Origin of the sequence: Microcoleus sp. LAD1_D3, from assembly GCF_036702135.1 — a bacterium.
Classification (GTDB): domain Bacteria; phylum Cyanobacteriota; class Cyanobacteriia; order Cyanobacteriales; family Microcoleaceae; genus Microcoleus.
On sequence record NZ_JAUBSB010000027.1, the window covers coordinates 1 to 82,904 of the forward strand.

An 82,904-nucleotide genomic window follows, 5' to 3' on the forward strand; every position below is an offset into this window, starting at 1 on the left:
AATTATGAGTTAGCTCTAGGGGGATTAAATTGAAAACCTTCTATTATAGCATAGATTTTTTTTGCAAGAGGTCTAATATGGGTTAAATCCATTCTAGATGGGCTTTTACTTGATTTACTGCCATTTTTACAGCATTAACACTAGCTGTTATTCTATAGTTACGAACTAGATTATTTGGACTATTGTCCGACAAAACCACATTTCCTTCCCAAAGGTGGCTTTTTCTTGACCAATCAAGTTGAGCAAGTTCTGATACTTGTTCTGGATCGAAGCAATAGCTATCAGCATCATAAGTGCAGTAGAGTAACTTTCCTAATATTTCTATTCCCACACTCCGGCCCAATAAACAACTTTCTTTAAAGTTATCAATTTCATTGACTGTCAAATCATCCGCATCTGTCTCATAAATGTATTGAGTTAGACTGCATTCTGTAAAAAATTGATTGAGGCAACTAATTATAGCTGCCGAACATTCTGATAAATCATAATCTTTGAGCTCGTTATTCGGATCGTTAGCAAAAGCGCAACTAACAGCCTTTGCTACATAATTCATTGTATATATTCGCTTTTCTTTAGATGATGGAGAGCCTTTAACTTTCTCTGTCTTGCCCTTGAAAATTGGCACTTGTTCAATTAACTGTTTGCAAATACCTATTCGACCTTCCATTTCGCCAAAGGACAAGAGTAAAGATTTATCCAGTGCTTTTGTTTGCGCCATATCTCTAAAGTCTCTTTGACACTGATTAAAGTTGCCTTCTAAAACTAGCGTAATTGGGAAATCATTATTTCCAATTAACTCGCCGTTAGCACTCTCAATCAATTCGTGAATCGCTCGCTTGCGGTGCTGTCCGTCGGTAATATCTAACTTAACGCCACGAGGGATAACTACTAAACAAATTCCCCGACTTAGTTCGATAATTTGAATCTTCTCTGGATCGACATTGGCAGTGAGTGTACCCACAATCCAGGGTTGGTCTTTTCTAACGCGCTTGAGAATGTACTCCTTGACTTCCTCAGCATGGCCCTTAATCTCTGGACGGTTTTTACCAGACTCAGGCTCGTTATTGGTAGAAGGTCTTGCTTGGAGAAGAGTAGGCAAGTCCTCAGCAGGCACGTTGAATTGTACCATTTTTCGCTTTCCATGCTCAAAAATTAAGCCCGGATAGCACTTCTGACGGTGGTATCTGGCGAAGTACGGATCAAGAAATTCATCTAGTCGCTGGTTGAGTTCTGGCTGAGTCGAGCTGTCATTAGCCATAGCTTGTAAATTAATTTAAAGGTTAATATTTAATTGTAAATCATCACGGGTTATAGTAGTTAGGCAGACTATTACGTTGAAAGCTCAACGATCAAGGGCAAACAATTATGTTGCGTCACAGCGGGGAATTCACAGCACAAGTGTTGCTGCTTGGCAAGGGGAGATTGGTAAAATGACACAAGCTCAGCAGATGCCACTATTCCCACCGCGCAGCGTTAAGCAATTAGTGGATGATGTAGAAAAGTTAACTCAAGAAATTCAGGATTTGTATTGTAGCGATGAAATTCCCTGGATTTTAGGTGTATCTTTTGGAAAAGATTCGAGCGCAGTATTGCAGTTAATATGGTATGCAATCGCAGCACTGCCACTGGAAAAGCGCACAAAAACAATTCATTTAATTACAACAGATACGCTCGTTGAAAATCCCATAATTTCTACCTGGGTTCGCAATTGCATTAAACAGGTTAAGCTAGCAGCTAACCAGCAAAAAATGCCAGTTGAACCTCATCTGCTTCATCCTTCCGTTCAAGAAACATTCTGGGTATGCTTAATGGGAAAAGGCTATCCAGCACCTCGAAATGGATTTCGCTGGTGTACCGATCGCATGAAAATTCAACCTGTCAATCATTTTATTCGTGAAATGGTTAGATCTCACGGTGAAACTATTGTTGTTTTAGGTACTCGAAAGGCTGAAAGCAGCAAACGCGCTGCAACAATGAAAAGGCATGAAGCAGGTAGAGTGCGTGATCGCTTAAGTCCTAATTCTCGTTTAATTAACTCTCTAATTTACACTCCTGTGGAAGACTGGCGGGATGATGAAGTTTGGCTTTATTTAATGCAGTATCCTAACCCTTGGGGAGGTGACAATAAAGACTTGTTTACCATGTATCGCGGTGCGACAGCAGATAACGAATGCCCTCTAGTCGTTGATACTTCTACGCCTAGCTGTGGAGATTCTCGCTTTGGCTGCTGGGTTTGTACAATGGTAGACCAAGATAAATCTATGCAGGCAATGATTTTAAACGATGAGGAAAAAGAATGGATGCAGCCTCTCCTCGATATTCGCAACGAATTAGACATAAAAGACGATCGCCCAAAAAGAGACTTCCGACGCATTTACGGTAGAGTAGAACTGTTTGAACGCAACATGGGCGACGACACAACCTCCGTCGAACCCATCCCAGGGCCCTACACCAAAATCTGGCGAGAACACTGGCTGAGACGAGTCTTGGAAGCACAAACCCACATCCGCAAAACCGCACCCTTAGAAATGCGCGACATCACCTTAATTACCCCAGAAGAACTTAGCGAAATCCGCCGCATTTGGCTGGAAGAAAAGCATGAATTTGACGACTCTTTGCCCCGGATTTACGAAGAAGTCACAGGCGAACCTTTTGAAGATTCGCGTCCCGCCGCCGAACGAAAACTCCTCGGTAGCGACGAATGGGCTGTGATCGAAGATATTTGCAGCGAGGACAAAATGCACCTCGAATTGATGGCAAAACTCCTTGATACAGAACGCCAATACTACACCAAGCCCCGCCGTACAGGCATTTACGCGGATTTGGACAAATGCTTTGAAACCAGTTCGCGATCGAAGGAAGAAGCGATTGGCAACGCCCACTATCAACGCAATTTAAAAAAAGCGGTGGAAGATATTAAAGCAAATCCGACGGAAAAAATTCAGCAATTCAAAGATGCGATCGCCCAAACCAACAGTTCCGCCAAAAACGATACCGTTGATATTGCCAAACTTAAAGAAGAACTCGAAAGCAACAGCAATCAAAGCAGACAGTTGTCTTGGGCGGATATTAAATTTTCACCGCCAAATTCAGGAGAGAAAAAACCTAGCGATTAGCAGGCGCTAGCCTGCGGTTAAACCCAAACTTGTTGACAGCCACCCCGCCGAGCGATCGCATATAATGGTTTTTCAACTAACCGCAGCATTAACAAACCACCATCGTTTAAATTACACAATTTTTACGACCATGCTTGACCCTAATATTCCCCATCAGGATCTTACATACAGCATCATCGGCTGTGCAATGAGAGTACACCGGAGGACACAAAAAGGTTTAAGAGAAAAACATTACCAAAGAGCATTTGATGCAGAAATGCTGAAATCCAGTATTACAACAGAAATGGAATATCCCAGACAAATTTATGACGGTCAAGTTTGGATGGGAATTCTCTATCTAGACCATTGGGTAAATGAATGTATTGTAGTAGAAGATAAAGCCGTAAATTATCCAATGACCGATAAAGACCAAGCTCAAATCATAGCTTACTTAGCATCGACAGGAGCGAAAGTAGGTTTATTTATCAACTTTGGTCGCAGTAAATTAGAATATCACCGCATTCTCCCACCAAAATCCGTACAAGGTTGGCAACAACACATTCAACCATACTTGTGGCGGCCGAAAACAAATGGCAGAGGTTGGACAAGAGGAAGTGCAGGAACCTATGAAGAAACAGATGACGAACTCCCATTACCTCCCCACATTCAGTCCCAAAACGAAGAGGAAGATTCAACCGGTGTAATTGATTGGTAGCAAGGGAGGAGGGCGGTTAGCAGCGGATTTTGTAACGGATGTAACGGATGTAACGGATGATTAGTGGGAGATCACCAAATCTGCCACTAACCGCCGCCCACCAACCACCCATCCGCTAAATCCGCGACCAAATCTGCCACTAACCGTCCCCCACCAACCACCCATCCGCTAAATCCGCTACAAAATCCGTTGCTAACCGCCCCCCCACCAACCAACAACATATACATCTACAATGCAATTCCTCGAACTCGTCCTCAAAAACTTCGGGCCCTATGCAGGCACCCAAACCATCAATCTCCGCCCCGAAAAAGACGGAAATCCCTGCCCAGTCATTTTATTTGGCGGCATGAATGGCGGCGGCAAAACCACCCTCATGGACGCCATTCGCCTTGCCCTCTACGGTGGCCGCGCCCAATGTTCCACCAGAGGCAATTTAAGCTACAGCGACTTTCTCAATCAATGCGTCAACCGCCACACTCCCCCATTAGAAGATACCCGCGTCGAACTAACATTTGAACAAGTCCAAGACGACAAATTAGCTCAATTCAAAATAGTTAGATACTGGAAAAAATTAGATATCAAAGACAACCTAAGCATTCTCATCTACAGCGAAATTGTCAGCGATTGGTGGTCGGACAAAGCAATTACTAACACCTGGGACGAATACATCGAAACCCTTTTGCCCGTCGGAATATCCAACCTATTTTTGTTTGACGGCGAACAAGTAAAAGAACTCGCCGAACTCGAAACACCGCCGGAGTTTGTCGTCGGGGCGATTAAATCTCTTTTAGGTTTAGAATTAGCAGAACGCCTCGCCGTCGATTTAGAAATATTAGCCGGCCGCAAGCGGAAAGAAATTGCTGGCAAAAAAGACTTGGCTGCTTTAGAGAAAATTGAACAAACTTTTCAGAAAATTACTGATGAAATAGACTTAGCTAAGCAAGAACAAGCCAGCTTTAAAAACGAGTTAGATAAAGCTCAAAAAAATCAGCAACAAGCCTCAGAAAAGTTTATTTATGAAGGCGGGAAAATTGCCGCCGATCGCAGTCAACTAGACAGACAGCTAAACGATTACAGAAATCAGGCCGAAAAAAACCGTCAAGCCATGATGGAATTGGCATCAAATACGCTACCACTAGCCCTAATTTCACCCTTGCTAAGTGAAGCAAAAATTCAAGCAGAAACAGAAGCCAGCCAGCAGCAAGCAAAGATTGCCCAAAATGTTATCAAACAAAGAAGCGATCGCCTCCTCAACTATATAGCGGAAATCTCCTTAAATCCCCAACAGCTAGATAAAATTCAAGACTTCATCCGCCAAGAAAACCAAGAACTCGAACAGCAAGCCGGAACAGACGCCCCGCCCTGGATGAACGCCGACAACAACAGCATCCAGCAACTAGAAAACCTTCTTAGCTACCAAATCAAAGCCCAGCAAATTCTAGCCCGCGACCAAATAGAAGAAATCAAAAGCATCGAAGCAGAAATCGACTTTACAGACAGACAACTCGCAGCCGCCGCTTCCCCCGAAGCCTACGAAAAACTAGAAGAAGAAGTCAGGAAAGCCCAAAAAGCAGTCGCTATCGCAGCCGCAGCCTTAGAATCAGCCAACCGCCGCGTCGATGAATTAGAGAGAGAATTAGCCAAAAACCAAAAAGAACTAGAAAACTACAGCAGCGAATACATCACCATCAGAAACAGCCAACACGTCATCGCTTCCATCGCCAAAGCCCAAGCCACCCTGAAACTCTTTAAAGAAAAACTCACCCTCAAAAAACTCAACAAACTCGAAATAGAAATTACCGACTGTTTCCGCTACCTGTTGCACAAAACCGACCTCGTGCACAGAGTTGCGATCGACACTCAAACATTTAGCCTCTCCATTTACGATCCAGAAGGCAAACCGGTACCCAAACACCGACTTTCAGCCGGGGAAAAACAATTGCTGGCGATCGCCTTTTTGTGGGGATTGGCGAGAGTATCCGGGAGACAATTGCCAGTGGCGATCGACACTCCCTTGGGCCGCCTCGACTCCTCCCACAGAAACAACCTAGTCGAACGCTATTTCCCCTCGGCCAGCCACCAAGTCATCCTGCTTTCTACCGACACGGAAATTAGAAAAGTAGAATACGAAAAACTCCAAGAATTAGAGGCGATCGCCCACAGCTACCTCCTCAAATACGACTCCGCCAAACACCAAACCACCGTCGAAAAAGGTTACTTCTGGGAATAAAAATTCACGCTAAAAAATAGCCGCAACCCCCTTGACTTTTGCTGGGGAGTTGCGGTAGTATATATAGCATAATGGGATGGTGGCAAAAATAAAATTTTCGCCACCATCCCATTATTAAGGATAAATCCTAATAAAATTAGAATACCAAAAAAAACCGATTTAATCAAGTCGCGCCGTGTAAAAAAATGTTAATTATTTCGGGTTATCTAGAGGCTTTGCTTCCCCAATATTAACACTGTTTACAATATACCAAATAATCTCAAACTCATGGAACCACCAGTCGATCGCATCCGCCTCTCCCAAACAGGCAAAGACCAACTATCAAAACTGAAACGATCGACAAAAATCGATCAGTGGAATATTCTATGCAGGTGGGGATTTTGCCGATCGCTCGCCGAGCCCAGCATCCCATCCCCAGTACCAATTCCCAGCGACAGCAACGTCGAATTAAGCTGGGATGTCTTCGGTGGCGACATGGCCGATATCCTGATAATTGTCCTCAAGCAGCGGTGTCACCAAGACAATTTAGGCACAGAAAAAGAAACTCTAGCCAAACAGTTTCGCCTCCACTTGCACCGAGGGATTGGTTATTTAGCCGGCGATCCGAATATTAAGAAAATCGAAGACTTGGTGGCGATCGCTTTATCGCCTGAAAAATTAAGAAATTAACTGATTGTTGACAGTTGACAGTTGACAGTTGACAGTTGACAGTTGACAGTTGTTATTAGCAGGCCCAAGCGAGCAACAAATAAATAACCAATAACCAATAACCAATAACCAATAACCAATGACTTCTTATTTCAATAAAAGCGGGAAAAAATGCCCTACTGGGCCTTGACCTTCCCCAATATCTAAGCCATATTTCAGAGCAGTAGTAACATAATTCTTAGCTAATTTCACCGCTGTCAATAAATCTTTACCTAATGCTAAATTAGCGGCGATCGCAGCACTCAAAGTACAACCAGTCCCGTGAGTATTCCCAGTATCAACATTTTCAGTCTTCAACACATCCAACCGCGTACCATCAAACCAAACATCAATTCCCCGCAAATCTCCCGCCATCCCGCCGCCCTTCACCAAAACAGCTTTCGCACCCAAACGATAAATCTGCTGCGCCGCCGATCGCATATCGTCTAGAGAAACAATCTCCAAACCGCTCAAAATCTGAGCCTCAAACCGATTCGGAGTCACGACAGCAGCCATTGGAATCAAAACATCCCGCAAAAATGCGATCGCCCCCTCATCAATCAATCGATCGCCCGATCGTGAAACCATCACCGGATCGACAACCAAATTCCCTATTCCCAAACCCTCAACCTGTGAAGCCACCGCCACCATAATTTCCCGGTTCAGCAGCATCCCAGTTTTCACAGCGTGCACCCCAATATCGCTAACCACAGCCTCAATTTGAGCCGCCACAGCCTCAGCAGACAAAGCATCCACCCGCATCACCCCCAAAGTATTTTGAGCCGTCACGCAAGTCAAAGCACTCGTACCGTGCACGCAGTGAAACGCAAAAGTCCGCAAATCCGCCTGAATTCCGGCCCCGCCGCCACTATCGGAACCAGCCACAGTCAAAGCCACAGGAATCTTCGATTTCATCATCTTTTTTCAACCGCAGATAAACACAGACACATCCCAATAATATCTGGGTTCCCCGTGGCACGGGCGTCCCGCCTGTGCTTCCGAAGGGGTTAAAAATCCCAAACAAAATTAGCTATGATTAAACCAAATGTAAAGAATTATTGCAAACAACTGTGAAACTCACCCGAATCGACCTCAACTCTTGGATCTTCAACATCGCAGGCCAAACCATCCTCGTCGATCCTTGGCTGGTCGATCCGCTGGTATTTTACGGTCAACCCTGGCTGTTCACCGCCTACCACAACACCCCCGGATCCTTCACTCCCAGCAGCTTACCGCCGATCGACCTCATCCTAATTTCCCAAGGATTAGACGACCACTGCCACAGACCTACACTCGAACAGATCGATCGCACAATTCCCGCGATCGCCTCACCCAGCGCCGCCAAAGTCCTCAGCAGTTTAGGCTACACTAATATCACATCTTTAGCCAATTGGCAAGAGTTAAATTTTAAAGAAAAGTTACAAATAACCGCCGTACCCGGAGCCGAAATCGGGCCGGGACAGGAAGAAAACGGCTATTTGCTCAAAGATTTAAGCAGCGGCGAGACACTTTATTACGAACCGCACCTGCCACCATTAGAAAAAGTCAAACAGAAAATAGACACAGTAGACGTAGCCATAGCCCCAGTCATCGGTCAAATCTTCCCCTTCCTCGGACAAGTCATCATCGGCCCTTCGGAAGCCCTGAAGCTTGCCCAAACCGTAAAACCTCGGTTTTTCCTGCCTACAGCGGCGGGAGACATCCGAGCCACAGGCATTTTACCAATGTTAGTGCGATCGATCGGCAGCATCCCCGAATTTCGCGATTTACTAGCAAAATCGGGACTCTCCACCCAACTCCTCGAACCCGAACCAGGCCAAACCCTAGAAATTTGAGATTTTAGATTTGAGATTTTAGATTTAATCCGCCATCCAAAATCCCAAATCCACATTTATCTAGGCGGGCGACGGTTACGCAAAAACTCAGGAATATCCAATCCCAAATCCTGCGGCGGTTTCGCTTTCGGATCAGGCGTCTGTTGAGCAGGAGTCGTCGGCACAGTTGCAGCCCGCCAAGGAGCATTAACATTTTGCGTCCGCCCCGGAGCCGGAGGCGACGGAACTTCTCCCGAAAAACCAGTAGCGATCACAGTAATCTTAATTTCGCCCTGAAGCCGCTCGTCAATCACCGCTCCAAAAATAATATTGGCATTCGGATCGACAACCTCGTAAATCGTCTCAGCCGCCGCATTCACCTCGTGCAACGTCATGTCAGTACCGCCAGTGATGTTAAACACCACACCTCTAGCGCCCTCAATAGACGAAGCTTCCAGCAGAGGCGAAGAAATAGCCTGCATCGCAGCCTCCCTAGCCCGCGACTTGCCAGAACCCACGCCGATGCCCATCAAAGCCGAACCCGCATCCGCCATTACTGCCCGCACGTCAGCAAAGTCCACATTCACCAAACCGGGAATAGTAATAATGTCAGAAATACCCTGAACCCCTTGGCGCAGGATATCGTCAGCAACTCGAAAAGCCTCTTGTACCGGCATTTGTTCCGAAATCACAGACAGCAGCTTGTCGTTAGGAATCACGATCAGCGTATCCACGCGGGTTTGCAAAGCCGCAATCCCTTCCTCAGCTTGGCTGGTGCGCCGCCGTCCCTCAAACGTGAAAGGCCGCGTCACGATGCCCACAGTCAAAGCGCCCATTTCCTTAGCCACTTCAGCCACGATCGGAGCCGCGCCTGTGCCCGTACCGCCGCCCATGCCGGCCGTGATAAACACCAAATCCGCGTGATTCAAAGCATTAGCAACCTCGTCGCGAGATTCCTCCGCAGCCTTTTGACCGATCGCCGGATTGCCCCCCGCGCCCAAACCGCGCGTCAACTTCTGTCCGACTTGCAAGCGTTTCGGAGCATTTGAGAGAACCAGAGCTTGGGAATCTGTATTCACGCACCAAAACTCGACACCAGAAACCTCGCTAGCAATCATCCGGTTAACGGCGTTGCCCCCACCACCGCCGACGCCAATTACTTTGATTTTGGCAGCACTGCTGGGCATTATGTCTTTGGGATTGACCATAGGATCGATATCAATACTATCTACATTTACATAACCAGACTTGCGTCTAAACGGATTGGCGGAATCTGCAGCCACCGGAAAATTTTTTACTTCTTCCGAAGGGGGACTGTCTTGGTCAGACCCCTGTCTATTATTAAGCTTCATTAGAGTCGGGGATAGTAGATTACAGCTTGTTAACTAAACGCCAATTCACAATCAACTATAGGCTAAGTTGCGCGAAAAACTAACACTGATCAATGCTTAATGTTAGCAATCTCGGATTTTGTCGGTCTCGCTAGCCCAGACCTCGCTTGACGCCATCAAGGTGCTTGACTAGATCCAGGTACTTGTACGCAAGGCAGAAGGAAAAAAAGGGCTAGTATCCCTTCCCCAATTGGTATGGAAACAAAAATCTGATTGTTTTTTTCCGACGCGGAGGGGTATCAAAAAAACTCTCCTTATTTCAATACCTACGTATTTATCCTGATGGGTAAAAATTCTGCCGATCGCTCGCGATACCTTCTACCTTCTGTTGACAGAGGCTCAATTCTGGGTGCGAGTGGGTGCGGGAGTGGAACTCTCCAAACTGGGGGGGAGTTCTGGCAAATGGACGATCGGGGAAGCAGGATTTTTCAAGTCAATGTAGGCTATTTTGCTTGAATCTAGCTGTTTTGGCAATTGTCGCATTCGGTCTAAAACCTTAAGTTGCTCCGCAGTCTTGGAACTGTACGGCCCTAAGTGTACGGTACCGATCTCTGTTTTCAAGATCAAGTTTTTCGCGTCTTGCCAATTAATCTCAAACACTTTCACCGTCAAGCCGCTGAGTCCTTCGTAAAACTTCGGCCAAGAGGCGCGATACAGTTCCAAAGGCCCGATGACTTTTAAAGTGGGCAAAGAACGCTGAGGCTGCGTTCCTCGATCGCTGCCGGGCCTGATCGAACTATTCTGCGATCGCACAGCAGTATAACTATCCGACGGCATCCAACCTCCGCGAGCGTCCAGCCACCCCACTTTTTCCTTGTCGCTGTTGGATCTCAACACCGCTGTCGGCTGCGCCACCGCCACCGGCAGGCGTTCTGCCACTTCTACAGTCAAACTCGGGGGAAACAAGTTGCGAGTCACCTTCGCTTTGGCGATCGGCCCCGTTGACTCCAGCTTTTCGGCCAGCGCCTGCGGTTGAATCCCCCACAGCGACTGCGGGTAAGACAGCGGCATCAAAGACCGCACCGCCTTATCTGATAGCCACTGATTGCCCTCCACCTTCACTTGTTCCGATCGGGCAATCAACCAAGCCGGCTGAGCAATCCACCACAGCAAACCTCCAGCGATTGCGCTCGCTGCTAGCATTTGCCACACCAGAGCCGCCAATCGAGCGCGCCTCTGCTGCCGCAACTTTTGGCGCCTGCGCCCTAACTCTGTTTGAGAAACCGCTCCAAAACTAGCCATCTACGTCTTGACAATATAGTAATTAAGGATTAGCACAAATTCAAAACTGTTTAATCTCCCTCTCTGGAACCCTGTTTTCCCCTACCATTTAACCAGATCCCCGCAAATTTACCCATACTCCTGCCAATATAAGTAATATCACTGATCCCGCTAAGTAATAAAAAATTATTAATTAAAAATTCCCAATTCCAGCGCCCGGAAAACCCCTTACCTGATAAAGGTTCTTTGGGTATTTAGGGCATTACCCCACAGGGCAAAAGGTTACAAATCAAACTAAACTCAACTAAAGAAAGTTTAGACTTTCGATTAACTTTTTTAACTTTTATTCGGCTTCAATTGTGATCGCACTCGAATTAGACAGATTCTATAAAGCCTGCAACCCGAGCAAGACCCTTGTTGCTGGAGACCCAGGGGATTATCAATACTACATTGATTTTGGTTCCGTGCGTGGCGGCAAAATCATTGAATCTTTACAGCGAACCATTACCCGCATCTCCCCCAACGAGCCAACCTGTCAGCTATTTACAGGACATATCGGGTGTGGCAAATCTACGGAATTGTTTCGACTGAAAGCTGAGTTAGAGCAAGAGGGTTTTTGCGTCGTCTACTTTGAGTCTTCCCAAGACTTAGACATGGGGGATGTAGATATCAGCGATATTTTGCTGAGCATTGCGCGCCAAGTCAGCGAAACTATGGAATCCGCTAAAATCAAACTCAGACCGAGCTATTTTACCAATCTGTTTGCAGAAGTGGCAGAATTTTTGCAGACTCCCATAGATTTGTCAGCGGAAGCCGAGTTATCTGTAGGCATTGCTAGAGTGACTGCTAAAACTAAAGACTCTCCCAAACTGCGATCGCAACTTAGGCAATATCTCGAACCCCGCACCAACAGCATTTTGCAGTCGATCAACGAAGAACTCCTCAACAAAGCTAACGCCGAACTTAAGCAGCAAGGCAAAAAAGGGCTCGCAGTCATCGTTGACAACCTCGATCGCCTCGATGCCTCCCTCAAACCCAGCGGACGCACCCAGCCAGAATACTTGTTTTTAGACCGTGGCGAACAGTTGAAAAAACTTAATTGCCATGTTGTCTACACGATTCCCTTGACTTTGATTTTTTCCAACGATTTCGGCCGCCTCGCCAGTCGATTTGGAGTCAAGCCCAAGGTGATGCCGATGGTACCAGTGCAAATGCGATCGGGCGACGACCACCTCGAAGGAATGGCACTGCTGCGCCAGCTAGTATTAGCTAGAGCTTTCCCGAAAGTTGCTCCCGATCAACGCATTGATTTGATTTCCCAGGTGTTTGACTCTCCCGAAACTTTAGATCGGCTTTGCCGGATTAGTGGCGGTCACGTTCGCAATCTACTGATGCTTTTGTATAGCTGTTTGCAGCACGAAGACCCTCCCTTCTCTCGCGAATGCCTCGAAAGCGTCATTCAAGAATATCGCGATGACCTTTTGGGAGCCATCAATGACATGGAATGGGAATTGCTGTTTCAAGTCGTCAAGCGACAAAGTGTAACCGGCGAAGAAGAGTCTCAAATTTTGTTGCGAAGTATGTTTGTCTTTGAATACCGCGATCAAGAAGGTCGTTGGTTTGGGATTAATCCAGCCCTAGCAGAAACCAGAAAATATAAGGAGTGGCTGCAGCGCACTGAAGCAAAATAGTTAGGATTTTTGAGATAGCTTCGTGACTCTAAGAACCCTTAACCACGAGGGAGTTAGAAAGTATTTAACTGAAAATTCATCTCTCACAACTCCGAAATCTTACAATTTAATAAAGAAATCAGTCAGCGGTTTTTGCCACTGGCTGATTTCTGTTGAATGCTGGCTATAGGCGGTGAATGTTATTGTCGTGTAAAACTTTGCCGCCACTAAGGACTTTGCCCACTTTCAACTCTCATATCTGCAATGTCATACCCCCTATTTCTATTTTTACCTGTTGCTCTTAATTTCACATAATCCCATCCCCGACGACATTTTTTTTTTCGGTTGTGTTAAATGCCTGCTACAGATATATCGGAGTTGTTTACTAATAGCTAGCCGTCGGTATGATTATGAGCTTAGCAGTTGGCTATTTATGATAGGTAGTTTTTTATATCTCGCTGAATCAAAAAATCTAAGGCAGCATTAAATTTTTATTTGGAAGTCTAGCATTCTCTGAGATTGAAAGGTATGATATCTTTACATTGGATCTAATAACTATCTAAGTATTGATAGGAGAAGTACGGAAAACTACGTATTTATACAGAGATAAAGCGTCAGACAGGGACGACCATCTCTAAGTAGATACGCTTTCAGTCACGATTGGCGAGAGTTAGGTAATTGATTTAGGCAAAAGAGGTGCACGCATGACCGATCTAATTAAGGCACAAGAAACTGCTAACTACAACGAGCGATCGCTCAAAACTCTGGTAAGATCCATCGCAATGTCTCAACACCAATTCTCGCTAATTTTGGTGCGCTGCAACTACGAGCAGTTGCGCCAGCAAATAGCGCAACGACTGCGAGAAGTGTCCCCAGTTCCCATTCAATATCTCGTCCTGCCAGCTTCAGTCAAAACCCTTTACACTACCCTGCAGGCAAGCACTTTCCAGGAGGGGTACTCGCCTGTGGTTTCTGCCTCGGCTTTGATGGTATTTGGTTTAGAAACAGTAGTAGCGATCGACGAACTGATGGCCTCTACCAATCAAGTGCGAGACGAATTTCGCAAAAATTTTTCCTGCCCAGTGATTTTGTGGGTAACAGATGATATCGTCACCAAAATGATTCGTCTGGCCCCGGATTTCAAAAGTTGGGCCGCCGCCACAATTAAATTTGAAATGGGCGTTGACGAATTAATTAATTTCCTCGCTAGGCGAGCCGATACTATATTTAAAATAGGCGAACTCAATCAAGAACTCGCCAGCAGCAACGTCAGCACCATCGCTAATTGTGAAACCTGCGAAACCCAGTGCGAAAAACGCGGCCTGGAGCGCGAAATCAGCCCTGGAGAACGCTTTCTAACTTTTAACTCAGGGCCCCAAAACCGACGACAATCAGATCTCCACTCCTATTCGCCATTGAGTCCGGGCAATACCTTCGATTTGGCGATCGGCTCTTTGCCACGCCGAGAACTAGAATTAGCTTTAAGAGATTTACAAAATCGCGGTGAAGAATTAGAACCCGCCCTCAAAGCCAGCCTGCAATTCGTTCTCGGGCGAGATTACTATGTCAGCGACCAAACCGAAACTGCCTTAATTCACTACCAAGAAAGTTTAGTATTTTGGCAGCAGAAAACGGGCAACTGGGAACTGGCAAACTTGGAACATTCCGAAAACCCAGAAACCTTCTCCTCCTTGTCGAATCCTGTCCCCAAAATTTTATTTTTAGAGAGAGAAGGCATAGTGCTGTTTCACATAGCCCTGTGTCACCGGTTGCAAGCAGCCAGAAACCCGGTAGCCAACCGCCACCACTGGGAACAAGCTTGGATTAGCCTGGAACAATCTAGAAACGCTTTCTCCCTTGCCTCACGCCCGGAATTGGTAGCTGAGGTGACAGCACACCTCGGAGAAGTCCTGCAGCGCCTGAAAGCTTGGGGAGAGTTGCAAGCATTAGCTGAAAATTCTTTGCAGTTGCACTTCACTTACGGTACTCCCAGCCAACTAGCTCAAGATTACGGCTTTTTGGCTGAAGTTGCCCTGCAACAGTCGAGGTGGAGTCAAGCCCGCCAGCTAGCCGAGTTGGCTTTGGCGATTTTGGATCAGACGCCTAATGATTTGAGATTGCTGATTGAAGATTTGAGATTGGGGTTTGAGGGAAATTATCCAGAATTTGTGGGCACTAACGAGTCAAGTAACGAACCCAAATCTAAAATCCAACATCCTAAATCCGACAGGAGTTCGTATCTTTTACTTTTAGCCCGAAGTTTGCGGCAGCTAGGCCAGTGGGAAGCGGCGGTTCATTCTTTGGAGTTGGCTCAATCTCAAAGCGAGCCGAAGTACGACCCCCGACTTTACATCGATATTTTGACGGAACTGCAAGCGGTTTATTTCGAGCAGGGAGAGTATCTTAAAGCATTTCGGATTAAAAAAACCCAGCGGTCGATCGAATATCAATACGGATTTAGAGCTTTTATCGGAGCCAGCCAATTGCAGCAGCAGCGCCAAGCGGTCAATCCTTCAGGTCCCTCAGCTCAAAACCAAGCTGCCATCGCAGCGTCCATGACAGCTTACTCGCGCCAAAAAGATATCAATAGCTTGCTAGAAAGAATTAGCAGGGACGACCATAAATTAACTATTATTCATGGGCCCAGCGGTGTTGGGAAAAGTTCTCTAGTCAATGCCGGCTTAGTACCAGCGTTGAAAAATATTACTCCGGGCGGGCGGGATACATTGCCCGTAGTAGTCAAAGTTTACACCGACTGGCTGGTGGAGTTAGAAAATGCTTTGAACAGCGCACTGTACGACAAACAAGCCGAAGAGGAAAGTAAATTAATCTCGAAAGGACTACAGGGAATCCACAAAAAAAGTTGCTCGGTTATTCCTGCTCGCAGCTCGGAAGTCTCTTCTTTTATTATAGATCAGTTGCGCGAAAATGCCACAAATAATTTGTTGACTGTGCTCATTTTCGATCAATTTGAAGAGTTTTTCTTTGTTTCGACTTCAGTGGCACAAAGACAACTATTTTATAATTTTTTGCGGTTGTTTTTGAATTTGCCTTATGTCAAGATAATTCTGTGCTTGCGCGAAGATTATTTGCACTACTTACTAGATTGCGATCGCTTCCCAAATCTTGACGCTATTAACAATAATATTCTCGACAAAAGCATCCGCTACCAACTGCGGAGTTTTTCTATCAAAGACGCGCGGGCTGTCATCGGACACTTAACAGAACGGGCGGAATTTTATTTAGAGCCGGCACTAATCGATGCCTTCGTAGAAGATTTAGCAGACGAACTGCAAGAAGTGCGACCAATCGAATTGCAGGTAGTAGGAGCGCAACTGCAAGAAGAAGGTATTACCAGTCTAGCACAATACCAGCAATTGGGGGACAATCCCAAAGCGGAATTAGTGAAACGATCGCTCGAAGGAGTCATCTCTGACTGCGGTCTGGTTAACGAAGATGCAGCGTGGAAAATCTTGTTTTCCCTGACAGATGAAAGAGGCGTTCGCCTGATAAAAACCAAACACGAACTCTCGTTAGTTACAGGTCCGCCGCCAGCCGATGCCCGCGAAACCGAATTATCGGCGATCGGCAAAAACAGAATTTCCCTACAGCGACAGTTCGCAAAAGACCCTGAAAGCCGACAAAAGAAAACCGACAACCTTGACTTAATTTTAGACATTTTAGTTGGTCACGGTTTGCTATTTCTGCTACGGGAAGCGCCCGAAGACCGCTATCAATTGGTACACGACTATTTAGTGCGGCCGATCCGCCAAAGATTCGGCTTAGAAGCGAGACTCCACAAAGCAGAAGCGGACAAAAAGATGAGTCAAGCACAGCTCTACCGAGCCAATACTTTTCTTAAACAACTGCTGGGATTAGCAGTGATCGGCGTCATGCTGCTAACCAGTTCCACGATCGCCGCCGTAAACTTTTGGTGGCGGGCTGTGGGTCAAAAACAGCTAGCTGTCGCTCAAACTCAGCGAGCCGAAATCAGTACCCTGACAGCCGCTTCTGAAGCACTTTATTTCTCAAACAACAAATTTGACGCCATGATGGAAAGTTTGAGAGCTGGCAAAAAGTGGAAACAGATCGAACACTCCCAACAAATGTATACTCTCAAAGACACCGAAATTCTGATTTCTGCTGCCCTCCAGCAGGCTGTTTATGGAGTCAAAGAACGCAACCGTTTGGAAGGACACGGCGATGTAGTTTGGGGTCTTAGCTTCAGTCCAGACGGCGAAACAATAGCTTCTTCCAGTGTAGATAAAACCGTCAAACTTTGGCGGCGCGACGGCAGTTTACTAGCAACTTTCAAAGACCACACTAACAGTGTCTCCTGTGTAGCGTTCAGTCCCGACAACAAAACCCTAGCCTCGGCAAGTTTAGATAAAACTGTCAAAATTTGGCAAACTGACGGCAGTTTGCTGGCAACTTTCAAAGGGCATACTAATAGCGTTACCAGCGTTGCTTTTAGCCCTGACGGTCAAACGATCGCCAGTGGCTCTACAGATAAAACTATCAAACTTTGGAAAACCGACGGCACGCTGCTGCGAACGATCGAACAATTTGCTCCCGTAAATTGGCTAAGCTTCAGCCGCGACGGCCAAATAATCGCTGTGGCGAGCGATGACGGTACTGTGAAACTGTGGAGCTCTGACGGCAGGTTAATCGCTAATTTGTGGCACAGCGAAAATAGACAACCCTCAAAAATTTACACCGTCAGTTTCTCCCCCGATGGTGAAACGATCGCCAGTGCGGGTGAAGATAAAACGGTGAAAATCTGGAGCCTCGCTGCACTCAAACACCCAGCAACCGAAAATTCAACACAAGCAAAAAAAGGTGAACTGCTAACAACTTTGCGGGGACACAGCAAGTGGGTATTTGGTGTCAGTTTCTCTCCCGACGGTCAAACACTTGCTTCGGGAAGTGCAGACGGGACTGTCAAACTCTGGAGTCTGGCTGGTGTTGGCGACAAACGCCCAACCGATGCTAGCAACATTAAACCAGAGAGTCGTTTGCTGAGAACTTTTGAAGGACACGCCGATCGAGTTACTCAGGTGAGTTTTAGCCCCGAAGGCAAAACCCTGGCTTCGGCAAGTTTTGACAAAACTGTCAGGCTGTGGCGGCTCGATGACGTGCCACTCAAAACCCTCGACGGACACCAAAACCGGGTGCAAGGCGTTACTTTTAGCCCCGACGGCCAAAGACTGGCTTCTGCTTCTACAGACAAAACTATCAAACTCTGGAGTCGCACGGGGGTTTTGCTAGAAACCTTGGAAGGACACACTCAGAGAGTCGCCAGCGTCAGTTTCAGCCCCGACGGCCAGCTACTTGCTTCTGGGAGTTACGACAAAACGGTGAAAGTCTGGAGTTTGACAGAAGATGGCATGAATAATATTCTCCCTTGTCCTTCGGCCCCGCTATTCCCGTGTTCGCCTTCTGTGCTGTTCACTCTCGACGCCCACGCCGACAGCGTGATGAGCGTGAGTTTTAGCCCTGACAGCCAGATACTCGCTTCGGGGAGCAAGGATAAGACTGTGAAACTCTGGACTAGAAACGGCAGGTTGATTAAAACTTTGACGGGACACACAGGCTGGGTGACTGGGGTGACTTTCAGTCCCGACGGCTCGATGCTGGCTTCTGCAAGCGATGACGGTACTCTCAAACTCTGGAATCGGGACGGTCGTTTGCTGAGAACTTTTGAAGGAGCTCACAACAGTTTTGTGTTGGGGGTGGCTTTTAGCCCTGATGGCAAAATGCTGGCTTCGGCTGGTTACGACAATTCGGTGAAATTGTGGAAGGTGGACGGGACTTTGGTGGCGACGCTGCTGAAAGGTTCTAGCGACAGCGTGACTAGCGTTGGTTTTAGCCCGGATGGTTTGTTGGTTGCTTCGGGCAGTTACGATCATAAGGTGAAGCTGTGGAGTCGCAGCGGGACTTTGCTGAAAACTTTGACGGGTCACAAGGATAGCGTGATGAGCGTGAGTTTTAGCCCGGATGGGAAGGTTCTGGCTTCTGCAGGCCGGGATAATCGGGTGATTTTGTGGAATTTGGATCTTGACGATTTGCTCGTGAGGGGCTGCGACTGGGTGGGGGATTATCTGAGAACTAATCCTAATGTGAGCGATCGCGATCGGCGTCTCTGTGAGGGGGTTGGGGCAAAACCAAATCAATTTTAGATTTTCGATTTTCGATTTTCGATTGGGGGATTCAGTCGATTTTCGATTTTCGATTGGGGGATTCAGTCGATTTTCGATTTTCGATGTTACTCACCCCCTTGAGGAGCTCGATCGCTAATTTCTCCCCGCTTCCCCCTTCCCCCTCTCCCCCTCCCCCTTTCTCAAAAACTATTTTTTCCTTCCCCTTGCTCTCGGCTTCCTGTAAAGTAAATAATTGTAAAGAAATATGAGTTTTCTCTTATCCTCTGGTTAAGACCGCCAGCTAGCATTCACAATTAAGACCCGGATTATAAGTTCCTATGTCACAGCTTTTCCCGCGAAAATTTCTAGCCTCTGTTGCCGCATTTTTTCTGGCTTTGTCCGTGTGGACGATCGCACCTGCGGCTCACGCTTTCAACAATCCCGATTTGTTGCCTTCTACTCAGACGCCGATCATTGATTTAGCTAAAGCCCTTACGGATATTGAAGAACAAAATTTGGCAAAAAATTTAAAGGCATTTGAAGCCGAAACCGGCTGGAAACTGCGAGTGCTGACTCAGTACGATCGCACGCCCGGTTTGGCTGTTAAAAGTTATTGGGGGCTAGATAACAAGAGTGTGTTGCTAGTTGCTGACCCCCGAGGGGGCAATTTGCTCAATTTTAATGTGGGCGACTCGCTGTATCCGCTGCTGCCGCGCACTTTTTGGGTGGAACTGCAAACCCGCTACGGTAATCAATTTTTTGTGCGGGACAATGGGGAAGATCGAGCGATTATTGAATCTTTGGAGTCGATAGAAGGCTGTTTGCGTCAGGGCGGATGCCGCGTGGTTCCCGGTTTGCCGAGGGAACAGTGGATTCTGACGTTAATTACGTCGGTGGTTGGCGGCGTCATCTGCGGGTTTGCGGCTCAGCCTCGGAAGCCGGGACAGGTTGTGGCTTGGCAGTGGGCGCTGATTTTTTCGCCGCTGTGGGGCATTCTGTTTTTCGCTTTCGGACTTGGGCCGGTGGTGACTCGGACTTCTGACTGGTTGCCTGTGGTTCGGAATGTGGCCGGTTTTGCGATCGGAGTTTTGGTGGCATTCCTGACTCCGGTGTTGGGCAAATCTTCTTCGTCGGAAACTTAGTCATTTGTTGACAGGAAAGCAGTTGACAGGAAAGTAGTTGACAGGAAAGCAGATTTTACTCAACAGTCAACGAATGACTAAAAGCTGGTAAGCTGATACCTGACAACTCAGAGGCGACAGCTATCCAACAAATGGAATGGCACGTAAGCGATGCCCAGAGTCTGGGATTAATCGATAACGAAATTGGCGACCACGGTTTTTCAGCGGCGGAGTACGAAATAGTCCGCCGCGTGATTTATGCGACTGCTGATTTTGAGTACAAGTCTTTAATTAGTTTTTCCGATCAGGCTTTGCAGGCTGGGGCGGCTGCTTTGGCTGCTCGGACTACGATCGTGGTAGATGTGCCGATGGTGCAGGTGGGCATTACGCCCCTAATCCAAAGTACCTTTGCGAATCCGGTTTACTGTTCGATGGAGGCTTTGACACGCCCCCAAAAGGAAAGGACGCGGGCTGCTTGGGGGATTGAAACTTTGGCAAGACGCTATCCTGAGGGGATTTTTGTGGTGGGCCAGGCTCAAACTGCTTTGTCGGCGATCGTAGATTTGATTGAATCTGAGGAAATTCGACCGGCTTTGGTGATTGGGACTCCTTCTGGGTTTGTGGGGGTTGACGTGGCTAAGTCGCGGCTGCACGATTCGATGATTCCTCACATTCGGATTGAGGGCCGCAAGGGCTCTGCCGTGGTAGCTGTGGCTATTGTTAACGGGCTGGTCGATTTGGCTTGGCAAGCTTACGGCCAAGAGGGGAACAGTTGATCGAGAAGTCAGCAGTCATTAGTCATTAGTCGTTCTGGATTATTTTGAGCAGTGTTGCGGTTAATTAACCAACTTTCAAACGATCGTTGACTTTCGCTGCTGCGTCGGCCGGCTAGCAAACCTTCAACTCCAATATGTTCGTCTAAATCAACCCATTCAATGGCATAACCATCTCCAAGTAGCTGCCAATTATGTCTTTCCTCCTGGGTACCATGCAACAAACGGGGATACCAAGCTAAGGGCACGCTCAAACTGCGACCATCAACTAAGTCCACAATTACTTTTTCGTCTGTCACCGTGACTTTAATCACAAGGGGTTCTGTTTCAAGTACCAAAGTAGTCATGCCAAGCCTCCAACAATATTTGTTCGTATTCCTCTACAAGATGAGCGATCGGGTTTAATTCATGTTCTTTGAAGCCTCGTTTTTTTTCTAGAGATACAGGATTAATCCAAAATTTAGCAAGTTGCCGATCGCGCTTAACATGAATGTGGGCGGGTTCGCCTCTATCGGAACTAAAAAAGATGAAACTGTAGGGGCCAACCTGAAGAACCGTAGGCATTAGCTGCTATCTTGTGAATTTTGTCCTAATTTTCACCTGAAATCGCTCTTAAATTTGTGGCTACGATCAATATTAATAATCAGCGGGCGATCGCCTTTTTACATCTCTGCTTTGATTAGTGCGATCGGGCCCTTTTTTCTGTCTACCTTTTTTAATCTGCTGGCTCATCTCGACAAACAAATCTCTGCGTAAATAAGGATAGTCGCTCACCCACACGTCCCGGCTGGGAATATAAATATCTGATACTTTGGTAATCGTGCTCAAATCTTCTTGATTTGACATGATTAACATTAAAGCAGCTTGGCCGGGGACAATTCCTTGGTGTTCTTTCCGCAAGGGAGCTCGAAGTGTAGTGGTAAATCCGGTTTTGTCGCCAACTTCTAAGTTGATTCGCGGTTCTAGGTTGTCAATTATTACGAGTTGTCCTTTTTGATTGACTGTTTCTTCTTGACTGGTGACTTCATCTGTGATGTAAATATCCAAAACTCGTCCTTGCCAAAAACCGCAGTATTGATATTTGCGACATTCTGCATTCCGCAAACTCGCCCACAAAATCGGCCCCCACAGCCAGTACAAACCAGCTATCAATCCGGTGATTAAAACTAGCGGCCCGACATCGGAACCGACGAAGCTGTAGACAACCAGCACGAGAATTACGATAACCGCAGAGATTAACATTCTCCTCAAGAAATCGGGCGGTTTCCCCCAGCAATATTTGTATTGAACTCCCGTGGCGACGGCGGGAATTAGTTCTTGAAAGGTTTGGCGGGTTAAGGGAATTAGCATAGGAAGTTCGGCAACAGATTTTGTAACGGATGCAACGGATGTCTGTTCGGCAGCGAATTATATAAGGGTTGTAACGGATTTAACGGATTGAGGTTGAAGTCAGAAATCAGAAGTTAGAAGTCAAAAGTTAGAAGTTAGATTAATTCCACATTACTAATGACTAATGACTAATGACTAATGACTACAAGATTTTTTCCAGGCCGTAAACGAGCGATCGCAATTCAAGGACTTTGCGTATAGACAGCAAGACTCCGGGCATATAACAAGCTCGATCGCTCGTATCGTGTCGTAAAGTATAAACTTGACCAGCGCCGCCAAAAATTACCTCTTGGTGGGCAATTAAACCGGGTAAACGGATGCTGTGAATGCGAATCCCTTCATCGGCCACTGAACCCCGAGCTCCGGCTAATTTTTCGGTTTCCTCAACTTCTGGCAGATTGAAAGTTTTTCCCATTTCTGCTAACATTTGGGCAGTTTGAATCGCCGTGCCGCTGGGAGCGTCGGCTTTTTGATTGTGGTGCAGCTCGATAATTTCTACGTGTTCAAAATACTGAGATGCCGTGACGGCGGCTTGTTGGAGCAAAACCATGCCGATCGAGAAATTGGGTATGATCAAACAGCCGATGCTGGCTTTGTCAGCAAATTCAGCTAAGTTTTCAATTTGCTTGCTGCTCAATCCGGTAGTGCCGACTACTGGGCGAATGCCGTAAGCTATAGCCGATCGCACGTTTTCATAAACAGACGAAGGGTGCGTAAAATCTACCATCACGCCTAACTGCTTTTCCTGAGCTGCTAATACCAGCATTCCTTGCAAGTCGTCAGTGATGGGAACTTCTAACGGGTCGCATCCGGCTAATTCGCCGGCATCGGCGTTGAGGCACTCAGGAGAGCGGTCTACAGCCCCAAATAAGGTCATGTCACTAGCATGGGCGATCGCCTTAATTACTTCGCGGCCCATTTTGCCTGCAGCACCGTTAACAATCACCGGAATCGGAAGTTGATTCGCCATCATCTCAAAAATATCCTGAAAGTTAGATCGACTAAATTTTAACGCTTGTGCGAATTTGGGGAAACAAGGAATGAAAGACAGGATTTGTCAGCAAATCTTCAAAAACCCGGTTCCCATTCGAGAAATACTTTGCCAAATCGAGTAATTAGCTTAAAGAAACTCGGTTGTGGCACAAGTTCTGAAAAAATTACATTCAATCTCATATTAAGCTCAATTCTGTAAGAACAGACTGCAAAGCTAATTTGCACCGACATATTTTTTCTGTGACTGCCAAATTCTCTCGAAATCTTCGATATGTCATGTCTGTCGCAACTGGCTTCGACCTGAGTTATCAAAACCGACGGGTCAGGATTTTGCCTGCAATGCTTGCGGGCGTGACTGTAACGCTGCTGAATATGGGAGTTCGGCAGTTGGGAGGCCTGCAAAGCTTGGAATTGGGGAGTTTTGACTCGTTAGTGCGCTTGCAGCCAGATCCGGGCCCCGATCCGCGGCTGCTGGTAGTGGCAATTTCTGAGGCCGATATTCAAGCTTTGGGGAGATTTCCGATTTCCGACGGTGCGATCGCTCAAACCTTGACAAAACTGCAAAAGTATCAGCCAAAAGTCATCGGTTTGGACTTGTACCGGGATTTGCCTCAAGCACCGGGACACCAAGAATTGCTGGCCGGGCTGAAAGCACCGAATGTGGTGGCGATCTATAAATTGAGCGATTCAGAAAGTCAGGGAGTGGGTGCGCCCCCGGGGATACCGCCCGATCGGGTCGGTTTTAACGACTTCGTGCTCGATCCTGATGGCGTTGTACGCCGCAATTTGCTCTCAGTCTCCCAAGCACAGAAGAATACTGCTTTCTCTTTTTCTGTGCAAGTGGCTTTGTTGTATCTCAAAGACAGAGTGCAGCCGGAAAATAGCCCTGTTCATCCCCACCAAATCAACTGGGGAAAGGCAGAATTTGTGCCTTTAACTGCTGACAGCGGGGGCTATGCAAATCTCGACGCCAAAGGCTACCAAATTTTGCTCAAATACCGTTCTGGTAAGGATGTGGCGCGACAAGTCAGTATCAGGCAGGTATTGAAGGGAGAAATTGACCCAAGCTGGGTTAAGGACAAGATTGTGCTGATCGGGACGACGGCACCGAGTACCAGAGATTTGTTTTTGACGCCCTACAGCCCGGTTAAAAAGCAAAGTCCGAAAATGCCGGGGGTGTTGCTGCACGCGCAAATGCTCAGCCAAATATTGAGTGCGGTTTTGGATGGGCGATCGCTATTTTGGGTGTGGCCCGAATGGGCGGAAATTTTGTGGAACGGTGCTTGGGCGTTGGTGGGCGGGGTTTTGGCTTGGCGGATTCAGCACCCTGTGAGGGCAGGATTGGCTGGGGGTGCTGCATTGATGGGGCTGTTGGGGATTAGTTGTGGGATTTTTATTTGGGGTGGGTGGGTGCCGCTGGTGTCGCCGACTTTGGGTTTGGTGGTGACTGGTGTGGGTGTCAGTGCTTACAGGAAGCTTTACGATGCTTTTCACGACTCTCTAACGGGTTTGCCGAACCGGGATTTGTTCGTGGATTGCCTGGGGCGGGCGATGATCGCCAATACTAGGGGCCGGCGCAGCTATCTGTTTGCGGTGCTGTTTTTGGATTTAGACAGGTTTAAGGTGATTAATGATTCTTTGGGTCATTTGGTGGGGGATGAACTGCTGATGGCGGTGGTGCTGCGGTTGAGGGCGATTATTGGCTCCGGGGATACTGTGGCGCGGGTGGGGGGCGACGATTTTGCGATTTTGGTGAGGAATATTGATGTTGACAGTGCGGTGAATTTGGCCGATCGAATTCACAAAGCTTTAATTGTACCTTTTGAGTTGAAGGGCCAGGAGGTGTTTGTCACTGCGAGCATCGGGATTGCCATCGGGGGCGAACCCGCTGCTAATGTCAGGGAACAGCCGGAACACTTGCTGCGGGACGCCCACACGGCGATGTACCGGGCGAAGGCTTTGGGAACGGGAAGGTATCAGGTGTTTAATGCTTCGATGCACGATTTGGCGGTGGAGAGGTTGCAGTTGGAGACGGATTTGCGGATGGCCCTCAAGCGTCGGGAGTTTTTGCTGCACTACCAGCCGTTTGTATCTTTGGCAAGCGGTAAGATTATTGGGTTTGAGGCTTTGGTGCGTTGGCAACATCCGCTGCGAGGTTTGATTCCACCGATGAAGTTTATTCCGGTGGCTGAGGAAACGGGGGCAATTGTGCCGCTGGGTGAGTGGGTGTTGGAGGAGGCTTGTCGGCAGTTGGGGCTTTGGGAGGGAATGTTTGATTTCGATCGACCTTTGATTATGAGTGTAAATTTATCTGGCAAGCAGTTTGCTCAGCCGGATTTGGTCGATCGCCTGAAGGTGATTTTGGAAACAACGGGTTTGAGTGCCGAGAGTTTGAAGTTGGAGATTACTGAGAGTGTGGTGATGGATGATGTGGAGTCGGCGATCGCGGTTTTGAAGCAGATGAAAGCGTTAAATGTCAAGTTGGGAATTGATGATTTTGGCACTGGTTATTCGTCGTTGAGTTATTTGAGTCGGTTTCCTACGGATACTTTGAAGGTTGATAAGTCGTTTGTGGGGCGGATGGAGCTCGAAAGCGAGGGGGAGAATGTGGCGATCGTGCGGACGATTGTGGCGCTGGCTCACGCTTTGGGGATGGATGTGATTGCTGAGGGTGTGGAGACGGCGGCACAATTAGCTAAGTTGAGGTCGATCGGCTGCGAATATGGTCAGGGTTATTTTTTTGCTAAGCCGTTACCGAGCGAGGCTGCGACTGCTTTGATGGCTTCTCTGCCGCAGTGGTAGTTGTGGGTTATTAGTTATTAGTTATTGTACGTTAGAGCTAAAATTGAAAGTCGATCAGGTTCCCAAAACAGCTCTTTAACCTGTTGGATGCTAAAATTAGTGTTATCTAAACAAACATGAAGCTGAAAGAACTTGTCAGTCATCTCGTTATCGATCCTCGAAAATTAACAGAGTATGCTCTTAATTTAGATAATCCAGTCGGTAGCGATAAAGCTGTAATATTTCAGCGTCGTTGATGATTTAGCCAAGAAAACTATGAATTGGTGTTAGCACAGATTTCAGCTAAAACTCTTGATGCTGAAGCAGTTTTAGGACTAAACGACAAACACGGACAGCGCGATACTGTAGACTTGGAAATTGTGGGCGCACAGGGACAGCAGGGGATTGTCCGTACAGGTTGGATCGTAGAACCGCGTAGTAATGGGGCGAGACTGGTAACACTATTCGTTCGGAGGTAAGGACGATCGTGCCAGAATTATTGGATGTAGTCGAATTGTTAGTAACATTGCCTGAATCTAATTTGCACCAGGGTGTTAGAGGGGCAATAGTAGATTGTTATGATGATGGAAATTACGAGGTAGAATTTAGCGATCGCTGTGGCGAAACGATAGCTTTGTGTACTCTGTCTACCGAGCAGTTTTTAGTTGTTTGGAAGGCGCAAGAAAGGCGTTGGTTGTCTGTATCTGAGCTATTAGCTGCGATGGTTGAACGTTTGTCTGATGAACGTCATACCAATTCACTATGAACCTGCACTTAATATAGCTTCAACGATATAGTCCCAACCACAGAGAGATAAAACTTCTTCATTCGTGAGAGATTTGATAATTATATCTACCTGTTCTTTGAGTTTATCTAAACTCGAATAATTTTCCCAATTGAGGTCTTTTTTTGTATGTTGCCACAATCTTTGAATCGGATTCAATTCAGGACTATAGGCAGGTAAATATATTGGCATTACATGGTCATGCCAGTCTAATAACAGAGCTTTATGAAAGCTACCATTATCCATGATAATTAGATTGAAATAGTCTGAGTATTTTTGAGCAAATCCATTTAAAAACTCTTGAAAGCAGTTGTGATTGAGCTGAGAAAATTCTTGATAATATTGTTCACCTGTTGATGGCTCTACAACTCCATAAACATAGAAGTTTCCTCGCTTCTATTGTTTTTTGCCTACTGGTTTTATCCCCTTCAATGTAATCATCCTGCCCGGCGCATAGTAATCAATCCAAATCTACTCTCGTCCTGACACCATATCCTTACAGGCTGTCCTGTTCCGAAATATTTAATCATTACTTTGATAATCTCCCACAGTTTTTTTTTGAAATTTGTCTGTGCAACTTCGTTCACCTTATTGCTTTGGGGTCTTGGGACGCAAGAGGTAAGATTTTAATTTATAATGAACTAGGTCATGTACGACTTTATAGCTCACTTTGATACCGCATTCTTTTTCGAGCCATATCTGTAATTTGCCATAACTTGTTTCCCCCTCTGGTTCTTGCAGTTTTTTGATTAACTTTTCTCTAACTTCGGGTGGTATATGTGGAGTCTTCCCGGGAGCTTTTTTAACGGTGAGTAATGAGGTAATTCCACCTTGTTTGTAAGCTCTTAACCAACGATATATTGTTGATTCGTCTCGCTTCAGCATCGTGGCTAATTCTTCTCTTGTTTTGATTTTTTTGGTGGCAATCCAGTATAATAGCAGTAACTTTTCTTTACTTACTGCGGTTATAGCCCGTTTGAGTCGATGCTCTAGTTCCTCAACCGTTTCCTGGATTTCTACCTTAAATTTGTTGGCCATATTGCATCTCCTCTACTTTTAGCCTACATTTAGTGTACCTTCATAGTGAATTGGTATTAACACCATTGAGAGTGAAGTAACCGCTAGTGCTGCTGGTGTTTTGGTCGTTGAACACATATTGGGTAATGCTATTACCATCGGGGTCACTCACATAGAAACTAGGACTGATACTCGCACCCGGATTAACCGTTTGGTTATAAGCAGTGACTACTGGAGCGCGGTTTGAAGAGGGCGATGGTGAAGCACCGACTAAACCCAATTCTTCCCAGGAAGGATCTATTTCCCGTTTTATATCCCAAATATTAATGACCTCATCTTCTGACACCACATCTGAGATATGAGAATCATCTTCTGACTTGTTTATTTGGGTATCTTCCGTAACCCACAAATCGACAAATTTTTCCTCTATGACACTCAGCTCAATATCAACAGGTGGCTCGATCGGTGTTGGTGCTGGTGTTGGCGTCGGTGTCGGGACGATCGGATCGACATCAACAGGCGGCTCGATCGGTGTTGGTGCTGGTGTTGGGGTCGGTGTCGGGACGATCGGGTCAACATCAACAGGCGGCTCGATCGGTGTTGGCGCTGGTGTTGGCGCTGGTGTTGGTGTTGGTGTCGGGACGATCGGGTCAATATCAACAGGTGGCTCGATCGGTGTTGGTGTTGGCGTCGGGACGATCGGGTCAACATCAACAGGCGGCTCGATCGGTGTTGGTGTCGGCGTCGGGACGATCGGGTCAATATCAACAGGCGGCTCGATCGGTGCTGGTGTTGGTGTTGGCGCTGGTGTCGGCGTCGGGACGATCGGGTCAACATCAACAGGCGGCTCGATCAGTGTTGGTGTTGGCGTTGGTGCCGGTGTTGGTGTCGGTGTCGGGACGATCGGGTCAATATCTACAGGCGGCTCGATCGGTGTTGGTGTTGGCGTTGGTGCCGGTGTCGGTGTCGGGACGATCGGGTCAATATCAACAGGCTTTGTGATGTAAGAAATCACCTCTTTTCCTAAGTCCGAACCACGCCAATCTTTACCTGGAGCAATTAACTCATCTAATTTGGCAGCTCTTCCAGTCGCACCCCGCACTTGGAAAATGATATCGTTATAATCCCTATCACTCCCCGAATCTAACCGCATATCCTCCATGACAAAGGTATTGCCTTCTCCCGTGACATCGGCAATTTGACCAAAGTGAAATCCCTCCACAGGATTCGCCATTGCCATAGAAAATAAAGGACGTTGATCGCCGCCAACAGTCGGATTATCATACACAGACTTTACACTACCGTTGGGTACCAACATCACCCCATATTTACCCCCAGCAGTTACGGCAAAACTCTTGACTTCTAAGTAGACTCCTTCGTTGGCATTACTCTCTCCTAACAAACCGGAAAACCGCGCACCTTCTGTAGCATCATTAATGACTACATGACCTTTCACAGAGTTACTTAAGGAACGCGCCGCTACTTCTTTAATGAATGCTTCCGAACCTGGTTCAAATTTGTCTAAATCGTCTAAACTGAAAATAGCTAACTCACCTTGGAACATCCCACCATCAAACGTGTAGTCTATACTGATTCGACCAGTTTGATCGGTAGTAAATACCCCCGATCTAAAGGGAGAAATTAACTTTTGGTCCGTAGTCTGTTCTGGTTCTTTTTGGGTTTCAGTTGTTGCTACGGTAGTAGTTGAATTCTCTTTCTCTGTTTCTTCCCCGTTGCTAGTGTCAGTATTTGTTTCGTCCCCTGGCTGGCTGGCATCTGGGGAAATAGCAACTAAAGTTTCGCCTGTTTTTGGTTCTTGAGTGGCAACTGTTTCGCCTGCAACTGCATCTGTTTTGGCGGCGGCTGTGCTATTTGGATTGTTTGTGGCAGCAGTTTCGCTGGGTTTTTCGGCGGTTGAAATTGCCGAATCGGTTGGTGGTTTGTCTGGTGGAGATGTAGTCTCTTCACTTGGCAGTTTTTCGCTAGCATATTCACTCGTTGCTACAGGTTTTTCCGGTTCAGATGTGAGAGTTGTTTCGGAGTCTGTAGTGAGTGGTTTGTCTGTAGTTGTTGTTGTTTCTGCCGCATATTCACTCGTTGCTACAGGTTTTTCTGGTTCAGATGTGAGAGCTGTTTCGGAGTCTGTAGTGACTGGTTTGTCTGTAGTTGTTGTTGTTTCTGCCGCATATTCACTCGTTGCTACAGGTTTTTTGGGTTCAGATGTGAGACTTGTTTCGGAGTCTGTAGTGACTGGTTTGTCGGTAGTTGTTGATGTTGTTTCTGCCGCATATTCACTCGTTGCTACAGGTTTTTCTGGTTCAGATGTGAGAGTTGTTTCGGAGTCTGTAGTGACTGGTTTGTCGGTAGTTGTTGATGTTTCTGCGGCAGATTCAGTCGTTGCTACAGGTTTTTCCGGTTCAGATGTGAGAGTTGTTGCGGAGTCTGTAGTGACTGGTTTGTCGGTAGTTGTTGATGTTGTTTCTGCGGTGACAGTCTTTTCATCTACAGGAGTTCCTGTAATTACATCTTTGTTTGCAGTGGGTTTTTCCGAAGTTGCGGCGCTGTTTGAGGGAAGTGGAGAATCTGATGTTGCACCTGTGAGGGTGTCTGCGTCGGAGGCTTTTTGAGTGCTAGTTGGTGCTAAATTCAGCGTATATTTGATGTCGCCAGTGATTTGCAAAACTTTGACTGTATAGTCTCCGGCTAGTAAGCTGTCAACACTAATTGTTTCTGCATCGGTTCCCGCGTTGGTGGAACTGTAAAGTGTTGCACCACTAGAGTTTAACAGAAATACGTCGGCATTCCCGCTCAAACCGTCGATCGAAAATTGGAAACTTCCCGGACTGTTGATGTTAAATTTGTACAGGTCGTAGATATTTGTAGCGCCAACACTACCTGTGTAGGTTTTGCCGTCAGCCAATGCCCAGATGTTAAGTTCAGCCATTTGTACCCCTGAAAAATAGTTGGTTAAATCAGTTGTTGAGAAGCGATCGCCTTATTATGTTTTTATGTTTTCTCCGGTGCGTTTTTGAGCATTTCGAGCCACCTGAAATTTTCCTCAAAAGGTAAACTTTCAAGACTGCTTGTTTAGTGTTTCAACGAAGCAGGGAAGTATTGCATTTATTTGTGAAGAAGCTTTAGTGATATTTGCCAAGGTGTCAGATTTTAATCCAAATTTCACCTCGTTTTTATATTATTAGAAACAAAAAAAGCAATACGTAGGAATACGGATTTTTTTACATTAAAGACTTTACAGGAACTTTACGATCGCCAATATAATTTTTGGTAGGATGACTGTGAAAGAGCCAAAAACCATAGAAATTAAGCACTAATAAAGTATTAGCGCTATTGCCCACCAGACTGTTAGCAAAGCACGGCAGATGTAAAGCATCCCCAATGCAGAAGATTTGTTAACTTTGTGTAAAGTATCAAAGAAACAGGACTTTATGACATTACTTAAAACTCCTTTAAACCGAATTTAATGACGATTACTTTAAAGCTCCTTAATCGTCGATCGACAGCTATACTACCAGTCCTAGACGCAAGAACCGCTAAAAACAAAGGGTTGCGATTACGTAGCACAGCGAATAATGATAGAAATACGTTGTTTCTGCGTCTTGGACTAACTACCATGAAAAAAAATTGCTTCAAAGTGGACTCAAATATATATCTGGCGGAACTTGAGGGTTTTATGCAAATTCGGGAAAATTGTTACATAAGTTTACATTAGCGTTGCCCGATCGCCCAAAGTTACAGCACTTTGCGAGCAAAGCGCTCTTAATTATCTATCTGGGGGAACTTGAGGTTTTTATGCGAATCGCGGGAAATCGTTACATTAGTTTACAGTTGGGTTGCCGATTGCCCAAAAATTCAAAGCCACCCCGCATTTAACTTACTGGTTCAGTTGACTGAAACTATTGTGGGGTGGGCAGGAGAACCCGCCCAAAGCTGCAATTCAAATAAATACTCCTGAACGCATCGGTGGTCAGAAACCGGGTTTTTTTTGCGACAATATTTCGTTACAAACCGCAGAAACGGCAAAAAACCCGGTTTCTTTGGTTTTGATGCGTAAGTCGCGATCGAGAAAAGCTTAGTTGCGCTTGAGTGTTGAAGGCGCTACCTACATTTAATGTACCTGGTGATTTTGGTTCAAACTATTGTGGGGTGGGCAGGAGAGCCCGCCCAAATCTACCCAAATCTACAAATCTACAATGTAAATGCAGCAAATCTTAGTTGCGCTTAAGTGTTGAAGGGGCTCAGTGCTCCGCGGGCATCCTACAACTGCGATCGCCCCAGACAATCCCTTATCCCCTACAATAAACAAGCAATTATTATATTTTGAGTTATCCTGTGAGTCCTACTGCCGAAGTCAGCAATACCCTAAATGCGGGCGCTCTACCAACCGTTACCGCTACCGCAGCCCGCCGCGCTGTTTTTCCCTTCACTGCAATTGTTGGCCAGGAGGAGATGAAACTGGCGCTGCTGTTGAATGTCATCGATCCCAAAATTGGCGGGGTGATGATTATGGGCGATCGAGGTACTGGTAAATCTACCACAATCCGCGCCCTCACTGATTTGCTGCCGGAAATTGAGGTGGTGGCTGACGATCCTTTTAACAGTCATCCCAGCGATCCAGATTTGATGAGTGATGAGGTGCGCGATCGCACTTTATCTCAAACTGACATTAAAATCGCCCGCAAAAAAGTCCAAATGGTAGATTTACCTTTGGGCGCTACCGAAGACCGAGTTTGCGGTACGATCGACATCGAGAAAGCTTTGTCAGAAGGAGTTAAAGCTTTTGAACCCGGGCTTTTAGCTAAAGCTAACCGCGGCATTCTGTACGTTGATGAAGTCAATTTGCTCGACGATCATTTAGTCGATGTTTTGCTCGACTCGGCCGCCAGCGGTTGGAATACTGTTGAAAGAGAAGGCATTTCGATCCGCCACCCGGCTAAGTTTATTTTAATCGGTTCCGGGAATCCAGAAGAAGGAGAATTGCGGCCGCAGTTGCTCGACAGATTCGGGATGCACGCAGAAATTCGGACTGTGAAAGACCCGAATTTAAGAGTGGAAATTGTCGAACAGCGATCGAGTTTTGACCAAAATCCGCCGGAGTTTCTCGCGAAATATCAGCACGAACAAGATGAGATGCAGCAGAAGTTGGTGGAAGCCCAGGAAAGATTGAAATCGGTAACTATCGATCGAGAGTTGCGTGTAAAAATCTCCCAAGTTTGCGCGGAATTGGACGTAGACGGGCTGCGGGGCGATTTGGTGACGAATCGGGCTGCGAAAGCTTTCACGGCGTTGGAATGCCGCACAGAGGTGACTGTGGACGATATTCGCCGGGTGATGACTCTGTGTTTGCGGCACCGGTTGCGGAAAGATCCGCTAGAATCAATAGATTCGGGGTATAAAGTGACTAAAGTGTTCGATCGGGTATTCGGCCTAGAAACAACTGAGGGGTAATTGGTAATTGGTAATTGGAAATGGGTAATTGTTGGTGATGAAACCTTCCCAAATTTTCATACCTAATTCCCCAGTTCCAATTACTAATTCTGGCCATGGAAAAACGAATTTTAGGATTAGATCCGGGCTTAGCAAATCTTGGCTACGGGGCAATCTCCTGTCAAATTGTCCCCGGCAACCAAGATAAAAACAGCGTTTCCATGATTGATTGCGGCGTCATACAAACAACGCCAAAACAGGAAATGGGACAGCGATTGAAAACAATTTACGACGATTTGCACCAGGTAATTGAACAGATTAAACCTGATATAGCAATTGCCGAAAAACTGTTCTTTTACAAGATGGGAAATACCATACTTGTAGCGCAAGCGCGGGGCGTTTTGACCCTAGTATTGGCGCAGTGTGGAGTGCCGTTATTCGAGTTTACGCCGGCTCAAATTAAGCAAGCTTTGACCGGCCGCGGTAATGCGGATAAATCCGAAGTGCAAGAGGCCGTGGCGCGGGAGTTGGAGTTGGGTTATATTCCGAAACCCGACGATGCGGCCGATGCTTTGGCGGTGGCTTTGACTGGTTGGTACGATGATGATATTTGTCCGAAGAAAATACAGTTGGAAACAGGAAAAGTTTGATGCAATATCAAATCATCGGCAAATTAAGCACAAATCCGGGCAAGACATCTTCTCCCGATAAACTTACAGGAAATTGTACAATCTCTACTTCGCGAGAAGGGCGATAAATCTCCACTTTTTCGTCTAGAGGATTAATTAACCAACCCAAGCGTAAACCGCTGTTTAGATACTCCTGCATTTTCTCCTGAAGCGGCCGCAGCGGGTCTGGGCGCGATCGCAATTCTATGACAAAATCAGGACAAATTGGCGGAAATTTCTCTTGTTCTTCTGCTGTTAAAGCAGACCATCTTTCTAAGCTAACCCAAGCGGCGTCTGGAGCTCGATCGCCATTATTAGGCAAGCGAAAAATTGTGGAAGAACTAAACACTCTCCCTAGCTGCGTTTTACGGTTCCACAAGCCCAAATCTGTAATTAAATAGGCTTTTCGATTGCCGCTGACTCCGCCTACGGGTGACATAATAATGATTTCTCCTTTAGGTGTCCGTTCAAATTGCCAATCTCGATTCATCTGGCATAAACGGTAAAACTGTTCGTCTGTTAGTTCGACAGTCTCTAAGTTTAAAGTAATGGTTGTCATTTTTCCTAACTCCCTACAAATATGAGTTCTGCAAACCTACTTTAGCGCCACTTTTTGTCAATGACCGACGAAACTAATCGAATTTAACATCAGTCCTATGCAATAGCACTTAAGCTTTGAGAGGGGTTTAAACCCCAGGCGGACTAGGGCGCAAATGCCAGAGATCGATCGCATTTAACATCAGTCCTCTGCAAGAATACTTAAGTTTTGACACTTGTTTAAACCCCAGGCGAACTATTACGATGTCCAAAAGATTAGTGAAAAATGTCATTAAGTGCGATCGCCCAATTCCACCCTCACTCAAAAAAATGCTATAATATCCACTTTAATTGCTAAACTAATCCCGCCAGCAGAGTACACAGGAAAATAATATGGTGATTATTACCTCCCAACAAATTGCCCAATTTCGCTCGCAATTAGCCGAATATCCCGAAGCCTTAAAAGCCCTCGACGCAATCGAAGATTGCGAAGGTAACATCGAAGATGCATCGATATCTCTAGCAATTCAAGCCGGACAAGAACCGAATATATCAGAAAATTGGTTAGACGGATTGGCAAAAAGATGCCGCGTTGCTATCTGCAAATCCGAGGTGAAAGAAGAGTTGACTAACGGACAATTGAATGCAGCATTTAGAGATTTAGTTGCAGCAAAAATTTGCCCTGATATTTTGGTGACTTCGGTAATTATTTATGTATTTAAAACTGGGGTGAATGAGTTTTGCGAGCCTCTCGAATATAAACTGTAAAGCCATAGCTGCATTTAAAAATTAGGTGAAGCAAAGCTATCCAGAAGGGTAGGGAATCGCCTCCATTTCTCAAAACATGATACAACGAGGCGATCGCACTTTTTCTCTACCCCTTTGCACTACTGTACCCAGCCGGCCTCAAATCCGGCGACAAACCCAAAGATTTCCCCAGCAAACGAGCAAGTTGCACTAAAAAATTGGCAGTATCTTCGTCACCTTCGCGGGCCATTGAAGCCGATATCTGGATTAGCATTTGCACAAATCCCGCATCAATTAAATGGGAACAGGAACTCAAAACTTCTGGTTCTTGGCCGTTGGGACAGGTAAGCACTCGCTCGATTAAGTTCAAATAAGCCTCTTGGCGTTCTGGATTCATTTTGGGAGGACCTATACAGTAAATAATTTATTATTACGCTTAACTGATTCCTGTCAATCACGCGATCGAATAAGCGATCCCCGTTTTTACTCTAGAAACTCCATTCAGTCAGGAATAGACAGAAGCTTAAAGAAAATCTTAAGTTTCTCAATGCTAGTTTAGTCGAGGTAAGGTGCGCCGAAGAGCACCCTACTATTCAAGGGAATTAAGAATATACAAAATGAAAATAGGAATATTTTTAGGAAATCTCGGAAACCCCGCCATCTACTATCCCAAACTAGCCACAATTACCGGCGGAGTCGTGGCGAGTATTTTTCTTTGCCAATTATTGCAATGGCAAGCACAGCAGTCCAACTCCGGCGAATGGGTGGAAACTAACAGCAGCGAAATTGAAAAAGCCACTGGTTTAAATCGCGAAGAACAAGAACTCGCGAGACGGTTGCTTAAAGTCCGATCGCTCCTCAAAGAAAAACTACAAAATCCCAACACCGACACCCTAGAACTCTGGGCGGACATTGACGCTTTCGAGGAAAAACTCAATAACTTTTGGACACCGAATCCGCCAGATATTATAACACCGATAAGCCGCGAAAACAACAATCACCCTGTAGAAATCTTCTGCGAAACATCACCCCCAAATCATGTAGTTAAAACCGACAAATATTTCGGGCAACCCCGCCAGCAAATAGCTGTTGCTGTCACCCCGAATTACCGATTTAGCGGCCCTTGGAATTCCCAAGAACAACTGCACAACTTTCAGCGAGCTTTAGAAGCATATGCTCAAGAGCGCAGCTTAGGATTTGGCAATCCTTCTGGATGGGCCTTTAAAATTATTGACAGCATGACAAAAGGCTTAACCTCGACTTTTTGGGATGAATTTATCGCCGGCATCCCTTTAGGAGAAAGTCAGAAAGTTAAGCGAGATTGGGAAATCGAGCCGGAAGTGCCTTATCCTGCTTTTGAAGAAGAGAGAATTCAGTATTACGTGCACAAAGGCGAACCGCTAGAAGCAGCAGTATCTAAAGCCCGTGCTGATTTGAGAAACCCAGTTTTGGGCAAAGATTTGTGGGAGGGATTTCTGCGAAAGTGCGATCGCCTTGCCGATGATGCACTCAAAGCAAAACAGCAGGGCGTTGACACACCATATCTGCCGTCTTCCTTCAACGAAAAACCGCAAATCACCAAGGATAGCGTTATGCGGAAGTTAGGGGCGATCGCGCCGCAATTAGCCCTCAATCAATCCACATCTGACCCGATTCCAGCACTGCCGAAACTTGCTGAAACAGCATCGCCAACTCCCGCCGAAATTCCCAGTATTTCCTCTTTGCAAAAAGCTTACCAAACTCCTCTCGGCCGAAGTATAGTTGAAAAACAAATCGCTGCAAACCCCGACTGGGGCTACGAAATAGTTGACGGTGAAATCGTAGAATCTATCCCTTTTTAATGAGGCTGATATGAAACGAATTAGCGATATCAATCCGCTGGGGGAAGAGCGACCAAATCCTTCTGAGCAAGAGAGAGAAAAACTGCGGGGGGAAAGGTTGCAGCGAGAAAGATATGAAGCATATCAAATGTTAGTTGAACTCTGCAATTTGGGCGAGTATGACATGGCTGAGCATTTGGCAAATCGGCATTTTAATTGGGGTTATGAAATAGTTGATGGGATTGTGATTGAAAGGATAGATTAGGTTTGTAGTTATCCCGTTTTTCACCCGGCGCTTGAAATCACCACTACTTTTATGGGCGGACTCCCGGGCCCACCCCACACGAAACTTGATAGGTTGTGGCACAGGCCGGAAAGCCTGTTGCTAAGAATGGTGCAAGTTGACTACCGCAATCTCTATGTTAGAGTTCTAACTAAAACTTAAATAACTATCAAAATATGACAATTATTAATGCCAAAAACCTAACTTTATCAGAAGTCCACCGTCTGTTCGGCTTTCAAAAACAGTACACTAACTCATTTACCTCTCTGTTATCCCTTGAAGATATCACAGAACACGAACAGCAGGAACTTATACAAATTAGGGATGACTTCGATGACTACATTTCAACGGATCGAGTTTCTGAAGGATTGGTAAAAGCTCTGACTACCTTTCCCTTAATGCGATTGGCTGGCTTCTACCGCCGCCCGATTAAAATTAGTTTAGAACAAGACATCGCCGAAATTAGCATTGAAGATGAAGATACAATCATTAAAGGACGGTTTGATATCTTGGCTGTCAACAGGATAAAACCTATCAGAAGCGATACATATTTTTGGGTTTTGGTGATTGAAAGTAAAAATTCTGGAATCAACGCATTGATGGGTTTATCCCAATTGCTAACCTATGCTTATCAAAGTTTAAAATATCAAGACACAATCTGGGGTTTGACAACAAACGGAATGCACTATCAGTTCGTCAATATCCAGGGGGGCAATACTCCAACCTATCAGCTAATGCCTTTGCTAAACCTGATGGAGTCCGACTCTTCCATTTTGCTGCTGCAAGCGTTAAAAGCCATTTGCAAGCTATAAAAAAAGAGGCAGAGAAAATTCCCCGCCTCCAATCTGCAATGACTGTTAACCTATAACCTAAAAGTTAGATTAGCCAGCCAATATTTTTTAGTAGCCTCTGGTGTTAGGCTTGTGGACGATGAAGCTGAGCACTTGGCATTGCTTCACGTTGTCAAAACCCATGACGCGGATGTAGCAACTAGGATTATCTTGACGGCAAGCTTGAACTTCTGTCATGATTTCTTGGACGCTGCGAGCACCAAACAAAGGCAACTTCCACAGAGTCCAGTAGCGCATTTCAGCGGCAGAGGTTTCGTTGAATTCTACGCCGGGAATGTAGCCTTGATCCAAGATGTATTGGAGTTGCTTGGCAATTTGCGCGTCTGTCAGCGGGGGCAAATAGGACAGAGTTTCGTAACGACGCTCTTTAGGTAAAGTCTTCATTTTTTGTATCTCTAAGGTGTGTGTTCGATCGCACTTGTCGATCGATTAACTCGACAAATTATCCAGATTCGGTTCAGAATCTATTGATGTTTCAGGATGACTGCTAGAAACAGACCAATTAAGTTGCGTAGTTCGCTCTAAATGCTGGCGTCTGTGTTCCATATTCGCCTGTTGAATGCCAGTACAAACCATTTCTGGCAAAAATTCCGTCACATCGTGAGCCAGATACTCTCGCACAGTCATGATCCGAAATCCTAAATCTTGATTTTCCAAAAGCAACTGTTGAATGTAAGCTTCTCCATCTTGGATTTTGCCCTTAGTGGAAAAATCATTCAACCACATTGCCAGAGGAGGATTGGTTTCGCTCAACTGAGCGACCACCATCCGCACGGATTGATAGGTTAGGTAACTTGCCAGCACCTTAGCGGTGTCTTTCGCAACTTGTTTGAGATCCATTTTGACCCCAGCTCCCTCAAATTTTAGATTTTGGATTTTAGATTTTGGATGCAAACTTACTGGTAAATCTTCTTCAAAGATAAAGACTTCCCAGCAAGTTTGCGACCTAAAACCTAAAATCTCCAACCCAAAATCATCAAACGGTATCCATTGCCTCGAATTCAAACTTGATTTCTTTCCAGAGTTCGCAAGCAACAGCCAATTCAGGGCTCCATTTGCAAGCTTCGCGGATCACGTCGCCGCCTTCGCGCATCAAGTTGCGACCTTCGTTACGAGCTTGGACGCAAGCTTCCAAAGCAACGCGGTTAGCAGTTGCACCAGGTGCATTACCCCAAGGGTGGCCCAAGGTGCCGCCGCCGAACTGCAAGCAGGAGTCGTCGCCGAAGATTTCCACCAAAGCCGGCATGTGCCAGATGTGGATACCACCAGAAGCAACCGGCATGACACCCGGCATGGAGGCCCAATCTTGGGTGAAGTAAATACCGCGGCTGCGGTCTTCTTCGATGTGGTCTTCGCGCATCAAGTCTACGAAGCCCATCGTGATGCCTTTTTCGCCTTCGAGTTTGCCCACAACTGTACCGGAGTGCAGGTGGTCGCCGCCGGACATCCGCAAGCACTTGGCAAGCACGCGGAAGTGGATACCGTGGTTTTTCTGACGGTCAATCACGGCGTGCATAGCGCGGTGAATGTGCAGCAAGATACCGTTGCGGCGGCACCATTTGGCCAAGGTGGTGTTAGCAGTGAAACCACCTGTCAGGTAGTCGTGCATGATGATGGGGGTTTTGATTTCCTTAGCGAACTCAGCCCGCTCCATCATTTCTTCGCAAGTGGGGGCAGTTACGTTGAGGTAGTGACCCTTGACTTCGCCGGTTTCTGCTTGGGCTTTTTCAATAGCTTCTTGAACGAACAAGAAACGATCGCGCCAGCGCATGAACGGTTGCGAGTTGATGTTTTCGTCGTCTTTGGTGAAGTCCAAACCGCCGCGCAGAACTTCGTAAACGGCACGACCGTAGTTCTTAGCAGACAGACCCAATTTGGGTTTAATTGTACAGCCCAGCAAAGGACGACCGTACTTGTTCAATTTGTCCCGCTCAACGGTAATACCGTGAGGAGGGCCTTGGAAGGTTTTCAGGTAAGCAATGGGAATCCGCAAGTCTTCCAACCGCAGAGCGCGCAGAGCTTTGAAACCGAACACGTTACCGACCAAAGAGGTCAGCAAGTTGGTGACGGAACCTTCTTCAAACAAATCCAAAGGATAAGCAATGAAGCAGATGTACTGGTTGTCTTCACCGGGAACTGGCTCGATGTCGTAGCAGCGACCTTTGTAGCGGTCGAGGTCGGTCAGGAGGTCAGTCCAAACAGTCGTCCATGTACCTGTAGAAGATTCAGCAGCCACAGCAGCGCCTGCTTCTTCTGGGGGTACTCCCGGCTGCGGTGTTACCCGGAAAGCCGCCAAAACATCTGTATCCTTTGGGGTGTAGTCCGGCGTGTAATACGTTAGTTTATAGTCTTGAACTCCGGCTTTATACCCAGCCTTTGATTGAGTTTGGGTTTGCGCGTAAGCCATATCTCGCTTCCTAGTATTCGCTTAATTTTTTTGCCCGATCGCAGGCTGTTAAAAATATATCAATAAAGTGGCGCTCTCAAATTTTAATATTCTTTTAATCATCATAAGTATTATTTATTTTGCTTTACATTAGGCAAATATTTGTAACATATCTTATGAAAAGCCAGCGGCGAAGGATGCAGGAGGAAAGGCTGGGGATCGCAGAGCGGGGAGGAATTTCGCTCGCTCGAAAGATATGGTGCAGCGAACCGAACAGCGGATCAATACGGTTTATGTAAAGAATTTAATACTTAAAAATCAGAATTGGTAAGGGGTAATGGGCCAGGGCTAAGTAGTTAGAAATACCTAAAGTTGTCGATTGCAGTTGAGATCGATCTCAACTGCAATCCAGTATGCAATCTAAAATCCAAAATCCAAAATCTAAAATCTAAAATCCCGTGACTTCCCGACCGTCAACTCAAAAATCGACAGCATAGCACATAATATGGACAGGACTTGTGCTCTCAAACCAAATCCGTCGTTACAGCCATTTAACCTCGCTGAAAACCGGGTTTCTGCGTTAGCTGCGCGTAAGTCTACTATGGATATTTAGCCCCATTTTTACTCTGGTTGTGCCTCACCCCCCTTCAAAAGCCGTCCACTGCATCAATCCAGATTGCCCAAGGCCCTACCCTCAGACTTGGGGCAACAATTTTTGTCATAGTTGCGGGGCTCCCCTGCAGCTAAAAAATCGCTACGTGCCTCTAGAAAGCCTCGGTTCCGGGGGTTTTGCAGCGATTTTCACAGTTTGGGACAAAGAAACTCAAACCGAGCGCGTCCTGAAAGTGTTGCTCGAAACTGCCCCGAAAGCGCTGAAACTGTTCGAGCAAGAAGCTTGGGTTTTGGCACTTTTGCGGCATCCCGGCGTCCCTAGAGTCGATCCTGACGGTTATTTTCACGTCCAAACGCAAAATTTTGCAGGCGGCGAGGGAAATCCTGCGGCGAAGCGGCTGCCTTGTTTGGTAATGGAAAAGATTCACGGCAAAACTTTAGAAGAGGTTCTCGACGAGCACCCTCAAGGATGTCCGCAGGAATGGGTGTTTAGTTGGCTGAGTCAAGCTGTGGAAATTTTAGAGGAGTTGCACAGGAGTCAGATTATTCACCGCGACATTAAACCCTCAAATTTGATGCTGCGAGACCCGGAATCGCCCCAAGTTTTGCTAAGCAAGGGTTTGGGCGGACTGCAATTGGTGACGATCGACTTTGGGGGAGTTAAACAAATGGGCGGTGTCGAATCCGTGGGGAAAGATTCTCGGAGTTCGACGCGGTTGATTTCGCCCGGGTACAGTCCGCCGGAACAAATTGTGGGCGGTGGTGTGGTGCCGGCGACGGATTTTTATGCGCTGGGGCGGACTTGTATTCACTTGCTGACGGGGAAGTATCCGGCGGAAATTGAAGATCCGATGACGGGGGAGTTGCGGTGGCGGCACATTGTAGCTGTGAGTCCGGCTTTGGCGAATTTGTTGGACGATATGGTGCGATCGAATGTGCAGCAGCGTCCGGCGACTGCTGGGGAGGTTAGGGCGCGTTTGCAGGAGATTTATGCTAGGAGTAAGGGCAAAATCGCCATCGCCCCAATGGGTCAAGCTATTGTAGAATTCTGTCGGCAAGTAGTGGTAACAGGGGCGCAAAAAACGGCAAGTTTGACGGTTTTGCTGTTCGGCGCGATCGCCCAAATCGTGGTAGCTTCTCTGGATACGGGCTGGGAAATGGTGTTGGGTGCCGTTGGTGGAAGTGCGGGGGCGATCGGCGGTTTGGTTTTGGGCTATGCTTCGCCTCTAGGCCCGGAAATTGCCAGTTTTCTGAATGAAGGTTTGCAGCAATTAATGCCCAACATGACTTTCGCTGTCGGGCCCGAAGTGCTGCTGTTTGGGTTTGCGGGGTTCGGAACTGCGATCGGTTTGACGGATGCGGGGAGTTTTCGCCAGCAAAAACAGTATTGGCTGTCTGGATTGATGGGAGCTCAGGGTTATTTGTTGGCGGGTTTGTGCTGGATGGAAGCAACAGCTTCTAGTGGTGTGCAGGGGGTTATTTTGGGAGCTTTTGCGATCGCCTCTTTGACTGTGGGAATGGGTTTGCGGAGCCATCAATTAGTTCACGCTTTGGTAGTGGCTGTTTTCTCTACGGGAATGTTTCTGTTGCTGAATGCTTGGAACATTTTTCCGGGGAGTTTCTTTGGGATTTTGTCACTGTCTAACGTTACTTTCGGCTGGCTGCAAGTTTGGGGCTCAATTGTGTTTTTTGGTTTGTTGGGAAGTGCGATCGGGCTTTGTTTGGGAGTTAGCCATTATTTAGTTGTGCCTTTGTTGCGGTGGTTGGGCTGGAAGTAGGAATTAACTAATTAAAGATTAAATAAATATTTTCAGCCTCGATCTAAAGATTACAGTTTTTGGGCGGGCAAGATGCCCACCCACAATAATTTTAATATTTTGAGAGTGCAAGTTAAATGACAACCAATTATGTCAAATCTCAACAGTCAAAGCCAAGATAATTATAAATCCCAAGGCAGGTACTCGGTACAATATAATTAGGTTCTGCGTAATACCAATTTTGCATGAAGCGGCAGAAAATATAGACAAGCTGAAAACAAAGTCAGGTGAGGGTTTGGCTCTTTTGCTATTCTCTGCCGTTTCATGCAGAATTGGTATAAGTTATCTTTAGATTAGGGTAAAATCGGTGACAGTGATATTGGCAGGAGACATTTGATTGAGAATAGCCAATAGTTGGCCGGTATTCGCGATCGCGATCGAGGCAGCATTATTGTTTTGAGTAATTGCCAGTTGCTCAAAAGTCAGACCGCCGCTTAATACCAGCAAGTCTCGATTGTCTTCAAAATCAATTACAGTATCAGTGCCACCCACTGACAGCACAAATCGATCGTTCCCGCTATCGCCCATCAAAGTATCACTGCCCTCACCGCCAATCAGCCAGTCATCGCCATCACCGCCGCACAGCAAGTCATTCAGACCCGAATCACCCGTCAGCGCAAGGGGCTCGGTGTCTCCAAGCAGGGTGTCATTGCCATCACCGCCACAAAGCAAATCGTCGCCCTTATCGCCAAATAGACGATCGTCTCCAGCCTCGCCCAAAACTGTGTCGTTACCCTTACCACCGCGTACCGTATCATTGCCATCGCCGCCAGAGACGGTATCGCTGCCCTTGTCGCCCCGCACCAAGTCGTCGTCTGCGCCGCCGACAGCCAGGTCATCGTTCTTGCCAGCATACATAGTATCGTCGCCTGTACCGCCGCTGAGGCAGTCATTGCCCTCGTTACCAAACAGTAAATCACGATCGAGAATTCGACCGACAGGAATGTTGCTGAAAAGTCCGCCAGTCAGGGTGTCGTTCCCTTGTTTGCCAAAGATAATATCGTTGCCAGCTTCACCGCCGATCGCGTCGTTGAAATTGGTGCCAGTCACTGTGTCGTCGCCATTGCTGCCGCTTTGCGTGAAAGCAACTGAAGCAAAATTTGGCAGCACAATCTGCTCGCAAATGCAGGGCGTAGGAGTTGTCGCTGGAGTCGGAGTTGGCGCTGGAGTCGGAGTTGTTGCGGGAGTCGGAGTCGGAGTTGGCGCTGGCGCTGGTGTAGGAGTTGTCGCTGGAGTCGGAGTTGGCGCTGGAGTCGGAGTTGTCACTGGCGTCGGAGTTGTCGCTGGCGTCGGAGTTGTCGCTGGCGTCGGAGTTGTCGCTGGAGTCGGAGTTGGCGCTGGAGTCGGAGTTGTCGCTGGAGTCGGAGTTGTCGCTGGCGTCGGAGTTGTCGCTGGAGTCGGAGTTGTCGCTGGCGTCGGAGTTGTCGCTGGCGTCGGAGTTGTCGCTGGCGTCGGAGTCGGAATTGGTATGGGCGCGCTGATATCCCGCACGAAGACATCCATAGCGTTGTTAGTATCCCCAGTCACCAGGTTGGTGGCAAGAGAGTAGAACGCCACATAGCGCCCGTCCCCTGAGATGGATGCCGGCGTGGATGGGCCATTTCCTCGGTTGCCGTTAGAGTCTACAGAGATGCGCTTAGTGGTGTTGTTAACGGTGTCCCGCACGAAAACGTCCAATGCGTTAGTCTGGGTTGTTGTTGAACCGCTCTGTGTAAGGGTCGTATACTGAGAGTCAAACACCACATAGCGCCCGTCCTCTGAGATGGATGGGGCGGCGTTGCCGGGCGAAAAGATGTTATCTAGATCGAATGATGAGACTAAGCTGGTGGTACTGTTGAGGGTGTCGCGCACGTAGATGTTACTACCGGAGGGATTAGTGCCGTTGCCCAAATTATTCTGAGATGAAAACGCCACATAACGCCCGTCGGCTGAGATCGACGCCTGCCGAGAGTCCCTATTCTCTTTCCCTTGTTGGCCCTTGGAGTCTACCGAAATGCGGGTGGTGGTTTTTGTAACGGTATCCCGCAAAAAGATGTCCGTAGAGTTGTTCGTATCGCCACTAACCAGGTTGCTGGCACCAGATGGAAACGCCACATAACGCCCGTCGGCTGAGATGGATGGGCTGTACGAACCGAGATTCGCCTGGCTGCCATTGGAATCAAGGGAGATGAGGGTGGTGGTGCTATTGACGGTATCCCGCAGGAAGATATCAGTCTGTCCGTTAGTGTCCCCACTTACTAGGTTGCTGGCACCAGACGCAAACGTCACATACCGCCCGTCGGCTGAGATGGATGAAATGCCGGATGCACCATTTCCTTGATTGCCATTGGAGTCAACAGAGATGCGGCTAGTAGTGTTTTTTACGGTATCCCGCAGGAAGATATCAGCCTGTTCGTTAGTGTCGCCGTTTACTAGGTTGGTGGCACCAGACAAAAAAGCCACATAGCGCCCGTCCCCTGAGATTGACGGATACAGGGAACTACCATTTGAGTTAGCCGAGATCAGGCTGGTGGTGCTGTTGACGGTATCCCGCAGGAAGATATCACGCCCAGGGTTCGTGTCGTCCTTCACGAGCTTGCTGTCAGCAGACGCAAAGACTACATAGCGCCCGTCGCCTGAGATAGATAGATTGAAGTAAGCCCCTGGGTCGCCCTCACCCTGGTTGCCATTGGAGTCTACGGAGACGCGGGTGATGGGCTCGGCAAAAAGGCCCTGGTAGTTCGCCATTACTGCAGGTTCAAAGGCTAAGGGGGTCTTAATTTGCCCGATCGCACATTCCAATTCCCAGTCCCCGCCGAGTTCAGCACAGCCAATCAGCTTGGCGGAAGCGGCGACATTTGCACCCGTGAGCAAAGCTATGCGTTGAATGAACCCAACCTCTCCCCCCTGCCCTTGTCCCCAATCCTCGCACTCCTGGAGGTTGGGGGTGAGGTCAGATGCCACATTGCAACCGTAAATGAGCAGATCCGCACCATCTTTTAAAGCGCGCCGCCACTGCTGCAACAAACTGCCATATTTGTCTAAATTATTCCTACTTAGCTGCGCGTTCCCCAGTTTCAAGCTACCTGGGCTGCCGTGCGAAACAATGTGAACGCTGGTAATGTCGGTGCGCGAGTCCAAAACCTCGCTAATTTGCTTTACTCCGTCCCACGCCCGATCGAGAATTATCGCTTCAATTCCCGGTTTGACCCCCTTCACCAGGTTTTCCCAGTCTGCAACAGCAGGGTCAATAAACATAATTTCCGAAAATCGCGCGGTGCTGAAGGAACGCACCCCTTTCTTGGAATCTAGGGTCTGAAGATTGGAAGTTGATAAGTTTTTCATCGTATTATTTTTTGAGATTTGTTTTAACAAAGTAGAATTAACCACTGATTTTCTGTACTCCAAAACTGGTTAACAATAGATGCACTTCTTTTATTTAAGTTTTACGAACGCCGCTGCTAACAGATGCAGCCGTATGGTATTGACTCCGCCAAGATCGTGTCACATCAAAATCGCATACGCGATCGGATTCAATGCGACGCTTGTTTCCCATATATCCAGAATGTCTTGCGTAAAAGTCGCTAAATGCTCAATCTCGCTGCTCATTTTGCTCAACTTCACGACTCATTTTGCTCATTTTGCTCAGTTCTCTAAGTAAAAACTCACAGTGTCTGTGTAACAAAATCTGACAAAAACTAGGTATAATCCCTTGAGCTAGCGATAATGTAAGTGAAATCGCCAGTTTATTAAGGATGAGCATGGCTTCTCTGAAAATGTCCGCTGAAGGTTTCCAAATTCTTGAAAGAGCTCGACGGCAAAAACGATGGGACAAAGCAGCAGAAGTCTTGTGCAGCTATGCTTTAACCTCAAAAGCTACTTTGAGGCGGTTTTGGGCCAAGCAACCGATTCAGTACGATACTTTTATTAGAATCTGTCAGACGTTAGGAATAGAAAATTGGGAAGAACTTGTCGAGCGCACTCCAGAAAACAGTATCCCCGGTAACAAAACAGAGGGAACACAAATCCCCAATCCTCTGAGTTTTACTCTGCCGGAAAAGTTGCCCCCAGTTAGAAATTTTGCAGGGCGAATTCAAGAACTCGAAACTATCAAAAATCAACTGCTAGAGCCGGATACCAGAGCAATTACAATTACATCCGTCTGCGTTGTGGGTTTAGCAGGTATTGGCAAAACAACTCTCACGTCTCAGTTAGTGCGTCAACTTCAGTCAGAAACAACCCACTTTGTCGCCGTAGCATGGGAATCTTTGCGTTCTGCTACAGGTATTGCCCCTGGTTTTGATTGGATTGTTGACTCGCTGTTGTTTACCCTCTCCGGCGGCGCAATTTCGACCGCCACTACCGTTCAAGATGATTATCTGAGAAAAACAGCCAGGCTGATCGAGTTACTCAAAAAACAGCCTTGTTTAATAGTGCTGGATAATGTCGAGACAGTCTTGCAAACTGGACAGGCAAATCGAGCTGGATATTTTGCTGCATCCTGCCCTGAATATGCTTGGCTCCTCAAACAGTTAGCAGAAACAGAACATCAAAGCAAAGTCATATTTACCTGTAGGGAAAATTTAGCAGAATTACCCTGTCGCGCTACTAAAACTATCTCTCTGGGCGGATTGGATATCGATGCTGCTGTTGCCATCCTGCAAAGTTTTGAGTTATCAGCTACTCAGTCAGAATTAACCGCACTAGCTGAATCTTATCAAGGACATCCAAAAGCTTTGGAAATGATAGCGGCATTGATTCGGGACGACAGTGAATTTCAAGGAAAAGTAGAGAGGTTTTTGCGCGATCGCCACTGGCTGTTAATTCGAGATATTGAAAATTTAATCGATGAAGTGTTAATCCGTTTGAGCGAACAAGAAAAAACTTGTCTGCTGCGAATTTCGGTCTGTCAAACATCAGAATATCCGCTAACTTTTGCAGTAATTGCAGCCCAGATGCCAGAGTTGAGCGAATATGACTTAAAAGAAAACGTCATCCTAGCTTTAAAACGCCGACAATTTCTCGACTACGATCGCCAAATCGAATCTTACCAGTTGCATCCCTTAATTCAAGAAAAAGCTTATCGCTTGCTGTGTCAACATCCTGAAAATTTCCCCACCGCTAATCAGCAAGCATACCGCTACTTTCTGAACCTTCCCCTGAAGCCTAAAACTGAATGGAAAAGTATTCATGATATTAAACCCCTGCTGTTAGCACACTATCATGCCTGCCAAGCAGAGGATTGGGATGAAGCTGCGAGCGCAATTTCCGATGCTTGCGATTCTCTGCGCTACTGGAGTTATTTTAAACTCCTGATATATTTGTACAGCAAACTGATACCAGTTGATTGGAAAAAAGGAGGACAATTAGTAACTTCCGCTGCAACTCATATTGATATCTTGTGTCATCTTGGTTTAGTCTACCAGTCGAGCCAACAATTTGATATGGCCAACGAATATCTACAGCAAGCTTTGTCTATTGCCCGGAAAAATGGAAACAAAAAAGCAGAGGCAACGACTTTGTTTTACATATCAAGAGGTCATGATTATCTAGAACATCACCAAATCACTATTAAATGTTTGCAGGATTCGTTAGCCATTTCTCTGGAAATCGCAGACTACGAAATTGAATATAAAGTATCAAATACACTTGGATATATTAACTATTATAATGGCAACTATAATTTAGCGATCGCATATTTTAGCCAAGCCTTAAAAGTTGCTTGTCAAAACAGCTTTCCCGAAGGAAAAGCTCTCGCATTTGCTAATTTAGCTAATACATACATAGGATTGAAAAAGTACGATTTAGCAATTAATTATTTTAACCAGTATATAGCGATAATCTCCCACAAACAGGAGCAAATTAAATGTACCACTTATCTGCTTAACGAGGTGGGTCATTTTTGTGCAAATATCCACAAATATAAAACGGTAATAACTTGGGTACAAGAACCTTTAAAAAGTTATATGAATGGGGCTGAGAAACATGAGGACATATATCTGATTACAGGTTTAGTTACAGCGCACAAGGGACTTGAAGAATATCAAAATTTTTTCGAGATTTTGAGTGAATGTATTAAGCTTGAAAGTGCTGGAGATTCCAGGGATAAGGCAAATAAAGTGTATAATTTGGGCAAAAAATTTCAGGAAATAAGAAAAATTGAGCAAGCAATTGAAAATATTCAAAGTAGCGAGATGCTGCTGAATAATATTGACAATAATGCTGGGGGCGAGAGTTTGGATACTTTAAAGGTGCTCATAGAGTTAGCAAAAACTCTGCTTAAGTGCGTAATTGGCATACAGCCAATGATGCAATATTACCTAAATCAAGCCGAGCAAATTTGTAAAGAACTACAGCTACCGCTGCTGACAGAGATACAAAAAATTCAAGCAGATTTGCAAGAAAATTAACGGATAACGATAAACTAAGGTTGGGGATTAAGATACACAGCGAATAATAACAGAATTACGTTGTTGAGGCGTAAGTCCTGAATTAGTAAGGCCAAGGTCATTTAGCTACAGATTTTGCTAAAATGTAAGATGGTGATCCTGCACAGTCACAAGATTATTGAGAAATGTGCAATTGCATTGCGTATCAAAACAAAAGGATAAAAAAATGGGCAGAGTCACCGCAACAATAACCGTCACCAATCACATCGATGAAATTCTGGGAGAAAGAGGGTTGATCCCCGCAGAGCAAATACGCTCTATCACCATCGATAACGTCTTAGTCGATACAGGAGCAACTCGACTCTGCTTACCAGCAGATATTATCAGTCAGTTGGGTTTGCCAATGCTAGGTGAAACCGACGGACATACGGCAATAGGAACCAGAAAATTTCGTCTGTTCAAAGATGTCACTCTTGCCGTAGCTGGACGAGAAGGCAGGTATTATTGTGTAGAAATTCCTGCAGGAGAAGAACCTTTACTCGGCTTAATTCCCCTCGAAGATTTGGGTTTAGAACCGGACTTGAAAAATCAGCGGTTGATTGTTTTGCCAGCAGAGGGAAGCCAAAGTTATATTGGGGTGTAAAATCCAGATAATTTTCGCCTCTTACTCTTAGTCCCCCTCTGCTAGGATGAAAGTTCGACTATTAAGCAATTTCAAGCTCCGAATAATCAAGGATTATGGAACCCGGATTTGATATGATTAGTAATACCCAGAAATAATATTATATTTTTGCACTAAAATGTCAGTCACTACTCATCAATTAATTCAGTGGAAACAACAAGGGCGGTCAATTGTTGCCCTGACAGCTTATGATTATGCGATCGCCCAACTCATCGATCAAGCAGGCGTAGATATCATCCTAGTCGGCGATTCCCTCGCCATGACAGTCTTAGGCTACGAGACAACCCTACCCATAACCCTCGATGAAATGCTGCACCACGCTAAAGCTGTGCGCCGTGGAGTTAAACAAGGATTAATTGTGGTCGATTTGCCGTTTTTGACTTACCAAGAAAGTCCCCAGCAAGCCATGCACTCGGCCGGGAGAGCTTTGAAAGAAACCGGCGCTCAAGCTGTAAAATTAGAAGGTGGATATCCAGCAATGGCCGCCACAGTTTCGCAGCTAACATCCGCCGGAATTCCGGTGATGGGACACGTCGGTTTAACTCCGCAGTCGGTACACCAACTCGGCTACAAAAAACAAGGAAAAACGGCCCAAGCAGCCGATCGCATCATAGCAGAGTCGATCGCACTTCAAGAAGCCGGTGCCTTTGCGATCGTCTTAGAACACATTCCCTCAGACTTAGCCGCTCAAATTACCCAAAAATTAACTATTCCCACCATTGGTATCGGGGCCGGGCCGCACTGCGACGGTCAAGTTTTAGTTACTTCCGATTTGTTGGGACTTTCCGAAAAACAGCCGCCTTTTGCGAAAGCTTACGCCAATTTGCGAGAAACAATTACCAAAGCTGTGAAAGATTATTCCCTTGAAGTTAGAGAAGGCAAATTTCCCGAATAGTTTCGTAGTGAGGAGTTGAGTCCTTAAAAATGAGGACTAAAATCCTCACTACAAACCTAATTTACACTTTCGGCTGACCCTCTTCCTCTTTATCCTTCTCAACAGCTTCATCCTCAGATTGACCGATGCCATCCTTAAAACTCCGCAGCGTTTTCCCCAAAGCATTTCCTAACTCAGGAATCTTCTTGGGGCCGAAAATTAGTATGGCTACCACCGCAACAATGCCCATTTCGGGCAATCCCAGACCAAACATACAAAATCTCCTGTAAAACTTGCTCGATCGTAAGTCAATCTACTGATATTGTTAAAGTATCTACCTTTTTTCCTGCATCCTGCAACAGTAGAATCAAGTTTTATTAAGCTATCCCCCGATAAATAAGAATGTTAGAAATATCCCAGCCTTCTCTGCGCGACCAACAGCACCATCTCATCCGCGATTTAGCAGACCGGATGGAAGCAGTATGGCACCGCTATCTCGACCTCGAACCCTACCACCTGCCCGCTGAGTTGGGATACGTAGAAGGCCGCTTGGAAGGAGAAAAACTGATCATTGAAAACCGCTGCTATCAAACGCCCCAGTTCCGCAAAATACATCTCGAACTCGCTAAAGTCGGGCCAATGCTTGACATTCTGCACTGCGTGATGTTTCCCAGACCGAATTATGCTTTGCCGATGTTCGGTACGGATATCGTAGCAGGCAAAGGCCAAGTTAGCGCCGCGATCGCAGACCTTTCTCCCCTCAATCCCGATCGAACTTTGTCGGAAACCTACCGAACCCAACTGGAAATTTTGCCGATCAAGCAATTTTCTTCTCCCCGCCAAATTCCAGAATGGGGGGATATTTTCTCAGAATTTTGTCTGTTTGTGCGGCCAGAGTCGATCGAAGAAAACAGTCGGTTTTTGGATATTGTTGAATCCTACGTTGAAATTCACTGCAAACAGGCAGTCGCTTCGGAACCAGTCTCTGCCGCCGAAGCATCGGAAATTCTCGACGCTCAAATTTACTACTGCACCCAGCAGCAGCAAAACGACAAAACCCGTCGCGTACTCGAAAAAGCTTTCGGTCAAGATTGGGCCGAACATTACATGACCGAAGTGCTTTTTGATATCCCTAAATAGCTGAAATTGGTTTACAATACTTCACAGTGGGTGAAAAAAACTTAATCAGGAAATCCCCTACTTTATAAGTCATGGGAAAGGAATCACCGGTCAAGGATAAATCGTTTTTAAAACCCCCAGGACGAGGAATCATCGGTTTAGCGATCGCCGCCACTGTCATTACCACAGGAATTGGTTTTTGGCAAGTATCTCAAATTAGAAAAGCCGAAGAGTTAAAGGCGGCGGCTGCAACGGCTGCTGCAACTCCCGCCTCCACCCGCACCAGCGTTACCGCTTTGGGTAGGTTGACTCCGCAGGGGGAAGTCATCAAATTGTCTGCCCCTTCGGCGTCGGAGGGAGCAAGAATTGAACTGTTGCAGGTGGAAGAGGGCGATCGAGTCAGTCAAGGACAAATCATAGCAGTTCTCGATACGCGCGATCGGCTCCAAGCAATCCTCCAACAAGCCGACAAAGAAGTCAAAGTTAAACAAGCAGAATTAGCAAAAATTCAAGCAGGTGCAAAAACAGGCGTTGTCGGCGCTCAAAAAGCAGAAGTTGCCAAGTTTGAAGTTCAACGTCAAAGAGAAACCGAAGGCGAAGCAGCCAATGTCGCCCGCTTAGAAGCTCAACTGCGAAGAGAAACCGAAGCCGAACAAGCTAACGTCGCCAAGTTTGAAGCACAACTGCAAAGAGAAACCGAAGCCGAACAAGCTAATCTTGCCAAATTTGAGGCACAACTCGAAAGAGAAACAGAGGTGCAGCAATCCAAATTGGCTAGGCTAGAAGCTCAATTGCGTGGCGAAATTGCCTCTCAAAACGCTACAGTCGATCGGCTCAAAGCCGAATTAACCAACGCCGAAGCCGAGGAACAACGCAATAAAGAACTCTCAGAAACAGGCGCAATTTCTGCTTCCGCCTACGACACCAAACGCTTAGCAGTAGAGACGGCTCGCCAGAGAGTCAAAGAAGCGCAAGCTATCTTAAATAAAACCGTACAAACTTTACAAGAGCAGATAGTTGAAACTCAAGCCACATTCAAACAAACAGTAGAAACCGGCAAGCAGGAAATCAATCAATCGCGAGCCAATCTCAAACGCAAGTTAGAAACAGGCAGGCAGGAAATTAACCAAGCTAGAGCCACCTTAAATCAAAAGATAGAAACTGGTAGAGAACAAATCAATCAAGCCCAAGCAATACTCAAACAAAAAGCAGAAACCGGCCAAGAACAAATCAATCAAGCCCAAGCAAATCTCGACCAAATTGCCGAAGTCCGTCCCGAAGACGTGCAAGCCGCCCAAGCCGCCGTCGAAAGTGCGATCGCCACCAAACAAAAAGCTCAAGTAGACTTAAACTTAAGTTACGTCAAAGCACCCGTATCCGGCTACATCCTCAAAGTTCACAGCCGACAAGGAGAAGGTGTCAACACTCAAGACGGCATCGTAGAACTAGGTGGCACCGATCAAATGTACGCCGTAGCAGAAGTTTACGAAACCGACATCGCCAAAGTGCGAAACGGCCAGCGCGCAACAGTCACCAGCCCGGTTTTTGCAGGCACATTGGAAGGAACAGTCGCTCGCATCGGCAAACAAATCGGCAAAAAAGATGTCCTTAATACAGACCCCGCCGCCGACACCGACGCGAGAGTTATCGAAGTAAGAATTCGCCTCGATCCCGAATCGAGCAAGAAAGTTGCAACCCTAACAAACTTGCAAGTAGAAGTTAAAATAGACATCTAAAATGGGTAATTGGTAATTGGTAATTGGTAATTGGTCACAGGAGCGATCGAGCTTGTTACTCATTACTCATTCTTCCCTCTTCCTCCTTCCTTATTCCCTTTTCCCTCCCCTCTTCCTTCTTCCTTCTTCCTTCTTCCTTCTTCCTTCATTGTATGGCCAAAATACCGCTAGCTTGGGCACAATTAACCCGCGAAAAAATGCGCTTAGTAATCGCACTAGCCGGCATTGGATTTGCCGACTTGCTAATGTTTATGCAGTTTGGATTTAGAGACGCGCTATTTGAAAGCTCCATCACCTTTCACGCGAAGTTAAAAGGGGATATTTTTATCACCAGCACTCAGTCTACGGCTTTAATAGCCATGAAAAGTTTTCCTCAGCGTCGCTTGTATCAAGCTTTGAGTTTTGACGGCGTTACAGCAATCAGCCCGGTATATTTAGGCTTTGGATTGTGGAAAAATCCCGACCCCAACCAGCGCAATACCCGCCAATTGATGGTAATCGGTTTTGACCCTGCTCATCCCATCTTTGATCTGCCTGAAATCCAAAATAATTTGGACAAAATCAAAATTTCGGATGTGGTTTTATTTGACCAAGCTTCCCGCCCGGAGTTTGGGCCGGTAGCAGAATATTTCAAACAGGGAAAAGTTGTTGAAACTGAAGTTGACAATCGCCGCGTTAGGGTAGATGGTTTATTTACTATAGGAGCCTCTTTCGGTGCCGACGGAAATCTTGTCACCAGCGATTTGAACTTTATGCGGATTTTTTCGACGCGGAGAACAAGAGGTTTAATCGATATAGGTATTGTTCACTTGCAGCCTGGAACAGATGTTAAGGCTGTTGTTGATAAAATGAGGGCAAGTTTGCCGAAAGATGTGATAATTTCTACTAAACAAGAGTTTGTAGATTTTGAAAAAAAATATTGGCAGGAAAGTACCTCAATCGGATTTGTTTTCACTCTCGGTGCGGCAATGGGCTTTATCGTTGGGATAGTGATTGTTTATCAAATTCTTTATACTGATGTTACTGATCATTTACCCGAATACGCTACGCTCAAGGCGATGGGATATAAGGATATTTACTTTTTGGGTGTGGTGTTTCAAGAGGCTTTAATTTTGGCAATTCTTGGCTATTTGCCAGGGTTTGGAGTTTCTTTGGTGCTGTACAATTTAGGGAGAAGTGCTACGAGTTTGCCGATGTATATGACTTTGGCGAAAGCTATGACTGTTTTTATTATGACAGTTGTCATGTGTGCTGTGTCGGGGGCGATCGCAGTTAGGAAGTTGCAGGCGGCTGACCCGGCGGATATTTTTTAATTAAAGAAGTTCCCCATCAGGAATTGGATAGCTGTGCCGATCGAACGCTATGCTGTAGGAGAGTATCCGTCTCGCTCTCGATCGCGCTCTCCCTCGGTTCTACGCTATGACTCAAAGCTTCAACCCCACAGCGTTGCCTCCCGCCTTTCCCGACCACACGCAACTCCCAGAATCTGACGGCACGTTTGTGAAAAACTTTCAAGAACATCCCCAGAGTATCCTGCTCACAGACTCCCTGGAAATTACACTGCAAAATCTTCATCCCGACGGACAATATGCGATCGGGCAAGATTGCGGTATCTACTGGCGCGAAACCGACCCTCCAGAAAAGGGTGCCGAAGCGCCTGACTGGTTCTACGTCCCCAACGTCCCGCCGAGATTAGATGGGCAATACCGCCGTTCCTACGTGCTGTGGCGCGAATATATTGCGCCGCTGATTGCGATCGAATTTGCTAGTGGCGATGGTTCAGAAGAACTCGACAGCACTCCCTTATCTGCTTTACCATCTGGGGGAAATCAGAAACCGGGAAAATTTTGGGTATACGAGCGGATTATCAGGATTCCCTACTACGCAATCTACAAGATCCAAACCAGTGAATTAGAAGTCTATAACTGTGTGAATACTCGATATCACCGCTTGGAACCGAACGATCGCGGACATTACCCGATCGACCTGATGGGAGTAGAGTTGGGTGTATGGTCGGGTAGCTATCAAAATCAGACACAGCAGTGGTTGCGCTGGTGGGATAACCAGGGAAATTTGTTGTTGACCGGAAGCGAGCGAGCTAGGGTGGAGCGCCTGTACGCCGAACAGGAACGCCAACGAGCAGATGCTGAACGAGAACGGGCCGATCGCGAACGAGAACGGGCCGATCGCGAACGAGAACAAAAAGAGCGATTGGCTGCTTATTTGCGATCGCAGGGAATCGACCCCGATCGTATATGAGCCTGGGCTGTTGCTCTATATGGCACTAATTTTATAGTTTTAAATATAGTCATTACTATGAATACTTTGCCTGTTGTTTCGATTAAAAATCTCAATCATTCCTTCGGCGAAGGACAACTTCGTAAACAGACATTATTTGACATCAACCTCGAAATTTATCCGGGCGAAATCGTGCTGATGACTGGGCCTTCTGGGTCGGGTAAAACAACATTGTTGACCTTGATTGGAGCTTTGCGATCGATCCAAGAAGGTAGTCTGAAAATTCTCGACCAAGAATTGCGGGGAACCGCGAAAAATAAATTAGTTAAAGTCCGCCGCGACATCGGCTATATTTTCCAAGGTCACAATTTGCTCAAATGCTTGACAGCTAGGCAAAACGTGCAAATGTCTTTAGAACTGCACAGCCATCTTTCTCGCCAAGAAACTAATGATAAAATAGAGGGAATGCTGGAAGCTGTAGGCTTGGGAGAAAGAATAGATTATTACCCGGACAGTCTTTCTGGCGGACAGAAACAAAGAGTTGCGATCGCCCGGGCATTGGTCAGCCAGCCGAAATTAGTATTAGCAGACGAACCCACAGCAGCACTAGACAGTAAATCAGGTCGAGATGTGGTAGAAATTATGCGAGGTTTGGCAAAAGAACAGCACTGCACTATTTTGCTTGTCACCCACGACAACCGCATTTTAGACATAGCCGATCGCATTATTCACATGGAAGACGGCTACCTCGCACAAGACACATCAACAACGGCGGCAACCGGCGTTCTTTCGGGAAAATAATATTAACCCACCTAAACTTATTTCCGAGAACCGGGACGCTTTCCTCCTACCTTGGCAGGACTTTTTGTTGCACCTTTGGCTGGAGTTTTAGAACTACTTTTGCCACTTTTTTGACCCTTAGCTCCTACCAATTGGCCCTCAGTGGCATTTGCAGGTCTGCCGGCAGGCGTTCTCGTAGTCCTAAAGGTAACATTCACCCCTTCATTCGACTGTTCCAGCACCAACATCGGCGTCGGCTTGGCTTTTTGATCCCACTCAATATGAACGATGCGACCTTGAATTGTCGGCTGCCAACTGTCGTGGTCGTCAGAAGGACTCAGATAAGTTTCCAAACAGTCAATAATTTGATTAATTGTCGCTGATGTTGCCTGAGTCGGCAGTTTCATCAGCTTAATTTGAATCCGAAACAGCACTCGTTTTTCTATTTTTACTGCGGGATCGCCAGTTTCGTATTCGATATCAAACATCGAATCCACTTGCCTGCCACTGCCCGCATTCCCATTTTTATCTCCCACTGCCCCCTGAGTCGGACGCAGGGCAATACTAATTTTCTCTTTGACTTTTACCTTAATCTGGTTCACAATGGCAAAGTGAAATACTTCTTCCGCCATTCGCATTCTCAGGTAGTCTAAATTAAAGTCTCGCGAGTGGATAAGGTCGGGATTCTTTTCCATCTTTAACATGGTTTCCAGAGCCATTTTGTATTTTTTCTGGAGTTCTCGATTTCTAAACTCCTCAAATTTGAGCTTTTTACTCAAATCGTCGAGTTTTAGCTTGGTAAACACCGCTAAACCGATAAGCAATAATAACAGTAATCCCGACCCTCCCATTAAGAGTTGGTCTGAGGACGGATCTCCGGGTTTAGCCTGTTTAGGTTTGGGAGAGGCTACTGCCAACCTTGGTTCTACAAGGATTATTTGGGTTGACATGGGCTTTTAAAGGGTAAAATTTGACGCTAGATTTATACAGGACTCCAGAGTAGAGCTGGTAGTGCAACTGGATCAACCAACATTGACATCATTCCACCATCATCTTGGTACAACTGGATTTCTGCAACTGGAGCACGCACCCTCTAATTAATACTTTATCTTTAACTGCAAGCAGGTTCCCGAAATATCGGAAAATCGCGCGCTGGCACTGGCAAATAGAAATGGTGAATTGTCTGTAATATATTATACCAATATAGCTAAAAAAATGTTTGTTCGGCGGTCTCCGTTTCTAGCAAAATAAAAAGAAATACACATAAATTAATAGTAACTCTGGGAGCCAGCAGCGGAAAACATCAAGCACAACAGCCGATCGCCCGGACGATCGAGGGGCGGACGTTGGGAGGGTGCTAATTCCTACTGTGGGCTCACTCCCGCCGTGCAAGCCCACCGGGCGGCTTGCTGTGAGAGTAGAGATATCTTTGCGATCGAACAACGCCTCCTTAGCTAAGATTACAGCTAATACCACCAATATTCGATCGTGACCTACGAACCCCTGCATCACAAATATCGCCCTCAGACATTTGCCGAATTAGTCGGTCAAGAGGCGATCGCCCAAACCCTCACCAGCGCCATCCTGCAAGAGCGCATAGCACCAGCATATCTATTCACCGGCCCCAGAGGCACCGGTAAAACCTCCAGTGCCAGAATTTTCGCCAAATCCCTCAACTGTATTTCTACGGTTGCCCCCACCCCCACACCCTGCGGCAAATGCAACGTTTGCCAAGAAATTGCCCGAGGTTCGACACTAGATGTCATCGAAATTGACGCCGCCAGCAACACCGGAGTAGATAACATTCGGGATTTGATCGAACGATCTCAATTTTCCCCCGTACAGTGCCGCTATAAAGTATATGTAATCGACGAAGTTCATATGCTCAGTACCCAGGCATTTAATGCCTTATTAAAAACATTAGAAGAGCCGCCAGATCGCGTTGTATTCGTCCTCGCAACAACCGACCCACAAAGAGTATTACCAACTATTATTTCTCGTTGCCAAAAGTTCGACTTTCGCCGCATTCCCCTCGAAGCAATGATTGATCATTTACACAAAATTGCCCAATTAGAAAACATCAATATTGCCACTGATGCAGTACAAATGGTTGCTCAACTCGCCCAAGGAGGTCTGCGAGATGCCGAAAGTTTGCTCGACCAACTAAGCTTATTTCAGGGTGAAGTAACAGTCGAAAAAGTTTGGGATTTAGTCGGTGCAGTCCCCGAAAATGACTTAATGGATTTGCTGCAAGCTATTGATACAGATAACGCTACAGCACTAATAGACATGACTCGCCACCTCATGGATCGCGGTCGGGAACCGCTAATCGTGCTGCAAAGTCTCGCCAGCTTTTACCGAGATTTGCTAATAGCTAAAGCTGCACCGAAACGGTCAGATTTAGTAGCTTTAACATCTGCAACTTGGGAAAAACTGGGGGATTTTGCCCGCCATTGGGATGCCGAGTTGATTTTGGCAGGTCAGAAACATTTGCAAACCCACGAAGTGCAAATTAAAAATACCACTCAGCCGCGTTTGTGGCTGGAAGTCACGCTGTTGGGATTGTTGCCCTCAGCAATTAGAACTCAGCCACAAGCAACAGCCGAACCAGCTAAAAATATTGCTCCATCACACATTCACCCCCCCCAACCCCCCCTTGCTAAGGGGGGGAGCCAGACATCTAATATTGAACAACCTCCGACTGCCAATTCGCAAAATCCTCCACCTCAGTCGCAGCCTGTGGCTAATCGAATAGAAAGCACACCTCCTGCACCGATTCCCGCACCTGTACCAACTGCTGAAACGAATCAAACAAATTATTCACCGACTAATTCAGCCGATGAAATTGATTTAAATCGAGTGTGGGAACAGGTACTTGACCGGGTGCGGCCGCATGGAACTCAATCCCTGCTTCGCCAACATGGACAGCTAGTAATTTTTAGCAATAATACTGCTCATGTTAAGATTAGTTCGCAGCCGTTGCTCAATATGGTTAAAGACAAAGTAGCTAATATTGAAGAAGCTTTTTTGCAAATTTTTAACCGTCGAGTAACAGTAAAAGTGGGCTTGACAAATCCCGCTGAAACTAATAGTTCCCGCGCTAAGGATTTGCCAACTTCTAACGGACGTGTTGGCGAAAATCCCAGGAATTCTAATCCTGTGAGTGATGCGAATCAACAGGTGCAGCACTCGGCGGGTTCTGAGATTACAGATGATTTTTTGGGGAATGGTGGAGAAGAACAAAAACACCCGCCAGCGCCTGAAAATACCGCCGTTAATGTATCGGCAATTTCCGAAGTGCGATCGCCCACAAACGCCTCTACAGACTCTCAAAATGGCTTTAACGCTCAGGCTGTAGCGGTGCGTGATGACGCTCAATATGTCGCGAATACAGCTAGGCAATTGGCTGCTATGTTTGACGGGGAAGTAGTCAATTTGTCGGATGACTTGGAGATTTGGGAGTCGGAAACTTTTAGATTGGAATCTGAACCGGATTTTTCTGAGTTATCTTCTGAGTTAGGTGAGGATGATTTTATAGATTGGTAAATGGGAATTGGGAATTGGGAATTGGGAATTGGCTTGACATATAATATTAAGTCCAGTTGATCTTACATCTTGCACTATTCTTAGGAACGGGCTCTCCGGCCTGTTCCACAACGCTCCGCACTCAAAATCCCGTTTATGCCATAACCGCCTTGGCGGTTGCTATTATACAACCGTTTTCAGGGTTTCCGCCGAGTATGTCGCTCTCCGCTATTTTGAGTTTGGTAGGTATTATGCTGTGGATATCTGTTGGTGTCTGGGATTTTCTGGCTTTGGAACTTACAGAAACCTTGTTTTGGGCTAGGCTTGCAGCACCAGTTATCTTTATTGTTATAATAATACTTGCCGTCCTGTTGAGGTAGATAAAAAATGAGAAAAATTTTGAGCGAATACGATTTTCCTTTTTTATTAGCTATTGATTTTGAATCAGAATGGAAGAGAGTTTTGAGCGTAGTTGAAAAACATCCTTGGTTAACTGTTGATGGGTATTTTCAGACTGAACAACAATACCGCCGTTACCAAATTAGAATGGGGACAGGGGCGAGTGAAGTTAAGCTTTGGCAAATCGAAGATTGGAATAATAAATATTATCTTGACGAAATTTATCGCTCTAGATATTGGCTGAGTCAATTAGACTTGATCAAATCATTTAATTATCAACATACAAGTTATGGGTTAAAACACGCTTGTGAAAATTGGTGGGGTGTAGAGAAAAGTAAATTGGGTATTCAAGACCCTGGGTCTTATGTTGCTAACGGTTGCTTGATTGTAGCAGCTTTAATTTTAGAATGGAAATTCACTGATACTTACCAAGGACATCAATCACTTAATGTGTATTTCCCGATTAGTGAAAAAAGTCTGAAACGATTGAAACCCGATTATCTAGGTTAAACCCGAAATGACTAAAAATCCTATTCTGTCGCTCCCTAGCTTTGGCCGACTTTTCCTCCTTTCCACAAATAGATTTCATACTTGATTCTTTAGTCTCTCGTTGCGCTGACTTCGTTCAATAATGCTTTAGAGCGGGCTATAAGAACCCACCCCACAAGAAAATTTAATTTTTGTGGAACAGGCAGGATGCCTGTTCCACCAGAATAGTAAAATATCTGAACTTAAGCTGACTCTGGCTTGGGTAAAGAAGACGGAAGTACCAACAACTCAGCCGTAGATCGCTTCTCAACCATTTCCTTAGTAATCGTACACCGCGCAACATCCTTGCGCGACGGCAACTCGTACATCACATCCAACATCAATTCTTCGACAATTCCTCGCAGCGCCCGCGCTCCTGTTTTGCGGCGGTATGCCTCCTGGGCGATCGCCCGAATCGCCTCCGGCTTAAAGTCCAACTGCACATTATCCATCTTCAGCAGCTTTTGATACTGCTTAACCAAAGCATTTCGGGGCTCAGTCAAAATCGCCATCAGCGTTTCCTCATCCAGCGGCTCTAACACCGCCGCCACCGGCACCCGCCCAATAAACTCAGGAATCATCCCAAACTTCACCAAATCATCCGGTTCCAGTTGCTTGAGTACATCAGCAGCCCGCTTTTCCTTCGGCTGAGCTTCTCCGGGCTGAATAAAACCCATTGACTTTTTACCCGTTCTCTGCTCTATCACTTTCTCTAGACCGACAAAAGCGCCGCCGCAAATAAACATGATATTGCTAGTGTCAATTTGGATGCAGTCTTGGTAGGGATGCTTGCGGCCACCTTGGGGAGGTACGTTCGCGATCGTCCCCTCCAGCATTTTCAGCAGCGCCTGCTGCACGCCTTCCCCAGACACATCCCGCGTAATCGAAGGATTTTCGCTCTTGCGGGCAATTTTGTCAATTTCATCAATATAAATAATTCCGCGCTGCGCCTCTTCCACGTCCATATCTGCCACTTGCAGCAGCCGCAGCAAAATATTTTCCACATCTTCCCCGACATAGCCCGCTTCGGTCAGCGTCGTCGCGTCAGCCACCGCAAACGGCACGTCTAGCATATCCGCCAAAGTCTGAGCCAGGAGAGTTTTTCCGCAGCCCGTCGGCCCGATTAACAAAATATTCGATTTTTGTAGTTCTACTTCTTCCGGCGGGTGCTTGCCGCTATTTTTGGCATGGATAAAGCTCAGGCGCTTGTAGTGGTTGTAAACTGCCACCGAGAGCACCTTTTTCGCCTCATCTTGCCCGATCGCATTTTCGTCGAGGTAATTTTTAATTTCCCTCGGCTTCGGAATTTGGCTCATCGACATACTTTTGCCGGAGGTAGCGCGGCGCTTTTGCGTCGTTTCCTGCTTCGGAGCCACCGTCGCTGCGGGCACTGCACTCGAATCAAACAACTCCTCATCTAAAATTTCATTGCACAAGTCAACGCATTCGTCACAGATATACACCCCGGGCCCTGCGATCAACTTGCGTACTTGCTCTTGAGACTTGCCACAAAACGAACATTTTAGATGGGAGTCGTACTTAGACATAACAGCCTCTTATTTCAGTGGAGTGACATTCTCTCCCGCCGCCGGAAGGTTTTCCTTTTCGATAACTCGATCGACCAAACCGTAATTTTTGGCTTCCTCGGCTGACATAAAAAAGTCGCGCTCTGTATCAGCCTCTAATTTGTCGAGTGGTTGACCTGTGTGGTGCGCTAGCAGTTCATTCAGCTTACGCTTATGATAAAGGATTTCCTTGGCTTGAATCTCAATATCAACTGCTTGACCTTGAGCGCCTCCGAGTGGCTGGTGAATCATAATCCGGGAACTCGGAAGAGACATCCGCTTACCGTGGGCTCCTGCTGTCAGCAGAAATGCGCCCATACTCGCTGCCAAACCGTAACAAATCGTCACCACATCCGGGCGGATTTGCTGCATTGTGTCATAAATTGCCATGCCGGCCGTCACCGAGCCGCCGGGGGAATTAATGTACATTTGGACATCTTTTTCTGGGTCTTCGGCATCTAGATACAATAGCTGAGCCACTATCGTGCCAGCCAACTCGTCGGTTACGGGATCTGCTAAAAACACAATTCGCTCCCGCAGCAAGCGCGAGTAAATGTCAAAAGCCCGCTCGCCCATCCCCGACTGTTCTAGTACCATCGGCACTACATTGCTGGGGCTGGAACTGACATCAAAATCGTTATAGCTTGTAATTAGGTAATTGGAAGATTGAGATACAACCATAAGACACCAGTCAAGGATTCTAGACAATTTGCTGCTGCTGATGAAAGCTTTAAATTAAGCCGCCAGCTTTTAACTATTATGCCTCGAATGAACCCAGATGGGGGAATTGGGAATGGGGCATTGGCCCGCGCTGGGCATAGTCGAGCAAAAATCTTGTGACTATTTAACCCGAATTCAACAGTAGTTCGACATTAAACGTAAAATTTGATCGCACTTCAGATACCCCCGAGCGATCCCCGCCGTAGGGACACTCCAAGATCCCATTAGTGTCAACAACCAGGCTAAAACCCTTGATAAATCTCGGTTTTACGCCAAGTCTAGATCCCCCTAAATCCCCCTTAAGAAGGGGGACTTAAAGAGGCTTCTTGTCCCCCCTTCTTAAGGGGGGCTAGGGGGGATCTGGCTTTAACAATCAAATAGCCGTCTCTGACTTGGTTTGACGTTAAGTTGACACGAAGAAGGGCTGGCGTGCGGTGTCCCTACTACTTTCATTCTGGGCCCTAATCTTCGCCTACGACTTCCACTTCAACGCTCGTGGCTGCTTCTGCTGAATCTTCAGCGTCCGATTCTTCTGATTCTGCTGCTGCAGGAGTCAGAGAGCCTTCAGGTACGAGTTCGATTGTCCCTTTTTCTTCCAACCATTTCAGGGTTTTTTGTTTGAGCAAGTCTTCTGCTACAAATTCCTGCAACCTTTGGGGGTCAAAATCTCCTTTGGGAAACTGCTTTCTGATTTTTGCTACTTCTGCTGCTACTTCTGCTGGTTCAACAGATAAGGATTCCAGCTTGGCTACTTCTGCCAGAGCTAAATTCTGCTTGAGGCGCTCGACTGCTTCCGGGCGCGAGCGTTCCCGCATCGGGCCCATATTTTCTTCCGTAAACAGTTGGTTGATATCTATGCCGTAATTTTTCAATTGGACGGCTTGTTGATTCAACAAATAATCGATTTCGCGATCGACCATTGTTTCGGGAATTTCCACGTCTATTAGCTGCGCGAGGGCTGCTGATATAGCTTTTTCCTTATTAGCTGATATCTTGTTTTCTTGGTCTGCTTTAAACCGAGTTTCGAGCGATTCGCGCAGTTCTGCTAAAGTTTCAAACTCACTGACTTCTTGCGCGAAGTCGTCGTCCAACTCCGGCAATTCTTTTTCCTTAAGTTCTTTGAGAGTAATCGTAAATACTGCCGGTTTTCCCGCTAGTTCTTCACTACTATACTCTTCGGGGAACTGCACAGAAACTTCTCTCGTTTCTCCTGGATTCATCCCGATCATGCCTTGGATAAAGCCCGGTACAAACTGATTTTCCGACAATTCTACTTGGAAGTCTTCTGCTTCGCCACCGGGAATTTCTGCGGGAGTTTCGCCTTCGGGTGCTTCGGCAAATCTACCGGCGAAATCAACCAAAGCCGTGTCTCCCAACTGAGCCGGCCGGCCTTCTACGGGGATTAAAGTAGCTTTGTCCGATCGATATTTTGCCAGTACCTCATCTACCTGAGCCTCATCATACTTAGCTTCTTCTGCTTGAAGCTGCAAACCTGTGTACTGACCCATTTTCACTTCGGGTTGTACATCAACCTTCGCCGAAAAAATCAGAGGCTGTTCTGGATCGAACTTGGCTAGTAATTCTTCAAACTCGGTGCGAAGTTCAAAACTGCCAATTGCGGCAATTTTTTCTTGTTCGAGGGCTTTTTGCAGGGAATCATTAATCAAATTTTCCAAAGCCGTCGCCTTCAAACGAGTCTGGCCTAGGCGCTGTAGCAAAACTTGACGGGGAACTTTGCCTTTGCGGAACCCAGGAATATTAACCTCGCGAGCAAATTGTTTAATTACTTGCTCGTAAGCTTGTTTTGACTTTTCTGACGGTACTTCGATTTCCAGACCAATTTGGCTAGCTGGAAGTTTTTCCTGGGTTACTTTCATCGGCTTTTTTGATATTTAACAATAGTGTATTGACACTCCCTGACCTAAAGGACAGGGATTCTTAATTCAGCGACTGACCTTAAAATGTTGCGTCCTTTCGGCAATCCTCAAACTTTTTAACCGTAGAAATCCTACCAATTAACGAGCCTGATTCGCAGTCATCCCAGAGGGTCTATCTCCAAAAGCGTACTAGGATATTTACCTAGAGTTCGGGTATGTCCTACCCTACTTAACAAGACTAAATAGTTTGTTTCTCTGGTTAAAGGAACTGTGTTAAGCCCCTAGCTGTTTATAGAGTTTTCGCCGCTCTTTGTCCCCCGGTTTACGCGCCAAAGTGTGTCGTTAACTGTTTTTATGCACTATGGCGCAGGAGTTTAACCTAGACTACTGTAGTATACTAGAAATTTCCTGACTTTTAGGAAGGGATTTAAGAAATTAAAGCCGTCCTAGAAGGACAGGGTTTTAGACCCAATTTCCTTGATAAAATACATACAAATCTGACTTTGCCTGCATTTTAATTTTGTACGTTTTGACTCGTAACGGCACAACTACAACACCTTTACCGGATGAGACTGTAAGTCATTGCCGGCTACTTTTTTGGCTCTTGCCAAATAGTTTTGGTTTGAGGATACTAGCTTTTGCTGCTAGGAATGTGGAGGTTAAGTCCACTAATTGCCGATGCACCATAGCACATATCGCCCTGTGATGTCAATCTTGCCGGCCTCTGCGGCCAGTCAAAGTCAATGGATGCGCCTGCGAAAATGCAGATATATCGCAAAACTTAACCGGATCCGGATTGGGCGTGGGCGATCTGCAAAAGATGCTAAACTGGCATTGGGTACGATCGCACGGATCAATCGGGAAGTTCGATCGGCCGTTTCCGTTAACTGCACCATTGCTATCCTCTCATGCTCCTGATATCGCATAACATTAATTAAGTTTGATATTGAGAATTGCAGTTATTTAAATTTTTGATTTCGATCGTTTAGACTTTAATTGGTGGAGGAAACTAATTTGTCTCAATCCTATCGAGTTGCCATTTTAGGAGCTACCGGCGCAGTCGGGGCAGAGTTGCTAGAACTATTGCACAGCCGGAGTTTTCCGATTTCTAACTTGAAGCTGCTGGCTTCGGAACGTTCAGCAGGCACAACTTTGCCTTTTGGCGGTGAGATGCTGCCGGTTGAAGCAGTTTCGGCGCGATCGTTTGATAATGTAGATTTGGTCCTCGCTTCGGCAGGTGGCTCTACTTCTAAATTATGGGCTCCGCAAGCGGTGGCAGCCGGGGCGGTGGTAATTGACAATTCTAGCGCTTTCCGCATGGATGCGACCGTACCGCTAGTAGTTCCAGAAGTCAATCCCCAAGCGGCAGCAGCTCACCGAGGTATAATTGCTAATCCCAACTGCACGACTATTTTGATGGCAGTTGCCGTTTGGCCACTTCACAAAGTTAGGCCGATACAGCGCATCGTTGTAGCGACTTACCAGTCAGCCAGCGGCGCGGGGGCGAGGGCAATGGAGGAAATGAAAGATCAAGCAAGAGCAATTTTGCAGGGGGAAACGCCCAAAACAGATATATTTCCCTACCCCTTAGCATTTAATTTGTTTCCCCACAACACCCCGATTAATGATTTGGGGTATTGTGAAGAAGAGATGAAAATGGTAAACGAAACTCGGAAGATATTTGGTACGGACGAGATTAAAATTACGGCAACTTGTGTGCGGGTTCCCGTACTCCGGGCTCATTCGGAAGCGATTAATCTAGAGTTTGCAGAGCCTTTTAGCGCGATTGAGGCCAGGGAAATCTTAAAGCAGGCAAGCGGGGTTAAGCTGGTAGAAGACTGGGAAGCTAATTATTTCCCGATGCCTGCTGAAGCCAGCGGTAAGGATGAGGTGTTAGTTGGCAGGATTCGCCAAGATATTTCTCACCCCTGCGGGTTGGAGATGTGGCTGTCGGGCGATCAAATTCGCAAAGGGGCGGCTCTAAATGCGGTGCAGATAGCTGAGTTGCTGGTAGAAAAAAATTTGTTGCGAACCCAAGTGGCGGTGGCTTCAAATTAGGGGAACCCTGGCAATTGGGAAATTGAAATTGGGGATTTTAGATAAACCTTTCATCTGAAATCAAAAATTTAAAATCAAACATCAACAGTCTAAAATCGGAGAAAGTGTGGTAAAGTTTGGACGGGTTCTGACTGCAATGATTACGCCGTTTAAGGAAGACGGCAGCGTTAACTATGCGGTAGCAGAACAATTGGCAGTTCATTTAGCCGATCGCGGTACAGATAGCTTGGTAGTGTGCGGCACTACTGGCGAGTCTCCCACTATGACCTGGGATGAAGAGTACGAATTATTTCAGGTGGTACAAAAGGCGGTGGTCGGTAAGGCGTTGGTAATCGCAGGAGCCGGATCGAATTCTACTTCAGAAGCAGTAGCAGCTACCCAAAAAGCAGCTAAACTCGGGTTAGATGGTTGTTTGCAGGTCGTTCCTTATTACAACAAACCCCCGCAAGAAGGTTTATATAATCATTTTCGGGCGATCGCGCAATCTGCTCCAGAATTGCCTATAATGTTATATAACATCCCCGGTCGCACTGGTCAGAATATGTTGCCGGAGACGGTGGCTCGGTTGGCAGCAATCCCCAACATTGTGGCCGTAAAAGAAGCAAGTGGCAACTTGGATCAAGCAAGTCAAATTCGGTGCTTGACATCCCCTGAATTTGCCATTTATTCTGGAGATGATTCCCTAACTTTGCCAATGTTGGCGGTAGGAGGATCTGGTGTAGTTAGCGTAGCCAGCCATCTGGTAGGAGAGCAACTGCAACAGATGATAAAAGCTTTCGAGACCGGTCAAGTTCAAGTCGCTACCCAGATTCACTTGCAACTTTTTGACCTGTTTAAAGCTCTTTTTCTCACCACAAATCCCATTCTCGTCAAGACAGCTCTCAAACTTCAAGGCTGGGATGTAGGCTCCACCCGTCCGCCCCTGTGCGATCCGCCCGTTGAGGTAACTCAAAAGTTAAAGGACGTACTGAGTCAGTTAGCACAGGTATCAGCTAGCCAGACTAGATAGGCGAGAACGAGTTTTCAGACAACTGAATATTTAGTTGTCATCAATCATTAATCATCAGTCATTGGTTAGGAGCTATGAGTTATTAGCTGATAATTAAGAATTGCTGATTGAGGATTGGAGGCAACTGACTGTACGGGAGAGTAAAACCCCGTAGGGGAGTTTTCCACAAATATCTTGGAAAAAATCGCCCCCATCAACGAACAACAGATAAACACCTCCCAAAAAGCTTGTCTTGAACAGGCAGGATGCCTGTTCAACAGGGATTATTGGAGAGGTATAGACAGTAGGCGACAGACGACAGACAACAGTCAACAGTCAACAGTCAACAGTCAACAGTTAACAGACCAATAACAAAAATAACTAACAAAGGATACGCATGATCAAAAATACAACTGCATCTGCTCTAAAAGTTATTCCCCTCGGCGGGCTGCACGAAATCGGTAAAAACACTTGTGTGTTCGAGTACGGCGACGAAATCATTCTTTTAGATGCCGGTTTAGCGTTCCCGACAGATGGAATGCACGGCGTAAATATTGTCCTTCCAGACATGACTTACCTGCGGGAAAACAGCCACAAAATTAAAGGTATGATCGTGACTCACGGTCACGAAGACCACATAGGCGGTATCCCTTATCACCTCAAACAATTTGAAATTCCTGTCATCTACGGCCCCCGTTTGGCGATGGCTTTGCTAGCCGGAAAAATCGAAGAAGCCGGAGTGTCTCACCGCACAGAATTGAGAACGGTTCGACCCAGGGATACTGTCAGAATTGGCAAGAATTTCTTAGTCGAATACATTCGCAACACTCACTCGATGGCTGACAGTTTTACGGTGGCAATTCACACTCCCGTGGGAATTGTGATCCACACCGGAGACTTTAAAATTGACCACACTCCTGTAGACGGCGAGCATTTTGATTTGCAAAAGCTGGCGGAGTACGGCGAAAGAGGCGTGTTGTGCTTGATTAGCGATTCTACTAACTCGGAAGTTCCCGGTTTTACCGCTTCGGAAAGTTCTGTGGCGCCGAATTTAGACAGAATTATCGCTCAAGCACCGGGAAGAGTGCTGCTGACGACTTTTGCTTCGTCGGTACACCGATTGCAAATTGTTTTGGACTTGGCTAAGAAAAACAATCGGTATGTCGGAGTGGTTGGCCGGTCGATGCTTAACGTCATCGCTCACTGCCGCAATCTCGGCTACATCAAATGCGAAGATAGTATTTTCAAACCGCTGAAAGAAATCCGCAATTTGGCTGAAGACAAGGTACTGATTTTAACTACAGGTTCGCAAGGCGAACCGATGGCGGCGATGACTCGCATTGCTAACGGCGAACATCACGAACTGAAAATCAGAAAGGGCGATACTGTCATTTTCTCAGCTAATCCGATTCCCGGAAATACGATCGCAGTGGTAAACACGATCGATAAACTGATGATGCTGGGAGCACACGTGGTTTACGGCCGCGACAAAGGCATTCACGTTTCGGGTCACGGTTGTCAAGAAGACCAAAAGTTAATGATTAACATGACTCGTCCCAAGTTCTTCTTGCCAGTGCACGGGGAACACCGGATGCTGATCCAGCACTCCAAGACGGCTCAAAGCATGGGCATTCCTGCTAGCAATATGGTGATTATTGACAACGGCGATGTCGTAGAGTTGACCGAAAATTCAATGCGAGTCGCTGGTCAAGTGCCTTCAGGAATTGAATTGGTAGATGCTTCTCGATCGGGCGTTGTCAAAGCCAGCGTCCTCAAGGAACGTCAGCAGTTGGCCGGAGATGGCGTTGTAACTGTAGCGGCGGCTTTGAATTGGGAAGGCAAATTAGTTGCCAAACCAGAAGTCCACTTGAAAGGTGTAGTGACATCAGCCGATCGGGCAGAGGTGATCAAATTAATCACTCAAACCATTGAAACAGTTTTGAGCGATCGCTGGTCAGAATTTGTCAAACCCGCCACTGCTGACTCGCAAGTTGACATTGACTGGGTAGGAGTGCAAACCCAAATAGAAAAAGCAATTCAGCGAGTGATGCGCCGGGAACTGCAAAGCAATCCGTTGCTGGTATTCCTGATGCAGATTCCTGAAGAAGCAGTGCGATCGGAAAAAGCAGCAGTATCTTCAGGTGCCCTGGAAGCACCTAAGCTATTATCATCGCCATCATCGCCATCATCGCCATCATCGCCATCATCGCCACCCGTGCCATCTCCTGCCAATCAGGTGACGGGCCGGCGCCGTCCCCGGACTGCGGCAAGGGCAGCTTCTTAGGGCGATAATTCCCTGACGCACTGCGAACAAAGAAATAAGTTTTAGGTTTGTAGTGGCGCTTGGGTACCCAAGGGCCACTACAAACCTAGATTTGATTTCATAACTAGCTCTACCTCAAAAAACGTCAGTATAGATCGATGTAATATCACATCCGTTAGCATCGGAATAGTAAATTGGAGTTCACTGTTCACTGTCAACCGTCAACCGTCAACATCATTCCGGTGTAACCGGAAATGATATAACTCCTGCTATGAATTCCGGTTGTATTGGAATGATTACACCGCCTGACAGCTACTTACCAAATCCGGGATTTGGTAGGATTTTCTCGGGTAGCGAGGGAGTTGTTTTTTAACCGTAAATAAACGCAAGTGAACGCAGATAGTTATTTAAATCTATCTGCGTTCACTTGCGTTTATTTTAAAATTAATCAGCCACCAGCAACGGCAGGAACAATGCTGACTTCATCGCCATCTTGAAGGGCTGTTTTTGAGCCATCCAAAAAGCGGATGTCTTCGCTGTTGACGTAGAAGTTGAGAAATCTGCGGGGTTCTCCCTTTTCGTCGCACAGGCTTTTTTTGATGCCGGGACAATTTGTTTCCAGCGATTCAATTAGTTCGGAAATGTTATCGCCGGCGCATTCGATGGTGGCTTGATTGTTGGTAAATTTTTGCAGGGGAGTGGGAATTAAAACTTTGACGGTCATTTTTTTAGTCCTTAGTCAGTAGTCATTTATTAGTTATTAGTCCTCAGTCATTAGTCATCAGTGATCAGTCAGTAATCATCAGTCAACAACTAATGACTAATGACTACTGACTACTGACTAATAGCTGTTAAACCGAAACTTGTTGCCATTCTAAGCGTTCGAGCGTGCGGGCGCGTTCTAGGGCGCGCTCGAACGCTTCTAGTTTCGGTTCGAGGGTGATGGGTTCGCCGATGTAGCCTTGAACTGCTTCTTGCGTTTTCAAACCGTTGCCGGTGATGTAAGCGACGGTGGTTTCATCGGGATTGATTTTACCTGCTTCTACGAGTTTCTTCAAGACTGCGATTGTCGTGCCGCCTGCGGTTTCAGTGAAGATGCCTTCTGTTTCTGCTAGCAGTTTCATGCCTTCGATGATTTCGGTGTCGCTGACGGATTCAATGTTGCCGTTGGTTTTGCGGGCGATTTCCAAGGCGTACATACCGTCGGCTGGATTGCCGATCGCGATCGACTTAGCAATTGTATTCGGTTTCACCGGTTTCACGAAATCACGTTCTTCGCGGAATGCTTGGGCGATGGGGGAACAGCCGTCAGCTTGAGCGCCGCTGAACCGAACTTTCTTTTCATCAACTAAACCGACTTCGATGAATTCTTGAAAACCTTTGTAAATTTTTGTGAACAAAGAGCCGGAGGCGAGGGGAGCGACGATGTGATCCGGCAATTGCCAGCCTAGCTGTTCGGCAACTTCGTAGCCGAGGGTTTTTGAGCCTTCGGAGTAGTAGGGACGCAAGTTGATATTGACAAATCCCCAGCCATGTGTATTGGCGACTTCGCAACAGAGACGGTTAACTTGGTCGTAGTTGCCGTGAACTGCCATGACAGTTGGATTGTAAATTAGAGTGCCGAGGACTTTGCCTGCTTCTAAGTCGGAGGGGATGAAGACTACGCAGTCGAGTCCGGCGTGGGCGGCGATCGCAGCGGTGGAGTTAGCTAAATTGCCGGTGCTGGCACAGGATACCGTTGTGAAACCCAATTCTCTCGCTCTGCTGAGGGCGACTGACACCACTCTGTCTTTAAAGCTGAGAGTGGGCATATTGACGGCATCGTTTTTAATATAAAGATTTTTTAGACCGAGGCGGCGCGCCAAGCGGTGGGATTTTAATAGAGGAGTCATCCCAGTGCCGACATCGATGACGTTATCTGTAGCGACTGGTAAAAATGCGCGGTAGCGCCAGATCGAGTTGGGGCCGGCTTGGATGGTTTGGCGAGTGACGGTGCGGCGGATGGCGTCGTAGTCGTACTTGACTTCAAGCGGGCCAAAACAGCAATCGCAGACGTGCTTGGCTTGGAGTTCGTACTCTTCGCCGCATTCTTTACATTTGAGGGCTGTGAAGGTTGCTGCTGTGGATTGTGTTCTGGTGGCCTGGGTCATAGCTCAACTCTCTAGTTTTGCGATGTTTTCTTAGTCTTGTGCAAGATTAGCACGGTCAATTTAGCCCGTCAACTATACCCGACTTTTTTAGTCGGGATTGATTTTCCAGTTACTTTTCAGTTAAACAGTGGTGTATTTAACTTTGATATTTGGGCGGGCGAGACACCCAACCCGTACTCCCCACAAGGATTTGACTTGTTTTCAGGATCGGGCTGGGAATCTGGATTATCAGGCCTGCACGCGAGCCTGAGCGATCTCAAGGATGATTTGCCGACGGAATTGTTACAAAACTTAATAAATCTTTTTTGGGCTAACAATTGGGCAGTCGTGCGATCGAACACAACTACAAAAACTCGAATTTTTGATTAACCAACTTAGCCTACCCGCCACTGACGGGGGGGATGAGGACAACTTCATCGCCGTCTTGGAGGATGGTGTCGGGGGAGACGAATTCCAGGTTGAGGCCGAAGCGGGTGCGATCGCGCCATTGTTCTAATTGAGGATATTGGGCGATCGAGCTTTCGAGCACTTGAGACACTGGGGTTTCGGGAGGAAGTTCTAATGTAAGTTCCGAAACGCCGTAGGCTTCACCGAAGGCGGCGAACAGTTTAACGGTGATGGTAATCGATGAGTTAGACACGGCTGTTGAGTGCGATCGACGGTTTGGCAATTATCAACTACACCATACAATTAATTAGGAATTAGGCGCGCCGAGGCTTAAAATTAAAAGCGGCAATCTCTAGTTAAGTTTTACCTCATCAGGCAAAAAGGACAGTTGATTGCAGCAAAAAGTCTGAACAGGATTGTATAGCGAGCGCTCTCACCAACCAGGCGTTAGAAGCAGGTGGCATCTACTTAGATGCAGCTAGCTAAGGTCTAGTTTGCTGCTATTGATGCTACTGTGAGGCTAATTTTTGACGCGGCGGTATAGATACTTTACGGTAATTGTGGGAGAGTACAAAAAAGCTCGCATTAAATTTAGCAGGCAACAACGCAGACAAGGCCCTGCCAACCCCCTTATCCTGACTAAAAATCAGGTTTTCAAGTGCGGCTGGGAATTTCCTAACTCTTGTCCTGCTTAGCAAGGCTGCCGTTCTATCTAAGAAAAATACTGAAGTTAACACGATAGAGATATATATGGCAAATAACGATTTTAAAGTGCTTCAAATTATTGAAGCTAAAGGCTGGTATGCCTTTGGAAGTACAAAGCAAAGCCAGCACGTTGAGAGATGGGTAAGACCTGTAGTGTGTTGGGTTTTAATAGAAGATAAAAAAAAGCGACGGGTTGTGACAGCTACCGCTAGCTATCAGATCCAGATTGACGACAAAGAAGTCGAGTTTTTTGCCCACGAAAGCGAAATTCAAGATCTGGAGAGTCTCCCGAAGTCTGTCTCGGTATCGGAATTTCTGAAAACAGAAGATTGAGAGAAGGGCAGAAGGAGATAATTTAACAAGTTATTAATTATTCCTTAGTGATTCCTTAAACTTGCTGTCGGATTCTATTGGAATTAGAGGCAGAAGCTCTAGATTGGGGAGAGGGGAGATGAGGACAGGGAGAGAATTTATACTTTTGCTTTGCCTTCTGCATCTTGTCTCCAATGCCTCAAGTACCGCAAAAAATAAAGAGGCCGGAAGATTGCTGGCAATGCCAACACGCTTCCGACCTTGCTGAATAACAGGGTATGCATATGTTTTTAAAGTATGGCAGGCAGGCTTTTGAGATATCAAGAGGACTATTGCAATCACCCACTTTTGCTTTCAGGCTGTGTTTGCAAGGTTCATATCATTTTAGACTGAAAATTTGAAAAGTGAGAGGGGGCGAGGGTTACAGGTTAAGGATTCTAGCTGTTTATCTGTAGCGGGTGCTACAAAAAATGGTGGCATTGGCGGACGATCGCACCTTCTTCCTAAATGGTGGGCACTCAAAGCAGAAAGTTCGATCGCCCCCTGCAACTGCTGCGACTTCAAACCCCACTAGCGACAGGTTCAGGCTTCTGCTGCGGCATCCGCCGCCCCAGCAGAGCCATCCGCACGCCGCCGGCCGGCCCTAAAGTCACCCCTCGGCGTTTGGCCTGTACGGGCTTTTTCTCGGCCAATACTAGGTCGAAATCCCGCAAAATGGTTGCCAGCACCAGTTTCATCTCCAACTGCGCCAGCGCCAACCCGATACAGCGGCGGCTGCCGCCTCCAAAGGGCAAATACTCGTAAGGCGAGAATTGTCTCTCCAAAAACCGTTCCGGTTTAAATTGCAGCGGTTCTGGATACAAATCCTCCCGTCTGTGGATCAAATAAATCGAGCCGAGGACAACCGTGCCCGGTTCGAGTTGATGTCCCATCAGTTCCACGGGGGTGAGCACTTCTCGCGAAAACGTCAGCATTGCGACCGGGTAAATTCGCAGCGTCTCCTGACAAACTGCACTCAGGTAAGGTAAGCGGAAAATCTCCATCGGGTCGGGATTTTCTCCCAAACTGTCCAATTCTTGCAGCAACTTCTGGCGCACCGAGGGTAAGTTGTGAATCCAGTAAAACGCCCAAGCTAGGGCGGTTGCTGTGGTTTCGTGGCCTGCAAGCAGCAGCGTCATCAACTCGTCGCGCAATTCTTCATTGGTCATTGGTTGCCCGTTTTCGTCGCGGGCGGCCATCATTAAGCTGAGAATGTCGGTGCGGTTGGCGTCTGGTTGCAGCCTGCGTTCTTCAATTTCGGCATATATCAGATCGTCAAGTTTCTGCTTCCGCTGTTTCATGCGTCCCCAAGGACTCCAAGAACCCCAATCTTGCTGCATCCAGCCGAAAAACAGCATACTCGATCGCAACGGAGAACCAGTCATATCCAGGACTGAGGTAAGTAGGGGCTTGATCTCTTCCAACCGCGGCCCGTCATCCAGGCCGAAGACAGCTTGTAAGATTACCCGCATGGTGACTTCCTGCATGGCGCTGCGGGCCACAAAAGGTCGATCGACCGACCACTTGCTGGCAACATCTTGAGCGATATCGCAAATTAGTTGGCCGTAGTTCCGCATCCGTTCCCCGTGAAAGGGTGGCATCAATAATTGGCGCGATCGTTTGTGCCTTTCTCCTGAGAGGAGAATCATGGATTGTTCTCCCATCAAGGGTTTTAGGAGGCTGTTCAGGCGGCCTGGAGCGTGAAACGCGCTGCTGTTGAGCATCTCCTGGATAGCTTGGGGGTGGTGGAGCATCACCAATGGTTTCCCGTTGTTCACTTGAGCTGTGAAAATGTCGCCGTATTGCTTTGCACATTTATCCATGAATGTCAGGGGCTCGCTGATCCATTGAATTAGCTGCACAAGGGGTGGAGCTTTGGGGCCGTTAGGTAGTGTCATAGGAATTACCTGGGTTTGGGTCACAGGACTTAGCAGTATCAACAAATCTCAAAGGGTTTGAAGGTTTGTTCAATCCCTCCCAACCCTTATTTTTAAGGGAGAATTGCGTAAGTCCCATCTCCAATAATTTTAATAGCTTATTCTCGAACGGTACTCAAAATATCCTCTCCAAGCTCTGTAAAACGAACAGTTTTGATTTGCCAAGGAGCATAACTGGTTAAAGTTTGGCGAACGCCCCCGAATAAACCTAACATCTGACAACTCGACAGATTTTGCAATTTCTGCCGCGAATTTCCGGAGGCTCGCAGATCCACGGTAGCTATTCCGAGGTCGCGATCGAGCTTGACGCGATAACCAGCCAAACCAAGACTATCGAAAATCTCCTGCTTTAACACTTCATTAACCGCCGATGACATTAACTGGTTCTCTGGGCCTGTAACTGTTTCCGGCATCAGAGTTTGACACAAATTGTCTACCTTATAAACCGTAACGGTGGCAGTATTTTCTGAGAGGGCAGCACTGCCTAAAACTGAGGCAACAGAGTTATAAGGCTGCGTTAATTGACTCGATCGAGCCTCAATTTGATTTCCCGTTAGCTGTAGCTGTTGAAACTGATGGGCGCTTCGGGAGAGTTGGCTCTGGTTTTCGGTTGAGGTAGCTGCATCTGAGCTAGAACAACTGCTACCGCCCATCAAAATTAACCAAACGCCTAAATATCCTAACTGTTTGCAGATACGGTTCATAGTTTTTAATACTTTACTAAACGTCAGTGTATGGAGGGTAAATTTTGGTAGTAGAAAGCAGTTAGTCCCTGATCGCACTCACTTAGAAGTATTTCTAGGTATCCGTAATACGGAGATGAAAACAAGTTAAGAGTTCTGGTCAATACCTTCATTTTCATGTTCGATCAATCTGGCACAGGAAGTATTAGTCCTCATTTGTGCAACCCTGCCGTCTCCGTATCTCAGCAGATAAAGCTAGGGGCCCCGATCACACAGTGATATCAAATACCGTGTCAGTAGGTGTGATGTACCGTTGCAATTCGAGCCATTCCAAGATCTGAGGTAAAGAGCCTCTTTCCGGTTTGCGACAGTCCGAGCTGGATTAGTAGTAAAGAGGACAGAATTCCGACTGGCGCGCGCATTTTAAGCTCGGCTTCGGAGCGCTTTTTTAACAGCGCCGAAATCGCGGTTAGAGGGAATGTGCAAGTCGCGAACAATATCAAAACTTACGCATAGAGAGCAAAGAAACCGGGTTGTTTAACCAGGCATAACGGCTGCAACGAAGTGTTTTCGTAAAAAAAACTGGTTTCTGGTCAAGTCGCGAATCACATAATTCCTCAGTCAGCGGATCTTTAACGAACAGGCGTGTCAAGGGTGTTATCGCAGCATTCGGTGATTTTTGTGTCGAATCCCATCAAAAAGAGTGAGAACATCATGAAACAGCAATTATTGACAAAAGTTTTGGTGGCAACAGCGATCGCCCTCAGCGCCCTGACGGTTGCTTCTGGACCGAGTTACGGTAGGCGAGTACCGGGGGAAAATGGATTTTGGTGTAACACCTCGACCGGGGCGCCGGTGACGGTGTACAAAAACCATCAAGGTGCCGTAGAGCCTTGGATTGAGTGGACTTCCGATTATTTCTCCGGTTCTGGCTACGATCCGGCAACTCGGTGCCAATTAGTGAGTCAACGCCTCGAAATCTATCGTCGCCAACGAATGCTTAAGTACATTACTGCCGGCCAGATGAACGGCCAGAACGTCATCTGCACGGCGAATCAAGTCAATGGGCGGTGTCAAAATTTGATTTATACCCTCAGACCCGGCCAAGACCCGATCGGCTCTTTGTATAATTTGTTGGCTTGGCGCCAAGGATATGTCGGGATGCCGTCTTTTGATGAAACCAGTAAAATTCCTTACATTGATGTCAGGAAAAAGTTAGGGGAAAACACGGAGGATGAGGCGCAACAGCCCTCTTTTTCCCCGCCGTCGAGACTGCCTTAAGCGAAATCTTCTGCTTTTGGGGCGATCGAACCTATAGGGTGCTGTTGCTGGCACTTTGTGGCTTTCGACAGGGGCGATCGGACAATTGTCACGGGTGACGGCCTCCTGCACCGACCGCTGGGGACACCGATCGGGCGATCGTTCAGTTTCGCAGCGCGATCTAGTATAAAATAGCACCCGTCAGCATAGAGCCAGGAGCGGTGTCTGCTCCCGTGCTGGCAGCCGGCTTTCCTACGGGTGCTGAGGTTGGGGCTTTGGCGGTGACGCGGGCTTCGTTTCGGTGCTGCTACCCAAATCTTTGCCTCAAGGTTATAGCTTGGGCTATACAAATGAGGTTAAAATCGGTATGAGTGGCGACCCGATTTTTAATGCCAAAGGTTTCTTGGTTGGGATTAACGGTAGGGGCAAGTATCGAGATCCAAATTTTGGCGTCTATGCTTTTGAAGAGGGAAGTGAACCAACAGCGGAATTATTGGAGAAAATGGTTAAATCCAGTTGGGGAATTCCGATTAGTATATAGCAGTTCGCCTCGTTTCATCTAGGGAGTTATCGATGAATGTGTGGAGTTTGCGGTTTGACGCGCTGACAATCATCTTGACAGGTGCATTAACAGTGACGGCGGTTGTCAGCCAACAATATGCTGCCTGTGCCAAAACAGCCGAAGAAATTGCCCAGCTAGCGACATTGACAACTGTAGAAGTCAACAATACGCTGGGTTTTTTTGCTAGTGGATCGGGAGTAATTATTGCCAAACAGGGTAATATTTACACTGTTCTGACAGCTAATCATGTAGTGGCAAGCCTCGCTCAAAAATACAGCATTCGCACTCATTTGGAAAAGGATTATGCTGCGATTAGAATACAGCGCCTACCGAAAAATGACACGGATATAGACTTGGCTTTGATACAATTTCAAAGCCGAGAACAGTATCCAGTAGCACCAATGGGCGAGTCAGAACGTGCTGTTGTGGGTTCTGCTATTTACGTTTCTGGCTATCCGCTGCCAATTTCGGGATTTGAACGAAAACTTGAGTTTACTGCTGGTATCATCTCTTCTCGCTTGGGCAGCGCCTCATCAGGGTATCGTCTACGCTACCAAGCTGTAACCAGGCGCGGGATGAGCGGCGGGCCTGTATTTGATGCTGATGGCAGGGTGGTAGGAATTCACGGCCAGGGGGATACTGTTGGCACAATTAGGAGTCAGTGGAACGGTCAGATTGAGGAGATAAAAACGGGCTTGAACGCGGCAATCCCGATCGATGCTTTTAGGGAGTTGCTATCACAAAATAAGCGTAACGGCTTTGATATCCTCAGCAATCTTTCTATCAGCAGCGCCTCTGGTCAAAACCAACCGAATCAGGGTTATGGAGGATTTGTGTGCGATACCTCAACGGGCGAGCCGGTGACTGTGTATCAAAATCCGCAAGGATTCAGAGAGCCTTGGATTCGCTGGAATTCTAATTTCTTTTCTAGTTCGGGCTACGATCCTCTAACTCGCTGCCAACAAGTGACTCAGCGCCTTGAGAATTATAACCGCAATAAACAGCTAAATTATGTCACGGTGGGTATTATAAATAACCAGAAAGCGATTTGCACGACTAGCCGCGTTAATGGGCCTTGCGAAGGTTTGATCTACACGCTGCGCCGCGATCAAGATCCGACTCCTGCACTGAGCAGTTTTTTTGTTTGGCTGCGGAATCAAAAGGCTGTGCCTTCTCTTTCTGAAAGCGGTACTGTGCTTTATATCGATGTCCGGGAACGGCTGGAACAATTTTAGATTTGCGATTGGAGATTTTAGAGGGATTAGTAATGGGTAAACACAGAACCCCGATTTATTAAAAAAGTCGGGGTTCTCAAACAACTACTTATTAGCTGAAAAAGTGAGATATTTTACTTATTTATCACTGACATAATAGAACTCATGATTTTTTGGAACACGGAAGCTATAAAATTACTCTTACATTAATCCAACTCAAATTTTTCCGGTATCAAGCATGACAGCAACTACCCCGCAGGCAACGTCAACAACGCCCGCTTTTTGCGAAGGCATTCAATATTTTTCTGAAACAGTCCCTGGTTTTGATACTTATGGGAAAACACCTGCGATCGCCGAGGGGAGCAAGTCGATCGCCGATCCTGCCGATCCCGTCGCCGTCTTTCAAACAATGCTGGGAGCAGACGCCCTGCGCTACCTGACGCTGCAAGTTACCGCCAGCAAGGCATCGGGACATCCGGGGGGTTTTGCTAGCCAAGCTGAGGCTTATGCCGCTTTGGTGATGCTCGGACACAAGAACATTGTCACCGAAGTCGGCCATCACGCCCCCGGCTTTTACAGCGCCATGTTTCTCGATCGATCTTTGGAGGATATGGGAATTTTTAACGTGCAGCAAGTGCGCGATAAATTCCGAGAAAAAGACGGTTTGTTAGGACATCTTTCCGGTTTCATTCCCGGCCTTTTAGCACCGGCGGGTCCCCTCGGACAAGGGCAGCATTTCGCAATGGCTGGAGCGTTTTTGCACCGCGAAAAACTGTTTGCTTTCACAATGGGCGACGGTGGCATGGGCGAACCCTATCCGATGAGCAGCATGGGACATTTTCACACTGCTTATCCGAGCGTTACTAACTTTTTGCCTGTGTTGGTTTGGAACGGATATTCTCAGGAACATCACAGCATGGTTTCGACTAAAACTAATGCTGAAATGATTGCTTATTGGCAAGGCAACGGTTTTGAAGAAGTTATCTTAGTTGATGCTAAGGAATTTGACGATAAAAATCAACCGGAAGATTATGTAGACAGCACTGCTTTTTCGCTCGAACAGCGCATGGCATTTACCAAAGCTGTTTTACAAGGAGTTGACAAAGCGGCAAAATCTGCTCTCGGCGGCAAATTAACTGTGTTTATTATCAAACAGTTGAAAGGGGCCGGCGTCCACGCGCGCGGAGCAAAATCTCACAACCTTTATCCGAAAGATACGCTGGATGCTCCGCACATTATCAGTGCTTTAAAAGAGCGCGCTTTGACTGCTGCTGCGTGGGATTTGGTGCGGACAAATTGCGAGCGGGCCGGCGGCGGGCCGGCGGCGAAAACAGTTGTTACTGAGTTTACATTGCCGCTGGCAGATTTAGGCGAATTGCCTTTGGAAGAATTTGCAGTTGGGGGAGAACCGAAGATTTCGACAACAGCAATGGGGGTTTTGGTAGGGAAAGTGGGCGAGCGCGATCGTACTTTTCTTGTCACTAATGCTGACGGCAACGAAGCATCGGCAATTGCCAATATCAACCAAGCTCTTAAGATTATTCACCCGACGACAGATGACCTGTACAATCAGTCGCCAAACGGTCAAGTTTATGAACCTTTGAGCGAAGATGCTTGCGCTGGTTTAGCCGTAGGTTTATCGCTATTCGGAGCGCGGAGTTTGTGGTGTTCCTACGAATCTTTTGCTATTAACGGTTTACCAATTTGGCAAACTGTAACCCAAGCAATGGCAGAATTGCGCCGTCCAACTCCGGCAACTGTCACCTTATTTACAGCGGGTGCATTGGAACAAGGTCGTAACGGTTGGACGCACCAGCGGCCGGAAATAGAGGCTTATTTTGCGGCGATGATGCGGAACGGAAATGTGTTTCCTTTGTTTCCACCGGATGCTAACAGTATTCAAGCTTGTTACGAGTGGGCTTTGGCTGCTAAAAATAAGGGAGTTGTGATTACTGCAAGCAAGTCGCCACTGCCAATTCGCACTACTTTTGAACAAACTCGCCAAGGTTTGCAAGACGGTGCAATAGTGCTGCACGAAGTCGATTCCCCGCAAGCTCCCCACAATCAAGGGGGGAGCAAAAAAGTTGTGTTTGCAGTTGTCGGTGACATGACGTTAATGCCAGTGTTTGAAGCGGCAGCATTTTTGGAAACAGAAGGGATTGGAGTGCGGATTGTTTCTGTTGTGAACCCCCGGCGTTTGTACCGTCAAGGCGATGTTGCTTGGGATACTTGTTCGGAAGCTGACGGCGGCTTTTTGAGCGATGAGAAATTTGCCGAATTGTTTGGCGGAGATGCCTTGATTGGCGTGACAGGCGGTGCTTCTGGGATGTTGGAACCTGTGATGCTCCGCAGCAATTGCAAGCGGGATACTTTCGCTTGGAAGCGGGGGGAAACTACTGCTAGTGCTGGTCAGTTGATGGCGTTTAATGGGTTGACTGCTGAGGCGTTGACTAAAAGGGCGATCGAGCTAGTTCATTAAGTTAGAATGTGAGTGAATGCCCCTGCCTGGTTTGTGCTGGGTAGGGGCTAGTAATATTCAAATAGGATGGTGATACCTATGACAGCACAACTTTTAGAAGAAATAGGTACGCTTGCGGAACAGCGATTGGTTCTCCCTGGTTATTATAGTTGGGAGCAATTTGAGGCTCTCGAATCTTTGATGGCCGACTCTCCGGGTTTGCGGATAACTTATCTTGATGGGTGGATCGAGTTTATGACACTGGGTGAAGCACATGAGACAATCAGTTGTATTCTTAATTTTTTGCTACAACTCTACTTTTGTGAAATGGGAATTGAATATATTCCTGTAGGGAGTGCAACTCGCAGAGACCGGGCAAGAGATGTATCATTTGAACCAGACGAGTCTTATTACAATACTCCGGACAGTTTTTAAGCAGCCAAAGTACCATAAGACAAGACTGAAGAAAGATTAGGATGGTTTAAAATCA

Annotated in this window: 66 protein-coding genes and 2 pseudogenes; 39 read left to right on the plus strand and 29 right to left on the minus strand. The window is 46.7% G+C overall.

Going from position 1 to position 82,904, the window contains the following annotated elements; genetic code table 11:
• Window positions 1-82: 82 nt before the first annotated feature.
• A complete protein-coding gene (locus QUA74_RS16565) occupies window positions 83-1,258 on the minus strand; it encodes a DNA sulfur modification protein DndB (protein WP_333330986.1) in 1,176 nt (391 codons plus the stop codon).
• Window positions 1,259-1,430: 172 nt separating this feature from the next.
• Between QUA74_RS16565 and dndC the strand changes: the two genes are divergently transcribed.
• Both dndC and QUA74_RS16575 read left to right on the plus strand, forming a co-directional pair.
• Window positions 1,431-3,116 (plus strand): DNA phosphorothioation system sulfurtransferase DndC, encoded by a 1,686-nt coding sequence (gene dndC, locus QUA74_RS16570; protein ID WP_333331139.1) that lies wholly within the window; start codon window positions 1,431-1,433, stop codon window positions 3,114-3,116.
• 130 nt (window positions 3,117-3,246) lie between these two features.
• Window positions 3,247-3,810 (plus strand): GxxExxY protein, encoded by a 564-nt coding sequence (locus QUA74_RS16575; protein WP_333330988.1) that lies wholly within the window; start codon window positions 3,247-3,249, stop codon window positions 3,808-3,810.
• A gap of 86 nt (window positions 3,811-3,896) precedes the next feature.
• Here QUA74_RS16575 and QUA74_RS16580 read toward each other — a convergent pair whose 3' ends face one another.
• Window positions 3,897-4,037, minus strand: coding sequence for a hypothetical protein (locus QUA74_RS16580; RefSeq protein ID WP_333330991.1), 141 nt, complete (start codon window positions 4,035-4,037; stop codon window positions 3,897-3,899).
• A gap of 5 nt (window positions 4,038-4,042) precedes the next feature.
• Here QUA74_RS16580 and dndD point away from each other — a divergent pair, with 5 nt between their 5' ends.
• Together dndD and dndE are read left to right on the plus strand one after the other, a co-directional pair.
• Complete coding sequence (gene dndD / locus QUA74_RS16585) at window positions 4,043-6,040, plus strand: DNA sulfur modification protein DndD (protein ID WP_333330994.1); 1,998 nt, start codon at window positions 4,043-4,045, stop codon at window positions 6,038-6,040.
• Window positions 6,041-6,307: 267 nt separating this feature from the next.
• A complete protein-coding gene (gene dndE / locus QUA74_RS16590; protein ID WP_333330997.1) occupies window positions 6,308-6,709 on the plus strand; it encodes a DNA sulfur modification protein DndE in 402 nt (133 codons plus the stop codon).
• A gap of 126 nt (window positions 6,710-6,835) precedes the next feature.
• Here the strand turns inward: dndE and thiD are convergent, their stop codons facing one another.
• A complete protein-coding gene (thiD, locus tag QUA74_RS16595; protein WP_333330999.1) occupies window positions 6,836-7,645 on the minus strand; it encodes a bifunctional hydroxymethylpyrimidine kinase/phosphomethylpyrimidine kinase in 810 nt (269 codons plus the stop codon).
• A 152-nt stretch (window positions 7,646-7,797) separates the two neighbouring features.
• Between thiD and QUA74_RS16600 the strand changes: the two genes are divergently transcribed.
• Complete coding sequence (locus QUA74_RS16600; protein ID WP_333331002.1) at window positions 7,798-8,562, plus strand: MBL fold metallo-hydrolase; 765 nt, start codon at window positions 7,798-7,800, stop codon at window positions 8,560-8,562.
• Between the two features lie 56 nt (window positions 8,563-8,618).
• Here the strand turns inward: QUA74_RS16600 and ftsZ are convergent, their stop codons facing one another.
• Together ftsZ and QUA74_RS16610 are read right to left on the minus strand one after the other, a co-directional pair.
• Window positions 8,619-9,893: a cell division protein FtsZ gene (ftsZ, locus tag QUA74_RS16605; protein ID WP_333027130.1), complete on the minus strand. Its 1,275-nt coding sequence runs from the start codon at window positions 9,891-9,893 to the stop codon at window positions 8,619-8,621.
• A 378-nt stretch (window positions 9,894-10,271) separates the two neighbouring features.
• Window positions 10,272-11,174 carry an FtsQ-type POTRA domain-containing protein gene (locus tag QUA74_RS16610; protein WP_333331005.1) on the minus strand — a complete coding sequence of 301 codons (903 nt, stop codon included), beginning with the start codon at window positions 11,172-11,174 and terminating at the stop codon, window positions 10,272-10,274.
• Window positions 11,175-11,512: 338 nt separating this feature from the next.
• On the opposite strand from QUA74_RS16610, the gene QUA74_RS16615 reads away from it, so the two are divergent.
• The 4 genes from QUA74_RS16615 (at window position 11,513) to QUA74_RS16630 (ending at window position 20,860) form a co-directional block, all read left to right on the plus strand.
• The gene (locus QUA74_RS16615; RefSeq protein ID WP_333331008.1) at window positions 11,513-12,844 is read left to right on the plus strand and encodes a P-loop NTPase fold protein; all 1,332 of its coding nucleotides are present in this window, start codon (window positions 11,513-11,515) and stop codon (window positions 12,842-12,844) included.
• A 683-nt stretch (window positions 12,845-13,527) separates the two neighbouring features.
• On the plus strand, window positions 13,528-19,002 hold the full coding sequence (locus QUA74_RS16620; RefSeq protein WP_333331011.1) for a WD40 domain-containing protein: 5,475 nt from the start codon (window positions 13,528-13,530) through the stop codon (window positions 19,000-19,002).
• A gap of 299 nt (window positions 19,003-19,301) precedes the next feature.
• Complete coding sequence (locus tag QUA74_RS16625) at window positions 19,302-20,105, plus strand: TPM domain-containing protein (RefSeq protein WP_333331014.1); 804 nt, start codon at window positions 19,302-19,304, stop codon at window positions 20,103-20,105.
• Between the two features lie 131 nt (window positions 20,106-20,236).
• Entirely contained in the window at window positions 20,237-20,860 is a 624-nt protein-coding gene (locus QUA74_RS16630) for a precorrin-8X methylmutase (RefSeq protein ID WP_015179019.1), read from the plus strand.
• An 8-nt stretch (window positions 20,861-20,868) separates the two neighbouring features.
• On the opposite strand, the gene QUA74_RS16635 is transcribed toward QUA74_RS16630, so the two are convergent.
• From QUA74_RS16635 to dapB, 4 genes are all read right to left on the minus strand, one after another.
• On the minus strand, window positions 20,869-21,204 hold the full coding sequence (locus tag QUA74_RS16635) for a DUF2442 domain-containing protein (RefSeq protein ID WP_333331017.1): 336 nt from the start codon (window positions 21,202-21,204) through the stop codon (window positions 20,869-20,871).
• Window positions 21,185-21,421: a DUF4160 domain-containing protein gene (locus tag QUA74_RS16640; RefSeq protein WP_333331020.1), complete on the minus strand. Its 237-nt coding sequence runs from the start codon at window positions 21,419-21,421 to the stop codon at window positions 21,185-21,187. Before QUA74_RS16640 ends, QUA74_RS16635 begins: the two co-directional genes overlap by 20 nt.
• 72 nt (window positions 21,422-21,493) lie before the next feature.
• Window positions 21,494-22,207, minus strand: a complete 714-nt coding sequence (locus QUA74_RS16645; protein ID WP_333331023.1) for a phosphate ABC transporter permease — start codon at window positions 22,205-22,207, stop codon at window positions 21,494-21,496.
• A 181-nt stretch (window positions 22,208-22,388) separates the two neighbouring features.
• On the minus strand, window positions 22,389-23,216 hold the full coding sequence (dapB, locus tag QUA74_RS16650) for a 4-hydroxy-tetrahydrodipicolinate reductase (RefSeq protein WP_333331142.1): 828 nt from the start codon (window positions 23,214-23,216) through the stop codon (window positions 22,389-22,391).
• 299 nt (window positions 23,217-23,515) lie between these two features.
• On the opposite strand from dapB, the gene QUA74_RS16655 reads away from it, so the two are divergent.
• From QUA74_RS16655 to QUA74_RS16665, 3 genes and pseudogenes are all read left to right on the plus strand, one after another.
• A complete protein-coding gene (locus QUA74_RS16655; RefSeq protein WP_333331026.1) occupies window positions 23,516-26,041 on the plus strand; it encodes an EAL domain-containing protein in 2,526 nt (841 codons plus the stop codon).
• Between the two features lie 116 nt (window positions 26,042-26,157).
• Window positions 26,158-26,499, plus strand: a pseudogene (locus tag QUA74_RS16660) (DUF6883 domain-containing protein).
• A gap of 8 nt (window positions 26,500-26,507) precedes the next feature.
• Window positions 26,508-26,786 carry a DUF4926 domain-containing protein gene (locus tag QUA74_RS16665; protein ID WP_333331029.1) on the plus strand — a complete coding sequence of 93 codons (279 nt, stop codon included), beginning with the start codon at window positions 26,508-26,510 and terminating at the stop codon, window positions 26,784-26,786.
• Here the strand turns inward: QUA74_RS16665 and QUA74_RS16670 are convergent.
• The 3 genes and pseudogenes from QUA74_RS16670 to QUA74_RS16680 all read right to left on the minus strand — a co-directional run.
• Window positions 26,781-27,185 (minus strand): annotated as a pseudogene (locus QUA74_RS16670) (transposase); the annotation flags it as partial. The gene QUA74_RS16665 and the pseudogene QUA74_RS16670 sit on opposite strands and share 6 nt — an antisense overlap.
• A 207-nt stretch (window positions 27,186-27,392) precedes the next feature.
• The gene (locus QUA74_RS16675; protein ID WP_333331031.1) at window positions 27,393-27,842 is read right to left on the minus strand and encodes a helix-turn-helix domain-containing protein; all 450 of its coding nucleotides are present in this window, start codon (window positions 27,840-27,842) and stop codon (window positions 27,393-27,395) included.
• A 40-nt stretch (window positions 27,843-27,882) separates the two neighbouring features.
• Window positions 27,883-30,765 carry a DUF4114 domain-containing protein gene (locus QUA74_RS16680; RefSeq protein WP_333331034.1) on the minus strand — a complete coding sequence of 961 codons (2,883 nt, stop codon included), beginning with the start codon at window positions 30,763-30,765 and terminating at the stop codon, window positions 27,883-27,885.
• Between the two features lie 1,406 nt (window positions 30,766-32,171).
• Here QUA74_RS16680 and bchI point away from each other — a divergent pair.
• Window positions 32,172-33,287, plus strand: a complete 1,116-nt coding sequence (gene bchI / locus QUA74_RS16685) for a magnesium chelatase ATPase subunit I (protein ID WP_333331036.1) — start codon at window positions 32,172-32,174, stop codon at window positions 33,285-33,287.
• A gap of 95 nt (window positions 33,288-33,382) precedes the next feature.
• Window positions 33,383-33,916 carry a crossover junction endodeoxyribonuclease RuvC gene (gene ruvC, locus QUA74_RS16690; RefSeq protein ID WP_333331039.1) on the plus strand — a complete coding sequence of 178 codons (534 nt, stop codon included), beginning with the start codon at window positions 33,383-33,385 and terminating at the stop codon, window positions 33,914-33,916.
• Between the two features lie 7 nt (window positions 33,917-33,923).
• On the opposite strand, the gene QUA74_RS16695 is transcribed toward ruvC, so the two are convergent.
• Entirely contained in the window at window positions 33,924-34,493 is a 570-nt protein-coding gene (locus QUA74_RS16695; RefSeq protein WP_333331042.1) for a Uma2 family endonuclease, read from the minus strand.
• 371 nt (window positions 34,494-34,864) lie between these two features.
• Between QUA74_RS16695 and QUA74_RS16700 the strand changes: the two genes are divergently transcribed.
• Window positions 34,865-35,239 (plus strand): hypothetical protein, encoded by a 375-nt coding sequence (locus QUA74_RS16700; protein WP_333331045.1) that lies wholly within the window; start codon window positions 34,865-34,867, stop codon window positions 35,237-35,239.
• A gap of 106 nt (window positions 35,240-35,345) precedes the next feature.
• On the opposite strand, the gene QUA74_RS16705 is transcribed toward QUA74_RS16700, so the two are convergent.
• The gene (locus QUA74_RS16705) at window positions 35,346-35,615 is read right to left on the minus strand and encodes a hypothetical protein (RefSeq protein ID WP_333331048.1); all 270 of its coding nucleotides are present in this window, start codon (window positions 35,613-35,615) and stop codon (window positions 35,346-35,348) included.
• A 220-nt stretch (window positions 35,616-35,835) separates the two neighbouring features.
• On the opposite strand from QUA74_RS16705, the gene QUA74_RS16710 reads away from it, so the two are divergent.
• From QUA74_RS16710 to QUA74_RS16720, 3 genes are all read left to right on the plus strand, one after another.
• Window positions 35,836-37,059: a hypothetical protein gene (locus tag QUA74_RS16710; RefSeq protein WP_333331051.1), complete on the plus strand. Its 1,224-nt coding sequence runs from the start codon at window positions 35,836-35,838 to the stop codon at window positions 37,057-37,059.
• Window positions 37,060-37,069: 10 nt separating this feature from the next.
• Window positions 37,070-37,303: a hypothetical protein gene (locus QUA74_RS16715; RefSeq protein WP_333331054.1), complete on the plus strand. Its 234-nt coding sequence runs from the start codon at window positions 37,070-37,072 to the stop codon at window positions 37,301-37,303.
• Between the two features lie 194 nt (window positions 37,304-37,497).
• Window positions 37,498-38,133, plus strand: coding sequence for a restriction endonuclease subunit R (locus tag QUA74_RS16720; protein WP_333331057.1), 636 nt, complete (start codon window positions 37,498-37,500; stop codon window positions 38,131-38,133).
• Between the two features lie 87 nt (window positions 38,134-38,220).
• Here the strand turns inward: QUA74_RS16720 and QUA74_RS16725 are convergent, their stop codons facing one another.
• The 3 genes from QUA74_RS16725 to QUA74_RS16735 form a co-directional block, all read right to left on the minus strand.
• Window positions 38,221-38,556 carry a ribulose bisphosphate carboxylase small subunit gene (locus QUA74_RS16725; protein ID WP_006632945.1) on the minus strand — a complete coding sequence of 112 codons (336 nt, stop codon included), beginning with the start codon at window positions 38,554-38,556 and terminating at the stop codon, window positions 38,221-38,223.
• 45 nt (window positions 38,557-38,601) lie between these two features.
• The gene (gene rcbX / locus QUA74_RS16730) at window positions 38,602-39,012 is read right to left on the minus strand and encodes a RuBisCO chaperone RbcX (protein ID WP_333331145.1); all 411 of its coding nucleotides are present in this window, start codon (window positions 39,010-39,012) and stop codon (window positions 38,602-38,604) included.
• A gap of 136 nt (window positions 39,013-39,148) precedes the next feature.
• Complete coding sequence (locus QUA74_RS16735) at window positions 39,149-40,579, minus strand: form I ribulose bisphosphate carboxylase large subunit (protein ID WP_006632943.1); 1,431 nt, start codon at window positions 40,577-40,579, stop codon at window positions 39,149-39,151.
• Window positions 40,580-41,190: 611 nt separating this feature from the next.
• Here QUA74_RS16735 and QUA74_RS16740 point away from each other — a divergent pair.
• Window positions 41,191-42,948 carry a serine/threonine-protein kinase gene (locus QUA74_RS16740; RefSeq protein ID WP_333331060.1) on the plus strand — a complete coding sequence of 586 codons (1,758 nt, stop codon included), beginning with the start codon at window positions 41,191-41,193 and terminating at the stop codon, window positions 42,946-42,948.
• A gap of 327 nt (window positions 42,949-43,275) precedes the next feature.
• Here the strand turns inward: QUA74_RS16740 and QUA74_RS16745 are convergent, their stop codons facing one another.
• Window positions 43,276-46,311: a DUF4347 domain-containing protein gene (locus tag QUA74_RS16745; RefSeq protein ID WP_333331063.1), complete on the minus strand. Its 3,036-nt coding sequence runs from the start codon at window positions 46,309-46,311 to the stop codon at window positions 43,276-43,278.
• Between the two features lie 416 nt (window positions 46,312-46,727).
• Between QUA74_RS16745 and QUA74_RS16750 the strand changes: the two genes are divergently transcribed.
• The 3 genes from QUA74_RS16750 to panB all read left to right on the plus strand — a co-directional run bounded on the left by QUA74_RS16750 (window position 46,728) and on the right by panB (window position 50,932).
• Window positions 46,728-49,376: a tetratricopeptide repeat protein gene (locus QUA74_RS16750; RefSeq protein ID WP_333331066.1), complete on the plus strand. Its 2,649-nt coding sequence runs from the start codon at window positions 46,728-46,730 to the stop codon at window positions 49,374-49,376.
• A gap of 205 nt (window positions 49,377-49,581) precedes the next feature.
• Window positions 49,582-49,998, plus strand: coding sequence for an aspartyl protease family protein (locus QUA74_RS16755; RefSeq protein WP_333331069.1), 417 nt, complete (start codon window positions 49,582-49,584; stop codon window positions 49,996-49,998).
• A gap of 157 nt (window positions 49,999-50,155) precedes the next feature.
• Complete coding sequence (panB, locus tag QUA74_RS16760) at window positions 50,156-50,932, plus strand: 3-methyl-2-oxobutanoate hydroxymethyltransferase (protein WP_333331072.1); 777 nt, start codon at window positions 50,156-50,158, stop codon at window positions 50,930-50,932.
• A gap of 61 nt (window positions 50,933-50,993) precedes the next feature.
• Here the strand turns inward: panB and tatA are convergent, their stop codons facing one another.
• Complete coding sequence (tatA, locus tag QUA74_RS16765; protein WP_190660552.1) at window positions 50,994-51,185, minus strand: twin-arginine translocase TatA/TatE family subunit; 192 nt, start codon at window positions 51,183-51,185, stop codon at window positions 50,994-50,996.
• Between the two features lie 128 nt (window positions 51,186-51,313).
• On the opposite strand from tatA, the gene QUA74_RS16770 reads away from it, so the two are divergent.
• The 5 genes from QUA74_RS16770 to QUA74_RS16790 all read left to right on the plus strand — a co-directional run bounded on the left by QUA74_RS16770 (window position 51,314) and on the right by QUA74_RS16790 (window position 56,805).
• Window positions 51,314-52,051 carry a phycocyanobilin:ferredoxin oxidoreductase gene (locus tag QUA74_RS16770; RefSeq protein ID WP_333331075.1) on the plus strand — a complete coding sequence of 246 codons (738 nt, stop codon included), beginning with the start codon at window positions 51,314-51,316 and terminating at the stop codon, window positions 52,049-52,051.
• A gap of 71 nt (window positions 52,052-52,122) precedes the next feature.
• Window positions 52,123-53,766 (plus strand): HlyD family efflux transporter periplasmic adaptor subunit, encoded by a 1,644-nt coding sequence (locus QUA74_RS16775; RefSeq protein WP_333331078.1) that lies wholly within the window; start codon window positions 52,123-52,125, stop codon window positions 53,764-53,766.
• Between the two features lie 152 nt (window positions 53,767-53,918).
• Entirely contained in the window at window positions 53,919-55,079 is a 1,161-nt protein-coding gene (gene devC, locus QUA74_RS16780; protein ID WP_333331079.1) for an ABC transporter permease DevC, read from the plus strand.
• A gap of 106 nt (window positions 55,080-55,185) precedes the next feature.
• On the plus strand, window positions 55,186-56,025 hold the full coding sequence (locus QUA74_RS16785; protein ID WP_333331082.1) for a Uma2 family endonuclease: 840 nt from the start codon (window positions 55,186-55,188) through the stop codon (window positions 56,023-56,025).
• A 57-nt stretch (window positions 56,026-56,082) separates the two neighbouring features.
• Window positions 56,083-56,805 carry a DevA family ABC transporter ATP-binding protein gene (locus tag QUA74_RS16790; protein WP_333331085.1) on the plus strand — a complete coding sequence of 241 codons (723 nt, stop codon included), beginning with the start codon at window positions 56,083-56,085 and terminating at the stop codon, window positions 56,803-56,805.
• A 17-nt stretch (window positions 56,806-56,822) separates the two neighbouring features.
• Here the strand turns inward: QUA74_RS16790 and QUA74_RS16795 are convergent, their stop codons facing one another.
• Together QUA74_RS16795 and QUA74_RS16800 are read right to left on the minus strand one after the other, a co-directional pair.
• Window positions 56,823-57,734 carry a hypothetical protein gene (locus QUA74_RS16795; RefSeq protein WP_333331088.1) on the minus strand — a complete coding sequence of 304 codons (912 nt, stop codon included), beginning with the start codon at window positions 57,732-57,734 and terminating at the stop codon, window positions 56,823-56,825.
• 289 nt (window positions 57,735-58,023) lie between these two features.
• Window positions 58,024-58,293, minus strand: a complete 270-nt coding sequence (locus QUA74_RS16800; RefSeq protein ID WP_333331091.1) for a hypothetical protein — start codon at window positions 58,291-58,293, stop codon at window positions 58,024-58,026.
• Between QUA74_RS16800 and QUA74_RS16805 the strand changes: the two genes are divergently transcribed.
• Both QUA74_RS16805 and QUA74_RS16810 read left to right on the plus strand, forming a co-directional pair.
• Window positions 58,273-60,330, plus strand: a complete 2,058-nt coding sequence (locus QUA74_RS16805) for a DNA polymerase III subunit gamma/tau (protein ID WP_333331094.1) — start codon at window positions 58,273-58,275, stop codon at window positions 60,328-60,330. The two genes, QUA74_RS16800 and QUA74_RS16805, sit on opposite strands and share 21 nt — an antisense overlap.
• A gap of 366 nt (window positions 60,331-60,696) precedes the next feature.
• Window positions 60,697-61,218 (plus strand): hypothetical protein, encoded by a 522-nt coding sequence (locus QUA74_RS16810; RefSeq protein ID WP_333331096.1) that lies wholly within the window; start codon window positions 60,697-60,699, stop codon window positions 61,216-61,218.
• Between the two features lie 221 nt (window positions 61,219-61,439).
• On the opposite strand, the gene clpX is transcribed toward QUA74_RS16810, so the two are convergent.
• From clpX to tig, 3 genes are all read right to left on the minus strand, one after another.
• The gene (gene clpX, locus QUA74_RS16815; protein ID WP_333331099.1) at window positions 61,440-62,783 is read right to left on the minus strand and encodes an ATP-dependent protease ATP-binding subunit ClpX; all 1,344 of its coding nucleotides are present in this window, start codon (window positions 62,781-62,783) and stop codon (window positions 61,440-61,442) included.
• A gap of 9 nt (window positions 62,784-62,792) precedes the next feature.
• Window positions 62,793-63,482 (minus strand): ATP-dependent Clp endopeptidase proteolytic subunit ClpP, encoded by a 690-nt coding sequence (clpP, locus tag QUA74_RS16820; protein ID WP_333331102.1) that lies wholly within the window; start codon window positions 63,480-63,482, stop codon window positions 62,793-62,795.
• A 500-nt stretch (window positions 63,483-63,982) separates the two neighbouring features.
• Complete coding sequence (gene tig / locus QUA74_RS16825; protein WP_333331105.1) at window positions 63,983-65,398, minus strand: trigger factor; 1,416 nt, start codon at window positions 65,396-65,398, stop codon at window positions 63,983-63,985.
• A 1,014-nt stretch (window positions 65,399-66,412) separates the two neighbouring features.
• Here tig and QUA74_RS16830 point away from each other — a divergent pair.
• The 3 genes from QUA74_RS16830 (at window position 66,413) to QUA74_RS16840 (ending at window position 70,728) form a co-directional block, all read left to right on the plus strand.
• Window positions 66,413-67,456, plus strand: a complete 1,044-nt coding sequence (locus tag QUA74_RS16830) for an aspartate-semialdehyde dehydrogenase (RefSeq protein WP_333331108.1) — start codon at window positions 66,413-66,415, stop codon at window positions 67,454-67,456.
• Between the two features lie 136 nt (window positions 67,457-67,592).
• Window positions 67,593-68,465 carry a 4-hydroxy-tetrahydrodipicolinate synthase gene (dapA, locus tag QUA74_RS16835; protein WP_333331148.1) on the plus strand — a complete coding sequence of 291 codons (873 nt, stop codon included), beginning with the start codon at window positions 67,593-67,595 and terminating at the stop codon, window positions 68,463-68,465.
• Window positions 68,466-68,841: 376 nt separating this feature from the next.
• A complete protein-coding gene (locus QUA74_RS16840; RefSeq protein WP_333331111.1) occupies window positions 68,842-70,728 on the plus strand; it encodes a ribonuclease J in 1,887 nt (628 codons plus the stop codon).
• 427 nt (window positions 70,729-71,155) lie between these two features.
• Here the strand turns inward: QUA74_RS16840 and QUA74_RS16845 are convergent, their stop codons facing one another.
• The 3 genes from QUA74_RS16845 to QUA74_RS16855 all read right to left on the minus strand — a co-directional run bounded on the left by QUA74_RS16845 (window position 71,156) and on the right by QUA74_RS16855 (window position 73,497).
• Window positions 71,156-71,431 (minus strand): MoaD/ThiS family protein, encoded by a 276-nt coding sequence (locus tag QUA74_RS16845; RefSeq protein WP_006632924.1) that lies wholly within the window; start codon window positions 71,429-71,431, stop codon window positions 71,156-71,158.
• 127 nt (window positions 71,432-71,558) lie between these two features.
• Window positions 71,559-72,857, minus strand: coding sequence for a threonine synthase (gene thrC / locus QUA74_RS16850; RefSeq protein ID WP_333331114.1), 1,299 nt, complete (start codon window positions 72,855-72,857; stop codon window positions 71,559-71,561).
• A 379-nt stretch (window positions 72,858-73,236) separates the two neighbouring features.
• Window positions 73,237-73,497 (minus strand): MoaD/ThiS family protein, encoded by a 261-nt coding sequence (locus QUA74_RS16855; protein WP_015179186.1) that lies wholly within the window; start codon window positions 73,495-73,497, stop codon window positions 73,237-73,239.
• Window positions 73,498-73,994: 497 nt separating this feature from the next.
• On the opposite strand from QUA74_RS16855, the gene QUA74_RS16860 reads away from it, so the two are divergent.
• Both QUA74_RS16860 and QUA74_RS16865 read left to right on the plus strand, forming a co-directional pair.
• Complete coding sequence (locus QUA74_RS16860; protein ID WP_006632921.1) at window positions 73,995-74,282, plus strand: hypothetical protein; 288 nt, start codon at window positions 73,995-73,997, stop codon at window positions 74,280-74,282.
• A gap of 376 nt (window positions 74,283-74,658) precedes the next feature.
• Complete coding sequence (locus QUA74_RS16865) at window positions 74,659-74,835, plus strand: hypothetical protein (protein WP_333331116.1); 177 nt, start codon at window positions 74,659-74,661, stop codon at window positions 74,833-74,835.
• On the opposite strand, the gene QUA74_RS16870 is transcribed toward QUA74_RS16865, so the two are convergent.
• Together QUA74_RS16870 and QUA74_RS16875 are read right to left on the minus strand one after the other, a co-directional pair.
• Entirely contained in the window at window positions 74,822-76,198 is a 1,377-nt protein-coding gene (locus QUA74_RS16870; protein ID WP_333331119.1) for a cytochrome P450, read from the minus strand. The two genes, QUA74_RS16865 and QUA74_RS16870, sit on opposite strands and share 14 nt — an antisense overlap.
• Before the next feature lie 137 nt (window positions 76,199-76,335).
• Entirely contained in the window at window positions 76,336-76,941 is a 606-nt protein-coding gene (locus tag QUA74_RS16875) for a hypothetical protein (RefSeq protein ID WP_333331122.1), read from the minus strand.
• 693 nt (window positions 76,942-77,634) lie between these two features.
• Between QUA74_RS16875 and QUA74_RS16880 the strand changes: the two genes are divergently transcribed.
• The 5 genes from QUA74_RS16880 (at window position 77,635) to QUA74_RS16900 (ending at window position 82,849) form a co-directional block, all read left to right on the plus strand.
• Window positions 77,635-78,201 carry a COP23 domain-containing protein gene (locus tag QUA74_RS16880; RefSeq protein ID WP_333331125.1) on the plus strand — a complete coding sequence of 189 codons (567 nt, stop codon included), beginning with the start codon at window positions 77,635-77,637 and terminating at the stop codon, window positions 78,199-78,201.
• A 280-nt stretch (window positions 78,202-78,481) separates the two neighbouring features.
• The gene (locus QUA74_RS16885) at window positions 78,482-78,721 is read left to right on the plus strand and encodes a hypothetical protein (RefSeq protein WP_333331128.1); all 240 of its coding nucleotides are present in this window, start codon (window positions 78,482-78,484) and stop codon (window positions 78,719-78,721) included.
• A 32-nt stretch (window positions 78,722-78,753) separates the two neighbouring features.
• Entirely contained in the window at window positions 78,754-79,977 is a 1,224-nt protein-coding gene (locus tag QUA74_RS16890; protein ID WP_333331131.1) for a COP23 domain-containing protein, read from the plus strand.
• Window positions 79,978-80,194: 217 nt separating this feature from the next.
• Window positions 80,195-82,435 carry a phosphoketolase gene (locus tag QUA74_RS16895; protein ID WP_333331133.1) on the plus strand — a complete coding sequence of 747 codons (2,241 nt, stop codon included), beginning with the start codon at window positions 80,195-80,197 and terminating at the stop codon, window positions 82,433-82,435.
• A 78-nt stretch (window positions 82,436-82,513) separates the two neighbouring features.
• Window positions 82,514-82,849 carry a Uma2 family endonuclease gene (locus QUA74_RS16900; RefSeq protein WP_333331136.1) on the plus strand — a complete coding sequence of 112 codons (336 nt, stop codon included), beginning with the start codon at window positions 82,514-82,516 and terminating at the stop codon, window positions 82,847-82,849.
• Window positions 82,850-82,904: the final 55 nt, after the last annotated feature.

What these genes read in the sequence shown, in the direction of transcription:
- QUA74_RS16565 (WP_333330986.1), bottom strand. Translation starts at nt 1,258, where the DNA reads ATGGCTAATGACAGCTCGACTCAGCCAGAACTCAACCAGCGACTAGAT.
- dndC (WP_333331139.1), top strand. Translation starts at nt 1,431, where the DNA reads ATGACACAAGCTCAGCAGATGCCACTATTCCCACCGCGCAGCGTTAAG.
- QUA74_RS16575 (WP_333330988.1), top strand. Translation starts at nt 3,247, where the DNA reads ATGCTTGACCCTAATATTCCCCATCAGGATCTTACATACAGCATCATC.
- QUA74_RS16580 (WP_333330991.1), bottom strand. Translation starts at nt 4,037, where the DNA reads ATGTATATGTTGTTGGTTGGTGGGGGGGCGGTTAGCAACGGATTTTGT.
- dndD (WP_333330994.1), top strand. Translation starts at nt 4,043, where the DNA reads ATGCAATTCCTCGAACTCGTCCTCAAAAACTTCGGGCCCTATGCAGGC.
- dndE (WP_333330997.1), top strand. Translation starts at nt 6,308, where the DNA reads ATGGAACCACCAGTCGATCGCATCCGCCTCTCCCAAACAGGCAAAGAC.
- thiD (WP_333330999.1), bottom strand. Translation starts at nt 7,645, where the DNA reads ATGATGAAATCGAAGATTCCTGTGGCTTTGACTGTGGCTGGTTCCGAT.
- ftsZ (WP_333027130.1), bottom strand. Translation starts at nt 9,893, where the DNA reads ATGAAGCTTAATAATAGACAGGGGTCTGACCAAGACAGTCCCCCTTCG.
- QUA74_RS16610 (WP_333331005.1), bottom strand. Translation starts at nt 11,174, where the DNA reads ATGGCTAGTTTTGGAGCGGTTTCTCAAACAGAGTTAGGGCGCAGGCGC.
- QUA74_RS16620 (WP_333331011.1), top strand. Translation starts at nt 13,528, where the DNA reads ATGACCGATCTAATTAAGGCACAAGAAACTGCTAACTACAACGAGCGA.
- QUA74_RS16625 (WP_333331014.1), top strand. Translation starts at nt 19,302, where the DNA reads ATGTCACAGCTTTTCCCGCGAAAATTTCTAGCCTCTGTTGCCGCATTT.
- QUA74_RS16630 (WP_015179019.1), top strand. Translation starts at nt 20,237, where the DNA reads ATGGAATGGCACGTAAGCGATGCCCAGAGTCTGGGATTAATCGATAAC.
- QUA74_RS16635 (WP_333331017.1), bottom strand. Translation starts at nt 21,204, where the DNA reads ATGACTACTTTGGTACTTGAAACAGAACCCCTTGTGATTAAAGTCACG.
- QUA74_RS16640 (WP_333331020.1), bottom strand. Translation starts at nt 21,421, where the DNA reads ATGCCTACGGTTCTTCAGGTTGGCCCCTACAGTTTCATCTTTTTTAGT.
- QUA74_RS16645 (WP_333331023.1), bottom strand. Translation starts at nt 22,207, where the DNA reads ATGCTAATTCCCTTAACCCGCCAAACCTTTCAAGAACTAATTCCCGCC.
- dapB (WP_333331142.1), bottom strand. Translation starts at nt 23,216, where the DNA reads ATGGCGAATCAACTTCCGATTCCGGTGATTGTTAACGGTGCTGCAGGC.
- QUA74_RS16655 (WP_333331026.1), top strand. Translation starts at nt 23,516, where the DNA reads ATGTCTGTCGCAACTGGCTTCGACCTGAGTTATCAAAACCGACGGGTC.
- QUA74_RS16675 (WP_333331031.1), bottom strand. Translation starts at nt 27,842, where the DNA reads ATGGCCAACAAATTTAAGGTAGAAATCCAGGAAACGGTTGAGGAACTA.
- QUA74_RS16680 (WP_333331034.1), bottom strand. Translation starts at nt 30,765, where the DNA reads ATGGCTGAACTTAACATCTGGGCATTGGCTGACGGCAAAACCTACACA.
- ruvC (WP_333331039.1), top strand. Translation starts at nt 33,383, where the DNA reads ATGGAAAAACGAATTTTAGGATTAGATCCGGGCTTAGCAAATCTTGGC.
- QUA74_RS16695 (WP_333331042.1), bottom strand. Translation starts at nt 34,493, where the DNA reads ATGACAACCATTACTTTAAACTTAGAGACTGTCGAACTAACAGACGAA.
- QUA74_RS16700 (WP_333331045.1), top strand. Translation starts at nt 34,865, where the DNA reads ATGGTGATTATTACCTCCCAACAAATTGCCCAATTTCGCTCGCAATTA.
- QUA74_RS16705 (WP_333331048.1), bottom strand. Translation starts at nt 35,615, where the DNA reads ATGAATCCAGAACGCCAAGAGGCTTATTTGAACTTAATCGAGCGAGTG.
- QUA74_RS16710 (WP_333331051.1), top strand. Translation starts at nt 35,836, where the DNA reads ATGAAAATAGGAATATTTTTAGGAAATCTCGGAAACCCCGCCATCTAC.
- QUA74_RS16715 (WP_333331054.1), top strand. Translation starts at nt 37,070, where the DNA reads ATGAAACGAATTAGCGATATCAATCCGCTGGGGGAAGAGCGACCAAAT.
- QUA74_RS16720 (WP_333331057.1), top strand. Translation starts at nt 37,498, where the DNA reads ATGACAATTATTAATGCCAAAAACCTAACTTTATCAGAAGTCCACCGT.
- QUA74_RS16725 (WP_006632945.1), bottom strand. Translation starts at nt 38,556, where the DNA reads ATGAAGACTTTACCTAAAGAGCGTCGTTACGAAACTCTGTCCTATTTG.
- rcbX (WP_333331145.1), bottom strand. Translation starts at nt 39,012, where the DNA reads ATGGATCTCAAACAAGTTGCGAAAGACACCGCTAAGGTGCTGGCAAGT.
- QUA74_RS16735 (WP_006632943.1), bottom strand. Translation starts at nt 40,579, where the DNA reads ATGGCTTACGCGCAAACCCAAACTCAATCAAAGGCTGGGTATAAAGCC.
- QUA74_RS16745 (WP_333331063.1), bottom strand. Translation starts at nt 46,311, where the DNA reads ATGAAAAACTTATCAACTTCCAATCTTCAGACCCTAGATTCCAAGAAA.
- QUA74_RS16750 (WP_333331066.1), top strand. Translation starts at nt 46,728, where the DNA reads ATGGCTTCTCTGAAAATGTCCGCTGAAGGTTTCCAAATTCTTGAAAGA.
- QUA74_RS16755 (WP_333331069.1), top strand. Translation starts at nt 49,582, where the DNA reads ATGGGCAGAGTCACCGCAACAATAACCGTCACCAATCACATCGATGAA.
- panB (WP_333331072.1), top strand. Translation starts at nt 50,156, where the DNA reads ATGTCAGTCACTACTCATCAATTAATTCAGTGGAAACAACAAGGGCGG.
- tatA (WP_190660552.1), bottom strand. Translation starts at nt 51,185, where the DNA reads ATGTTTGGTCTGGGATTGCCCGAAATGGGCATTGTTGCGGTGGTAGCC.
- QUA74_RS16770 (WP_333331075.1), top strand. Translation starts at nt 51,314, where the DNA reads ATGTTAGAAATATCCCAGCCTTCTCTGCGCGACCAACAGCACCATCTC.
- QUA74_RS16775 (WP_333331078.1), top strand. Translation starts at nt 52,123, where the DNA reads ATGGGAAAGGAATCACCGGTCAAGGATAAATCGTTTTTAAAACCCCCA.
- devC (WP_333331079.1), top strand. Translation starts at nt 53,919, where the DNA reads ATGGCCAAAATACCGCTAGCTTGGGCACAATTAACCCGCGAAAAAATG.
- QUA74_RS16785 (WP_333331082.1), top strand. Translation starts at nt 55,186, where the DNA reads ATGACTCAAAGCTTCAACCCCACAGCGTTGCCTCCCGCCTTTCCCGAC.
- QUA74_RS16790 (WP_333331085.1), top strand. Translation starts at nt 56,083, where the DNA reads ATGAATACTTTGCCTGTTGTTTCGATTAAAAATCTCAATCATTCCTTC.
- QUA74_RS16795 (WP_333331088.1), bottom strand. Translation starts at nt 57,734, where the DNA reads ATGTCAACCCAAATAATCCTTGTAGAACCAAGGTTGGCAGTAGCCTCT.
- QUA74_RS16800 (WP_333331091.1), bottom strand. Translation starts at nt 58,293, where the DNA reads ATGCAGGGGTTCGTAGGTCACGATCGAATATTGGTGGTATTAGCTGTA.
- QUA74_RS16810 (WP_333331096.1), top strand. Translation starts at nt 60,697, where the DNA reads ATGAGAAAAATTTTGAGCGAATACGATTTTCCTTTTTTATTAGCTATT.
- clpX (WP_333331099.1), bottom strand. Translation starts at nt 62,783, where the DNA reads ATGTCTAAGTACGACTCCCATCTAAAATGTTCGTTTTGTGGCAAGTCT.
- clpP (WP_333331102.1), bottom strand. Translation starts at nt 63,482, where the DNA reads ATGGTTGTATCTCAATCTTCCAATTACCTAATTACAAGCTATAACGAT.
- tig (WP_333331105.1), bottom strand. Translation starts at nt 65,398, where the DNA reads ATGAAAGTAACCCAGGAAAAACTTCCAGCTAGCCAAATTGGTCTGGAA.
- dapA (WP_333331148.1), top strand. Translation starts at nt 67,593, where the DNA reads ATGATTACGCCGTTTAAGGAAGACGGCAGCGTTAACTATGCGGTAGCA.
- QUA74_RS16840 (WP_333331111.1), top strand. Translation starts at nt 68,842, where the DNA reads ATGATCAAAAATACAACTGCATCTGCTCTAAAAGTTATTCCCCTCGGC.
- QUA74_RS16845 (WP_006632924.1), bottom strand. Translation starts at nt 71,431, where the DNA reads ATGACCGTCAAAGTTTTAATTCCCACTCCCCTGCAAAAATTTACCAAC.
- thrC (WP_333331114.1), bottom strand. Translation starts at nt 72,857, where the DNA reads ATGACCCAGGCCACCAGAACACAATCCACAGCAGCAACCTTCACAGCC.
- QUA74_RS16860 (WP_006632921.1), top strand. Translation starts at nt 73,995, where the DNA reads ATGGCAAATAACGATTTTAAAGTGCTTCAAATTATTGAAGCTAAAGGC.
- QUA74_RS16870 (WP_333331119.1), bottom strand. Translation starts at nt 76,198, where the DNA reads ATGACACTACCTAACGGCCCCAAAGCTCCACCCCTTGTGCAGCTAATT.
- QUA74_RS16875 (WP_333331122.1), bottom strand. Translation starts at nt 76,941, where the DNA reads ATGAACCGTATCTGCAAACAGTTAGGATATTTAGGCGTTTGGTTAATT.
- QUA74_RS16880 (WP_333331125.1), top strand. Translation starts at nt 77,635, where the DNA reads ATGAAACAGCAATTATTGACAAAAGTTTTGGTGGCAACAGCGATCGCC.
- QUA74_RS16890 (WP_333331131.1), top strand. Translation starts at nt 78,754, where the DNA reads ATGAATGTGTGGAGTTTGCGGTTTGACGCGCTGACAATCATCTTGACA.
- QUA74_RS16895 (WP_333331133.1), top strand. Translation starts at nt 80,195, where the DNA reads ATGACAGCAACTACCCCGCAGGCAACGTCAACAACGCCCGCTTTTTGC.
- QUA74_RS16900 (WP_333331136.1), top strand. Translation starts at nt 82,514, where the DNA reads ATGACAGCACAACTTTTAGAAGAAATAGGTACGCTTGCGGAACAGCGA.